General features: G+C 69.1%; 89 protein-coding genes, 4 tRNA genes and 4 pseudogenes (2 of these 97 cut by a window edge). 67 read left to right on the top strand and 30 right to left on the bottom strand.

Annotated elements, in window-relative coordinates; all coding sequences use genetic code 11:
- The 16 genes and pseudogenes from nirB (D1832_RS01635) to D1832_RS01565 all read left to right on the top strand — a co-directional run.
- Positions 1 to 2,479 (top strand): annotated as a pseudogene (gene nirB / locus D1832_RS01635) (nitrite reductase large subunit NirB) (it extends 96 nt beyond the left edge of the window).
- Positions 2,479 to 2,964, top strand: a complete 486-nt coding sequence (locus tag D1832_RS01630; protein WP_118912310.1) for a nitrite reductase (NAD(P)H) small subunit — start codon at positions 2,479 to 2,481, stop codon at positions 2,962 to 2,964. The pseudogene nirB (D1832_RS01635) and the gene D1832_RS01630 overlap by 1 nt, the downstream one beginning before the upstream one ends.
- Before the next feature lie 109 nt (positions 2,965 to 3,073).
- Positions 3,074 to 4,525 carry an MFS transporter gene (locus D1832_RS01625; RefSeq protein ID WP_118912341.1) on the top strand — a complete coding sequence of 484 codons (1,452 nt, stop codon included), beginning with the start codon at positions 3,074 to 3,076 and terminating at the stop codon, positions 4,523 to 4,525.
- On the top strand, positions 4,525 to 6,756 hold the full coding sequence (locus tag D1832_RS01620) for a molybdopterin oxidoreductase family protein (protein ID WP_118912309.1): 2,232 nt from the start codon (positions 4,525 to 4,527) through the stop codon (positions 6,754 to 6,756). The genes D1832_RS01625 and D1832_RS01620 overlap by 1 nt, the downstream gene beginning before the upstream one ends.
- Complete coding sequence (locus tag D1832_RS01615) at positions 6,753 to 8,291, top strand: FAD-dependent oxidoreductase (protein ID WP_118912308.1); 1,539 nt, start codon at positions 6,753 to 6,755, stop codon at positions 8,289 to 8,291. Before D1832_RS01620 ends, D1832_RS01615 begins: the two co-directional genes overlap by 4 nt.
- Positions 8,291 to 8,551 (top strand): annotated as a pseudogene (locus D1832_RS01610) (DUF4031 domain-containing protein); the annotation flags it as partial. The gene D1832_RS01615 and the pseudogene D1832_RS01610, both read left to right, overlap by 1 nt.
- A gap of 104 nt (positions 8,552 to 8,655) precedes the next feature.
- The gene (gene nirB, locus D1832_RS01605) at positions 8,656 to 11,295 is read left to right on the top strand and encodes a nitrite reductase large subunit NirB (RefSeq protein ID WP_118912306.1); all 2,640 of its coding nucleotides are present in this window, start codon (positions 8,656 to 8,658) and stop codon (positions 11,293 to 11,295) included.
- On the top strand, positions 11,292 to 11,648 hold the full coding sequence (nirD, locus tag D1832_RS01600; protein ID WP_047310462.1) for a nitrite reductase small subunit NirD: 357 nt from the start codon (positions 11,292 to 11,294) through the stop codon (positions 11,646 to 11,648). Before nirB (D1832_RS01605) ends, nirD begins: the two co-directional genes overlap by 4 nt.
- 64 nt (positions 11,649 to 11,712) lie before the next feature.
- Positions 11,713 to 12,495, top strand: a complete 783-nt coding sequence (gene cobA, locus D1832_RS01595) for a uroporphyrinogen-III C-methyltransferase (protein ID WP_047310461.1) — start codon at positions 11,713 to 11,715, stop codon at positions 12,493 to 12,495.
- Positions 12,492 to 13,643: a uroporphyrinogen-III synthase gene (locus tag D1832_RS01590; RefSeq protein ID WP_118912305.1), complete on the top strand. Its 1,152-nt coding sequence runs from the start codon at positions 12,492 to 12,494 to the stop codon at positions 13,641 to 13,643. The genes cobA and D1832_RS01590 overlap by 4 nt, the downstream gene beginning before the upstream one ends.
- The gene (locus tag D1832_RS01585; RefSeq protein WP_118912304.1) at positions 13,636 to 14,331 is read left to right on the top strand and encodes a sirohydrochlorin chelatase; all 696 of its coding nucleotides are present in this window, start codon (positions 13,636 to 13,638) and stop codon (positions 14,329 to 14,331) included. The genes D1832_RS01590 and D1832_RS01585 overlap by 8 nt, the downstream gene beginning before the upstream one ends.
- 39 nt (positions 14,332 to 14,370) lie before the next feature.
- Positions 14,371 to 15,114, top strand: a complete 744-nt coding sequence (locus D1832_RS01580) for a LemA family protein (protein ID WP_118912303.1) — start codon at positions 14,371 to 14,373, stop codon at positions 15,112 to 15,114.
- Between the two features lie 74 nt (positions 15,115 to 15,188).
- A complete protein-coding gene (gene macS, locus D1832_RS01575; protein WP_182434610.1) occupies positions 15,189 to 16,379 on the top strand; it encodes a MacS family sensor histidine kinase in 1,191 nt (396 codons plus the stop codon).
- A 37-nt stretch (positions 16,380 to 16,416) separates the two neighbouring features.
- The gene (locus tag D1832_RS16070) at positions 16,417 to 16,602 is read left to right on the top strand and encodes a response regulator (protein ID WP_338067270.1); all 186 of its coding nucleotides are present in this window, start codon (positions 16,417 to 16,419) and stop codon (positions 16,600 to 16,602) included.
- Positions 16,593 to 17,075 (top strand): LuxR C-terminal-related transcriptional regulator, encoded by a 483-nt coding sequence (locus tag D1832_RS01570; RefSeq protein ID WP_338067269.1) that lies wholly within the window; start codon positions 16,593 to 16,595, stop codon positions 17,073 to 17,075. The genes D1832_RS16070 and D1832_RS01570 overlap by 10 nt, the downstream gene beginning before the upstream one ends.
- Positions 17,076 to 17,434: 359 nt before the next feature.
- The gene (locus tag D1832_RS01565) at positions 17,435 to 19,090 is read left to right on the top strand and encodes a DUF2339 domain-containing protein (RefSeq protein ID WP_118912301.1); all 1,656 of its coding nucleotides are present in this window, start codon (positions 17,435 to 17,437) and stop codon (positions 19,088 to 19,090) included.
- A 95-nt stretch (positions 19,091 to 19,185) separates the two neighbouring features.
- Here the strand turns inward: D1832_RS01565 and D1832_RS15225 are convergent, their stop codons facing one another.
- On the bottom strand, positions 19,186 to 19,653 hold the full coding sequence (locus D1832_RS15225) for a hypothetical protein (RefSeq protein WP_182434609.1): 468 nt from the start codon (positions 19,651 to 19,653) through the stop codon (positions 19,186 to 19,188).
- 101 nt (positions 19,654 to 19,754) lie between these two features.
- Here D1832_RS15225 and D1832_RS01545 point away from each other — a divergent pair, with 101 nt between their 5' ends.
- A complete protein-coding gene (locus tag D1832_RS01545; protein ID WP_182434608.1) occupies positions 19,755 to 20,381 on the top strand; it encodes a histidine phosphatase family protein in 627 nt (208 codons plus the stop codon).
- A gap of 40 nt (positions 20,382 to 20,421) precedes the next feature.
- On the opposite strand, the gene D1832_RS01540 is transcribed toward D1832_RS01545, so the two are convergent.
- A complete protein-coding gene (locus tag D1832_RS01540) occupies positions 20,422 to 21,672 on the bottom strand; it encodes a winged helix-turn-helix domain-containing protein (protein ID WP_118912296.1) in 1,251 nt (416 codons plus the stop codon).
- A 118-nt stretch (positions 21,673 to 21,790) separates the two neighbouring features.
- On the opposite strand from D1832_RS01540, the gene D1832_RS01535 reads away from it, so the two are divergent.
- The 3 genes from D1832_RS01535 (at position 21,791) to D1832_RS01525 (ending at position 23,560) form a co-directional block, all read left to right on the top strand.
- On the top strand, positions 21,791 to 22,168 hold the full coding sequence (locus tag D1832_RS01535; RefSeq protein ID WP_047310453.1) for a hypothetical protein: 378 nt from the start codon (positions 21,791 to 21,793) through the stop codon (positions 22,166 to 22,168).
- 76 nt (positions 22,169 to 22,244) lie between these two features.
- Complete coding sequence (locus D1832_RS01530; RefSeq protein WP_118912295.1) at positions 22,245 to 22,628, top strand: cold-shock protein; 384 nt, start codon at positions 22,245 to 22,247, stop codon at positions 22,626 to 22,628.
- A 5-nt stretch (positions 22,629 to 22,633) separates the two neighbouring features.
- Positions 22,634 to 23,560, top strand: a complete 927-nt coding sequence (locus D1832_RS01525; RefSeq protein WP_118912294.1) for a DUF3027 domain-containing protein — start codon at positions 22,634 to 22,636, stop codon at positions 23,558 to 23,560.
- A gap of 168 nt (positions 23,561 to 23,728) precedes the next feature.
- Here the strand turns inward: D1832_RS01525 and zwf are convergent, their stop codons facing one another.
- Both zwf and D1832_RS01515 read right to left on the bottom strand, forming a co-directional pair.
- Positions 23,729 to 25,159 (bottom strand): glucose-6-phosphate dehydrogenase, encoded by a 1,431-nt coding sequence (zwf, locus tag D1832_RS01520; protein WP_118912293.1) that lies wholly within the window; start codon positions 25,157 to 25,159, stop codon positions 23,729 to 23,731.
- A gap of 120 nt (positions 25,160 to 25,279) precedes the next feature.
- Complete coding sequence (locus tag D1832_RS01515) at positions 25,280 to 26,563, bottom strand: DUF1479 domain-containing protein (RefSeq protein WP_118912340.1); 1,284 nt, start codon at positions 26,561 to 26,563, stop codon at positions 25,280 to 25,282.
- Between the two features lie 97 nt (positions 26,564 to 26,660).
- On the opposite strand from D1832_RS01515, the gene D1832_RS01510 reads away from it, so the two are divergent.
- Positions 26,661 to 27,797 (top strand): ROK family transcriptional regulator, encoded by a 1,137-nt coding sequence (locus D1832_RS01510; protein ID WP_118912292.1) that lies wholly within the window; start codon positions 26,661 to 26,663, stop codon positions 27,795 to 27,797.
- A gap of 34 nt (positions 27,798 to 27,831) precedes the next feature.
- Here the strand turns inward: D1832_RS01510 and D1832_RS01505 are convergent, their stop codons facing one another.
- On the bottom strand, positions 27,832 to 29,304 hold the full coding sequence (locus D1832_RS01505; protein ID WP_118912291.1) for an NCS2 family permease: 1,473 nt from the start codon (positions 29,302 to 29,304) through the stop codon (positions 27,832 to 27,834).
- A gap of 85 nt (positions 29,305 to 29,389) precedes the next feature.
- Between D1832_RS01505 and D1832_RS01500 the strand changes: the two genes are divergently transcribed.
- Positions 29,390 to 29,806 (top strand): DUF2530 domain-containing protein, encoded by a 417-nt coding sequence (locus tag D1832_RS01500; RefSeq protein ID WP_241510803.1) that lies wholly within the window; start codon positions 29,390 to 29,392, stop codon positions 29,804 to 29,806.
- A gap of 71 nt (positions 29,807 to 29,877) precedes the next feature.
- On the opposite strand, the gene D1832_RS01495 is transcribed toward D1832_RS01500, so the two are convergent.
- Both D1832_RS01495 and D1832_RS01490 read right to left on the bottom strand, forming a co-directional pair.
- Positions 29,878 to 30,780 (bottom strand): DUF559 domain-containing protein, encoded by a 903-nt coding sequence (locus D1832_RS01495; RefSeq protein WP_118912290.1) that lies wholly within the window; start codon positions 30,778 to 30,780, stop codon positions 29,878 to 29,880.
- Between the two features lie 189 nt (positions 30,781 to 30,969).
- The gene (locus D1832_RS01490) at positions 30,970 to 32,601 is read right to left on the bottom strand and encodes a DNA repair helicase XPB (RefSeq protein WP_118912289.1); all 1,632 of its coding nucleotides are present in this window, start codon (positions 32,599 to 32,601) and stop codon (positions 30,970 to 30,972) included.
- Between the two features lie 257 nt (positions 32,602 to 32,858).
- Between D1832_RS01490 and D1832_RS01485 the strand changes: the two genes are divergently transcribed.
- From D1832_RS01485 to D1832_RS01475, 3 genes are all read left to right on the top strand, one after another.
- A complete protein-coding gene (locus D1832_RS01485) occupies positions 32,859 to 34,262 on the top strand; it encodes an MFS transporter (RefSeq protein ID WP_118912288.1) in 1,404 nt (467 codons plus the stop codon).
- A gap of 89 nt (positions 34,263 to 34,351) precedes the next feature.
- A complete protein-coding gene (locus D1832_RS01480) occupies positions 34,352 to 36,337 on the top strand; it encodes a M13 family metallopeptidase (RefSeq protein WP_118912287.1) in 1,986 nt (661 codons plus the stop codon).
- Positions 36,338 to 36,488: 151 nt separating this feature from the next.
- On the top strand, positions 36,489 to 37,376 hold the full coding sequence (locus tag D1832_RS01475) for an EamA family transporter (protein WP_118912286.1): 888 nt from the start codon (positions 36,489 to 36,491) through the stop codon (positions 37,374 to 37,376).
- Here D1832_RS01475 and D1832_RS01470 read toward each other — a convergent pair.
- The 3 genes from D1832_RS01470 to D1832_RS01460 all read right to left on the bottom strand — a co-directional run bounded on the left by D1832_RS01470 (position 37,361) and on the right by D1832_RS01460 (position 41,145).
- Positions 37,361 to 37,840, bottom strand: coding sequence for an 8-oxo-dGTP diphosphatase (locus tag D1832_RS01470; RefSeq protein WP_118912285.1), 480 nt, complete (start codon positions 37,838 to 37,840; stop codon positions 37,361 to 37,363). The genes D1832_RS01475 and D1832_RS01470 overlap by 16 nt on opposite strands.
- The gene (locus D1832_RS01465) at positions 37,837 to 40,122 is read right to left on the bottom strand and encodes a helicase-associated domain-containing protein (RefSeq protein WP_241510802.1); all 2,286 of its coding nucleotides are present in this window, start codon (positions 40,120 to 40,122) and stop codon (positions 37,837 to 37,839) included. Before D1832_RS01465 ends, D1832_RS01470 begins: the two co-directional genes overlap by 4 nt.
- Positions 40,123 to 40,227: 105 nt before the next feature.
- Positions 40,228 to 41,145 (bottom strand): aldose 1-epimerase family protein, encoded by a 918-nt coding sequence (locus D1832_RS01460; protein ID WP_241510801.1) that lies wholly within the window; start codon positions 41,143 to 41,145, stop codon positions 40,228 to 40,230.
- Between the two features lie 158 nt (positions 41,146 to 41,303).
- Between D1832_RS01460 and menD the strand changes: the two genes are divergently transcribed.
- Complete coding sequence (gene menD / locus D1832_RS01455; protein ID WP_476728659.1) at positions 41,304 to 42,938, top strand: 2-succinyl-5-enolpyruvyl-6-hydroxy-3-cyclohexene-1-carboxylic-acid synthase; 1,635 nt, start codon at positions 41,304 to 41,306, stop codon at positions 42,936 to 42,938.
- 135 nt (positions 42,939 to 43,073) lie between these two features.
- Here menD and D1832_RS01450 read toward each other — a convergent pair whose 3' ends face one another.
- Positions 43,074 to 43,535, bottom strand: coding sequence for a flavodoxin family protein (locus D1832_RS01450; RefSeq protein WP_118912283.1), 462 nt, complete (start codon positions 43,533 to 43,535; stop codon positions 43,074 to 43,076).
- A 19-nt stretch (positions 43,536 to 43,554) separates the two neighbouring features.
- Complete coding sequence (locus tag D1832_RS01445; protein ID WP_338067268.1) at positions 43,555 to 44,697, bottom strand: isochorismate synthase; 1,143 nt, start codon at positions 44,695 to 44,697, stop codon at positions 43,555 to 43,557.
- Between the two features lie 171 nt (positions 44,698 to 44,868).
- On the opposite strand from D1832_RS01445, the gene D1832_RS01440 reads away from it, so the two are divergent.
- From D1832_RS01440 to D1832_RS01415, 6 genes are all read left to right on the top strand, one after another.
- Entirely contained in the window at positions 44,869 to 45,612 is a 744-nt protein-coding gene (locus D1832_RS01440) for a demethylmenaquinone methyltransferase (RefSeq protein ID WP_047310441.1), read from the top strand.
- Positions 45,609 to 46,946, top strand: a complete 1,338-nt coding sequence (locus D1832_RS01435) for a geranylgeranyl reductase family protein (protein ID WP_118912282.1) — start codon at positions 45,609 to 45,611, stop codon at positions 46,944 to 46,946. Before D1832_RS01440 ends, D1832_RS01435 begins: the two co-directional genes overlap by 4 nt.
- A 22-nt stretch (positions 46,947 to 46,968) precedes the next feature.
- Positions 46,969 to 47,967, top strand: a complete 999-nt coding sequence (locus tag D1832_RS01430) for a polyprenyl synthetase family protein (RefSeq protein ID WP_118912281.1) — start codon at positions 46,969 to 46,971, stop codon at positions 47,965 to 47,967.
- Positions 47,968 to 48,061: 94 nt separating this feature from the next.
- Positions 48,062 to 48,655 carry a TetR/AcrR family transcriptional regulator gene (locus D1832_RS01425; RefSeq protein WP_118912280.1) on the top strand — a complete coding sequence of 198 codons (594 nt, stop codon included), beginning with the start codon at positions 48,062 to 48,064 and terminating at the stop codon, positions 48,653 to 48,655.
- A complete protein-coding gene (locus tag D1832_RS01420) occupies positions 48,652 to 49,806 on the top strand; it encodes an alanine racemase (RefSeq protein WP_118912279.1) in 1,155 nt (384 codons plus the stop codon). The genes D1832_RS01425 and D1832_RS01420 overlap by 4 nt, the downstream gene beginning before the upstream one ends.
- Entirely contained in the window at positions 49,799 to 51,103 is a 1,305-nt protein-coding gene (locus tag D1832_RS01415; protein ID WP_118912278.1) for a D-arabinono-1,4-lactone oxidase, read from the top strand. Before D1832_RS01420 ends, D1832_RS01415 begins: the two co-directional genes overlap by 8 nt.
- 43 nt (positions 51,104 to 51,146) lie before the next feature.
- On the opposite strand, the gene rarD is transcribed toward D1832_RS01415, so the two are convergent.
- The 4 genes from rarD to recC all read right to left on the bottom strand — a co-directional run bounded on the left by rarD (position 51,147) and on the right by recC (position 60,814).
- Complete coding sequence (gene rarD / locus D1832_RS01410; protein ID WP_118912277.1) at positions 51,147 to 52,091, bottom strand: EamA family transporter RarD; 945 nt, start codon at positions 52,089 to 52,091, stop codon at positions 51,147 to 51,149.
- A gap of 100 nt (positions 52,092 to 52,191) precedes the next feature.
- A complete protein-coding gene (locus tag D1832_RS01405; protein WP_118912276.1) occupies positions 52,192 to 54,003 on the bottom strand; it encodes an AAA family ATPase in 1,812 nt (603 codons plus the stop codon).
- Positions 54,000 to 57,383 carry a UvrD-helicase domain-containing protein gene (locus D1832_RS01400; protein ID WP_182434607.1) on the bottom strand — a complete coding sequence of 1,128 codons (3,384 nt, stop codon included), beginning with the start codon at positions 57,381 to 57,383 and terminating at the stop codon, positions 54,000 to 54,002. The genes D1832_RS01405 and D1832_RS01400 overlap by 4 nt, the downstream gene beginning before the upstream one ends.
- Positions 57,380 to 60,814 (bottom strand): exodeoxyribonuclease V subunit gamma, encoded by a 3,435-nt coding sequence (gene recC, locus D1832_RS01395; protein WP_118912275.1) that lies wholly within the window; start codon positions 60,812 to 60,814, stop codon positions 57,380 to 57,382. The genes D1832_RS01400 and recC overlap by 4 nt, the downstream gene beginning before the upstream one ends.
- 197 nt (positions 60,815 to 61,011) lie before the next feature.
- Here recC and D1832_RS01390 point away from each other — a divergent pair, with 197 nt between their 5' ends.
- From D1832_RS01390 to pepN, 13 genes and pseudogenes are all read left to right on the top strand, one after another.
- Positions 61,012 to 61,383 carry an NADH-quinone oxidoreductase subunit A gene (locus D1832_RS01390; protein WP_118912274.1) on the top strand — a complete coding sequence of 124 codons (372 nt, stop codon included), beginning with the start codon at positions 61,012 to 61,014 and terminating at the stop codon, positions 61,381 to 61,383.
- Positions 61,384 to 61,396: 13 nt separating this feature from the next.
- Positions 61,397 to 61,990: pseudogene (locus tag D1832_RS01385) on the top strand (NADH-quinone oxidoreductase subunit B); the annotation flags it as partial.
- A 671-nt stretch (positions 61,991 to 62,661) separates the two neighbouring features.
- The gene (locus D1832_RS01380; protein WP_118912273.1) at positions 62,662 to 63,225 is read left to right on the top strand and encodes an NADH-quinone oxidoreductase subunit C; all 564 of its coding nucleotides are present in this window, start codon (positions 62,662 to 62,664) and stop codon (positions 63,223 to 63,225) included.
- Positions 63,222 to 64,178, top strand: a complete 957-nt coding sequence (locus tag D1832_RS01375) for a complex I subunit 1/NuoH family protein (protein WP_118912336.1) — start codon at positions 63,222 to 63,224, stop codon at positions 64,176 to 64,178. Before D1832_RS01380 ends, D1832_RS01375 begins: the two co-directional genes overlap by 4 nt.
- Positions 64,175 to 64,792, top strand: coding sequence for a NuoI/complex I 23 kDa subunit family protein (locus D1832_RS01370; protein ID WP_082128608.1), 618 nt, complete (start codon positions 64,175 to 64,177; stop codon positions 64,790 to 64,792). The genes D1832_RS01375 and D1832_RS01370 overlap by 4 nt, the downstream gene beginning before the upstream one ends.
- Positions 64,793 to 64,829: 37 nt before the next feature.
- Positions 64,830 to 65,342, top strand: a complete 513-nt coding sequence (locus tag D1832_RS01365; RefSeq protein WP_118912272.1) for an NADH-quinone oxidoreductase subunit J family protein — start codon at positions 64,830 to 64,832, stop codon at positions 65,340 to 65,342.
- The gene (gene nuoK, locus D1832_RS01360; protein WP_047310431.1) at positions 65,339 to 65,692 is read left to right on the top strand and encodes an NADH-quinone oxidoreductase subunit NuoK; all 354 of its coding nucleotides are present in this window, start codon (positions 65,339 to 65,341) and stop codon (positions 65,690 to 65,692) included. Before D1832_RS01365 ends, nuoK begins: the two co-directional genes overlap by 4 nt.
- The gene (locus tag D1832_RS01355) at positions 65,689 to 67,671 is read left to right on the top strand and encodes an NADH-quinone oxidoreductase subunit 5 family protein (protein ID WP_118912271.1); all 1,983 of its coding nucleotides are present in this window, start codon (positions 65,689 to 65,691) and stop codon (positions 67,669 to 67,671) included. Before nuoK ends, D1832_RS01355 begins: the two co-directional genes overlap by 4 nt.
- Positions 67,668 to 69,230 carry a complex I subunit 4 family protein gene (locus D1832_RS01350; RefSeq protein WP_118912335.1) on the top strand — a complete coding sequence of 521 codons (1,563 nt, stop codon included), beginning with the start codon at positions 67,668 to 67,670 and terminating at the stop codon, positions 69,228 to 69,230. Before D1832_RS01355 ends, D1832_RS01350 begins: the two co-directional genes overlap by 4 nt.
- Positions 69,227 to 70,750: an NADH-quinone oxidoreductase subunit N gene (locus D1832_RS01345; RefSeq protein WP_118912270.1), complete on the top strand. Its 1,524-nt coding sequence runs from the start codon at positions 69,227 to 69,229 to the stop codon at positions 70,748 to 70,750. The genes D1832_RS01350 and D1832_RS01345 overlap by 4 nt, the downstream gene beginning before the upstream one ends.
- A 130-nt stretch (positions 70,751 to 70,880) precedes the next feature.
- Positions 70,881 to 71,792 (top strand): zinc metalloprotease HtpX, encoded by a 912-nt coding sequence (htpX, locus tag D1832_RS01340; RefSeq protein WP_118912269.1) that lies wholly within the window; start codon positions 70,881 to 70,883, stop codon positions 71,790 to 71,792.
- Positions 71,793 to 71,823: 31 nt separating this feature from the next.
- On the top strand, positions 71,824 to 72,291 hold the full coding sequence (locus D1832_RS01335) for a GNAT family N-acetyltransferase (RefSeq protein WP_118912268.1): 468 nt from the start codon (positions 71,824 to 71,826) through the stop codon (positions 72,289 to 72,291).
- 101 nt (positions 72,292 to 72,392) lie between these two features.
- Entirely contained in the window at positions 72,393 to 74,909 is a 2,517-nt protein-coding gene (gene pepN / locus D1832_RS01330; protein WP_118912267.1) for an aminopeptidase N, read from the top strand.
- A gap of 98 nt (positions 74,910 to 75,007) precedes the next feature.
- Here the strand turns inward: pepN and D1832_RS01325 are convergent, their stop codons facing one another.
- From D1832_RS01325 to D1832_RS01310, 4 genes are read right to left on the bottom strand one after another with little or no spacing between them, the layout of a single operon-like run.
- Positions 75,008 to 75,460, bottom strand: coding sequence for a MaoC family dehydratase (locus D1832_RS01325; protein WP_118912266.1), 453 nt, complete (start codon positions 75,458 to 75,460; stop codon positions 75,008 to 75,010).
- A gap of 11 nt (positions 75,461 to 75,471) precedes the next feature.
- Entirely contained in the window at positions 75,472 to 76,224 is a 753-nt protein-coding gene (locus D1832_RS01320) for an SDR family oxidoreductase (protein ID WP_241510799.1), read from the bottom strand.
- Between the two features lie 41 nt (positions 76,225 to 76,265).
- A complete protein-coding gene (locus D1832_RS01315) occupies positions 76,266 to 77,015 on the bottom strand; it encodes an SDR family oxidoreductase (RefSeq protein WP_118912264.1) in 750 nt (249 codons plus the stop codon).
- 54 nt (positions 77,016 to 77,069) lie between these two features.
- Positions 77,070 to 78,599 carry an AMP-binding protein gene (locus tag D1832_RS01310; protein ID WP_118912334.1) on the bottom strand — a complete coding sequence of 510 codons (1,530 nt, stop codon included), beginning with the start codon at positions 78,597 to 78,599 and terminating at the stop codon, positions 77,070 to 77,072.
- An 81-nt stretch (positions 78,600 to 78,680) separates the two neighbouring features.
- Between D1832_RS01310 and D1832_RS16160 the strand changes: the two are divergent.
- Positions 78,681 to 78,947 (top strand): annotated as a pseudogene (locus tag D1832_RS16160) (isochorismatase family protein); the annotation flags it as partial.
- 40 nt (positions 78,948 to 78,987) lie between these two features.
- Positions 78,988 to 79,182 carry a hypothetical protein gene (locus D1832_RS15655; RefSeq protein ID WP_241510798.1) on the top strand — a complete coding sequence of 65 codons (195 nt, stop codon included), beginning with the start codon at positions 78,988 to 78,990 and terminating at the stop codon, positions 79,180 to 79,182.
- A 266-nt stretch (positions 79,183 to 79,448) separates the two neighbouring features.
- On the opposite strand, the gene D1832_RS01300 is transcribed toward D1832_RS15655, so the two are convergent.
- A complete protein-coding gene (locus D1832_RS01300) occupies positions 79,449 to 80,603 on the bottom strand; it encodes an acyl-CoA dehydrogenase family protein (protein WP_118912262.1) in 1,155 nt (384 codons plus the stop codon).
- Between the two features lie 220 nt (positions 80,604 to 80,823).
- Between D1832_RS01300 and D1832_RS01295 the strand changes: the two genes are divergently transcribed.
- Positions 80,824 to 82,512, top strand: coding sequence for a TIGR03767 family metallophosphoesterase (locus D1832_RS01295; protein WP_118912261.1), 1,689 nt, complete (start codon positions 80,824 to 80,826; stop codon positions 82,510 to 82,512).
- Between the two features lie 10 nt (positions 82,513 to 82,522).
- Here the strand turns inward: D1832_RS01295 and D1832_RS01290 are convergent, their stop codons facing one another.
- Positions 82,523 to 83,023, bottom strand: coding sequence for a hypothetical protein (locus tag D1832_RS01290; RefSeq protein WP_118912260.1), 501 nt, complete (start codon positions 83,021 to 83,023; stop codon positions 82,523 to 82,525).
- 7 nt (positions 83,024 to 83,030) lie between these two features.
- On the bottom strand, positions 83,031 to 83,531 hold the full coding sequence (locus D1832_RS01285; protein ID WP_118912259.1) for a YajQ family cyclic di-GMP-binding protein: 501 nt from the start codon (positions 83,529 to 83,531) through the stop codon (positions 83,031 to 83,033).
- A 162-nt stretch (positions 83,532 to 83,693) separates the two neighbouring features.
- Here D1832_RS01285 and D1832_RS01280 point away from each other — a divergent pair.
- Positions 83,694 to 83,774, top strand: a tRNA-Tyr gene (locus tag D1832_RS01280).
- Between the two features lie 62 nt (positions 83,775 to 83,836).
- Here D1832_RS01280 and D1832_RS01275 read toward each other — a convergent pair.
- From D1832_RS01275 to D1832_RS01265, 3 genes are all read right to left on the bottom strand, one after another.
- Positions 83,837 to 84,193: a DUF952 domain-containing protein gene (locus tag D1832_RS01275; protein WP_118912258.1), complete on the bottom strand. Its 357-nt coding sequence runs from the start codon at positions 84,191 to 84,193 to the stop codon at positions 83,837 to 83,839.
- Between the two features lie 125 nt (positions 84,194 to 84,318).
- Complete coding sequence (locus D1832_RS01270) at positions 84,319 to 86,370, bottom strand: acyl-CoA dehydrogenase family protein (protein WP_118912257.1); 2,052 nt, start codon at positions 86,368 to 86,370, stop codon at positions 84,319 to 84,321.
- A gap of 77 nt (positions 86,371 to 86,447) precedes the next feature.
- Positions 86,448 to 87,173, bottom strand: a complete 726-nt coding sequence (locus D1832_RS01265; protein WP_118912256.1) for a TetR/AcrR family transcriptional regulator — start codon at positions 87,171 to 87,173, stop codon at positions 86,448 to 86,450.
- Between the two features lie 132 nt (positions 87,174 to 87,305).
- Between D1832_RS01265 and D1832_RS01260 the strand changes: the two genes are divergently transcribed.
- From D1832_RS01260 to D1832_RS01220, 9 genes are all read left to right on the top strand, one after another.
- Positions 87,306 to 88,586, top strand: a complete 1,281-nt coding sequence (locus D1832_RS01260; RefSeq protein WP_118912255.1) for an acetyl-CoA C-acetyltransferase — start codon at positions 87,306 to 87,308, stop codon at positions 88,584 to 88,586.
- Entirely contained in the window at positions 88,586 to 89,950 is a 1,365-nt protein-coding gene (locus D1832_RS01255) for a 3-oxoacyl-ACP reductase (RefSeq protein ID WP_182434606.1), read from the top strand. The genes D1832_RS01260 and D1832_RS01255 overlap by 1 nt, the downstream gene beginning before the upstream one ends.
- 1 nt (position 89,951) lies before the next feature.
- Positions 89,952 to 90,818, top strand: a complete 867-nt coding sequence (locus D1832_RS01250) for a MaoC/PaaZ C-terminal domain-containing protein (protein ID WP_206609329.1) — start codon at positions 89,952 to 89,954, stop codon at positions 90,816 to 90,818.
- Between the two features lie 430 nt (positions 90,819 to 91,248).
- Positions 91,249 to 91,321, top strand: a tRNA-Thr gene (locus D1832_RS01245).
- A gap of 40 nt (positions 91,322 to 91,361) precedes the next feature.
- Positions 91,362 to 91,438 (top strand) — tRNA-Met (locus D1832_RS01240).
- A gap of 46 nt (positions 91,439 to 91,484) precedes the next feature.
- Positions 91,485 to 91,655, top strand: coding sequence for a 50S ribosomal protein L33 (gene rpmG / locus D1832_RS01235; RefSeq protein WP_047311061.1), 171 nt, complete (start codon positions 91,485 to 91,487; stop codon positions 91,653 to 91,655).
- A 132-nt stretch (positions 91,656 to 91,787) separates the two neighbouring features.
- Positions 91,788 to 92,210 (top strand): FAS1-like dehydratase domain-containing protein, encoded by a 423-nt coding sequence (locus D1832_RS01230; protein ID WP_118912253.1) that lies wholly within the window; start codon positions 91,788 to 91,790, stop codon positions 92,208 to 92,210.
- Positions 92,207 to 92,632, top strand: a complete 426-nt coding sequence (locus D1832_RS01225; protein WP_118912252.1) for a MaoC/PaaZ C-terminal domain-containing protein — start codon at positions 92,207 to 92,209, stop codon at positions 92,630 to 92,632. Before D1832_RS01230 ends, D1832_RS01225 begins: the two co-directional genes overlap by 4 nt.
- Before the next feature lie 11 nt (positions 92,633 to 92,643).
- Positions 92,644 to 93,750 carry a UDP-N-acetylmuramate dehydrogenase gene (locus D1832_RS01220; RefSeq protein WP_118912251.1) on the top strand — a complete coding sequence of 369 codons (1,107 nt, stop codon included), beginning with the start codon at positions 92,644 to 92,646 and terminating at the stop codon, positions 93,748 to 93,750.
- A 3-nt stretch (positions 93,751 to 93,753) separates the two neighbouring features.
- On the opposite strand, the gene D1832_RS01215 is transcribed toward D1832_RS01220, so the two are convergent.
- Positions 93,754 to 94,818: an adenosine deaminase gene (locus D1832_RS01215; protein WP_118912250.1), complete on the bottom strand. Its 1,065-nt coding sequence runs from the start codon at positions 94,816 to 94,818 to the stop codon at positions 93,754 to 93,756.
- A gap of 155 nt (positions 94,819 to 94,973) precedes the next feature.
- On the opposite strand from D1832_RS01215, the gene D1832_RS01210 reads away from it, so the two are divergent.
- The 5 genes from D1832_RS01210 to rplA all read left to right on the top strand — a co-directional run bounded on the left by D1832_RS01210 (position 94,974) and on the right by rplA (position 97,806).
- Positions 94,974 to 95,046: transfer RNA gene (locus tag D1832_RS01210), tRNA-Trp, on the top strand.
- 30 nt (positions 95,047 to 95,076) lie between these two features.
- A complete protein-coding gene (gene secE / locus D1832_RS01205; protein WP_118912249.1) occupies positions 95,077 to 95,328 on the top strand; it encodes a preprotein translocase subunit SecE in 252 nt (83 codons plus the stop codon).
- Positions 95,329 to 95,446: 118 nt separating this feature from the next.
- Positions 95,447 to 96,274 (top strand): transcription termination/antitermination protein NusG, encoded by an 828-nt coding sequence (nusG, locus tag D1832_RS01200; RefSeq protein ID WP_118912248.1) that lies wholly within the window; start codon positions 95,447 to 95,449, stop codon positions 96,272 to 96,274.
- 98 nt (positions 96,275 to 96,372) lie between these two features.
- On the top strand, positions 96,373 to 96,801 hold the full coding sequence (gene rplK / locus D1832_RS01195) for a 50S ribosomal protein L11 (protein WP_047310409.1): 429 nt from the start codon (positions 96,373 to 96,375) through the stop codon (positions 96,799 to 96,801).
- Positions 96,802 to 97,086: 285 nt separating this feature from the next.
- Positions 97,087 to 97,806 carry a 50S ribosomal protein L1 gene (gene rplA / locus D1832_RS01190; RefSeq protein WP_118912247.1) on the top strand — a complete coding sequence of 240 codons (720 nt, stop codon included), beginning with the start codon at positions 97,087 to 97,089 and terminating at the stop codon, positions 97,804 to 97,806.
- A 70-nt stretch (positions 97,807 to 97,876) separates the two neighbouring features.
- Here rplA and D1832_RS01185 read toward each other — a convergent pair whose 3' ends face one another.
- Positions 97,877 to 100,264, bottom strand: coding sequence for a lamin tail domain-containing protein (locus tag D1832_RS01185; RefSeq protein WP_118912246.1), 2,388 nt, complete (start codon positions 100,262 to 100,264; stop codon positions 97,877 to 97,879).
- A gap of 402 nt (positions 100,265 to 100,666) precedes the next feature.
- Between D1832_RS01185 and rplJ the strand changes: the two genes are divergently transcribed.
- From rplJ to D1832_RS01165, 4 genes are all read left to right on the top strand, one after another.
- Positions 100,667 to 101,257 carry a 50S ribosomal protein L10 gene (rplJ, locus tag D1832_RS01180; protein WP_118912245.1) on the top strand — a complete coding sequence of 197 codons (591 nt, stop codon included), beginning with the start codon at positions 100,667 to 100,669 and terminating at the stop codon, positions 101,255 to 101,257.
- Positions 101,258 to 101,359: 102 nt separating this feature from the next.
- Complete coding sequence (gene rplL, locus D1832_RS01175) at positions 101,360 to 105,394, top strand: 50S ribosomal protein L7/L12 (RefSeq protein ID WP_118912244.1); 4,035 nt, start codon at positions 101,360 to 101,362, stop codon at positions 105,392 to 105,394.
- A 468-nt stretch (positions 105,395 to 105,862) separates the two neighbouring features.
- Positions 105,863 to 109,348 (top strand): DNA-directed RNA polymerase subunit beta, encoded by a 3,486-nt coding sequence (gene rpoB, locus D1832_RS01170; RefSeq protein WP_118912243.1) that lies wholly within the window; start codon positions 105,863 to 105,865, stop codon positions 109,346 to 109,348.
- Between the two features lie 150 nt (positions 109,349 to 109,498).
- Entirely contained in the window at positions 109,499 to 113,395 is a 3,897-nt protein-coding gene (locus D1832_RS01165; protein WP_118912242.1) for a DNA-directed RNA polymerase subunit beta', read from the top strand.
- Between the two features lie 110 nt (positions 113,396 to 113,505).
- On the opposite strand, the gene D1832_RS01160 is transcribed toward D1832_RS01165, so the two are convergent.
- Positions 113,506 to 114,441, bottom strand: a complete 936-nt coding sequence (locus D1832_RS01160) for an NAD-dependent epimerase/dehydratase family protein (protein ID WP_118912241.1) — start codon at positions 114,439 to 114,441, stop codon at positions 113,506 to 113,508.
- Positions 114,434 to 115,343: the 3' portion of a glycosyltransferase gene (locus D1832_RS01155; protein WP_241510797.1), read on the bottom strand. Its footprint extends 98 nt past the window's final position; 910 of the gene's 1,008 nt are visible here — the last part of the coding sequence; its start codon lies beyond the right edge, outside the window; the stop codon is at positions 114,434 to 114,436. Before D1832_RS01155 ends, D1832_RS01160 begins: the two co-directional genes overlap by 8 nt.

Raw genomic sequence — 115,343 nt, 5'->3', positions numbered from 1 at the left:
CGCTGCGCTATCACGGTCCTGGGCGAGGAGTCGCTCGCGCCGTACGACCGCGTGCACCTCACGAGCTTCTTCTCCGGCACGACGCCGCAGGAGCTCCTGCTCGGTGACCCGGCGCTGTGGGACGACGACCTCGTCACGCTGCGCACCTCGACGCGCGTCACGCGCCTCGAGCGCCCCGAGCAGGTCGTCGTCACGGACGTCGGCGAGCGCATCGCCTATGACCATCTCGTGCTTGCCACCGGGTCGAGCGCGGCCGTCCCGCCCGTCGAGGGGCGCGAGTCGACCGGCTGCTTCGTCTACCGCACCCTCGACGACGTCGAGGCGCTGCGCACGTACGTGGCCGACCGCGCACTCGCCCATTCGGAGCGTCAGGTGCGCGGCGCCGTCATCGGCGGTGGTCTGCTCGGCCTCGAGGCCGGTGGTGCGTTGCAGGCGATGGGAGCCGACACGGCGGTCGTCGGGTTCGCCGACCGCCTCATGCCCGTGCAGGTCGACGCGGGTGGCGGTGAAGACCTCAAACGCATCATCGAGGGCACCGGCGTGCACGTGCGCACCTCCACGGCGACCGCGCGGATCAACGCCGACGACGACGGTCGCGTCGTCTCGATGGACTACGCGAGCGGGGAGAACGACCCGGTCGACGTCGTCGTCTTCGCCACCGGCATCCGCCCCCGCGACGAGCTCGGGCGTGAGGCGGGCCTCGAGATCGGTCCGCGTGGCGGCGTCGTCGTCGACGCTCACTGCCTGACGAGCGACCCGGCCATCCACGCCATCGGCGAGGTGGCGTGCATCCAGGGCGAGGTGTGGGGCCTCGTCGCGCCCGGCTACACGATGGCGGAGATCGCCGCCGCGCACCTGCTCGGGGAGGCGCCCGACTTCACCGGCGCCGACAGCTCGACGAAGCTCAAGCTCATGGGCGTCGACGTCGCGAGCTTCGGTGACGCCTTCGCCACGACGCCCGGGGCGCGCGAGGTGGTCTACTCCGACGCCCTGAGCGGTTGGTATCGCAAGCTCGTCGTCGCCGAGGACGGCCACACCCTGCTCGTGGGTGACGCCACGGCGTTCCCGAGCCTGCGCGCCATGATCGGGCAGGACGTCGGCGCGCCGAGCGCGTTCGTCATCCCGGAGGACGAGCGCGGCGAGAAGGCGCAGGTCAACCTCGAACTGCCCGACGACGCCTGCGTCTGCTCGTGCAACAACGTGAGCGCCGGACAGATTCGTGCGGCGTTCGCCGACGGCGCGACGAGCGTCGACGCCGTCAAGGAATGCACGAAGGCTGGCACCTCGTGCGGCTCGTGCCTGCCGCTCGTCATCAAGCTCGTCGAGGTCGAGCAGGCCAAGGCCGACATCACGATCGACCGGTCGCTGTGCGAGCACATCCGCATGTCGCGCAGTCAGCTCTTCACCGCCATCCGGGTGGCCGATCTGCACACCTTCGACGACGTCATCGAACGTTTCGGCACCGGGCGCGGCTGTGACGTGTGCAAACCGACCGTCGCCAACATCCTCGCCAGCCTCGAGAACGGCCACGTCCTGTCCGGGCAGCAGGCGAGCATGCAGGACACCAACGATCACGTGCTGGCCAACATGCAGAAGGACGGTACGTACTCGGTGGTGCCGCGCATCCCCGGGGGTGAGGTGACGCCGGCCGGGCTCATCGCCATCGGGCGCATCGCCGAGACCTACGGCCTCTACACGAAGATCACCGGCGCTCAACGCATCGACATGTTCGGCGCGCGGATCGACCAGCTGCCGGCCATCTGGAAGGATCTGCTCGACGCCGGGTTCGAGTGCGGGCAGGCGCACGGCAAGAGCCTGCGTGCCGTGAAGTCGTGCGTCGGCTCGACGTGGTGCCGTTTCGGGGTACGCGACTCGGTGCGTCTCGCCATCGTCCTGGAGACGCGCTACAAGGGGCTGCGCAGCCCGCACAAGCTCAAGATGGGGGTCTCGGGGTGCGCCCGCGAGTGTGCCGAGGCGTGGCAAGGACGCCGGCATCATCGCCACCGAGAACGGCTGGAACCTCTACGTCGGCGGCAACGGCGGGTTCAAGCCGGTGCACGCGCAGCTACTCGCCGAGGATCTCACCGAGGCCGAACTCATCACCGCCATCGACCGGTTCTTCATGTTCTACATCTCGACGGCCGAGCGGCTGCAGCGCACCGCACCCTGGCTGCAGGAGCTCGACGGCGGCATCGAGCACCTGCGTGAGGTGATCTTCGACGACGTTCTCGGTATCTGCGACGACCTGGACGCCATGATGGCGCGGCACGTCAACGCCTACGCCGACGAGTGGCGCGAGGTGCTCGAGGACCCGCAGAAACTCGCGCAGTTCACCGGGTTCGTCAACGACGAGACGAGAGTCGACCCCGACCTGCTCTACCTTGTCGAACGCGATCAGATCCGCCCCGCCACCCCGCAGGAGAAGGCCGACCCGTCGCTGCACCTCGTCGGCCCCCGCATCCCCGTGAGGAGTGCCTGATGTCCCGACCGTCGACCTCGACTGAGAGCACCTCGAACGTGAGCGTCTCGAACGCGCCCGATCTAGAGGGCTGGACTCGCGCGTGCGACGCCGACCGACTCGTGCCGGAACGCGCCGTGGCTGCCCTGGCCCCGGACGGCGCGCAGGTCGCCGTCGTGCGGACGGCGGACGGCCGGCTGTTCGCCGTCGGCCACCACGACCCGTATGCGCTCGCCAACGTCATTGCGCGCGGCGTCGTCGGGACGCGCACGGTGGCGGACGAGACAGCGTCGGAGAAGACAGGGCAGGAAGCGACCGGGCAGGAGCGGGTCGTCGACGTCATCCAGTCGCCGCTCTACAAGCAGGCCTTCGACCTGGCGACGGGGGAGGACGTCGAGGACCGCAGCGTGAGCCTGGGCACCTGGGCGGTGCGTGAGCGCGACGGCGTCATCGAGCTGGGGGAGCGCACGAGCGAGGCAGGCCACCCGGAGCGCACGACGCGCTGAGCGCGGCGGTGAGACGGATGTTGCCTGCCGGAAACATGAGGCGGACTCGCGGGTAACACGCCGCTCCTAGAGTCATCGGCACATCCCACCGATGCGCGAGGAGCACCTCATGACGCTGGCCCACCGCGGTGATTCACCGACCGCCACCGCTGCCGCCACCCCGGCCCCGGCCGCCCGATTCACCCGCCGAGCAGGCCGCTGGATCGACGACTGGGATCCGGAGAACGCCGCGCAGTGGGGTCACCACGGCGGAGCGCAGACCGCCCGCCACAACCTCGCCATCTCGGTGTTCGCGGAGTTCCTCGGCTTCGGCGTCTTCGCGCTGTGGGGCATCGTCGTACCGCAGCTGGCCACGTACGGCTACACCGGCAGCGCGGCGCTGAGCGAGACGCAGCAGTTCTGGTTGCTCAGCATCCCCACCCTCGTCGGGGCGAGCCTGCGCATCCCGTACACGTTCGCCGTCCCGCGCTTCGGGGGTCGCAACTGGACGATCGTCTCCGCGCTGCTGCTCCTGCTGCCCGCCGTCGGCCTGGCCCTCGCCGTCGGGCAGCACGCGAGCTTCGGGGTGCTGCTCGCCGTGGCCGCGCTCGCTGGCTTCGGTGGCGGCAACTTCGCCAGCTCGATGACGAACATCTCCTTCTTCTACCGCTCCTCCGAGAAGGGCAAGGCGCTCGGCCTCAACGCGGCCGGCGGCAACCTGGGGACGGCGGCCGTCCAGTTCGCCATCCCCCTCGTCGTCACCTGGGGGGCCACGACCGCCGTCACCGGCGCTCAGGTGCCCAACCTGCCGTTGGCGGGCTGGATCTTCGTGCCGTTCATCCTGCTCGCGGCGCTGCTCGCCTGGCGCAGCATGGACAACCTCTCGGTCATCGCCGGGTCGGGTGACCGCGGCGGTTTCGAGATGGCGAGCCGCGCCCGTCACACCTGGATCCTCGCGTTCCTCTACGTCGGCACGTTCGGCTCGTTCATCGGTTTCGCCGGCGTCTTTCCCAAGATCATGTCCGACGCGTTTCCCGCCCACGGCCTCAAGCTCGCCTTCCTCGGCGCGCTCGTCGGCTCGCTGACCCGCCCGCTCGGCGGCGTCATCGCCGACCGCGTCGGCGGCTGGCGTGTCACCGTCGTCAGCTTCGTGGCGATGGCGTTCGGTGCGCTCGGCGCGATCCAGGCGCTGCAGGGCAAGAACTTCGGCCTCTTCATGGCCGCGTTCCTGCTGCTGTTCGTCTTCACCGGCATCGGCAACGGGTCGATCTACCGGATGATCCCAGCGGTGTTCGACGCCACGGCCACGGACACCACCGACGACGGTCGACGTCGCACCCGGCGCGCCGCGGCGGGCGCCATCGGCATCGTCGGCGCCGTGGGTGCCTTCGGCGGGTTCGTCGTGCCGCAGATGTTCGCGCTGAGCAAGGCCTCGAGCATCTCGGCGATCGCCCCGAAGGGCACGATCGTGCCGGCGCTCTACGGCATCATCGCGCTCTACCTCGTCATGGCGTTCGTCGCCTGGTTCGCCTACGGGCGTCGGTGTGCGGGGCTCGGTGACGCCGGGCAGGTGGGCATCTGATGGCGACCTCGACCCATTGCCCCTACTGCGCGTTGCAGTGCGGCATGCGGCTGACCGCCGGCAATGACGGGGCCGGCGCCGTGAGCGTGACACCGCGCGAGTTCCCGACCAACCGCGGGGGCCTGTGCCACAAGGGCTGGACGTCGGCCGCAGTGCTCTCGACGCCCGACCGGCTGCTGCGTCCACTGGTGCGCGACGCCGACGGGTCGCTCGTTAAAACGACGTGGGACGAGGCCTACACCCGCATCGTGCGCGGGGTGAAGCGCGCTCGCGCTCGCAGCGGCCCCGACGGTGTGGCCGTCTTCGGCGGAGGTGGCCTGACCAACGAGAAGGCCTACACGCTGGGCAAGTTCGCCCGCGTCGGGCTCGGCACGGCGATGATCGACTACAACGGGCGTTTCTGCATGAGCTCGGCCGCTGCAGCCGGGGGCCGGACTCTCGGGCTCGATCGGGGGATGCCGTTTCCGCTCGGCGATCTCGACGGCGCGGACGCCGTCATGCTCGTGGGCAGTAACCCGGCCGAGACGATGCCGCCGTTCGTGCAGCACCTGCGCTCGGCGCGCGAGCGGGGCGGGCTCATCGTCATCGACCCACGTCGGACGCCGAGCGCGGCCCTGACGGACGACGGCGCGGGCGTTCACCTTCAACCGCTGCCGGGCACCGACATCACCGTACTCATGGGGCTGTTGCACCTCGTCATCGTCGGTGGCGGTGCGGACGAGCGTTACCTCGCCGACCGCGTCACCGGTTGGGACGCCGTCAAGCGGTCGGCCATGATGTGGTGGCCGGAGGCCGTGGAGCGGGAGACGGGCATCCCGGTCGCCGAACTTCGTTGTGCGGCAAAGATCCTCATGAAATCGGCGCCCGTCGTCGGCGGGCACGGCGCGTACGTGCTCACCGGGCGCGGCGCGGAGCAGCACGCCCACGGCACCGACACGGTGAGCGCCGCGCTCAACCTTGCGCTGGCCCTCGGACTGCCCGGTCGGGTGGGTTCGGGCTACGGCTGTCTCACCGGTCAGGGCAACGGCCAGGGTGGACGCGAGCACGGGCAGAAGTGCGATCAACTGCCCGGCTATCGCAAGATCACCGACCCGGCCGCCCGCGCGCACATCGCCGAGGTCTGGGGCGTCGAGGAGAGCGACATCCCCGGCCCCGGGCTGCCGGCCGTCCAACTGCTCGACGCGCTCGGCACGCCGGAGGGCGCCTCGATGCTCTTCGTGCACGGCGCAAACCCCGTGGTGAGCGGGCCGCGTTCCGGCCGCATCGCCGAGCGGTTCGCGGCGCTCGACACGCTCGTCGTCACCGATTTCGTCCTGTCGGAGACCGCCGCGATGGCCGACGTCGTCCTGCCCAGCCTGCAATGGGCCGAGGAGGAGGGCACGATGACCAACCTCGAGGGGCGCGTGCTGCGCCGACGTCGCGCCGTGCCCGCGCCCGACGCGGCCGACGGGCCGCGGGACGAACTGCGTATCTGGCACGAGCTCGCCGAACTGCTCGACGCCCCGGCCGGTTTCGCCACCGACCCCGCCGATGCGTTCGACGAGTTGGCGCGCGCCTCGGCGGGCGGCATCGCCGACTATTCCGGCCTCAGCCACGCCGCGCTGGACGCCTGGGAACTCGCGGACGACGAGGGCGGCACCGGGGCGTTCTGGCCTGCCGTGCGTGACGCGATGACGCGCCCCGACCCGCGCACCGTCGGCACGCCCCGGCTGTTCCTCGACCGCTTCGCGACGCCCGACGGGCGCGCCCGGATGATCGACGTGCGCTCGGCGGGCGTGGCCGACGACCTCCGACCAGACGCGCCGCTCTACCTGCTCACCGGCCGTCTGCTGCAGCACTATCAGTCGGGCGCCCAGACGCGCCGCGTGGCCGAGCTCAACGGCATCGAACCCGAGGCGTTCGTGCAGATCCACCCGCTGACGGCCGCACGCCTCGGCATCGGCGAGGGCGACGACGTCGAGGTGCGCACCCGCTCCGGTGCCGCCGTCGGCATCGCGCGCCTCAGCAATGACATCCGCCGCGACTGCGTCTTCATGCCGTTCCACTTCGCCGGGCGCGGCGCGGCCAACCTCGCCACCAACCCCGCGCTCGACCCGGTGAGCTCGATGCCGGAGTTCAAGGTGTGCGCTGCCGCGGTGGCGCGGTTCGATGAGCAGGACGCGCCGACTGGCGACGATGACGCTGCTCACGGCGAGCACGCAGCACGCGCCGGCCAGGCGGTGCGCGCATGAGCCGCCCGCCGCGCGTCGTCGTCATCGGGCACGGCATGGTGGCGGCCCGCTTTCTCGACGACCTCACCCGGCACGCCGAGCGCACCGGCGCGGCCTTCGACATCACGGTGCTGGGGGAGGAGCCCTATGAGCCGTACAACCGGCTCATGCTCTCGGAGGTCGTGGCCGGGCGCGCCGACCTCGCGTCCCTCACGCTGCCGGCGGCGCCCGAGGACGTCACCGTGCATGCGGGGACGGCGGCCGTACGCCTCGAACGCGAACGTCGTGTCGTCATCGATGCCGAGGGGCGCGAGCACCCGTATGACCTGGCGGTCTTCGCCACCGGTGCCGAGGCCGTCATGCCGCCCATCCCCGGCCTCGGCGCCGGAGGTGGCCAGGGCGTGCGCGCGGTGCGTACCATCGACGACTGCCGCGAACTGCTGGCCGTCTGCACCCCGGGGCGGCGGATGGCGGTGCTCGGTGGCGGTCTGCTCGGCGTCGAGATCGCCTGCGGCCTGCGCACCCGCGACGTCGACGTCACGCTCGTGCATCGCGGTGGGCACGTCATGGATCGCCAGCTCGACGCCCCGAGCGGTCAGATGGCGGCCGCCGTCCTGGGCGACCTCGGTGTCGACGTGCGGGTGACGAGCGGCATCGTCCGGGTTCTGCGCGAGAAGGAGCATCTTGTCGGCATCGAACTGGCTGACGGCGAACGGCTGGACATCGACGGTCTCGTCGTCAACACGGGAGTCAAACCGAGAGCCGAGATCGCCAGGGCCGCAGGTGTTCCCGTCGACATCGGCATCCTCGTGGACGAGCGGTTGCGTGCTCTCGACGACGATTCGGTGGCCGCCATCGGCGACTGTGCGCAGACCGACGCGGGGTGCCCCGGCCTCATCGCGCCGGGGTGGGAGCAGGCCGGCCGGCTGGCGCGTGAACTGTGCGAGAACGACCAGGCCGCGACCGCGCCCCGGAGCGCACCGATCCCGCAGCCGACACCGCAGGCCACCCCGGAACCCCGGCCCGAACCCGAGGTCAGCATCGTCAAGCTCAAGGCCGTGGGGCTCGACGTCGTCGCGCTCGGCGAGCCCTTGCCCGACCCGTTCGCGGCGCATGCCCAGGGCCTGCGGGTCCTCACCCTGAGCGACGTCGGCGATCGCCGGTCGGCCACCATCGCCGTCGACGGCGAGCGCATCGTCGCGGGGGTCGTCGTCGGGTCGCCGCGGGTGGCGGCCGATCTCATGAGCGCGTATGAACGGCGGACGCCGTTGCCGCTCGATCCGGCCCACCTGCTCGTCAAGGGCGCGTCCAACCCCGACGCGGTGCCTCAGGCGGCCGGACCGACGGCGCTGCCGAGCACGGCCACGGTCTGTCGCTGCAACGGGGTGAGCAAGAAGGAGATCGTCGACGCGCACGTCGAGGGAGCGCGGTGCGTCGAGGACGTCGCCGCCGCCACGCGTGCGACGACGGGGTGCGGCAGTTGCACCGCGACTGTGTGCGGCATCCTCGCATGGATGGACGAGGTGAACCCGGCGCAGGAGGCGACAATGGCCTGATGGCCGTTCTCATCGATCCGCCGGCGTGGCCCGCGTGGGGCACCGTGTTCAGCCACCTCGTCTCCGACGTCTCGCTCGACGAGCTGCACGCGTTCGCCGCCGCGCACGACGTGCCGCGCGCCGCGTTCGACCACGATCACTACGACGTGCCCGCGCGCCGGTACGACGATCTCGTCGCGGGCGGTGCGGAACCGGTGCGGGGCACCGAGCTCGTGCGTCGCCTCATCGCCTCGGGGCTGCGGGTGCGGGCTCGCGACCGCTGAGCAGGCCGCGGTGAGGAAGATGTTGCATCCCTGAAACAAACCCGCCGGTCACGCGAAACACGGCCTCCCTAGGTTCGAGGGCAACAACCGCAGGAGGATTCATGAGCGAGCAGATCGAGCAGGCCCGACCCCGCGAACGCGTCGTCGTCATCGGCGCCGGCATGGTGGCCCACCGTTTCGTCGAGGCGATGCGGTCGCGCGACGACGCGGGCCGTTTCGACATCACGGTGCTCGGCGACGAGCCGCGTCCGCCGTACGACCGGGTGGCGCTCACGAGCTACTTCACGGGGCGCGACCCGGAGGATCTCAACCTCGGCGGGGCCGAGCTGTGGGCCGACCCCCGCGTCACCCTCGCCAAGCGCACCGAGGTGACGGACGTCGACCGCAACGCCAAGGTGGTGACGACCGCCAAGGGCGTCCGCCACCCCTACGACCATCTCGTGCTCGCCACCGGCAGCTACGCCGCGGTGCCGCCCGTCAAGGGCAACGACCTGCAGGGTTGCTTCGTCTACCGCACGATTGACGACGTCGCGGCGCTGCGCGGGTACGTCGAGGAGCTGCGTGCGGCCCACCCCGAGCGGCCCGTGCGCGGCGCCGTCGTCGGTGGTGGTCTGCTCGGTCTCGAGGCGGCCGGTGCGTTGCAAGCGCTCGGCGCCGAGTCGACCGTCATCGAGTTCGCGCCGCGTCTCATGCCGTTGCAGGTGGACGACGGCGGTGGCCAGGAGCTGCGCCGACTCATCGATAACCTCGGCGTCGAGGTGCGCACCGGCACGGCCACCCAGCGGGTTCTGGCCAAGCGCGGACGCCGGGTCACCGGCATGGAGTTCGCCGACGGCGAGAAGATCGACGTCGACGTCGTGGTCTTCGCCACCGGCGTGCGCCCGCGTGACGAACTGGCCCGTGCTGCCGGCCTCGAGGTCGGTGAGCGTGGCGGTGTCGTCGTCGACGACCGCTGCCGCACGAGCGACGAGAGCATCCACGCCATCGGTGAGGTGGCGTGCATCCAGGGTCGTGTCTGGGGTCTCGTCGCCCCCGGCTACACGATGGCCGAGATCGCCGCCGACGCGCTGCTGGGTGGGGAATCGAGCTTTCCCGGCGCGGACACCTCGACCAAGCTCAAGCTGCTCGGCGTCGACGTCGCGAGCTTCGGTGACGCGTTCGCCACGACCCCCGGTGCGCTCGAGGTCGTCTACTCGGACTCGGTGACCGGTTCGTACAAGAAGCTCGTCGTCTCCGACGACGCGCAGACCCTGCTCGGCGGCATCCTCGTCGGGGACGCCAGTGCCTACGCCGGGCTGCGACCGCTCGTCGGACGCCGGCTGGGCGCCGACCCGTCGTCGTTCATCGTGCCGGCCGGCGCGGGGGAGGGCGCGGCGTCCTCGCTCGAACTGCCCGACGACGCCGCGGTGTGCTCCTGCAACAACGTGAGCGCCGGTCAGATCCGTTCGGCGGTCGACGACGGCGCGTCGAACCTGGCCGACGTCAAGAGCTGCACGAAGGCCGGAACCTCCTGCGGCTCATGCCTGCCCATCGTCAAGAAGCTGTTCGAGTCGCATCAGGAGAAGGCGGGCATCGCCGTCGACCGGTCGCTGTGCGAGCACATCCCGATGCCACGCAGCGAACTGTTCAACGCCATCAAGGTGGCGGGCCTCGCGACGTTCAGCGAGATCATGGAACGCTTCGGTACCGGGCGCGGCTGCGACATCTGCAAGCCGACGATCGCCAACATCCTCGCGAGCCTGGGCGGCGGGCACATCCTCGCCGGGGAGCAGAGCACGCTGCAGGACAGCAACGACCATGTGCTGGCCAACCTGCAGAAGGACGGCACGTACTCGGTCGTCCCGCGAATCCCGGGCGGGGAGATCACCCCGGACGGGCTGCTCGTCATCGCCCAGGTGGCCAAGGACTTCGGGCTCTACACGAAGATCACGGGCGGCCAGCGCATCGACCTGTTCGGCGCGCGCATCGACCAGCTGCCGGCCATCTGGAAGCGCCTCGTCGACGCCGGGTTCGAGTCCGGCCATGCCTACGGCAAGAGCCTGCGCACCGTGAAGTCGTGCGTCGGGCAGAGTTGGTGCCGCTACGGCGTCCAGGACAGCGTGCGCATGGCCATCGACCTCGAACTGCGCTACCGAGGCCTGCGCAGCCCTCACAAGCTCAAGCTCGGCGTCTCCGGCTGTGCCCGCGAGTGCGCCGAGGCGCGCGGCAAGGACGCGGGCGTCATCGCCACGGAGAACGGGTGGAACCTCTACGTCGGCGGCAACGGCGGGGCCACACCCAAGCACGCGCAGCTGTTGGCGCAGGACTTGTCGGACGCCGAACTCATCACCGCCATCGACCGGTTCTTCATGTACTACGTCTCGACGGCCGAGCGCCTCCAGCGCACCGCCCCGTGGCTCGAGGAGCTCGACGGCGGCATCGAGCGGCTGCGCGAGGTGATCTTCGACGACGCGCTCGGCCTCTGCGACGACCTCGACGCCATGATGACCCACCACGTGGGCGCCTACGCCGACGAGTGGCGCGAGGTGCTCGAAGATCCGGAGAAGCTCGCCCAGTTCACCGGGTTCGTCAACGACGCGACGGACGCCGACCCCGACCTGCTCTACGTCGTCGAGCGTGAGCAGGTGCGCCCGGCCACCGCCGACGACCGTGCCCGCGCGGCGGCGGGCGAGCTCGACCTCGTCGACTCCGAACGCCGTCCCGTCATGGTCGCCGGCTCGACGCTGGAGGTGCGCGCATGAGCGTCGTCTGCCCCGTCGAGCGGGTGCGTCCCGAACGTGCGGTTGCCGCCAAGGCCGACGACGGCGCCCAGGTCGCCATCGTGCGCACCGCGGACGGCGCGCTGCACGCCGTCGGGCACTACGACCCGTACGCCGAGGCCAACGTCATCGCCCGCGGCATCGTGGGGACGGCGACGGTCGCCGGTGAGGTGCGTGACGTCATCCAGTCGCCCATGTACAAGCAGGCGTTCGACCTCGCGACGGGTCGGTGCACGAGCGATCCGGACGTGACGCTCGGGGTGTGGGACGTGGCCGAGGAGGACGGGATGATCGTCCTGCGAAACAATCGGATCGCTCCGTCCGGGGTGGCCTAGGGTGCGTAGACCGATGGATCTGCCCATACATCTGCCCTGCCCCGCGGCGCGAAAGGTGGCCCCCATGAACGACCCTCGACCCGGCACGGTCGTGATCGTCGGCGGTGGCCCGGGCGCACTCGACCTGCTCACGCTGCGTGCACTGCGTGAACTCGAGCGTGCCGACGTCATCGTCGCCGACCGCCTCGGCCCCACCGATCAGCTCGACGAGCTCGGTCTCGACGCCGAGATCGTGCCCGTCGGCAAGACGCCGCACCACCACCCGGTGCCGCAGCACGAGATCAACGACATCCTCGTGCGGGAGGCGCGCGCCGGACGTCGCGTCGTGCGGCTCAAGGGTGGCGACCCCTATCTGCTCGGGCGCGGCGGCGAAGAGGTGCTGCACTGCCGCGAGCACGGCATCGACGTCGACGTCGTGCCCGGCGTGACGAGCGCGCTGTCCGCGCCGCTCGCGGGCGGCATCCCCGTGACCCATCGCGGCGTGTCGGCCGGGATGCTCGTGCTGTCCGGTCACGACGAACTCGCCGTCCCCGCCCTCGTCGCGTGGCCGCACACCATCGTCATCCTCATGGGCATGCGTCGCCTCGGCGAACTCACCGCGAGCCTCGTGCGGGAGGGCAAGGACGCGTCGACGCCCGTCGGCGTCGTCCACTCGGCGTGGACTCCGCAGCAGCAGGTCGTCAAGGGCACGCTCGCCGACATCGCCGAGCAGTGCCTGACGCGCGGGGTGGGCAACCCCAGCGTCATCGTCATCGGTGAGGTCGTCACCGTGCTGCCCGACGCCGAGATCGCCCAGGTGGCCTCCGAGAGCGTGGCTCGCGATAGGGTGCGGGAGCCCTGCGCATGAACGAGACGACCGCGCCGAGCGTGCACGCCGAGGCCGCTCGGCTGCCCCAGGACCTCGCCGGATGCCGCGTCGTGCTCACGGCGCAACGCCGTGCCGACGAGTTCGCCGCCGCGCTCGAACGGCGCGGCGCGACGGTCGTGCACGCGCCGACGCTGTCGCACATCCCGCACGTCGACGATCCCGAACTCATCGCGCGCACAGGCGAACTCATCGACAACCCGCCCGACGTCGTCATCGTGACGACGGGTGTCGGGTTCCGCGGCTGGATGGAGGCGGCCGACGCCGCCGGGCAGAGTGACGCGCTGCTCGCGGTCCTCGAGAACGCCCGATTCATCGCCCGCGGACCCAAGGCGCGCGGCGCGTTGCAGCGCGAGGGCCTGACGGTCGACTGGACGGCCGAGTCGGAGACGGCGCAGGAGATCAAGGAGCGGTTGCAGGACGAGGGCGTCGCAGGCCTGCGCGTCGCGGTGCAGCACCACGGCGCAGGCTCCGACGGGCTCGACGAGATGCTGCGCCGCGGCGGCGCCGATGTCGCTCCACTCATCGTCTACCGCTGGGGACCGGCGCCCGACCCGGTGGCGGTCGAGGCCGCCGTCGACATCGTCGCGCGCCGTGACGCCGACTGCATCGCCTTCACCTCCGCGCCGGGCGCGCACGCCTTTCTCGAGGCGGCCGAACGTGCGGGTGTGCGCGACCTCGTCCTCGACGCCATGCGGGACGGCGACGTGCTGGCCGCCGCGGTGGGCGACACGACGGCCGCACCCCTGCGCGAGCACGACATCGACCCGCTCGTGCCGGAGCGTTTCCGCATGGGCGCGCTCGTCCGCGCCATCGTCTTCGCGCTCAAGGCCCGTCGCAGCCCCGCGCTCGTCACGCCCGCGGGGCTGCTCGAACTCACCCGCGACCAGGCGCTGCTCGACGGCGACGTCCTGCCCCTCGCGCCGTCGTCACTCGCCGTCCTGCGCAAGCTGATGGCGGCCGAGGGCTCCGTCGTGCCGCGCGAGGAACTGCTCACCGTCCTGCCCGGCGCCGGTGACGCGCACTCGGTCGAGGTGGCGGTCGCGCGTCTTCGCGAGGCGCTCGCGAGCAAGGAGAGCGTCGTCACCGTCATCAAGCGCGGCTACCGCCTCGAGGTGCTCGATGCCTGAGGCGCGCCGCGCCCTCGTCCTCACCGCGCACGGCACGGCCAGCCCGGCCGGGCGTCAGGTGGTGCTCGACCTCGTCGCGGCGGTGCAGCAGGCGCTCCAGCAGCGCGCGTCGGTGCTCGTCACCGACGCCTACGTGGACGTCCAGACGCCCGAGGTGGCCGACGTCGTCGCGGATCTCGTCACCCGGGTCGATGACGTCGTCGTCGTCCCGCTGCTGTTCTGCGGCGGGTATCACGTGCGGGTGGACGTGGCGCGGGCCGTCGAGCCGTTCGCGTCAGCTCACTCCACCGGCGCTCTGGGCCCCTCGCCGCTCATCGCCGATGCCCTCGCCATGAGGCTGCGCGAGGCGGGCGTGACACAGGACGAAGCCGTCGTTCTTGCCGCCGCCGGATCGAGCCGCGTCGAGGCCACGACGGATGCCCGAACGCAGGCGCGGATGCTCGCCGAGGTCTGGGGCGCCGACGTCGACGTGGCCTTCGGATCCGCGGCCACCCCGAGCGTGCCCGACGCCGTCAACGCCCTGCGCGAGCGCCCGGGCCGCCGCGTCGCCATCGCCTCACTGTTGCTGGGGGAGGGCCACTTCCACGACAAGCTGATCGCGTCGGGCGCCGACGTCGTCACCGCCCCGCTGGGCACCGCCACGCAGGTGGTCGAGCAGATCCTCACCCGCTTCGACGGCGTCGGTTAGGGTCGAGGCAACCGCCCGACCGTCACCCGAGGGGATCCCATGATCTACGTCATCATCATCCTGATCATCATCGTGGCGCTCGTCGCCGCGGGCGTGGTCATGTATAACGGCCTCGTCAAGCAGCGCAACACCGTGCAGGAGGCGTGGCACCAGATCGACGTCGAACTGACGCGCCGCCACGACCTCATCCCCAACCTCGTCGAGACGGTCAAGGGGTATGCGCAGCACGAGGCCAAGACGCTCGACGACGTCATCGCCGCCCGCGGTGCGGCCGTCAACACCCACGGTTCACCGGATCAGGCCGCGCAGGCCGCCGCCGCGGAAGGTGAGCTGACGCAGGCCCTGGGCCGCCTCATCTCCGTCACCGAGGCCTACCCCGACCTCAAGTCGAACCAGAACTACCAGCAGCTCATGGGCGAGCTGAGCGCCACGGAGGACCGCATCGCCAACGCGCGCCGGTACTACAACGCCTGCGTCAGCACGCTGAACTCCAAGGTCGACTCCATCCCCACCAAGTTCTTCGCCGGCCCGGCAGGCGTCACCAAGGCCGAGTACTACGAGGCCGACGAGGCCACCAAGGGTGCTCCGCAGGTCAACATGACGAACACGCAGGCGCCGTCGGTGAGTTTCGACGCGCCGCAGAGCCAGCAGCGTCCGTACAACGAGCAGCCGCAGCTGCCGCCGTCGCAGATGCCGTACCCGACGCAGGGTGGCCAGTTGAACACGTTCCAGGCTCCTGGTCAGCAGGGCTACGGGGTGGAGTACCCCGAGCAGCGCAAGTGATCCGATCCAGACGACGCCCCGAATCGCAGCAGCGGTTCGGGGCGTCGCCCGTTTCCGCTTCCCGGCTGCGGATGATGAGCCGGACGAGCGAGGCCGAGGCCCAGCAGGCGGCCTCCGACGACCCGATGAAGTACCTGTGGGCCACTGAGGGTGCCTTCCGGATGCTCACCCTCGCGTACTCGCTCTTCATCCACACGGGCGCCGTCGATCACTACACGCGCCCGCACCTCGCGACGGCGCTCATCGCCGTGCAGTGCATCTGGTCGGGTGTCGTGGCCCTCGCGCTGTTCGCACGCCCGCGGTGGCGTTCCTGGCTCGTCGCGGGCGACATCGTCGTGACGCTCGGACTCATGTACGCGACGTGGATCGTCGCCGACGCGAGCTGGTGGGACCACAACCAGAGTCTGCCGACGACGATGTGGGCCACGAACGCCGTGCTGGCCGCCGGCATGCAGTGGGGCGTGACGGCGGGCTTCCTCGCCGGCGTCGGTATTTCCCTCGCAAGCCTTCACATCGGCGACGATCTGTCGTGGATGGTGCGTTCGCCGACGATGCCGATTCTCGTGAGTTCCGGCATCGCAGCCGGTGTCGGGGGTGTCGGTGCGCGACGCTCACACGCTCAACTCGTCGCCGCTCTCGAGCTGCGTGCCCGTGCGGCCGAGCGAGAGCGGCTCGCGCGAGAGGTGCACGATGGCGTGCTCCAGGTGCTCGCGCTCATGGGGCGTAAGGGCCCGTCGTTCGGTGCGGAGGGCGCGGCCCTCGCGCAGTTGGCCACCGAACAGGAACGGGCGCTGCGCACCCTCATCGCCGACGTCGACGAAGCGCCGATCGTGGCACCCGGTTCATCGTCCGCGCCGGTGGACGCTTCGACAGACGGCGCGCCGGTCGACCTGCGCCGTGAGCTCCTCGCACTGGCTGGTGACCGTGTTCGCGTCTCGGCAGGTTCGTCGCCCGTGCTCCTCGACGCCGCTCGAGCTGGGGAGTTGCTCGCCGCGACGAAGCAGGCGCTCGCCAACACCGAACGTCACGCGGGGGAGCACGCCACGGCCTTCGTCCTCCTCGAAGACCTCGACGACGAGGTGACGCTCACCGTCCGCGACGACGGCCCCGGCATTCCCGACGGCCGCCTCGCCGAAGCCAAGGCGCAAGGCCGCATGGGGGTAAGCCGGTCGATCGTCGGACGAGTCGAGTCGATCGGGGGCCGGGCGTATCTCGAGGCAGCACCGGGGGAGGGCGTCGAGTGGGAGTTCACGCTGCCGCGTTGAGTCACCTTGCCGAGGGCCAGCGCGAGAGGATGGGCACATGACTTCCGACGGTGCCGCCCCCACCACGCGACTCATGGTGGTCGACGACCACCCGATGTGGCGCGACGCCGTCGCGCGTGACCTGCGCGAGCACGGCTACGACGTCGTCGCGACGGCCGGCTCCGTGCGTGAGGCTGTGGATCGTGCCAAGCAACCTCGCCCGACCTCGTGCTCATGGACATGAACCTGCCCGACGGCAACGGCACCGATGCCACGACGGCCATTCGCGCGGTTTTCGACGACGTCAAGATCCTCGTGCTGTCTGCGTCGTCCGAGCGCACGGACGTGCTCGACGCCGTCCGGGCCGGAGCGTCCGGCTACCTCCTCAAGAGCGCTGGCGCCGAGGAACTGCTCACGGCCGTCCACGACACGGCGCAGGGACGCGCCGTTTTCACCCCGGAACTGGCCGGCCTCGTCCTCGCCGAACTGCGCGGACGCGAGCGCGAGGAAAGCCCCGATCCCACTGCCGTGCTCACACCCCGCGAGACGGAGGTGCTGCGCATGGTCGCCAAGGGCCTGGCATCGAAGCAGATCGCCATCCGCCTCGGCCTGAGCCACCGCACCGTCGACAACCACATCGCCTCGACGCTGCGGAAGCTGCAACTGGGCAACCGCGTCGAGCTCACCCGTTTCGCGCTGGAGAACGGGCTCGACTGACGCTGCTGTTCACTCGGGTGAGCGTGCACAGATCACCCAGGCCACCTGAGTAGCACTACTCGGGCCCGCGAGCCCCGTCGTCGCGAGGCTTGAGGCATGAACACACAGCAGCCGTACGGCACCCCCCAGGCCCCCCGTCCCGACCACCCCACGTCCTTCCCGCCGCCGCAGCCCATGAACGTTGCGGCGCGCCGTCACGTCCGTCGCACACCGAGTACCCGCAGCACGCGCAGACCCCCATCAGCAACAACGCGGACGCTGCCGCACGCGGAAGCCAGGGTCCGTGGAGCGTCCCGATCCCGCCTCAGGGCGCTCAGCAGTACGTCCCGCCGTTCCAGGGCGGCCACTCCGGCGGTCCGATGTCCCCCGGCGGTCCCGGTGGCGCCGGCTTCGCCGGCCGGCCGCCCTACGATCAGACGCCGACTCCTCCGGCTCCGCGTGAGCCGCGCTTCAGCCGCGAGCAGATGGTGGCCGCGCTTCTCGCGGCCGCCGGTATCGCAGTGACGCTCATCGGCGTCGTCCTTCTGCTCGCAATGGCCGCTCGTGAGGGCTTCCTCACCCCGCCGGTCCGTGTCGGTGGAGGCGCCGTTCTCGTCGGTGCCCTCGCCGCTGCCGCGCAGTGGGTTCGGCCCCGTCCGGGAGGTCGCATCGGTTCCGTCGCCCTCCTCACGACTGCGGTCGCCGGAGCCTTCTTCGACGTCGTCGCCGTGACGCGCATCTACGACTGGATCCCGCTCACGGCCGGCCTCGGTCTCGCGCTCGTCGTCGCAGTGGCAGCTAGCTTCCAGGCTCTGCGCTGGGACGAGAAGTGGCTCTTCATCGCTGTGACGATCGGCGTCGCGGCGCTTGCGCCCTACCTCACGGGCGGCATCACGGCGACGTTGGTCGGATTCCTCGCCGTGCTCCAGATCGCCGGTGCCATTCCCGAGATCACCAAGGGCTGGGACGAAACGGCGCTCGCCCGCACGATCCCCGTGTCGTTCGCCGGCATGTTCTGGGTGGCGCTCGAGGCGTCATCGACCCGCACGCTCGTCTTCGGTGCGTCGACAATCGCGGCCGTCGGCCTGCTCACCGCGGTTCAGGCCGGTCTCACGCGTCGTGACGCCTTCGGCGCTCCGGTGGCACTGGCCGCCTCGTGGATTCCGCTGTGGGTCTTCGCCGGCTTCGAAACCGGAATGCGTTCGGCCCTCGTCGCCTCGATCATGGCCGTCGTGGCGCTCGGCGGCTTCGCCGTCCTGCGGACGAGCGGTTCCACCGTTCGGATCGCGACGCTCGTGCTCGCCGGTGTCAGCGCCGTCATCGCCGGTGTCTCTGCCGCCCAGGCCGACTGGTTCGCGATGCCGTTCCTCGTCATCGCCGTCGTGCTCATGGCCGTGCACGCTCGCGTTCCCGGCCCGATCGTCGGAGGTGGCGCGGTCATCGCGTTCTTCCTCGGATTCATGGCGCAGGGGACGGTCACCGCGTACGTGGACTTCTTCTACCGCAGCCGCGTCACCGACATGACGATGCAGACGCTCGTCACCGGGCTGATGTTCGTTGCCTTCGCAGCCCTCACGGTTCCCGCCGTGCGTGGACGCAAGCTCGACGCCAAGTATGCCCAGTTCCTGCTCGTCGTCGGCGGTTTCGCCGGGATCGTCGGCACGGCCATGACGATGCTGAGCGTCTTCGGTAAGGCACCGACGGGCTTCTTACTCGTGCACCTCGCCATCACGGTGATGTCGCTGGCGCTCGCGGCCCTCGTCCTCACGTCCGGTCTCAGCCGGCCGCGTCACCTGACGGCGTCGATGGGCTGGGGTCTGGCGCTCGTCGGCTGCGCGCTCGTGAAGCTGTTCATCTTCGACCTGCAGTACATGGGCTCGATGACGAAGGCGTTCACCTTCATGGCCGCGGGCCTCGTTCTTCTCGCCGCGGGTACGAAGTACGCCCGGATCTACGGCGAGGCAGCCGCCGAGCGCAAGCGCGGCGAGCAGGCCGAACCGCAGGAGTTCGGCCCTCACGCACCGGCGTCGTTCTGAGAAAGGAGCCGTGCGGCGCAGCCGGTGCGCGAAGGGCGGGTGAGGTGGCCAGGGGGCTCCTCACCCGCCTTCGTCATGTCGGGCGGCGTCGTTCGTCAGTTGGCGACGGCGAAAGCCTTGCCCGAGGAACTCGTGCACGACGAGGCGCGCTTGCCGTTGAACTCGCCGGTGGAGCACTGGTACTTCTCACCCTTGTACTCGACCGATTCGTTGGCGGCCTGGTCGCTCTTGCCACCGAACGCGTTCCACACGCCCTTCGCGTCGTCGCAGCTCATGCCGATGACGGAGGTCGTGGCTTCCTTTCCGTCGACCGAGATCTTGCAGTCGCCACCGGCCTGCGACTGCATCGACTCGAGACTCTTGGACGCCGAGGCCAGCTGGTCGCCGGCGTTGGCACTCGTGTCGCCGCCGGCACTCGTGGCCGCGGAACTCGCGCTGGAGGCGGCCTTGCTGGCCGTCGTCGCGGCGTCCTTCGCCTTCTCCTTGTCGTCCGACGAACAGCCGGTGACAGCGAGCATGCTGATCAGGGCCGTGGCTGCCAGAGCGGAGCGTGTGTTCTTCATCGAGATCTCCCCCTCGTGGTGTCGTGAGTGTTGTGATCATGGCATCCACAGGGGTGAGCGCGGGGGAAACACCGCATGACATCGCGGGTAGCGTGAAGCGCATGTCCGACCTGTTCTGCCCGGCCCGCTTCTTCGTCGCGCGTCACGGTGACGCTGCCTACGAGACTCCGCGCGGTGTCATCACGGAGGCCGGCGGGTGGCTCACGCCGCTGGGCCTTTCGCAGGCGCGGGAGCTGGGGGAGAGCCTGCGGACCGAGAACATCGCGACGGCGGTGTGCTCCAACGTCGCCCGGGCGCAGGAGACGGCCCGCGTCGCCGCCGAGATGCTGGGCGTCGACTGGACGAGCCTGCCCGGCTTCGAGGAGTACCGCGTCGGGGAGCTCGTCGGTCAGCGGTTCGGTGGCGCCGGCATGCAGCGCGTGCTCGCCGCCTGGATGGACGGTGACCTCGACGCCGCCTTTCCCGGAGGGGAATCGGGCCTCGACGTGGTGAACCGGTACCGAGAAGCCTTGCGGGACCTCGCCGATCAGTACCGCGGCGAGAGCGTGCTCGTCATCAGCCACGGCGGCGTGATGTCGCTCGCGCTACCGCGTCTGTCGACGAACCTGCGCAACGACCTCGCGCGGCGTCAGTACATTCCGAACGCCGTGCCCGCCGAGGTGCTCGTCGACGCCGACAGCTTCCGCATCGAGCACTGGCCCGGCAAGGCGGACAAGAGCGTCATCTGACGCTGCCACTGCACGGTAAAGGCGGGTTGGCGCAGCGCCTTCAGGACCCGAGCTGTCCGGCCCATCCGCGCGGGAGGTCGAGCCAGGTGGCCATCGTCGCGAGTTCTCGCTCCAGGGCGCCGGCCGCTTCCGGGTAGCGCGTGAGCGCACCCGGCTCCCAGTGCACCGCGTGGGCCCGGAGGACGCCGTTGGCCCGGTCCGCCTTGAGGTCGACACGGGCCACGAGGTGCTCGCCGAAGAGGAACGGCAGCACGTAGTAGCCGTACTGACGCTTCTCGGCGGGTGTGTAGATCTCGAGCCGGTAGCGGAAGTTCCACAGCGCCTCGGTACGTTCGCGCTGCCACACGAGCGAGTCGAACGGCGACAGGAGCGCCTCTGCCTCGACGCGCCGCGGAGTTTTCGCATCGACGTGGCGCCACGCCGGCTTGTCGAAGCACTCGACGTCGACGGGCTCGAGTTCGCCGGCGCGCACGAGATGGTCGATGGCCGGCACGACCTGTGCCGTCTTGAGTCGGAAGTAGTCGCGCAGGCACAACACCGTGCCCACGCCGTGCGCGATCGCGCTGCGGCGCACGAGGTCGACGACGTCGTCGAAGAAGTCGACGTCGTCGCCGGCCGGCGGGGTGAGAAGCGGTTCGGGGGAGAAGAAATCCTCCGCGACGGCGCTCGCGGCGATCTCACGGGGTAGGACGCGCTCGAGGCTCGCGTACCGGCGCTCGAACTGACGGGTGCGCCCTGCCGACGTGATGCGCCCGGCCCAGAACAGGTGCTCCAGCGCAGCCTTGATGAGGGACCAGTTCCAGCCCCAGTGCTCGCGTGAAAGTTCCTCGTCGTGCGCGAGTTCCGCCTCGATCGTCTTCGCAGTGGCGGGAGCGTGCGTCGTCACGTACTCGTAGACGCGCTCCACGAGCTCCGGGTGGTCCGCCGCGACGCGACGCATGCCGCCCCACGCGTCGGAGTGAGCGCGCGCCATGCGGTGACGCAGCAGCGGCCATACCTGCGGGGAGACGAGGCTGGCCTCGTGCGCCCAGTACTCGACGAGACGGCGCGGCGCGCGATCGCGCAGAGCGTCGAGGGCGGCCGGGTCGTAGGGACCGAGACGGCTGAAGAACGGCAGGTAGTGGCTGCGCATGAGCACGTTGACGCTGTCGATCTGCACGACCTGCAGGCGCGCCGCGGTCGCGCTCAGGTGGCGGGTGGTGACCTCGTCAGGACGCGGGCGCGCGAAGCCCTGCGCCGCGAGGGCGATGCGACGAGCCTGGGAGGCACTGATGCGACGCGGCGAACTCATGCCCGGAGCCTAGCGGCGACCACCGACACCGGTCGTCACGGCAGGAAATGCGCCGCGGGGCATCGTGGGGTGCGGCGGGCGTTTCGATTACCGCGCCCCGCGTCGGTACCGTGAACGCATGGACGAGGTGAGGCGCCACGCGCGCAAGAACATGATCCGCGGCGCCGTGATGCTGTGGATCGTCGCGCCGCTCTTCATCGGTGGCGGCATCGCGCTCATCACCAACCTCGCGAACGACGGCCACCGGGGCGCCCTCGTCATCACCGGCGTCGTCATCTGGGCGATCCTCTCGCTCATCGTTCTGCTCGGCGGGTTCGGCTCCCTCCTTATCGGTGTCTTCCTGTGGTGGAAGGCGCGCCAGGAGCGTCCGGTCGTGACGACGAACGTGTCGCGCTCGGAGCGCGACGAGGTGCTGCGAGACCTTCGCGGCGGAGCGCGCAGCGCGGAACCCACGTCGCCGGCGGACGATTCGCTGGAGCCCGGCGCGCGCCGGTAAACTTTGCAAGTTATGTGCACGCGGGGGTGCGGGACGGCTCGTCGTCCGGCGCCCGGCAATTCGAACGAGGTGTGACGTGCCGGTCGGCAAGGTCAGGTTCTTCAACGCCGAAAAGGGTTTCGGCTTCGTCTCCGGCGACGACGGCGACGACGTCTTCCTGCCCGCGAGCGCGCTCCCAGCGGGCGTCACCCAGCTGCGTGGCGGCACGCGCGTCGAGTACAGCGTTGCCCAGGGCCGCAAGGGCGCTCAGGCCATGCACGTCGAGGTGCTCGACAAGATGCCGTCCATCGCCGAGCGCAAGCGCAAGCCCGCCGAGCAGATGAGCGTTATCGTCGAAGACGTGATCCGTCTGCTCGACGACCTGTCCTCCGGTCTGCAGAAGGGGCGCTACCCCGACCGGTCCCATTCGAACAAGATCGCGGCGGTGCTGCGCGCCGTTGCCGACGACCTCGAGGTCTGAGACCCATGACTGAACCCGCAGTGGCCGAACCGGAGCGCGTCGAGGACTTCGCCGCCGACGCCGAGGTGACCGCCCCGACGTCTGAGGCACCCCGCGCGACGCGCGCTCGTCGCGCCAAGGCCGTCAAGCACGACGCCGTTCTCGCGAGCGAGGCGGCGCAGAAGCTCGCGCTCGAGGCCGTCACCGCCATCGCCGATCCAGGCGCCGTCGGCGAGCATGTCGACTTCGTCATGGACGCGGAGCGTCTCGGAACGCACTACTTCGCGAGCAACGCCAAGGGCTACCCCGACTGGCGCTGGGCCGTCACGGTGGCCCGTGCGCCGCGCGCCAAGGTGGCCACGGTCTGCGAGACCAACCTCATGCCGTCCGCGACGTCGGTGCTCGCGCCCGAGTGGGTGCCGTGGGCCGACCGCCTCGCGCCGGGCGACCTCAGCGCTGGTGACGTCCTTCCCTACAAGGAGGACGACCCGCGCCTCGAGGCAGGCTTCGAGGCCACCGGCGACGAGGACGTCGACCAGGTCGCCTTCTTCGAGCTCGGCCTCGGCCGCAAGCGCGTGCTCTCGGCCGAGGGTCGTGACGAAGCGGCGCAGCGTTGGTACGACGGCGATCACGGCCCGAGCGCCGAGGTGGCCCGCAAGGCCCCCGCGCAGTGCGGTTCGTGCGGCTACTTCGTGCCGATGGCGGGCGTGCTGCGTCAGCAGTTCGGCGTCTGCGCCAACGACTGGTCGCCCGCCGACGGCAAGGTCGTCGCGCTCGACTTCGGCTGCGGTGCGCACTCCGAGGTGGAGATGCAAGCCCCCGAGGCCCACGACCACCAGGACGCTCCGGTGCTCGACGAGTTCGACGCCGACCTCGAGGTCGAGAACGCCGAGACCGACACCTCGGCTGCGACGAGCGACAAGGCGAACGAGAGCGAGTCGCCGCAGGCCTGAGCCCGCCTCGTGGTATCGAGGGAGAATTTCTTCCCTTGTGGTGCCCAAGGCCGTCGCCTACGCACACGACGGGAAGGTTTCTTCCCTTCTAGTGTCCGAGAACCCGGCCCATGACGAAGGCCGCTCACCTCGTGAGGTGAGCGGCCTTCGTCATGCTCGCACGGTGCGTCAGACGGTGGGTTCGCGCCACTTGCGCTCGAACGGCAGGCGCCAGCCCCGCGGTGCGATGAGCTGGTGGATCTGGTTGGGGCCGTAGGTGCCCGGGTCGTACGGGCGCACCGGCGGCGGGTTGTCGAGCAGCGGTTGGCTGACCTCCCACAGGCGCTCGATGCCGTCGGCCGTCGTGAACAGGGTGTGGTCGCCGCGGATGGCGTCGTAGATCAGACGCTCGTAGGCCTCGAGTGCGCCTCCGGCCCAGTCGGTGTCGCCCATGGCGAACTGCATCGACAGCTTGTCGAGGCGGAAGCCCGGCCCGGGGCGCTTGCCGTAGAAGCTGAGCGACATGCGGGCCTTGTCGGCGAGGTCGAACGTCAGGTGGTCGGGGCCGTGCTGACCGACGCCCGATCCGCTCGGGAACATCGACTTCGGGGGCTCCTTGAAGGCGATCGAGATGATGCGTGCGCCCTCGGCCATCTTCTTGCCGGTGCGCAGGTAGAACGGCACGCCGGCCCAACGCCAGTTGTCGATGTAGCACTTGAGCGCGATGAACGTCTCGGTCTCGCTCTCGGGGCCGACGCCCTTCATGTCGCGGTAGCCGAGGTACTGCCCGCGCACGACGTCCTCGGGGTTGAGCGGCATCATCGAGCGGAAGACCTTGTTCTTCTCCTCGGTGATGGCATCAGGCTCGAGTGACGTCGGCGGTTCCATCGCGGTGAACGCGAGCACCTGGAACAGGTGCGTGACGACCATGTCGCGGTAGGCGCCGGTGGACTCGTAGAACTCGGCGCGCGTCTCGAGGCCGAGCGTCTCGGGCACGTCGATCTGCACGTGGTCGATGTTGTTGCGGTGCCAGATCGGTTCGAACAGGCCGTTCGCGAAGCGGAAAGCCAGGATGTTGAGCGCCGCCTCCTTGCCGAGGAAGTGGTCGATGCGGAAGATCTGGCTCTCGTCGAAGTACTCGTGGACCGCCGCGTTGAGCTTCTTCGCGCTCGCGAGGTCGGTGCCGAAGGGCTTCTCCATGATGACGCGGCTACGTTCGACGAGCCCCGCCTGGTGCAGCTCGGCGAGGACGGAGAGGGCGGCCTTCGGCGGAACACTGAGGTAGTGCAGGCGCTGGCTGCCCTGCGGGAAGTGCGACTCGGCCTCTTCGACGGCCTTGCGCAGGGCGTCCGGGCCTGCGTCGGAGCGGACGAAGGTGAGGCGGTCGTCGAAGTCGTCCCACTGCTGGTCGGTGACCGGGTGGGAGGAGAACTCGGCGATGGCGGTACGCGCGAACTCGCGGAATGACTCCGTGTCGAAATCCTCGAGCGACGTCCCGACGACGCGCAGGTCGTCACACAGGTCGCTGGCGAACAGGTGGAGCAGCCCGGGAAGGAGCTTGCGTCGAGCGAGGTCGCCGGTGGCGCCGAACAGGACGACGGTGGTTGCTGGTGCTGGCATGGCCCCAGCATTGCCGCTGGGAGGGCAAAAGGGAAGGCGCGCTCATCGGTGCGCGCGCGGCGCGTGAAGGCCGTGGCTCACGTGCGATGAGCCACGGCCTTCACGCGCAGGAGTGCGCCGTCATGCGAGACCGAGGCCGCGGCGTCCGATCTCGTTGAGGTCTGCTTCGGTGAAGCGTCCCTCCCAGTCGACCTCGTAGTTCTCGTCGGGGAAATCGCTCGGGCTGGCGCCCGTTGCGAAGGCCTCGCGGACACTGGCGCTGTACGCCTCGTTGCGCGGGCACCAGGGGGCGGCGGGGATGTACATGACGTTGCCCCAGCCCTCCTGGTTGGTCACGTCCTCGACGGCGTGCACCATGTCGCAGTGCCACCAGACCGAGTCGCCGGCTTCGACGTCGGGGATGACCGACAGAGCCTCCATGAGGTGAGGGTGCCACTTCCAGTTGCACGGGAAGACCTGACCGACGGTGACGCCGCACATGTCGTCGTCAGGTACGTCCTCGACGAGCGGTCGAAGCATGAGGTAAGCCATCGCCTCGGGGATGGGCACGCTCTGCAGGACGCCCTGGTCGTTCTTCATGTCCGACAACGCGGTCCAGCCCTGGAACGTGCGGAAGGCCGAGCACATCGTCGAACCGGGGTACTGCGGGCCCGACGTGCGGTGAGCGGCGTCCCAGGGGTCGTATTCCTCGGGACGACCGTCGAAGAGTGGCGCGAAGTGCCTCTGGTACTCCTCGGTCATCCACAGGTCGAGCGTTCCCGGGTCGAGGTGTGCTCCGAGGCCGGCGGAGTCCGCGCCCGGAGGGCGACGGCGGATGCGATCCGGGTAGAGCGAATCGCGGTTCGGGTCGAACCACTGCTGCCCGTCGGACTCGCTGGTCCAGACGCTGTTGAGGAAGGCTTGGACGGTTGCCATCCGTTCACTCTGGCGGGCTTGCATCTGCGGCTTGCTCCAGTAGATCGGGTAGATCTCAGGCTTCGAACCGACGGTGCCGAAGAAGTCGTCGCCGGGGCCGCGGTAGTTCTCGAAGAAGGCGTTCTTCTCGACGTAGTCGACGATCTGGGCATCCCACTCCAGGGCCTGTTCGCGGGGGAAGTGCCCCTTGATCACGACGCACCCGCGGCGGCGGATCTGCTCGCGCAGGGTGTCGCGCTTCGAATCGTCGAGGAGGCCTTCGTACCGCACGACCGGCCAGGGGTTCTCACCGCGCGCCTTCATCTCCTTGAGTTCTTCGACCTGGTCCGCGACGCGCTTCTCGACGACCTCGAAGACCTCTTCGACCGTGCGTCCCGACGCCTCGACGCGGGCGCGCAGTGCGGCCTTGATCTCTTTGATCGCCCCACGCAGGTCGTCGGGCGTGGACTGCCAGTGGGGAAGCTCCCTGGCCTCGGGGGCAGGCGACATCGTCACGGCGATCCATTCGTAAAGGAGGTTTACAAACTAGGTGTCGTCCATTTAAGGCGCCCCCCTCGCTTTTGTAAAGAGGGTTTACGATTCAGGGGTGACTGACACCGGCTCCCATCTCGTCCGAGCGTCGACCGATCGTCGAGTGCTCACGGTGTTGGTGCACGAGCGGGAGGCGACGCGTGCGTCGCTGGCCGAATCCGCGGGTCTCTCACGCCCCACCGCCGCGACGTCGGTGTCACGTCTCGTCGCTGCGGGCCTGGTCGAGGAAACGGGGGAACGCACGTCCGGGCGCGGACGGTCGACGGCGATCGTGCGTCTCGCGCCGCAGGTGGGGGTGGCGCTCGCGCTCGTCGTGGCGCCGGTCGGGGTCAGCGGTGTCGTGGTCGACATCCACGGTGACGAAATTGCCCGTGCACGCTCCGTCGACGGCCCACACGAGCAGCGACTGACTCGTGTGGCCGAGGCGGTCTTGGCCCGAGTTTCGCGAGACGGCCTCGTACCCGTGCGGTGCGCTGCCGTCTCGGTGGCTGATCCTGTCGACCGGCACACGGGGCGGGCGGTGCAGCTACCCGACGAGCCGTTCCTTGTCGGCGAACTCGACGCTCGCGCGGCGCTGGCTGACCTGTGTGACGACGTCATCGTCGACAACGACGTCAACTGGGCCGCGAACACGCTCGTCGAGGAAGGGTGTGTCGGACTCATCCATCTCGGTGAGGGGCTGGGCGCCGCGATCGTCGAGGACGGCCGTGTGTTGCGAGGCGGTCGCGGTCTCGCCGGGGAGATCGGGCACATCGTCGTCCCGGGGCCGGACGGCACGGCGATCCCCTTCACCGAGGTGTTCGCGCGGCTCGGGCTGCGTCAGCCTGGTTCGAGCGCTGTCGATGTGGAGCGTCTGCTCGAGGTGACGGCATCGGATGACTCGGTGCGTCAGGCACTCGCAGTGGCCGTGTCGGCCGTGGTGGCCTCGCTCGTCGGGTGGGCTGATCCGTCGAAGGTCGTCGTGACCGGACCGTGGGCGAAGCAGGTGGCCACTGCCGTGCGCGCCGAAGTGGCGCGAAGCGCGCGACCGGTCGATGTCGTCACGGCGCTCGACGACGATGCCACGGCACGGGGAGTGCGGCTCGCGGCCGTCGAGCGCTTGCAGGCCACCGTCCTGGGGGTGGCGGTCAGTAACCTCGGCAGAGAACAGGTGGGTGCGCGTCCCGGACGTATCGAACCCGCGACCTCCTAGCTTGAGGTCGCGGGTCCGATTGCTGGTCGGAGGCTCAGCTCACGCCGAGCAACTGCTTGATCGGGTCGATGGCGAAGTAGACGACGAACATCGCGGCCACGACGTACATGAGCGGGTGCACGTCCTTCGGCTTGCCCTTGACGAGCTTGATGAGCACGTAGCTGATGAAGCCTGCTCCGATACCCACCGCGATGGAATACGTGAACGGCATGAGCGCCATCGTGAGGAAGGCCGGCAGGCCAATCTCCATGTTCTTCCAGTCGATGTCGGTGGCCTGCGTCATCATGAGGTAACCGACGATGACGAGCGCCGGGGCCGCAGCCTCCGACGGCACCATCCCGACGACCGGCGACAGGAACGTCGCGAGCAGGAACATCGTGCCCGTCACGATGGATGCGAGACCCGTACGGGCACCCTCGCCCACACCCGAGGCCGACTCGATGAACGCCGTGTTCGAACTGATCGAACCCGCACCACCGGCCATCGCGGCGATCGAGTCGACCACCATGATGCGCTCGGAGTGCTCCGGAACGCCGTTCTCGTCGAGCAGGTCACCTTCCGCGCCGACCGCGTACATCGCTCCCATGAGGTCGAAGAACGCGCCGAGCACAAGCGTGAAGATGATGAGGATGGCGGAGATGGCGCCGACCTTCGCGAACGCACCCGTCAGGGAGAAGTCGCCGATGATCGAGAAGTCGGGGGCTGTGAGCAGATCCTTCGGCATCGACGGAATGGTGAGCGACCAGCCCGTCGGGTTCTTCTCACCCTTCGCGCCCAGATCCGCGACGCCCTCGATGACGAGCGCCAGCGCCGTCATGGCGATGATGCCGATGAGCATGGCACCGTGCACACGACGCGCCATGAGCGCCGCGATGAGGAGCACGCCGATGATGAAGACGAGCACCGGCCAGCCCTGCAGGTTGCCCGTCGGGCCGAGCTGGAGGAAGCCGCCACCGGCGGAGTTGAAGCCCGCGTCGTGAAGCGCGACGAGGCAGATGAACAGGCCGATACCCACCGAGATGGCGGTCTTGAGCGAACGGGGGATGGCGGCGAACAGCGCCTTGCGGAACCCGCTCACGACGAGCAGGAAGATGATGAATCCCTCGATGACGACGAGGCCCATCGCGTCGTTCCACGTCATGCCGGGGATCTTGGCGACGGAGAACGCGAGGAACGCGTTGAGGCCGAGGCCGGTGGCGATGGCGATGGGGAACTTGGCGACGCTGCCCATGAGGATGCTCATGAGACCGGCGACGAGGGCCGTCACGGCGGCGACGGCGGTGAGGTTCGGCTCGGTGCCGCCTCCGATGTAGTGACCCGTCGAGTCGGCCTGGGTGCCGATGATGAGCGGGTTGAGCACGATGATGTAAGCCATCGTGAAGAACGTGACCAGACCGCCGCGGATCTCGCGACCGACGGTGGAACCGCGCTCGGTGATCTTGAAGTAGCGGTCCAGTGCGCCGGACGGTGCGCCCCCGGGCTGGGCAGTCATGGGTGTGCTCGACATGGCACTGATGGTATTTCGTGCGGGAGCGTGCCCGTGTTCGGCGCCGAGGGGTGGGCGCTCCAGGCCGTGAACTAGGCTGGACGCCGTGACACCAGACCCCTCCCGTCGTGCGCGCGAACCGCGCCCGGACGGCGCGACGCCCCGTTCGGTGGAGCGCGCGCGGGAGATGCGCGAGCGCGCCGAGGTCTCCATGTCGTACGAGGCCGGCGTCCGTCTGCCCCAGGAGGGTGCGCCCCCGCCCGAGGAGTCGCCCTACGAGCGTTTCTTCACCGGCGGCGACACCGTCATTCCGAAGCCGCAACCGCTTCACCTCGACACCGCCCGGGTCATCCTCGGTGGCATCGCCGTGTGGGCGCTCGCGCTCGTCGTGACGCTGCTCGTGCCGGCCCTTCACGAGGGCGACCGGCACTGGTGGCCGTGGACCTGCGTCGCCGGCATCCTGCTCGGCTTCATGGGTTGGGCGTACGTGCGTCGTGGGCGAGGGAACGCCGAAGCGGCCTGACCCCTGCGTCAGTTGATGCGGAAAAGTGCAGGTTGTGCATGAAATATCGTGCACAACCTGCACTTTTGGCGTCAGGCAGCTGACGGGCCGAAGAGCGCGTCGGCGTGACGGATGGCGTCGCGCAGGAGCGCGCCCACCCGGCCGGCGTCGATGTCTCTCGCCATGATCCTCACGACGACCCACCCGAGACGTTCCAGGTCGCTCTGACGAAGCTTCTCCGCCCGTAGGTCGCCGTCGTGACGGTACTTGCCCAACCCGTCGACCTCGACGATGACGCGATGCCCGCGCACGACGAAGTCCGCTCGGGCGACGAACCCTCCGCGTTCGTCGAGGACTCGCAGTTGCGGGTCGAGGGCGATGCCTTCGAGCGCAGCCGCCCACGCGACCCGTGTCTCGAGCACCGACTCGCGTCGACCGTCCGCGAGGGCCAATGCCGCTCGGGCGTGGGTGTTGCCCCTGCGTCGACCCCAGGCGTCGAGGAGCGCATCGGCGTCGAGCAAGAGGCCGCGGCGTGCGGCGACGTCGGCGGGAACGAGACCGGCCAACGTCCCCTCGAGTGCCGCGATCTCGATGACGGCCGCCGTCGCCTGCTGCGTCATGAGGCCGTCGACCGGCTCGACGGAATGCGGCCACGGACGACGCGAAACGACGCCCGCTCGGTTCGAGTGGAGCTGTCGCTCCCGGGACAGATGAATGGCTGACGGTGGGTTCAGCAGCGGGAGATTTTGTGCCAGACAGGCGCTCGGGCCGACGAGATACGTGCCGGGGAGTGCCGCCATGAGGGCGCCCGCCCGCTGGAGGTACTGCCTCCGCTGTTCGGCGAACGTCGCAGGCGCAGCTTTGGCGACGACATAGACGCCGTGGGTGATGCGTCGCAGGTGCCCGCTGGAACAGAGGCGTCGGCGCGCGTGGGCGTCGTACCCCAGCGCAGTGAGGGCGGCGGTCGTCAGGGGAGCGCCCGGCGGAAGGTCCATGCCGCCACTGTGGCTGCTCGAACGTGGGCGCCGCAGAGACCCTGTAGACAACCCGTCGTCAACCGTCACGTGATGCGGAAAAGTGCAGGTTGTGCATGAAGTATCGCGCACAACCTGCACTTTCGGCGTCAGCGTCCTGACGGTCATCAACACCGTGCAGGCGCGGCGAACGCGTTGGCGCAGCTGACCTCAGATGTCGCTCTCGTCGACGATGCGGTAGGCGTAGCCCTGCTCGGCGAGGAAGCGCTGTCGGTGGGCGGCGAAGTCGGCATCCACGGTGTCGCGCGTGACGATCGAATAGAAGTGCGCCGTGCGCCCGTCCGCCTTCGGTCGCAGCACGCGCCCGAGGCGCTGGGCCTCCTCCTGGCGTGAACCGAACGTTCCGGAGATCTGGACGGCGACGCTCGCCTCTGGCAGGTCGATCGAGAAGTTCGCCACCTTGGAGACGACGAGCTTGGTGATCTCGCCGTCACGGAACTGCTGGAACAACTTCTGACGCACCGCGACGGACGTCTCGCCGGTGATGAGGTCGGCGTCGAGGCGATTCGCGATCGTCTCGAGCTGGTCGAGGTACTGCCCGATGACGAGCGTCGGTGCGCCCTCGTGCTGCGTGACGATGCGCTCGACCACCGGGTCCTTCACCGTCGCGCAGGACGCGAAGCGGTAACGCTCGTCGGGCTCCGTCGTCGCGTAGGCCATGCGGTCGGCGTCGGACAGGCCCACGCGCACCTCCACGCAGTCGGCCGGCGCGATGTAGCCCTGGCTCTCGATGTCCTTCCACGGCGCGTCGTAACGCTTGGGGCCGATGAGGGAGAACACGTCGTCCTCACGGTTGTCCTCGCGCACGAGCGTGGCCGTCAGGCCGAGGCGGCGGCGGGCCTGGAGGTCGGCCGTCATACGGAAGATCGGCGCGGGCAGCAGATGGACCTCGTCGTAGACGACGAGGCCCCAGTCGCGCGCGTCGAGCAGTTCGAGGTGCGGGTAGACGCCCTTCCGCTTGAGCGTGAGCACCTGGTACGTCGCGATCGTCACCGGGCGGATCTCCTTGCGCGCACCGGAGTACTCGCCGATCTCGTCCTCGGTGAGCGAGGTGCGCTTGAGGAGTTCGTCGCGCCACTGGCGGGCGCTGACGGTGTTCGTCACCAGGATGAGCGTCGTCGCCTTGGCCTTCGCCATCGCGCCCGCGCCGACGAGCGTCTTGCCGGCACCACACGGCAGGACGACGACCCCGCTGCCGCCGTCCCAGAAACCGTCGACGGCCTGCGCCTGGTAGGGGCGCAGCTGCCAGCCGGAGGTGTCGAGATCGATCGGGTGGGCCTCGCCGTCGACGAAGCCCGCCCGGTCCTCCGCGGGCCAGCCAACCTTGATGAGTTCCTGCTTGATCGCGCCCCGCTCGCTCGGGTGGACGACGACCGTCAGCTCGTCGAGGCGTTCGCCGACGAGGGGCTTGATCCTCTTGTGGCGCAGCACCTCTTCGAGCACGGGCTTGTCCGTGGAGTGCAGGACGAGCTGTTCGCCGTCCTTCTCGAGCACGAGGCGCCCGTAGCGATCCATCGTCTCGGCCACGTCGAGCAGGAGGGACTGCGGCACGGGGAAACGGCTGTGTGTGATGAGCGCGTCGACGACGGTTTCGGCGTCGAGGCCGGCAGCGCGAGCGTTCCAGAGGCCGAGCGGCGTGACGCGGTAGGTGTGCACGTGCTCCGGCGCGCGCTCCAACTCGGCGAACGGCGCAATGGCCCGGCGGGCCGCCTCGGCATTCTCGTGGTCGACTTCGAGCAGGATCGTGCGGTCACTCTGGACGATGAGTGCGCCGTTCGGCACGTGATGGCCCTTTCGCCGGATGTCTGGGTTCTCTCAGCCTAACGACGAGGGGCGCGGGGCCATTCCGGCCTTGGGTGGGGGAGCGCGCCCGGCCCGAGCCGCCCCCGCGCACCCGCTATTGACAGTTGGTCAGTTAGTAACAAATTGGCAACGGCTATTGACCCTGCAATGTGGCACAGGACACATTGGTTGAACGACCGTGCGACTCCGCTCGCGCTCGAATCGCCCCGCGCCTCAATGTCATTGAAGGAGTTCCCATGGCCGACACCTCGGCAGCCGTGAGCGACGCCGTCCAAGCCATCCCTGCGAAACGGCGTCGCCAACTGCTCATCTCGAGTCTGCTGAGCAGTTCGATCGAGTGGTACGACTTCTTCATCTTCGGTACCGCCGCCGCACTCGTCTTCCCGCACATCTTCTTCCCGGACAGCTCGGCCCTGACGGGCACGCTGCTCTCCTTCGGCACCTTCTGGGCGGCCTTCCTCGCCCGCCCGCTCGGAGGCATCCTCGCTGGGCACTACGGCGACAAGATCGGGCGCAAGCCCGTCGTCGTCTTCTGCATCTTCGCCATGGGAATCGCGACGTTCGGCATCGGCCTCCTGCCGACCGCCGCGACGATCGGTGTCGCGGCGCCGATCCTCCTCGTGCTCCTGCGCTTCGTGCAGGGCCTCGCGGCGGGTGGTCAGTGGGGCGGCATCATCCTGCTGCTCACCGAATCCGAAGGCCCGAAGAAGCGCGGCTACGCGGGAACCTTCGGGCAGATGGGTGTGCCGATCGGCGTCATCCTGGGCAACCTCGCCTTCCTCACGGTCTCGCACTTCGTCTCGGCCAAGGCCTTCCTCGACTGGGGCTGGCGCATCCCGTTCCTCCTCAGCGCCGTGCTGTTCCCGCTGGGCCTGTTCATCCACAAGCGGGTCGAGGACTCGGCCGAGTTCAAGGTGCTCCAGGAGCGCGCAGCCAAGCGCGCTGCTCAGGTCGGCAAGCAGGCACCGGTGTTCGAGGTGGTCAAGAAGGGCTGGAAGCGCATCCTGCTCGGCTGCCTCATGATGGGCGGCACGAACGCGATGTTCTACGTCGGCATCGTCGGTTCGTTGAGCTATGCCTCCAGCGACCTGGGCATGTCGCGTGACTCGCTGCTGGCGATCATGCTCGTCATCTCGTTGTTCAACATCCCGGTCATCCTGTTCGCGGGTGCTCTGTCGGACAGGGTCGGCCGCAAGCCCGTCGTGCTGTGGTCCGGCATCGGTCTGGCGCTGTCGATCTTCCCGTATTTCGCGCTCATGAACACGAAGAGCCTCGCGTTGTTCGCCGTCGGTTCGTTCATCACGAGCTTCTTCCAGTCCTCGATCTACGGACCGCTGGCGGCGTACCTCGGTGAGATCTTCCACCCCAAGATGCGCTACTCGGGCATGTCGCTGGCCTACCAGCTGTCCGCGATCGCGCTGGCCGGCCCGACGCCGATGATCATGGCCACGGTCATCGAGAAGACGGGCAGCACGAACGGCATCGCGGCCTACATGGTGCTCCTCGGCGTACTCACCGCCGTCGGGGCGTTCCTCCTACCCGAGACCAACCCCAAGGAGGTGCGGGACGACCCCAACGCGCTGCCGGGCATCGTCGACCTCGACGACGACGTCGTCGAGGTCGTCGAACCGGCGCGCTGAGGCTCGAACCTCCTTCCTGCCGAACGTCGCCGTGGGTCCTCGGACTCGCGGCGGCGTTCGCTGTCAGCCCGGGGTGAGAAGGTAGGGGCATGACGAGCAAGATCAACTCCGGCCTGGACGTGACCAGCTTCGACCCGGACGTGCGCCCGCAGGACGACCTGTTCGCGCACGTCAACAACACGTGGGTGGCCAACCACCCGATTCCCGAGGACAAATCGCGCTACGGCGCCTTCGACATGCTGCGCGAGGCGAGTGAGAAGGCCATGCGCGACATCATCGAGGAAGCTGCGGGCAAGGCCGAGGCCGCCGAGAACGACGGAACGGACGCGGGGCCCGCCACGCAGAAGGTAGGCGACCTCTACCGCTCGTTCATGGACACCGAGCGCATCGCCACCCTCGGAACGTCGCCGATCCTCGAGGACCTCGCCGTCATCGCCGGCCTCACCGACAAGCGTGACCTGCTCATGCTGCTCGGCCACCTCGAGCGCTACGGCATGGGCGGCCTGTTCGGCTTCTACGTCAGCGCCGATGCGAAGAACAGCGACGAGTACATCGTCTACCTCGGCCAGAGCGGCCTGGGCCTGCCCGACGAGGCCTACTACCGCGAGGAGCAGTACGCCGAGATTCGCGACAAGTACACCGCTCACATGGAACGTCTCCTGACGCTCGTGGGCGTCGAGAACGCCGACGAGGTCGCCCCGCGCGTTTACGAGCTCGAGAAGGCCCTCGCGAAGCACCACTGGGACAACGTCTCCACCCGCGACGCCGTCAAGAGCTACAACCGCTACTCGCTCGAGGAACTGCGTGACCTCTTCGGCGCGTTCGACATCGACGCGTGGCTCGAGGGTCAGGTCGTGCCGGACGGCGCGTTCGCGAACGTGGTCGTCGGCCAGCCGAGCTACTTCGAGGCCCTGGGCGAGTTGTTCGCCGAGCGTGACGTCGAGGACTGGAAGGCGTGGATGACGTGGCACCTCGTGACGTCGTTCGCCAGCTACCTCACCGACGACATCGTCGAGGAGCGCTTCGACTTCGCGGGTCGCGCACTGTCGGGAACGCCGCAGCTGCGTGAGCGCTGGAAGCGCGGCGTCGGCCTCGTCGAGGGCGTGCTCGGCGAGGAGGCGGGCAAGCTCTACGTCGAGCGCCACTTCCCGCCCAAGGCCAAGGAGCGCATGGTCGAACTCGTCGACAACCTCGTCGAGGCCTTCCGCCGCAGCTTCCGCGAGAGCGCGTGGATGAGCGAGGAGACGCAGGCCAAGGCCCTCGAGAAGCTCGACCGGTTCACGCCCAAGATCGGCTACCCCGACAAGTGGCGTGACTTCTCCGAACTGCAGATCCTCGCCGATGACCTCGTCGGCAACGTCAAGCGTTCGGCGTCGTTCGAGACCGACTACCAGCTCGCCAAGATCGGCGGCCCTATCGACCGTACCGAGTGGCTCATGAGCCCGCAGACGGTCAACGCGTACTACCACCCGATGATGAACGAGGTCGTCTTCCCGGCCGCCATCCTGCAGCCGCCGTTCTTCGACGTGGACGCCGACGACGCCGTCAACTACGGCGGCATCGGCGCCGTCATCGGGCACGAGCTCGGCCACGGTTTCGACGATCAGGGTTCGCGCTTCAACGGCGACGGCGAACTCGTCGACTGGTGGACCGAGGGCGACCGCGAGCGGTTCGACGCCCTGGCGAAGAAGCTCATCGAGCAGTTCTCCCAGTACGAGACGCGTGACGCGCCGGGCGTCAAGATCAACGGTGGTCTCACCGTCGGCGAGAACATCGGTGACCTCGGCGGCCTGACGATCGGCTACAAGGCGTACACCATCGCCTGCGAAGAAGCCCCTGCGCCCGTGCTGGAGGGCTTCACCGGCGCGCAGCGCTTCTTCCTCGGCTGGGCACAGGTGTGGAGCGGCGTCGCCCGTGAGGCCGAGGCCAAGCGCCTGCTCGCCATCGACCCGCACTCGCCGATGGATGTGCGCGCCAACGCCGCTCGCAACCTCACCGAGTTCGTCGAGGCGTTCGACGTGAAGCCCGGCGACGGCATGTGGATCGACGAGGACGAGCGCGTTCGCATCTTCTGATCGACATCGTCTGATCGTTCGCCACGAGCCGGCGACGAGGCCCGCTCCGCACGCCGGGGCGGGCCTCGCGCATGCCACCCTCGGGGCGCAGCCGTCCGCGCCCGTGGACGCGCATTCGTCCGGCAGGGTCCCCGCGCGGTCGAATAGCCCCATGACGCCCCGCCACATCGCCCTCGCACTTCTCGTCGTGCTCATCTGGGGCGTCAACTTCGTCGTCATCCACGAAGGCCTCGAGGGCGTGCCGCCGCTGCTGTTCGCGGCCATTCGCTTCAGTTGCATCGTGCCGTTCGTCGCCGTCGTACCGCGTCCGAAGGTGGCCTGGCGCGACCTCGCACCGGTGGGCCTGCTCATGTCGGCGGGGCAGTTCGGTTTCCTCTACTCGGCCATGGTCGCCGGTCTCGCCTCCGGGATGGCGTCGCTCATCCTCCAGGCCCAGGCGCTCTTCACCGTCGTCATCGCGGCCGCTCTGCTCAAGGAGCGACCGAAGACGATCCAGCTCGTGGGCATGGGTGTGGCCCTGGCCGGTCTCGTTCTCGTGGCGTCCGGACGCTCGGGCGCGACGCCACTCGTCGGGGTGATGCTTTGTCTCGCCGGTGCTCTGAGCTGGGGCGCGGGGAACGTCGCGGCCCGCCGCTGCGCCGGCGCGTCCGGCCTGGGACTGACGGTGTGGGGCAGCCTCTTCGTGCCGCTGCCGTTGTTCGCGCTGTCCTTCCTCATCGAGGGCCCGAAGCGGATGGTCGAGGGGCTTCATCACTTCGGAGGCGCAGCGGTCGCCTCGACCGCCTACACCGTCGTCCTCGCAAGCCTCGTGGGTTACACGATCTGGAACGGCCTCATGGGCCACTACCCGGCTTCGAACGTCGCACCGTTCACCCTGCTCGTGCCGGTCGTCGGCTTCCTCGCCGGGTGGCTGTTTCTCGGGGAGGTGCCGGCTGTCTCGGCGTTCGCCGGAGGAGCGCTGCTTCTGCTCGGTGTTGCGATCATCGTCCTCGGCCCCCGGTATCTGGGACGAAAGACCCGCGTTCAGATTCCGGTGTGACTGGCGAGGGTCGCGCCGTCCGCGGCGTAGGTGAAGGTGGCCTCGTCGAAGCCGCGGGCAAGCGCTACCGGGAGCCAATGGACGTTGTCCGGCCACATGCGGCTCGTGGGAAGGGCGTCGACGGGCGCCCACGTGACGAGGAGTTCGTCCGAGTCCGCCGGTTCCCCCTCGGCTGCGTCGGTGACGAAGACGTGCACGCGCATGTCGACCCCGCCGCCGTCCGGGAAGGCGAAGGTGACGACGCCCCGCGCGTCCAGATCGGCTTCGTTCACACGAAGCGACGTCTCCTCGAACAGCTCCCGCGCGGCCGCTCGGCGAGGTGTTTCACCCGGATCGACCTTGCCGCCCGGCACGACCATGCGGCCCTGGCCGAACCCGCGCAGCTTCTCCCCGAGCAGGAGGTGCGTGCGGCCCTCGAGGGTCCGGGTGACGACGACGAGGCACGTCTCGATCGGCTCGCTCACGCCGGCGCCACCCCGGTGATGCGGTGGATGGAGAACGAGCGGGTGGTCGTCGTGTTGTCGCCGATCTGCCCGACGACGCGCCCACCCGAGACGCTCGTCGGCCGGAAGAGGGCGCGCTTGATGTCGCCCGAGGCATCGACATAACCGATCCAGACGGGAGCCCGATCGGCGGCAGCGTCCTGCAAGGAGGTGAGTGTGACCGTCGGGTCGGACGAGGGGATGCGCGTGCGCTCGTCGTGCTGCGAGGGGCGCACGGCGCTCTTCTCAGCCTCCCGCATGCGCTGCGTCATGGCCGTCGCTTCGTCACCGTCGAGGCGGACAACACGAACCGGCGTGCTGCGGCGCCCGGGCGTGGGGGAGCGCTTCACCGCTTCGGTGCGCACGACGACGCCACCGTCCGAGGTCTCGGCAACCGGCGCGTGACGGTGCTCACGCAGAACGTCGAGCAGCGTCGAGGCGGGCAGGGGCGAAACGCACACGGTCGGAGCGATGCGGCGTAGCTGGAGCGAGGCGAGCGAGGAGTCCGCGACGAGGGCGTCGAGCGATCCCTCGTCGTCGCTGCGCACGTACGAACCGACGGAGCCGACGCGCAGATGGCCGTATCGACGCGCGACGTCGCCGAGAAGGTACTCGAGCGCCTGGGGGACCGGTGTCATCGAGTGACGCCGGAGGGCCTCGAGCGCTTCGCCCGAGGAGACGCCGTGGTCGAGCAACCGTCGGATGCTGCTCTCGGTGAACCGGAAGACCGTTGCGCCGCCACGTGATTCGACGTCGGCGCTGCGGCGCATGAAAGTCGCGACCTCTTCCGTGAGAGGCCCTGGCGCAATAGCGGTGAGGTCGCCCTGGAGCATGACCTGCGAGACAGGCTGGGGCATGGAGGCGGCCATGAGGGCGGCGACGGACTCGAGGTTCGCCTCGCTCGTCGGGACGGAGTCGTCGCTCGGCACCGCGAGGAGCGCTCGACCGGCGGAGGTGAGGGCCGAGCGGCCCGTCACGCCGAGCCAGCCGGCCTCGCGCAACACGTCGTCGGCGCGGGTGGGGGCTCCCTCGGGAAGGCGCAGGGGTCGTTTCCAGCGCAGCAGGGCGTCGACCTGTTCGGTGGTCGGGGCGCTGCCTGCCTCGAGCGCGGCGAGCGTGGCGAGGACGTCGGCGCGGCGAGCCCGCATGAGCGGCCACGAGGCGTCCTTGCCGAGGACGTTGACGAGAGTGCCGTCGATCGTCTGACCGGCGAGGCTCGCGGCGCGCGTGGTGTCGCGCCACGCGGACGCTAGATGGGCCCAGCGACGGGCAGGAGTCCACGTGGCCCACTCGTCGTAGAACTCGGTGGGCCGCCACAGCGGATCGACCTCCCCGTCGGGAGCGAGAAGACCTGCGGCGTAGGAGAGTTCGAGGACAAACGCCGTCAGATCGCTCGAACTGTCGATCGCTACGGCCGTGCGTCGGTGATCGCGTACGGCGACGCCTCCGGTGCGCAGCACGCGGGGCGGTTGGGCGTCCCAGGCGGCGACGACCTCGTCGAGACGCCACAACAGATCGAGCACGGCGCCGGCCGCCGCGTCGTCGGCACTCGCCTGCTCGACGTGGGTCATCTCGGCGGTCGGGGGAGCCCACGCCTCGCGGTACAGACGCCCGCCACGCAGCGCGAGCCCGACCTCACGCGGGATGACGGCGTCGCTGCCGCGCTCGCCGTCGACGGCCACCATGAGGCCGGCACCGACGAGTTCGCGGCGCACATCGCGCAGGGTCTGAGTGGTGAACGAGCCGCGTGCGGATGTCCACCGGAGTTGGTCGATGACGGCCTGAGCACGCGATGAGAGCGCGTTGTAGGCCCGTGTCACGGCGTCGAAGTCGCCCTCGGAGACGACGGCAAGGTCGGCCAGTCGTACGTCAAGATCGCTCGCGCTTCGTCCCAATCCCGCTGGGTGCGTGAGGGTTTCGCCGACAGCTCGGGCGGTGCGCCACCCGTCGGGAGAGCGCCAGACGAGAGCCTGGTGCCACAACTCGCGGATACCGTCGTCGACGGCGGAACGTGACGCACCGAGCGCCGAAGGAGCGCCCTCGGCGCCGACGACGAGCAGCGCTTCCACGAGGTGGAGGAGGCGCGCGTCGAGGTGTTCGAGAGCGCGCTGGACGCTGGCGCGCGTGGAGGCCCGCGCGGCGAGCGACGTGATGTCGGCGGGTGCCGGGCGCGCCAGATCGGGCCGGGCGAGAAGGAGCGCCGCTAGGTCGTCGTCCGCGCGGCCCCTCAGGTCGTCGGCGAAACTACGGGCAGATCGAGGCACTCTCACCACGGTAGTCGCCGCGGGCGGCATCGGCATCCGCGGCGGGGTTCGATGTTGAGCGGTGTGGGCGGTACCCGTGCCGCGCTCACCGCTCAACATCGAGTTTCAGGCGCCGGTGATGCCGAACGGGGCGCTCCACGTCTCGCCGGGCGCGAGGGTGAGCAGGCCCTCCCCGGTGTTGAAGGCGTTGGCGGGGCACGTCATCGGCTCGACGGCGAGCCCCGACCGGCGGTTCTTCGGTTCGGGCAGGCCATCACCGGTGAAGGTCTGGACGTAGCGGTACGCACTCGCGTCGGCCCACAGTGTCGTCGTGCGCGAGCCACTCGTGACCGAAGCCCGCCAGCGGCCGTCGGTGACGCCGATGTCCGTGAAGCACGTGTCGAGTGAGACCCCCTCGAGCGGGAGCCCGCCGGAGAAATCGTGGGTGCTCGTCTCGCGCCCGGTCGGGATGAGTCGCTCGTCGACGGTGAGCTGCGTGGCGACGTCGAGCGTCAGGGCGGCGTCGTCGAGCGAGGACTCACCCGCGGTGAGGTACGGGTGCGCTCCGAACCCGAACGGGCACGCGGTGGACGACAGGTTCGTGACGTTCGGGGTGACCGTCAGGCCGTCGGGGTCGAGCGAGTACGTCATCTCGACGCGCAGGGTCCACGCCCAGCCGGGCTGGGGATGGAGGGTGACGCCGACGGTCAGCCGGTGGGTCGAGCGCTCCACGAGATCCCAGGCGAGCCACTGCACGAGACCGTGCGAGGCGTTCGCCAGCCCCGGTTCGGTGTGCGCCAGGAGGTAATCCTCGCCGTCGAACGAGTACCGTCCGCCGTCGATTCGGTTGGGCCACGGCGTGAGGACGTGTCCCCGCGCGGCGTCCGCCATTGCCTCGACGGCATAACCGCAGACGAGGTCACGCTTGTCGTGGGTCAGGTGGCGCAGACCACCACCCACCTCGACAACGGTTGCCTCGTAGCCGTGCGCCGCGATGGTCCACTGCTCGCCGCTCGGGGCGGGGAGGTCGTTGAGGGTGCTCACGTCGGTCAGGCTAACGGCCCTGGCAGGGGTGGGCCCACCGCACACTCCGACCCGGGACCGGGCAGGACCGGGCCCACCCGAGTGTCCGTCACACCCTGTCACGTGTGGCCTTCGGCGGCGGGGTGCGCGAGACTGGCCCGGTGAATCCTTCGACCGCTATGGCCACCGTCCTCGTCGACGAACTCGTGCGCCTGGGCATCACCGACGTCGTCCTCGCGCCCGGCTCACGTTCCGCGCCGCTCGCCTACGCGGTGGCGCGGGCCGACGCCGCGAAGAAGTTGCGCCTCCATGTGCGCATCGACGAGCGTTCGGCCGGCTTCCTCGCCCTCGGACTCGCGAAGATCTCACGCAACCCGGTGCCGGTCATCACGACGAGCGGCACGGCCGTCGCGAACCTCCACCCGGCCGTCCTCGAAGCGCACCACGCGCAGGTGCCGATGATCGTCATGTCGGCCGACCGCCCCGCAGAGCTGCGCGACACAGGTGCGAACCAGACGACGGATCAGGTCAAGATCTTCGGCCAGGCCACGCGCTGGTTCCACGAGTTCGCCACGCCCGCCGAGCGTGAGGGGCAGAACACCGTGTGGCGCTCGGTCATCGGTCGTGCGGTCGCGCACGCCGCGGGAGTGCCCACCGGCGACGCCGGACCGGTCCACCTCAACCTGCCGTTCCGTGAGCCGCTCACCCCCGAGACCTCCGGCGACGAGACGTGGCCTGAGTCCCTCGAGGGCCGCGATCGTGGACGCCCGTGGCTGCAGTTGCGAGCCCCCGCCTCCCGCGTCGCCGTGGCGGACGGGCCGGGCATCGCCCCGGTGCCGCGCACCCTCGTCCTCATGGGCGACCTGCCCGACCCGCGCATGAGCGCGGAGATCGCCGAACTCGCGGACGCCGCCGGTTGGCCCGTCATCGCCGAGCCGTTCGGTGACTACCACCGTGGCCGTGCGATGCCGCACGGTTCGCTCATCCTCGCCTGCCACGACTGGCTGGACGAGCACCTGCCGGAGCGCGTGCTCGTCGCGGGTCGCATGACGCTCTCGCGTGACGTCGCCCTGCTGCTGCGCAACCCCGAGGTGACGGTCGAGATCATCACCGGATCGAACGCGTGGGCCGACCCCTCACACGTCGTCCAGCGGGTCCACGAGTGGGCCACGATCGCCCGTTCGCACGAGGTGGTCTCGGCATGCGCCGACCGTCGCTGGGCCAGCGCGTGGCGGATGGCGGGCCACCGCCTCACCCAGGTCGTCGGGCCGCTCGTCGCTGAGTCGTGGCCCTCCGGAATGTCCGCGACGTCGACCGTCGTGCAGCACCTGCCGGCCGACTCGGCGCTGCTCGTGGGTTCGTCGAACACGGCGCGCGACCTCGACCTCGGGCGTAACCCGCAGCAGATCGCTCGCAAGGTGTCCGCGGTCGGCAACCGTGGCCTGTCCGGAATCGACGGGCTCGTCTCGACGGCCATGGGCATCGCACTCGCGCACGGGCGGCCGAGCTTCGCCCTCATGGGGGACCTCACGTTCCTGCACGACAGCAACGGGTTGCTGCTCGGCCCCGGCGAGCCACGCCCCGATCTCACCATGTTGTCATCAACGACAACGGCGGGGGCATCTTCGGCACCCTCGAACAGGGCCGGCCGGAGTTCGCCGAGCACTTCGAACGCGTCTTCGGTACGCCGACGGGCGCCGATCTCGAGCTGGCGTGCCAGGCGCGCGGCGTCGAGTACACCCGGGCCACCTCGCGTGAGCACCTCATCGATCTCGTCTCGAACCCGCGGCCGGACGTCCAGGTGGTCGAGGTGACGGTCGATCGCAGCGGTGAGCGTCTCGGCCGCCGCAATCTCGTGTCCGCTGCCATCGAGGCCGTCGCCGGTGCCGAGGAGATGCCGACGCGGTTCGAGCGTCGCTGAGCGCCGGCCCGGACGCGCTCGGTGTGCGTCAGGCGATGAGGTTGGCGGCGACGGTGGCGCCGAACTCGCGGGCCTCGGCGAGGTCGACGTCGCTCAGTTCGCCGAGGCGTTCGTACGGTTCGGCGACCAGACGAAGGTCGAGCCCGGTGGTGATGGCGTCGAGGGCACGACGCGCGCCGGTGGCGTCGCTGCGTCCGTGAACCCAGTAGGAGAAGGGGCGGCGCGCCACCTCCTCGAGCAGGTCGTCGTACGTCGAGTCGAAGCTGTGCTTGAGTGCGCCCGAGATGTAGCCGAAGTTCACCGGCGTGCCGAAGAGGTAGCCGTCGGCGTCGAGGTAGAGCTGCGGATCGGTGGCCTCGAGGGCTGCCACGGCGTGCACGTCGACCTCGTCGGCGAAGAACTCGGGATCGCTCGCACCCGCGAGCACGGCGTCGCGCAACGCAACGGTGGCAGGCGTCGGGGCGTGTGTGATGACGAGGAGTTGCTTCATCCCTCGACGGTAGCGGCGATCAGCGCAGCGCTTCGCGCATCGGTGCGAGTTTGGCGACCGACTCGGCCACCTCGCTCACCGGATCCGAGCCCTCGACGATGCCGCAGCCGGCGAACAGGCGGATGCGGCACGGGTTCTCGATGTCGATCTGGCCGCTGCGCAGGGCAATGCCCCACTCGCCGTCACCGCGCGCGTCGATCCACCCGACGGGCCCGGCGTACCGGCCGCGGTCCATGTGTTCCAGCTCGTCGATGACGAGGGCGGCCTCGCGCGTCGGCGTGCCGCATACGGCAGCCGACGGGTGCAGCGACGCCGCGAGCGTGAGCGACGACGCGCCGTCGGTGAGAGCCCCGGAGACGTCCGTCGCGAGGTGCATGACGTTCGGCAGGTGCAGCACGAAGGGAGCGTCGGGCACGTTCATCGAGGAGCAGTGCGGCCGCAGCGCGGCCTCCACCGAACGCACGGCGAACTCGTGCTCGACGAGGTCCTTCGAACTGCGCGCGAGGCTCGCCGCGAGAGCCAGGTCGTGATCGTCGGAACCGGTGCGCCGGATCGTTCCGGCGAGCACACGCGAGGTGACGAGGCCCTTGTCCGAGCGCACGAGCAGTTCCGGCGTGCCGCCGACGAGCCCGTCGACGGCGAACGCCCACGTGTCGCGGTAGGCGGTGGACAGGCGGGCGAGGAGCCAGCGCGGGTCGATGTCGGCGTCGGCGGTGTGGATCTCGTCGCGCGCGAGGACGACCTTGTCGATGCGTCCGGCGCGGATGTACTCGATGGCGTCTCCGACAGCGCCACGCCACTGCGCCGGCGACAGCGCCCCGTCGGTGCGCTCCACGCCGGTGGGGGCCTCGGCGGGCTTCACCTCCGGCAACTGGTCGGTGGTGCGGTTGATCGTCGTCAGCCACGCGTGGCCGTCACGCCGACCGACGATCATCTCCGGCACGACGAGCGCAGCGCCTTCGTCGGAGGAGTTGCGGAAGCTGAACGAGCCGAAGCCGACGAGGCCGGTGCCCGGTCGTTCCACCTCGTCGACGACGTCGGCTGCGGCGACGAGGGCGTCCCACCACTCCTCGGCGTCGGCGAAGCGAGCGTCGCCGGAGGTGGAAACGGCTGCCGCGCGTCCCCAGCCCACGAGCCCTTCCTCGCGCCGAACCCAGGACATGACGTCCTCCGCGGGGCGCCTGCGGGGATGAGGCCGACGAGGTCACCGGGGTCGGTGAGCTCGTACGTGCGTACGCGCAGACGCGGCGTGGCGGCGGGACGGGCTTCGTTCACAATGGATCAGCCTAAGGCGCGCTTCGGCCCAGGCGGTGACGGGTGCGAGAATGCAGGCATGAATCGAGCAGGCCTGGACAAGCGACCCTCCGACGTGGCGCGCATGTTCGACGACGTGGCGGCACGCTACGACCTCATGAACGACGTGCTCTCCCTCGGTCAGGACCGTCGCTGGCGCAAGCAGGTGCTCAAGGCGCTGGCTCCCCGGCCCGGTCAGGTCGTGCTCGACATCGCCGCCGGAACCGGCACGTCGTCCGAGCCCTTCGAAGCCGCGGGAGCGCACGTCGTGCCCGCCGACTTCAGCCTCGGCATGCTGCGCGAGGGAAAGAAGCGCCGCGCCGACATGGCCTTCACCGCCGCGGACGCGACGAAGCTGCCGTTCGCCGACGCCTCGTTCGACGCGGTGACGATGAGCTTCGGCCTGCGCAACGTTGTCGATGTCGACGGCGCCCTCGCCGAGTACGCCCGCGTGACGAAGCCCGGTGGCACCCTCCTCATCTGCGAGTTCAGCCAGCCGACGAACGGTGCCTTCCGCAAGATCTACGGCGAGTACCTCATGCAGGCGCTCCCGCCGGTGGCGCGCGCCGTCAGCTCCAACCCGGAGAGCTACGTCTATCTCGCCGAGTCCATTCAGGCCTGGCCGGCGCAGCGTGAACTCGCCACGCGCATCAAGGCAGCAGGCTGGGGCGACGTCGAGTGGCGCAACCTCTCGGGTGGCATCGTCGCGCTTCACCGCGCGGTGAAGCCTGCGGCGGCGAAGGGACAGAAGAACCAGCCGAAGTCCAAGGGCGGGGCGGCGTGAGCGACACCTCGAACCTCACGCCGGGCACCGGTGTGAACAGCGCAGACGCATCCGAGCGCGCCGACGTCATCGTCGTCGGCGCCGGCCCCGGCGGTTCGACGATGGCCGCGTACCTCGCGGACGCGGGCCTCGACGTCCTGCTCCTGGAGAAGACGCGCTTCCCGCGCGAGAAGGTCTGCGGTGACGGCCTCACGCCGCGCGCCGTCAAGGAACTCGACCTGCTCGGCATTCCGACCCCCGAGAGCGAGGGGTGGATCCGCAACAAGGGGCTGCGCCTCGTGGGCCGCGGTATGCGGTTGCAGGTCGACTGGCCCGAGGCGTCCGGCTTCCCGACTTACGGCCTCGTGCGCACCCGCCAGGACTTCGACGACATCCTCGCGCGTCACGCGGTGAGCAAGGGTGCCCGTCTCCTGCAGGGTGTCAATGTCACCGAGCCGCTGCGCGAGGGCTCGCAGGTCGTCGGTGTCAGGGCCAAGCTCCTCGGTGAGGACGGCCGTGCCACGGGGGATACGGCCACCTACCGCGCCCCGCTCGTCGTCGCGGCTGACGGCAACTCGAGCCGTTTGGCGCTCGCCGTCGGGCGAGAGAAGCGCGAGGACCGCCCCATGGGCGTCGCAGTGCGCGGCTACTACACGAGCCCCCGCACGCACGACGACTACCTCGAGAGCTGGCTCGAGCTGCCCGGACGTGACGAGCACGGGCGCGAGGTCCTGCTCCCGGGCTACGGCTGGATCTTCGGCGTCGGCGACGGCACCTCGAACGTCGGCCTCGGCATCCTCAACACCTCCAAGGCGTTCGGGCGCACCGACTACCGCGAGGTGCTCAAGCGCTGGGTCGCGCAGATGCCGGCCGAATGGACCTTCACCGACGAGACGCTCGTCGGCGACCTGCGCGGCGCAGCCTTGCCCATGGGTTTCAACCGGACGCCGCACTATGCGGACGGCCTCATGCTCGTCGGTGACTCGGGCGGCATGGTCAACCCGTTCAACGGCGAAGGCATCGCCTACGCCATGGAGGCCGCACGCCTCGGAAGCGAGGTCGTCGCGAATGCCTTCACCCGTGGCCGCCATGACGACGCTGCCCGCGAACGCGTCCTCGAGACCTACCCCAAGGTGATGAAGGACGCCCTCGGTGGGTACTTCACCCTGGGGCGTCACTTCGCCACGATCATCGGCAACCCGCAGCTGATGAAGCTCGCCGTGACATACAGTTTGCCGCGGGAAGACCTCATGAAGCTCGTCGTCCGGGTCATGGCGAACCTCGCCGACCCGAAGGGCACGAGCACTACCGACCGCCTGTACAGCGCCCTGACGCGCATCACGCCCAGCGCGTGAGCGACGACGAAAGAGTGAACCGATGACATCCCCTGCCGCTGCGGTCGTGCCCGAGGCGTCGGACGAACTGACGCAGCGCCTCGCCGACGGTCTCGTGCGCGTCAACGACCGCCTCGACGAGGTCGTCGATCACGACAGCCCCCTCGTCAAGGAGGCGAGCCACCACCTCGTCGACGCCGGGGGCAAGCGTTTTCGCCCGCTGCTCACGTTGCTCACCGCCGAACTCGGCACGGGCGCGAGCAACGAGGTGGTCGATGCCGCCGCCGCTGTCGAACTGACGCACCTCGCCTCGCTGTACCACGACGACGTCATGGACGAATCCGACCTGCGTCGCGGGGTGCCGAGCGCCAACTCGGTGTACGGCAACTCCACGGCGATCCTCGTCGGCGACCTGCTGTTCGGCAAGGCCTCCGAGCTCGTCGCTCACCTCGGCTCCGAGGCCGTGCTCCTACAGGCGCGTACCTTCGTCCGCCTGTGTTCAGGCCAGATCGAGGACGAGCGTCAGGCTCCTGACGGCGAAGACCCCATGGCCTATTACCTGCGTGTGCTCGCCGACAAGACCGGTGTGCTCATCGCGGCCGCCGCGCAGTACGGCGCCATGTTCTCCGGCTGCGACGCGCGCGTCATCGACCTGCTCGGCCGATACGGCGAACTCGTTGGCCTCGTCTTCCAGCTCTCCGACGACATCATCGACATCACGAGCGACGCCGAGACGCTGGGCAAGATGCCCGGCACCGATCTGCGCGAGGGCGTGGCGACCCTGCCGACGTTCTACGTCAACGCCTCGAACGACCCGGCCGACGAGCGGCTCAAGGAGCTCCTCGCGCGCCCGTTGGTCGACGACGCCGAGCACGCCGAAGCCCTTGAGCTGTTGCGTCGTCACCCCGCGATCGACAAGGCACGTGAGCACACTGCCTCGCTGGCTCGTGAGGCGGCTGCGCTCATCGACGAGTTGGGCGAAGGTGACGCGCAGACGGCTCTCAAGGCGCTACCGATGAGCGTCGCGTCGCGTTCCGCCTGAACCCGCGAGACGCGTCACGCAGTCCGATAGTTGAAAGATGAAGGTGTTTCTTGCGTCGGGTCACGCGTCCTCATGAGGGAGTAGGGTCGCAAGCATGCCTCGGTTGGACATCGACACGCGCAGGACGCAGCTCATCGACGCTGCCATCCGCATCGCGCTCCGTGACGGCCTCGACAACACGACGGTGCGGCGCATCGCGACGGAGGCGGGTGTCTCGCTCGGAACGGTGCACTACTGCTTCGACAACAAGCGGGCCCTGCTCGAAGCAGTCGTCGAGACCCTCCTTCAGCGTGAGGTCGACGCAGCCGAGTTCGACCTGCCCGACGGCGCCACCCCCGTCGACGCCATCAAGCAAGCCTTCCGGTACTACTGGACCTTGAGTGGTGCCCAGACCGAGCGGCAGCGCCTGGTCTACGAACTGGTGGCCTACCTCGTGCGCCAGGAGGCTCCGGGTCCGGAGCTCGCGCAACGCATCTTCGCGAACAAATACGAGGTCGTGCGCGGCTTCCTCGAACTGTTCCAGAAGAAGGGGGAGGCCGAACTCGGTCTGCCCGCCGATCTCATCGCCCGGATGACTGTTGCCATGACGGACGGCGTCGCTCTCGCGTGGCTCGCGGACGGGGATGACGAGAAGGCCCTCGAGGTTCTCGACAGCTTTGCAGAGATTCTCGCGATGACCCAGACATGACCTCCGTGTTCGACGCCCCCATCGATGCAGGTGAGGGGCCGCAGTTCGTCGTCGATCAAGGCGTGCTGCGTGAGAACTTCGAGAAGTTGCGTCGCGCCGCCGACGGTGTGCCGCTCCGGCTCGCGAGCAAGTCGGTGCGCGTGCGCTCGATCCTCGAATGGGGCCTCGAGCAGGACGGGGTCTGCGGTCTGCTCGTCTACTCGGCGGCCGAGGCGCTCTGGCTCGTCGAGAACGGCGCCCACGACGTCGTCATCGCCTACCCGAGTGTTGACATGGCGACGATGGCGATGGTTGCGCAGAACGACACCGCCCGCCGCGAGATCACGTTCATGGTGGACCTTCCCGAGCACCTCGAGATGATCGGGCGGATCGGACGCGGGCATGGGTGCGAGTTGCGTGTGAGCCTCGACGTCGACGCGTCCCTGCGGATCGGGCGCCTCTCACTCGGCGTCCACCGATCGTCGGTGCACACCGCCGAAGAGGCCGGAGAATTCGCGCGCCTCGCCTCCGAGACCGAGGGTGTGCGCCTCGTCGGCATCATGATGTACGAGGCCCAGGTGGCCGGCGTCGCCGACGCCACCCCCGTGCACCGTCTCATCAAGCGCCGCTCCGTGCAGGAGCTGGAGGTGCGTCGCGGTGCGGTGCGTCGGGCCGTCGAGCAATACGCCGACCTCGAGTTCGTCAACGGTGGCGGAACCGGCTCGGTGCACCTGACCGGAAACGACGGTGTCGTCACCGACATCGCTGTGGGCTCGGGACTGTTCACCTCGACGTTCTTCGACAACTACCGCGATCTGACCACCAAGGCGGCCGCTTACTTCGTCTCGCCGGTCGTGCGGCGTCCGTCCGAATCCGTCGTCGTCACGTTCAGCGGCGGCTACCTCGCCTCCGGTGTCGGTCACTCGTCGCGTATGCCCACCCCGGTGTGGCCCGAGGGGTTGAGCTATTTCGGTCAGGAGGGCCCGGGGGAGGTGCAGACCCCGTTGCGTGGCCCCGGAACGCGTGGGCTCGCGATCGGCGACAACGTCTGGTTCCGCCACACCAAGGCGGGCGAGGCGTGCGAGCGTTTCGACAGCGTTCACGTCGTGGAGGGTGGGCGCGTCATCGAGACGGTGCCCACGTATCGAGGGGAAGGCAAGAACTTTGGCTGAGTGGAGCAACTGGGCGGGCAACGTCACGGCGACGCCGTCACGCGTCGTCTCGCCGAGCGATACTGCCGCGATGGCGGAGCTCGTGCGTGAGAGTACTGCGGCTGGACGCAAGGTTCGCCCCGTCGGTGCCGGCCACTCGTTCACTCCCATCGCGCAACCGGTCGACACCCAGGTGCGTCTCGACGCGATGTCGGGCATCGTCTCGGTCGACGAAGCGACGAACCGCGTGCGCGTCAAGGCGGGCACCCACCTGTACGAGCTCGTCAACCTGCTCGCCGACCGCGGCCTCGCGCTCGCGAACATGGGCGACATCGACCGTCAGACGATCTCCGGCGCCGTCTCCACCTCGACGCACGGCACGGGCCTCGCGTGGACCGGCTTCGGCGGTACTGTCGTCGGCGGCGAGATGGTCACGGGCATCGGCGACGTGCTGCGCTGGAGCGAGGGCGGCGAGAACAGCGACCTCGTGCCGGCGCTCGGCGTCACGCTCGGAGCACTCGGTGTGCTCACCGAGGTGGAGCTGCAGTGCGTGCCCGCGTTCACCCTCTCGGCCGTCGAGCGTCCCTCGACGATGACCGAGGAACTCGCCGTGCTCCCCGCGGCCCTCGCCGAGACCGATCACTACGAGTTCTACTGGTTCCCGCACACCGACAAGGTGATGACGAAGCGCAACACGCGCGGCGCCGGCGATGCCCCGACGAAGCCGTTGGCGCAGTGGCGCCACAAGCTCGACGACGAGTTCCTCTCCAACACGCTCTTCGACGCGATCTGCCGCCTGAGCGTCGCTCGCCCGAACCTCACGCGCCGGATCAACAACGTCTCGGCGCGGGCCCTCTCGGCGCGAGAGTTCAGCGACGTCAGCCACAGCGTCTACGCCTCACCGCGCACCGTGCGTTTCCGCGAGTCGGAGATGGCTGTGCCGGTCGAGGCGGCCGAGTCGATCCTGCGTGATCTTCAGGCCTGGGTGGAGCGCACCAACGAGCCTGTCGCCTTCCCCGTCGAGGTGCGCTGGACGGCCGGCGACGACCGCTGGATGTCGACCGCCTACGGCCGCGAGAGCTGCTACATCGCCATCCACCACTACGTGAAGGCCGACCACCGGACGTACTTCAAGTACTTCTGGGACATGGCGCGCGCCCACGAGGCGCGCCCGCACTGGGGCAAGATGCACGACTACGACGCTGAGTACCTGCGCACCGTCTACCCGAAGTTCGACGACTTCGTGGCGCTGCGCGAGCGCTTCGACCCGCAGCGGGTCTTCACGAACGCCTACCTCGACCAGGTGCTCGGCGCCTGACGCTGCCCTCAGGCTCTCCGGCCGGCCCCGCCTCGACCTCGGTCTAGGTGGGGTCGGCCGCTGACGTCTCCAGGGGCGTCGCGCGGCGCGCTCGCCGGGTTCGCCGGGCTTGGGCGAGGGAGTCGGCCGTGAGGACGACGAGGGCGATCCAGACGAGGCCGAAGCCCACCCAGCGTCCGGCGCTCATCGTCTCGCCGAGCACGAGCACGCCGCACAGCAGTTGCATGACCGGCGTCATGAACTGCAGGAGCCCGATCGTCGAGAGTGGGATACGGCGCGCTGCGGCGGCGAAGAGCAGCAGCGGGATGGCGGTGGCGACGCCCGACAGGGCGAGCAGCACGGGGTGCCACGAGCCGTTACCGGACCACGTGCTGCGCCCCGTGGCGCCGAGCCACACGAGCATGACCGCCGCGAACGGAGCGAGGACGACCGTTTCTGCGGTGAGCCCCTCGAGCGCGGTGAGGCGCCCGCCGACACGCTTCTTCATCAGCCCGTACGCCGCGAAGCTGAGGGCGAGGCCGACGGAGATCCACGGCGGGCTGCCGTAGTCGACGGCGAGGTACACGCAGGCGATGACACCGATGGCCACGGCGAGCCACTGCATACGACGTAGCTTCTCGCCGAGCACGAGCACCCCCAGCATGACGGTGACGAGCGGGTTGAGGAAGTAGCCGAGCGCGGCTTCGGTGACGTGTCCCGTCGTCACGGCGAGGACGTAGACGACCCAGTTGATCGCGATGAGCACCGCTGCGATCGAGATGGCGCCGAGGCGTTTGAGATCACCGAACAGGCTCCTGAGGAAGCCGAGATGACGTGTGACGCCGAGCAGGACGACGCACAGCAGGAGCGTCCACAGGATGCGGTGGGCGAGGATCTCCCACGGCCCGGCAGGGATGAGGGCGTGGAAGTAGAGCGGGAACATGCCCCACGCGAGGTACGCGAGGAAGCCGTAGAGCGTGCCCTTGCGTGTCTCGTCCTCGTTGCTCACGAAGCCCGTCCCTTCATCACCCCGTGGCTCCGGTTTCGGGGCGAGACCTCATTCGATCACGCCGCCCGAACCGGCCGACGGGGGTGTTCACGCTGCGGCCTCAGCCGTCATGCTCGCGCAGACGGTGACGCAGCCCGGAGGCGCGCAGGATCGGCGTCTCCACAGCGAGTTCGACGGCCTCGCGCGTGCCGACGACGGTGAGGCGCTCTGTCGCTCGGGTGAGAGCCGTGTAGAGCATCTCGCGGGTGAGCAGGCGCGAGCCGACCGGCGGCACGATGACGGTGACGTGCTCGGCCTGGCTTCCCTGGGCCTTGTGCACGGTCATGGCGTGCATCGTCTCGAGGTCGCCCAGGCGCCACGGCGAGAACGTGCGCACGCCGGAGGCGGTTTCCATCGCGGCCACAAGCGCGGTGCCCTGGCGGATGATGACGCCGCTGTCGCCGTTGAAGAGCCCGAGGGCGCGGTCGTTCTTCGTCACGATGACCGGGCGCCCCACGTACATGGCGTACGGCGTGACGTCGGGGAACCGCTCGGCGAGGGCGTTCTCGATGAGACGGTTCCACCGCGCCACACCGAACGGCCCGGTGCGGTGCGCCGCGAGGAGCCGACTTGCGCGAAGCTGCGCGACAGCCGCCTCTGCGTTGCCCGTGGCCGCGACCTCGCGCAGCCGGGAAGCGGCCTCGACGAGGTGAGGCAGCATCGTGAGGTCGGGGGCGTCCGTCTCGAGGAACTCGACGCCGTCGTCCGGGCTGTCGACGGCTGCGAGCACACGCTCCGAGGACGGCGGGACAGTTCCTTCGCCGCCGTCGGGATGGTCGCCGGTCGGCTGCGCGAAGGCCTCCGCCACCGCTGCGCGACCCTGCGTGAGGCGGTGGTGCGTGGCGAGCCGGATCACTCCGGTGTCGAGCCCGGCGACGAGGTCGCCGAGCACGGAACCCGCCTCGACGCTCGCGAGCTGGTCCGGGTCGCCGACGAGCACGAGGCGCGTGTTCGGCCCGAGCGCTTCGAGCAGGCGTGCCATGAGGCTGAGCGAGATCATCGACGCCTCGTCCACGACGACGACATCGTGCGGGAGCGGATTGCCCCGACCGTGGACGAACCGTTGGGAGTTGGTGCGGTCGTAGCCGAGCAACCGGTGGAGCGTGAGCGCGTCGTGGTCGGCGAGCACGTCCGCTTCGCGCAGCGATTCGGCCATGCGTGCCGCGGCCTTGCCCGTGGGGGCAGCGAGTGCGATGCGTGTCGTGTCGCCGAGGGCTGCTCGGGCGGCCACGAGCATCGCAGCGACCGTGTAGGTCTTACCCATGCCGGGACCACCGGTGAGGACCGTCGTTGCGGACGTGAGTGCCGAGTCCACTGCGGCGCGTTGGGCGTCGTCGAGGGCGCCCCCTTCGAGAGCCGCACCTGCGCGCCGGAGAGCGTCGTCGTCGACGGGCGCAACACCGCGTGAGCGCAGGAGACCGGCGACGATCACCTCGTCGCGGTAGTAGCGATCGAGGTACGCCAAGCCGTACTCGAGGTGCACGACACCCTGCCCGACGAGGGGACCGGTGCGCAGGTCGTCTGCCAGCTGGTGCGACGACGGTGGCGCGACGATGTCGGCGAGCGTGATGGTCGGTGCCTCGGTGTCGTCGTCGAGCGAACGGTCCCGTTCGGGTGTGAGGCGGCCGATTTCGTCGAGTGCGAGCGCGCTGGAGCCCTCGCGCACGGCGCGCACGGTCAGCGCGAGCGTGGCGATCTGCCACGTGTCGGTCGGCGCGTCGACGAGCCGGGCGACGCGGCTCGCGACAAGGGCATCGCCCTCGGTGACGAACGCCGCCGCCCTGAGCGTTTCGAGCGGAGTGCCGTTCGGTGTGTCGCCGCCCGGCTCTGCGGAACGCTCGCCGGGTGTGGTCGGCAGCTGCGTGTCGGTCATCGGACACCACCTGCCCGTACCCCGTCGACGGCGTCGGACAGCGCGACGACGAGTGTCGCCGGCGGCCGCCAGGTGAAGACTCCGCACGGCGTGCCGTTCTCGCGCGGCGTGTCGGGGCCGGCCATGCCACGGACGTAGAGGTACATCACGCCTCCGAGATGCTCGTCGGGGTTGTAGCCGGGCAGCCGCCAACGCAGGTAGCGGTGCAGCACGACGGAGTACAGGATCGCCTGCAGCGGGTACGACGAGTGGTTCATCGCCTCGACGAGCCGCGACGGCGCGTAGTCGGCCAGCGTCAGCGCCGCGTCGACATCGCCGAGTCGGTTGGTCTTGTAGTCGACGACGAAGTAGCGGCCACCATGACGGAAGGTGAGGTCGATCGAACCCGTGAGGTAGCCGCGCAGGAGCTCCTCGCCGAGTGCCGAGGTATCGAGCTGATCCGCATAGGTGCGCAGGGGGTCGCCTTCGTCGAGGTGCTCGCGCAGGAGCGGAGCGAAAGCGCGCAACGTCGAGGACGGGTGGGGCTCCTCGCCTCCGGAGAGAGGGAGTTCGAAGTCCATCTCGGGCAGTCGATCGGTGGAGACGATGTCCCGCAGCGTCACGTCGTCGGCCAGGGGGCCGAAGGGCGTGTGCACGACGGCGACGAGGGCGTCGGCGAGTGACTCGACCTCGACATCCGCGGGCCAGCGCATCTGCTGCTCGAGGATGTGGGCCCGCAGCTCGTCGCGCAGGTCCGCGGCCTGGAAGTCAGCCTCCTCGAGCACGCCGTGGACGAGGGAACCGAACGTCGCGCCCATCGGCTGATTCGCCATGGGGGAGGAGATCTCGCTGCCCGGCATGTCCGGGGACGGCGGCGTCGCGAGTTCGACGTCGGCGTCCTCGTCGAGGCGGACGGCGAGGTGCTCGGGTTCGCTTGTCACACCACCGAGGGCGGCGAGTTCGTCGGCGGCCTCACCGGCGGCGGAGAGCGCCGAGTAGGACGTACGGCGCCAGGCGCGATCGACGTCCGCGTCGTCGAAGGTGTTCACCGCAAGCCGCGCGTCACCCCGCCTGACCGTGATGTGCGGAGGAACGGTGTTGGGGTCGATTTCATGGACGGTGAACGCGCCGTGCTTCGCCCAAGCGGCAAAGACCTCGCGGACCCGGTCCACCTTGGGGGTGCCGTTCTGTTCCGTGGTGGTGAGCCACTTCTCGGATGCTCCGTCGGCGCGCTCCTGAAGGAGCGCATCGAGGGCCTCGGGGCCGTTGGCCTGCCCGAAGAGCAACCGGTGCAGGGCGCTCTTGGACGTGTTCTGCTTCGTGCCGGCCCACCACAGGACGAGGCCGCTCTGCGCCCGCGTCATCGCGACGTACGCCAGACGCATCTCCTCCCCGGTGTTCTCCTCCGTGGCCTCGGGAGCGTTCACCGTCGCGGGGTCGAAGGACAGCTCCCGGCGGTTGTTGCGGTGCACGACCCCCGGAGTCTTGGTCGGCTGGTCGTACCGGTCCCACAGCGTCGGGGCCAGAACGATGGGGTATTGCAGACCCTTGCTGCTGTGGATGGTCGACAACGTGACGGCGAGGGCGTCGGAGTCGAGGCGCATGATGCGTGCGTCGGCGGTTGCTTTGGCGTCCTGTGCGCTCTGCTCCTGCAGCCAGGCGACGAGCGAGGAGATGCCGGCCCGGGCCGACATCTGCCGGGCCGTGAGCAACTGGGCGCAGTGTTCGATGTCGGTGACGTCGCGTTCTCCGCCGGTGCGGCGCAGGAGGCGGGCGAGCATGCCGCGCGCACGTAGCGCGTCGACGATGCCAGGAACGCCGCCGGAATGGAACCGCGCCAGCACCATGGCGACGAGTTCGGCTGCCTCGTCGACGCCCGAGTCGTCGATCGCGTCGAGGCGCTCGGCGGACCACCCGACGAGCGGCGTGAGGCAGGCGGCCCTGACCCGCTCGGGGCGGTGCGGTTGCTCGAGTGCCATGAGCAGTTCGAGCCACCACTGGCCGGCGGAGCTGCGCAGCACCGACTCGCTCGACATCATGACCGCCGGAATGCCCAGCTCGCGCAGGTACTCGCGGACCTCGACGAGCTGACTGTTGGTACGGCACAGGACGGCCAGGTGATGGGGAGCGAGGGGCTCCCCGTCGAACGCCGTTCCCCCGGCGAGAAGCTGCGCGGCCTTCGCTGCGACGTCGCGCAGCACGATGGAGCGGGCCAGTCCGACGGCCAGCCCGGACTCGGGAACCCAGCGCAGTTCGACGGGGGCGTCAGCCTGCCCTGGCTGTCCGCCGAGGCGTGAGGTGTGCTGGGCCGCGTCGACGCGGTGCGTCACGATGCCGGGTGAGAGCTGGACACCAGCCATCAGTGTCTGCAGGCTCTCGACGAGCGGAGCGTCGCTGCGGTAGTTCGTCGGCAGCGTGAAGGAGTTGACGGCCGTTTTCGCTGCCGACAGGTATGTCTGTACGTCGCCACCGCGGAAGGCGTAGATGGCCTGTTTCGGGTCGCCGACGAGGATGAGTGAGCGGCCCTTCTCGCCGAATGCGCGGGAGAAGACCTCCCACTGGACCGGGTCGGTGTCCTGGAACTCGTCGACGAGGACGACGCTCCAGCGCTCCCTCATGCGATCACGTGCGGGGGAATTCTCGTCGTTGAGCGCCGAGCGCAGCTGGGAGAGCAGGTCGTCGTACTCGAGGATGCCGCCGCGGCGCTTGCGGCGTGCGTACTCCTCCCGCACGGCACGGCTGAAGGTGATCGCGGTCTCGAGGTGCGCCGGCGGCGGAACCGGGCCGATCTCTGCGGTGCTGTTGTCCAGCGTGGCCTTCGCGTATTTCTGTGTTTCCTCGTAGTCGAGGGTGAAGTTCGCTTCCTTGCTGAACCGGAGGAAGACGTCGTCGACCACCTCCTGGCGCAGGGTCTCGGTGTCCTCGACGAGCGTGGCGTACGGGTCCGAGTCGCCCGCGACGCCCAGACTCTTGAGCACGTAATGGCAGAACTGGTGGATCGTCGCGATGGTGGCGGAGTCGAACGTTGCGAGCGCTCGGGCCAGACGGGCCCGGCGCTGATCCACCGCCTCGGCGCCGCCGCCGCGCAGCGCCGTGACGAGTTCGTCGTCGTCATCGCCGGCTGGTGCGCCGAGGCGGTGCAGCGTGTCCTCGAGCTGGCCGCGGACGCGTTCACGCAGTTCCTGGCTCGCGGCGCGCGAGAACGTGACGACGAGAAGCTCGTCGAGGGGGAGTTCCTCCTCGGCCACGAGCCGGGTGACGAGCGCGGCGAGGGTCCACGTCTTGCCCGTGCCGGCGCTGGCTTCGATGAGTGTGGTGCCCTCCGGGATGGGAGCGGTGATGCTGAACGGCTGCATGACGTTCGGCACGGTGTCGGGCAGCGCGGGCTGGTATCCGCTCATGACGAGAGCTCCTGACGGTGGTCGACGATGGGGCCCCACAGGCGCGGCGCCAGCAGCGTGAAGCGCCCCTCCGCGTCCAGGCGAGCGAGGCTGGCTCGCCCCTCGAAGACACGGCTCCACCACTCGTTGGCGTCTTCCCGGGTGTACTCGTAGCTGCTCTCCCACTCCCGACGAGCCTTCATGAGGCCGCGCTCCACGGCCTTCGCCTCGTTCGGGTTGGCGCTGCGCATCGCGGCACGGTAGCCCTCCACGTACGCAAGGCCGGTCTTGGCCGGGACCGGTAACGGAGCGCGCAGCCCGTAGCCGCGGTTGAGGACGAGTGAGACGAGGCTCTCGCGCGCTTCGGCCGAGTCGACCGTGAGAACGCACGAGCCGCTCCTTCCGCGAACCGCAGCCCGCCAGGTTCGGTCGGGGAAGCAGGCGGCCAGGGCGAGCACTTTGACCCACCCCGAAGCGAGGTGCCGGGCGTTGACGCTGCCGTAGTTGACCACCTGGATCTCGTCGCCGATGACCCCCGGCACCACACCGGTGAGACGCACCGAGGTGCTGGGCGCGCCCTCGGCGCTCGGCGGCAGGGCGAGATCGAGGTGGATGTCGTGCGACGTGCGGTCGCCCGGGGGGAGACCCTCGAGAACGCCACGCACCTGCCTCTCGATGGTGGCCGCGTCGTTGCGGCCCGCCTTGAGAAGGTCCGGAGGCAGACTGCCTCGGCGCCTCTCGTCGGCCAGCGCACGATCCAGAGCTCGGCCGGAGAGCACCTGGCGCAGAACGCGGTCACCGACGGCCCACTTTTCAAGGGGATCGAGCTGGATCGGTAGACCGTCCTCGACTTCCTCGGCCTCGTAGGTGACGCCGATCTGCAGGCGCGAGCGCAGGAAGGTGCGTGCAGGGTTCTCGAGGAACGACGTGAGGTCGTCGAGTGTGACGTCGGTCGGGGGTGCGGGCGCGAGCGGTTCGGAGAGCAACGCCGGGCGGGGCAGAGGGTCGGCGTGGAACTCGCGCAGGGCCCGGGCTCCCTGGAGCGCGGCGGCGTCGTAGGAACCGCCGGGCAGGGGGGAGGCCTCGACGAAGTTGCGTTCGTCGAACGCCTGAAGGGGGTGCAGGTGCTCGAACGGCGCCCCCTCGTCCGCACTCTGGGCCGTGTTCTGGGCAGGGGATTCGCCCGTGCCGGTCCGAGCGGCCGCCGAGATGATCTCCTGCAGCGGGACGGCCGGTGGGCGGCGGGTGCCGTCACGCTCGTCGAAGCCGGAGTAGAACGCGATGAAGTGATGCTGTGCCGCCATGAGGGCGTCGAGCAGGAGCTGCCGGTCCTCACTGCGGGCATCGCGTTCGCCGACGAGTGGGTGGCGGGCCAGGACGTCGTCGCCGTCGACGACCTGGGCGCGCGGGAACGTGTCGTCGTCGAGACCGAGCAGGACGACAGCCTTGTGCGGCACCGAGCGCATGGGCGTGAGCGTGCAGACACTGACGGCCCCGTTGCGGAAGTTGCTGCGCGTGCGGCGCGGACCCCAGCGCTGCTCCAGCATGACGCGCACATCGGTGATGCGAAGCGCGGCACCCGATGCGGAGCCGGTTTCGAGGAACGACAGTTCGCGTTCGAACTCGGCGCGCTGCCAGGCCATGTCACGAGCGGGTGCAGCGACGGCGAGCACGTTGCGCCGCAGCCACGCGAACCACTCCTCGGGAGTGAAGCTCGCCCGCGGCAGGGCGGGGTCGACGGCGCTCACGCGGCGGATCTCCCACGCCGCTTCGCTCACCTTCGTGAGGAGGGCGACGAAGGCCTCCGCGACGGCGATGTCGGAGCTTCCGAGATCGTCGACCGGGACGAATTGCGACGCCGCCGCGTCCGTGTCAGCGCTCATGGCGACGCCCAGGGCCAGCCGGTCGAGGGCCTGCGCCCAGGTGTTGTTCTCGAGGCCGCCGAGGCTGTACTCGCCGCGATGCCGGGCATCGAGACCCCAGCGAGCCTCCGTCGTGCGGACCCACCGGGCGATGCGTTCGAGCGCGTCGGTGTCGAAGCCGAACTTCTCGGCCACCGCGGGGAGCCCCGCGAAGTCGAGCACCTGCGAGGCGGTGACGCGGCTCGTCACGAGTTCGACGAGACGCTGCGCGGCTTCGGCCAGCGGGTTGGTGGCCGAAACGGCGCGGTCCGCCAGTTGCACGCGTAGACGCCGGCCGGGGTGGTGGTCGTGCTCGTCGACGGCCGCGAAGCTGGCCTTGATGAGCGGTGCGTACGTTTCCACGTCGGGGCACATGACGACGATGTCGCGCGGCTCGAGATTGCCGCCCTCGGCGCTCACGAGCCACAGGAGCGTCTCGCGCAGTGCTTCGACCTGACGGGCAGCCCCGTGGCACACGTGGATCTGCACCGAGCGATCGTCTTCGGGCACGCTCGGCACCGACGACGGCGCTCGGTCGGCGCGGATGTCGTCCTGCATGAGGGCGAGGCGGGTCGGCGTCGCCCGAGAGTCGTCGCGACTCTCCCCACCGCCAGAATCGGTGGCATCGACGACACTGCGTGCGAGCAGAGCCGCCTCGACCTCACGGATGTCACGGCCCAACGTGGCGAGCAGCGGATGCGCGGCCGCCTCGGCGCTCGCATCATCCCGGCGGGCGACGATGCCCTGCGGGTTCTCGGCCAGCGCGGCCCAGAGGGCCGGGCTCGGGTGCGGCAGCCACACGTGGACATCGCACACCTGCCCGAGGGCCTCGAGCAGGTCGAGCATGGCGGCCGGCATGCGCGTGTAGCCGAAGAAGGAGACGCGTTCCGGCAGGTCGCTCGGCGCCGTGCCCGCCCGCAGATCGGCGAGGGTACGGTCGAGGCGCTGGACGGGGGAGGCGTCGGCGCTGCCACGTGCCAGGACGCGCTCGACCACGGTGCGCCACAACGGGGCCTGCCACGCGAGATCAGGATCGACGAGACCGCTGTCTCGGCCTGCCTCCCAAGCACGCATGAGCTCGGGGCGGTCGTCGGCATACCGGGCGAACAGGCCGGCCACACGGCGCGCCACCGCGTAACGGCGCGACTGCCGGGCACGGTGCCACCACGGATCCTCACCCGCCCGCACCGCATCGGCACCGAGATGCCGCGCCAGAGCCTCGAAGCCCGAGCGTGAGACGCACTCGTCCATGGCAGCGAGCACCGCCCACGCGAGGCGGTCGGGGTGCCACGGATCGTCGTTCTCCCGCCCCAACAGGAGCGAGATGAAGGTGTGCGGTGTGCACACGTCGATCCCCGCGCAGACGCCGTCGTCACCGAGCGTGGCGCCGAGGCGGTGCGAGAGCCGCTGCGTCAGCCAGCGTTCGACGCCGGCCGAGGGAGCGACGACGAGCTCGCGGGCGAACACGTCGAGCGGTGCCTCGGCGAGCAGCTGCGCGAGCTGGTCGGCGAGGGCCGTGGGATCGTCACGACGATGCAGGATGAGGGCCACGTCGCGACACTAACGCGAGCCTCCGACAACCGCGCCGTTGCGCGAAAAACCTCCGCTCGAACGGTCTGGTGAACCACGGGCCCCTCGAGCCGGGCGGAGGGACGGCGCGTATGGTGCCACGCCCGATGTGTCTCACTGTGAAGACACGCACTCCCAGCCTTTCCGCCCCCGGCGAGTCGGCTCGCTAGGCTTGCCTGGTGAATTCCGGACTCCTGGGCTACCTCGTGGTGCTCGGCGTCACCCTCGGGGGCGTCGGTCTCTTCACGGCTGCCATGGTGGTTCGTCGAGTTCTGGCACCGCGAGCTCCGAGTGGGGCGAAGCTCGCCACGTACGAGTCGGGAGTCGACCCGAGCGGCGGCGACTGGCAGCAGTCGGGCTTCCGCTACGTGGCGTACGCGTTCCTCTATGTCGTCTTCGCGGTCGACGCCGTCTACCTCTTCCCGTGGGCGCTCGTGCTGCGCACCTCCGGGCTCGGCATCGCTTCGGTCGTCGAGATGGGCATCTTCATCCTCGTGCTTCTCGTCGGTCTGGCCCACGCCGCCCGTCGCGGCGTCCTGAGCTGGCTGTGAGGCGGGTGATCCGATGACGACCGATCTGCCCATGCCCACCGTGCGTCCGAGCGTCGGCGCCGTTCAGGAACACGCCCCCAAGCCGATGCGCCTCGTCCTCAACTGGGGTCGCCGGTACTCGCTGTGGGTCTTCAACTTCGGGCTCGCCTGCTGCGCCATCGAATTCATCGCCGGGTCGATGTCGCGTCACGACTTCATCCGCCTCGGTGTCATCCCGTTCGCTCCCGGCCCGCGGCAGGCCGACCTCATGGTCGTCTCCGGCACGGTGACCGACAAGATGGCTCCTGCCGTGCGGCGCCTCTACGACCAGATGCCCGAGCCGAAGTACGTCATCAGCTTCGGTGCGTGCTCGAACTCAGGTGGGCCGTACTGGGATTCGTACTCCGTGACGAAGGGCGTCGACCAGCTCGTGCCCGTTGATGTCTACGTGCCCGGCTGCCCGCCGCGCCCTGAGGCGCTGCTGCAGGGCATCGTCACGCTCCAGAACCAGATCGCTGAGGAGAAGGTGAGCAGCGAGGGCATCCTTGCCCGCCTCAACCCGTTCGCCGGCCGGGGGCGCACCGCCGCGTCGGTGCAGCGCCCCCTCGTGACGAAGCCCGCCGCACCCGAGGCGGAGACGGTGGCAGAGCCCGCGAAGGAAGGTGCGGCCACCGAGTCGAAGGCAACGCCCGAGCCCGCACCTGCGGACGCCAAGCCCGCCGGCAAGGCGAATCTCAGCGACGACGAGCGCGCCGCCCGCATCGCGGAAGCCCGCCGCAAGGCGCGAGAGCGCAAGGCGGAGAAGGACACCTCGCCGGCCGCCGGGGAAGGCGCGAGCGACAACGGCGGCAAGCCCGCCACGAAGACCGACCTCTCCGACGACGAGCGTGCGGCCCGCATCGCGGAGGCTCGTCGCAAGGCGCGTGAGCGCAAGGCCGAGCAGGAGAAGGCAGCACAGTCAGGCGGTACCGAGGAAACAGCCGCCGACGTGGCCCAGCCGGCCTCGAAGGCCGACGCTCCAGACGACGAGCGCGCCGCCCGCATCGCCGAGGCGCGCCGTAGGGCGCGTGAGCGCAAGGCGGAACAGGAGAAGGCTGCGCAGACGGGCGACCCCGAAAAGGCCCCCGACAAGGCACCGACGACGAAGGCCGACACCTCTGACGACGAGCGTGCCGCCCGCATCGCCGAGGCCCGCCGTAAGGCACGCGAACGTCGCGCCGCCGAGCAGGCGAAGACCGACGAGACCAAGACGGGGCCGACCAAAACGGAGCAGGCGAAGACCGACGAGGATGGTGAGGGATGACGCGCGACGTCCCCACCCACGACGTCGAGACGTCCGACTGGGTCGAAGCCCATGAGCGTCTGCGCTCGGAAGGCTTCACATTTTTCGACTTCCTCACCGCCGTCGACGAGAGCGACCGTGGCCAATCCGGTCCCTCCGACGGCAAGCCCGCGGGCTTCGACATCGTCACGCACCTGTACGACATCGCCGGCGGCGCTCGCCGCAGCATCCTCATGCGCACGCGCCTCGAAGTCGACGACCACGGTGCGGGCGCCCCGAGTATCGCCAGCCTCACCGGGCTGTGGCGCGGCGCGGCCTGGCACGAGCGCGAGACCTTCGAGATGTTCGGCATCGACTTCGCCGGCTTCGACGACGGCACCGGGCAGGGCGTGCGCAAGCTCCTGCTGCCCGCGAGTTTCACCGGTACGCCGCTGCGCAAGTCGTTCGTCCTCACGGCGCGTGCGAGCAAGGAGTGGCCGGGCATCAAGGATCCCGGTGAGTCCGGCGGCCGCGCGGGAGCCTCGAAGCGTCGCAAGGTCATGGCACCCGGCGTGCCCGACGAGACGTGGGGGCCGCGATGAGCGTCCTTGAGATCGTCCTGCGTAGCGTCGCCGTGCTCGTGTGCTTCATGGTGCTGCCGCTCGTGCTCGGCCAGGCCGAGCACAAGGTGATGGCCCACATGCAGGGGCGCCTCGGCCCGATGAAGGCCGGTGGCTTCCACGGATGGGCGCAGCTCATCGCGGACGGTGTGAAGTTCGCGCAGAAGGAGGACATCGTTCCTCGCGCCGCCGACAAGCCGGTCTTCCGCCTGGCGCCTGCAGTCTCGATGTTCAGCTACCTGCTCGCCCTCGTCGCCATCCCGTTCACGCCGTCCACCGTGGCCGGCGACCTCCCGGCGTCGCTCGTCTACGTGCTGGCCGTTTCCGGCATCGCCACTGTGGCGACGCTCATGGCCGGCTTCGGTTCGGGCAACAAGTACGCGATGCTCGGCGCGTTCCGTTCCGCCGCTCAGCTCGTCAGCTACGAGGTGCCGCTCATCCTCGCGTGCGCGTCGTTCGCGATGGCGGCAGGGTCGCTCTCGATCGGCGGCATCGTGCACGCCTGGCACCCGATCTGGCTGCTGTGGCAGCTGCCCGGTGCGATCGTGCTGCTCATCGCGGCCACCGCCGAACTGCAGCGCCCGCCGTTCGACATGCCCGTGGCCGACTCCGAGGTCGTCATGGGTGCGATGACGGAGTACACCGGCCTGCGCTTCGCGCTTTTCCTGCTGTCCGAGTACGCGGGCATCGTCGTCATGTCGGCGCTGTTCGCCGCGCTCTACCTCGGCGGGTGGAACGGTCCGTTCGACGGGGCGCTCGGCTTCGTCTGGATGCTGCTCAAGACCGCCGCCGTCGCCTTCGTCGTCCTGTGGGTGCGCATGAGCTGGCCGCGCCTGCGCGAGGACCAACTGCAGCGCTTCGCGTGGTTCTTCCTCGTTCCCCTTGCCCTGTTCCAGTTGGCTCTCACCGCGGCAGGAGTGATCTACACCGCATGACCGAGCAGAACGCGAACCACGACCACGGCGAGCACGTGCACGAGCACGCTCACCACGTCCACGACCTGCCCGCCTCGGGCCGCGAGAAGGGGCCGATCCGCGGCCTTCTTTCCGGAATGGCCACGACGGCGCGCACCATGACGAAGAAGACGTCGACGCGTCAGTACCCGGACGAGAAGCCGGACCTGCCGCCGCGTAGCCGCGGCGTCATCGCGCTGCTCGAGGAGAACTGCACCGCGTGCATGCTCTGTGCGCGCGAGTGCCCCGACTGGTGCCTCTACATCGATTCGCACAAGGAGACGATTCCCAGCGAGACGCCGGGTGGGCGTGACCGTCAGCGCAACGTCGTCGACCGCTTCGCCATCGATTTCTCACTGTGCATGTACTGCGGCATCTGCATCGAGGTGTGCCCGTTCGACGCGCTCTTCTGGAGCCCGGAGTTCGAGTACGCCTCCGGCGACATCCGCGACCTGCTCCACGAGAAGGAGCAGCTCGGCGAGTGGATGCGCACGGTTCCGGCCCCGCCCGACCTCGACGAGCGTGCCCCCGAGGCGCCCGAGGTCGCAGCGGCGAGCAAGCCCCCACGGGTGGCGCGCCGGAACGTGACGAAGTGACCCGAGCCAACGCGACGACGACGAAAGGAGTGAGCCCATGACCGTGCACGACGCCCTCTTCGGCTGCCTCGGCCTCATCAGTGCCGTGTCGGCCGTCTGCGCCGTAACGACGCGTCAGCTCGTACACGCCGCGCTGTGGCTCACCCTGTGTATGACGACGTTGTCGGGCTGCTACCTCGTGCTCGGCGCCGAACTCGTCGCGCTCGTGCAGCTGCTCGTCTACGTCGGTGCCGTCGTCGTGCTCGTGTTGTTCGCCGTCATGTTGACGCGCGCTCCCATCGGCAAGAGCGCCGATCACGACGTGCCGATGGTCGGCCGGATGGTGGCCCTCGTCATTTCGGCAGCCACCGGTGGCCTGCTCTTCGCCGCCTTCGCGGCAGCCTTCGGGTCGCAGCAGGTCGGCCTCGACGGCGGAACGAACGCCAACCTCGCCGCCAACCTCTTCGGCCGCTTCGCCTGGCCGTTCGAGGTGCTTTCGCTCGTGCTGCTCGCCGCGCTCGTCGGCGCCCTCGCGATGATCGGCACGCGCAAGGACGGTGGCTCGAAGTGATCCACCTCCTCCTGCCCTTCGCACTCGCCGCCGTGCTCGCCGGTTCGGGCGTCTACGGCGTGCTGGCGCGCCGTAACGCCGTGCTCATGCTCGTCGGGGTCGAACTGATCCTCGCCTCGGCGAGCCTCATCCTCGTCACGATGAGCACGACCCTTCCCGACGACGCCGCAGCAGGGCAGATCCTCACGATCTTCGTCATCACGCTCGCCGCCGCCGAGGTGACGCTCGCGCTCGGCATCATCCTGGCCGCGTTCCGACTGCGCGGGCACATCGACCTCACCGAGCGCCTCGACGATGACGCGGCCCACGCGCCCGTCGACGACCGGACCGACGGGCGGGTGACGTCGTGACCGCACACCTCGCGCAGGCCGCCGTCGCCGTCCCGCTGCTCGGCGCGGTGCTGGCTTTCCTCCTGGGGCGCCGTAACGCCGGCGCCTACGCGCTCGCGGCCCTCGGCACGCTCGGTGGCCTCGTCGCGGCGATTCTGCTCGTCGCGCAGCAGCTCACGACGCCGGTCGCCCAGCACCTCGTCACCGTCGGGTCCCTGCCGCTCGGGCCCGCGCTCAAGGCGCCGCTCGAACTGCGGGTGACACCGCCCGGCGCGCTCATCGCGGCCGTCGCGCTCTTCGTCGCGACGTGCGTCCAGATGTTCGCGCGCTGGTACCTGTTCTCCGACCCGCGCTACCGCTCGTTCGCCGCCACGGTCTCCGCCTTCACCGCCGCCATGGTGCTCGTCGTCCTCTCCGACGACGTGCTGCTCACCCTCGTCGGCTGGGAGGTCATGGCCTGGTGCTCCTACCTGCTCATCGGCCACGAGAGCAACCAGCCGGGCCCGCGCCGCGCCGCGCTCAAGGCGTTCCTCGTCACGCGCGTGGCCGACGCGCCGCTCGTCGTCGGCCTCGCCGGCCTCGCCATGGGTGCGCGCACGACGCGCATCAGCGAGATCGTCACGGCCTGGAGCACCTCGAACCTCGACGCCCACGGCACCCTGCGCCTCGTTCTTCTGCTCGGCCTCGTGTGCGGTGTGCTCGGCAAGTCCGCACAGCTTCCGTTCACCGACTGGCTGCCCGACGCCATGGAGGGCCCGACGCCCGCGTCGGCACTCATCCACGCCGCGACGATGGTGGCCGCGGGCACCGTCGTCCTCGCCCAGTTCCTGCCGCTCTTGGCCGCCGAACCGACGGCCCGTCTCACCCTCGTCATCGTCGCCGGCGCGACGTCCGTGTTCGCTGCGGTGAGCGCGTTCGCGCAGGTCGACATCAAGCGGCTGCTCGCGTGGTCGACGATCAGCCAGGTCGGCCTCATGCTCCTCGGCCTCGGCGCTCTGGCCCCGGGCGAGGGCGCCGATGCCGCGCTCCTGCACCTCGTCGGTCACGCCTTCTTCAAGTCGCTGTTGTTCCTGCTCGTCGGCTGGCTCGCGGTGGTCGTCGGCTCCACGCTCGTCACCCGGATGACGGGCGCAACCCGTCGGCTGCCCAAGACCTTCGTTCCCGTGACCCTCGCCCTGTTCACGATGGCCGGCCTGCCGCCGACCGTCGCGTTCGTCTCGAAGGACGCGATGCTCGAGAACGCCGTGCGCTCCCAGAGCGACGGACACGTCGAGGGACTCGTCGGCTTCATCATGCTCGCGCTCATCATCGTCGGCACCGCCGCGTACTCGGCCCGCGCGTGGCTCATCCTGCAGCACCGCACCGTCCTCGAACGGCGTGGTGAACGTCAGGTGCTCACTGACTCCCACACGGTGCGTGACGTCGACATCGTCGAGATGCTGCGCAGCACTCCGGAGGTCAACGAGTTCGGTGAGGAGGTCGACCCGATCGAGGAGATCGAGGAGGACGAGGTGCTGCCGCGCCCGGGCGTCTCGGTGCGCCTCGCGCTGTGGCTGCTCGTGCTCGGGGGAGTGTTCGGCGGGCTCCTCGCCTTCACGCGGCTGTTCGACATCGACACGAGTCACCTCAACCTCGCCATGATGGGCGCCTCGGTACTGCTCATCGTCGCCACCGGCCTCGTCGTGCGCATCATGTCGCTCGGCCAGCTCTACGGTGACGCCGCCCGTCGCCTGCCGCGCCACATCCCGCTGGCCGCCTCGCGAGGGTTCGGTGTCGAGACGCTCTACCGCACTCTCGTGACGCGTCCCGTGCTCGCGCTGGCTCGCGGCGTCCACCGCCTCGACTCGGGTGTCGACGCCGCTGCGACGCGCGCGCCCGGTGCCCTCGCCCGCGCCGGCAAGGCTCTCGACGGCGTCCACGGACGACGTCCCGCGACAGGCCTGTCGTGGGTGATCGTCGGCGTCGTCATCGCTTCGATCCTGGGGGTGACGCTGTGGTGAGCCTCGTTCTGCTCGCGGCCGTGGCGGTGCCGCTCGGCGTCGGTGCCGCCCTCATGGCGGGCGACCGACTCGGACGCCCTGTCGGTCACACCGGCGCCTGGGCCGTCGCGGTGCTCGCGAGCGTCGTCACCCTCGCCGCGTGCGTCGCGGCCGTCGTCACGGACGCCCACATCGACAAGCCTTGGGTGCCCGGCCTCGGAATGCGCCTCCACCTGGCCACCGACGGCATCAGCGCTCCGCTCGTCATCCTCGCGGCGGCCGTGACGCTGCTGGCCGTCGCCGTCAGTTCCCTCCAGCGCCCGAAGGGCACACCCGGGCTGTTCTACGGCTGCCTGCTCGTCGTTCTCGGTGGTGCCGTCGCGGCGTTCAGTGTCCGTGACGCGGTTGCGTTCTTCATCGCCTTCGAAGTCGTTCTCGTGCCGATGTGGGTGCTCATCGACCGCTTCGGTGACGCCGCGGCCGACCGCCGTCGTGCCGGGTGGATGTTCGTTCTCTACACCGTCGGCGGCTCGATGTTCATGCTCGCCGGCATCCTCCTGCTCGTTGTCTCGGCGGGCACGAGTGACCTCGAACGGCTCGCCGGTGGTGCGGCTGCCGCACTGCCGTTCCCCATCGCGATGACGGCGGGCGTGCTGCTCACGCTCGGCCTCGCCGTCAAGGTGCCCCTCATCGGTGTTCACTCGTGGCTGCCGCGGGCTCACACGGCCGCCCCGACGGCCGGCTCGATGCTCCTGGCTGCTGTCCTGCTCAAGCTCGGCACGTACGGCTTCATCCGTCTCGTCGTCCTGCCGCTGCCCGTCGCGTGGCGCACGATCGCCCCCGTCATCGCGGTTCTTGCGGTGGTCGGCATCGTCGTCGGGGGGCTCGTTTGCCTCGTCGAACGCGACCTCAAGCGCCTCGTGGCGTGGTCGTCGATCGCGCACATGGGCTTCGTCATGCTTGCGCTCGCAGCCGGTCAGCAGATCGGTCTGCAGGCTGCGCTGTACGGCAACATCGCACACGGCGTCATCTCCGCGCTCCTGTTCGCCGTCGTCGGCGCGCTCAAGGCGCGTCGCGGTGCGGTGGACGTCGACGAACCGATGGTCGGCTTGCGTAACAGCGATCCGCGGCTCGGTTTCGCCCTCGTCGTCGGCACCGCCGCAGCCATCGGCCTGCCCGGTCTCGCCGGCTTCTGGGGTGAGATTCTCGCGCTGTTCGCTGCCTGGGGTGCTCCGCACCGCCCGGGCGCCCTATTCCACGTCCTGACGGCAGTGGCCGCGTTCGGCGCCGTTCTCGCTGCGGCCTACGGCGTGCGTGTGCTGCGTGCAGTGTGGGCCGGGGAGCGCGCGCCCGAGGCCGCTGACGCCACGCTCGGCACGAGCGACGGGGCCACCCCGGCGTCCACAGCCGGTGAGCACGCCGAGGCGAGCGCCTCTGTGGCCACCGAGCGGGTCGTCGGTCTCGAATGGCTCGCCATCGGAGTGCTCGTGGCGGCCGTCTTCGTCCTCGGCGTTGCGCCGACGCTGCTCATGAACGTGGCGGACGCCGACCTGCCGCGGCTGCTCGGAGGCCTCAAGTGAAGATTTCCTTCGACGCCCTCGCACTCGCTCCCGCCGTCGTGCCGATGGTGGGTGCCCTTCTCGTGCTCCTCGTCGACGTCGTTCTGCCCGGGCGAGCCCGCCTCCCGTGGGTGCTCGCCGTCCTGGCGTGTCTCGGCGGCCTCGGCGCACTTATCGTCGGTGCCGTGACCGGCGGTCACGGCACGAGCCTGTGCGACGCCTCGGGCGGCTGCTACTGGCAGGCCGACCAGACCGGCGTCGGTCTGCAGGGCCTGGCGCTCGCCTCCGCGGCGGTGGTCGCGGTGCTCGCCCTCGCCGAGAAGACCAGCGACATGCCCGGCACGAAGGGCCACCCCGCGGTGCGGGCGATGCTCGTGCTCGCCGCGACGGCCGGCTGCGTCGGCGTCGTGGCGGCCCGTGATCTCGGCTCCTGGCTCGTGCTCATCGAGCTCGCCACGATTCCCAGCGTCGCGCTCGTCGCTCTGCGTGGGGGCCGGCAGGCCGCTCACGGCGCCCTCACCTTGCTCGTGACGGCCCTCGTCTCGTTCGCCGTCCTCGCCCTCGGCGCGGCCGTGTGGTTCGCGGCCACGGGTACGGCGTCGATGACCGGCGACCAGGTGCTCGACGCCTTCGCCGACCCGGCCCGCAAGCCCCTCGTCGTCCTCGCGATGATGCTCGTCATCGCGGGTGTCGGCTTCAAGCTCTCCCTCGCTCCGTTCCACGCGTGGACGCCGGAGGCGTTCGAGGGCTCGGGCTCCTGGGTCGCGGCTTTCCTTGCCACGACGTCGAAGGTCGGTGCTCTCGGCGGCATGCTCGTCGTGCTGCGTGCCGCGTCGTCGCTCGGCTCGTCCGCGCTCACGGCGCTCGCCGTCGTCGCGGCCCTGTCGATGACGGTCGGCAACGTCATGGCTTGGCGTCAGGACGGCGCGCTGCGCTTCATGGCGTGGTCGACGGTGGCGCAGGCCGGCTGGGTCGTGCTGCCGATGACGGTCGTCGCCGGTGGTTCCGTCACCGCGGCCGCCGCCTACCTCGCGCTCTACACGATCGGAACGCTCGCTGTCTTCGTCGTCCTGGCGGCCCTCGAGGACGCCCGTTCGCGCGAGCACGAGACGACGATCGGTGACCTGCGCGGCCTGTTCCGCACCCGCCCGATGATGGCCGCGACGCTCGCGCTCGGCCTTCTCGCCCTGGCCGGGCTGCCGCCGAGCATCATCGGCGTCGTCGCGAAGATCGTGGCGCTCAAGCCGGTCGTCGCCGGGGGAGTGTGGTGGCTCGTCGTCATCGCTCTGCTCAACGCCGTGCTCGGCGTGGCGGTGTACCTGCGCTGGATCGCCGCGATGTTCGCGCCCGTCGCCACCCCCGCGCCCGAGAACGACGACGTCTCCGAGGAGGCAGCCGCTGTGGCGGCGCTGTCGGGCAACGAACCCGAACTCACGCCCTTGCCGCGCCCCAAGAAGGTCTACGGCGTGCTCGCCGCGCTCGTCTCGCTCGCCGTCGTGACGACGAGCCTCGCGCCGAACGTCCTCCTCGCCCTCTTCTGACGCGCCCCGCCGCACAGGCTGTGATCTTTGGCTCGGTCTGTGACCTGCGCCGGTCACAGATCAGGCCAGAGTTCACATCTGGGGCCGACCGCGCCGGAACATCCGCACCCGAGCCTTCGTTGAACCAGACATGCACAGGCATTTCAACGGGCTGAAGACGGCCGCGCTGTTCGGGCTCATCTGGGCTCTGCTGCTCGGCCTCGGCGCGGTCATCGGCAACGGCCGCTACATCGGTGTGTTCGCCGTCATCGGTCTCGCGGTGAACTTCTACGCGTACTGGAACTCCGGCAAGCTTGCCATTCGCGCGATGCAGGCCTACCCGGTGAGCGAGACGCAGGCGCCCGCGATGTACCGCATCGTGCGCGAGCTGTCGACGAAGGCCGGCAAGCCGATGCCCGAGCTGTACATCTCGCCGACGCAGGCACCTAACGCGTTCGCCACGGGCCGCAACCCGAACAACGCGAAGGTCTGCTGCACCGAGGGCATCCTCGGCCTGCTCGACGAGCGTGAACTGCGTGGTGTGCTGGGCCACGAGCTCATGCACGTCTACAACCGCGACATCCTCACATCGTCCGTCGCCGGAGCCCTCGCCGGCCTCATCACGAGCGTCGCGCAGATGATGATGTTCTTCGGCGGCGGCTCGAGCAGCGAGAACCGCCCGAACCCCATCGTCATGCTCTTCATGGCGTTCCTCGCGCCGCTCGCAGCGTCGGTCATCCAGATGGCCATCAGCCGCACGCGTGAGTTCGACGCCGACGAGGACGGTTCCAAGCTGACGGGCGACCCGCTCGCGCTCGCCTCGGCGCTCGCCAAGCTCGAAGCGGGAGTCGCCTCGGCCCCGCTCGCGCCGACGCCGCAGCTGCAGAACGCGAGCCACGCGTTCATCGCCAACCCGTTCCGCGCGCAGGACATCTCGCGAATGTTTTCCACGCACCCGAAGACGGCCGACCGCATCGAGCGCCTCGAGCAGATGGCCGGCCAGCGCATCCGGATGCCCCAGCGGTTCGACGGGCCCTACCGGCCCGGTCCGCACCAGGGCTGAGCGTCGAGCGCTGCCTCGATACTGTGATCGCATGAGCGGCGAAGGAACGGCCCGACGCGCGGAGCGTCGGGATGTTGACGCGTTGGTGGCGCTTCGAGCGGAGATGTTCACCGCCATGGGCGCCGAGGGCACCCGCGCCTGGCAGCCAGAGGCCCGACGCTGGTTCGCCGAACGCCTGGACAGCCCTGACCACGGGTTCTTTGTCGTGGAAGCCGACGGCGAGGTCGTTGCAGGTGCCGTCGGGGCCGTCCGTGACGCGGCGCCTTCACCGGCGGTTCCGCACGGCCGCGACGTTCTCATCAGCAATGTGTGTACTTTTGCCGACCACCGCGGGCGCGGTTTCGGGCGTCAGGCCTTCGACGCGGTGCTGGCGTGGGCCAGAGGAACGGGTGTGGGTCGGGCCGAACTCATGGCCACCGAGGCGGGCCGCGTCTTGTACGAGCGCGCCGGCTTCACCGAGGTGGCCTTCCCCGCGATGCGCGTCACGCTCACGTCGTAAGGGACGTTCGAGGAGCCAGCTCGTGAGGCGTTCCGCTTTCGGCGTGTCGCGACGCGTTCGCGCTCCCCTCAACGACTCGGTCGCGGTGGCAGGATGAGCCCATGACGCTGACCCGTGACGAAGCCCGCGAGCGCTCGCAGATCGTTCGCCCCGAGCACTACGACATCGAGCTGGATCTCGACCGGGGCCCACGAGAGTTCGCCTCGACGACGCGGCTGACGTTCACGGCGCAGAACGGTGCCTCGACGTTTGCCGACCTCGACCCGGTGGGCCTCGAGTCGGCGATGCTCAACGGCCGCAAGCTGCCCGCGTCGGCCCTCGAGGGACGCCGTCTGCACCTGACGGATCTCGCCGAACACAACGAACTCGTCGTCACCGCTACGATGCGCTACGGCCGCGACGGCCAGGGGCTGCACCGTGCCGAGGACCCGGCGGACGGCGAGGCCTATGTCTACGGTCACCTCTTCATGGATGCTGCGCCGCGCGTCTACGCGTGTTTCGACCAGCCCGACCTCAAGGCGCCCTACGACGTCACGGTGCGCGCCCCCGGCGGCTGGAGCGTCGTGGCGAACGGAGCGATGCGTGAGGTCGAACCCGGGCTCTGGCGGGCCGAGACGACGAAGCCACTGGCCACCTACTTCGCCACCGTCTGTGCCGGCCCGTTCGCCACGGTGACCGACGAGCACGACGGCATCCGCCTCGGCATCCACGCCCGCGCGTCGCTGCGAGACCACCTCGAAGCGCAGGCGCCCGAGATGCTCACGGTGACGAAGCAGTCGTTCGACCACTACCACTCGCTCTTCGGCATCCGGTACCCGTTCGGGGAGTACCACCAGGTGTTCGTGCCCGAGTTCAACGCGGGCGCCATGGAGAACCCCGGCTGCGTCACGTTCCGCGACCAGCTCGTCTTCACCGGGGCGGCCGGGCGCACCGAGCATCTCGTGCGCGCCAACACGATCAGCCACGAGATGGCGCACATGTGGTTCGGCGATCTCGTCACGATGCAGTGGTGGGACGACCTGTGGCTCAACGAATCCTTCGCCGAGTACATGGCGAACCGGACGCTCGAGGCCGCCACCGAGTTCGACGACGCCTGGGTCGACGTCGCAGCCTCCCGCAAGGCCTGGGGATACGCGGCCGAGCGCTCGCCGTCCACGCACCCCGTCGCGGGGGCACCCGCCGACGACACGGACACGGCCCTGCAGAACTTCGACGGCATCTCCTACGCCAAGGGCTCGGCCGTTCTGCGTCAGCTCATCCACCACATCGGGGACGACGCGTTCGTCGCCGGGGTGCGCGCTCACCTCGAGCGTCACGCCTTCGCGAACGCCACCCTCGCGGACTTCCTCGAGGCACTCTCGCAGGCGGCGGGACGCGACCTCACCGAATGGGCGCAGGCGTGGCTCGAGACGGCCGGAATGGACACGTTGCGGATCGAGCATGACGGCGACAACGTGGGCGAGACCGCGAGCCCCCGACTCGTCATCACGCCCGACCCGGATCGCCCTGCGACGCGTGTTCACACGGTGCGCGTCGCCGCCTACGACCAGGCGGGTGCCGAGGTGGCCGCCGACGATCTGCACGGCGTGAGCGGGCGCGTGAAGCTGCCGAACATCGCCGCTGCGACGGGAGGCGAGAGCGTTGCACTCGTCGTGCCGAACGCGGGTGACCTCACGTGGGCGGGTGTGGCGTTCGACGACGCGAGCCTCGAGGCCATGGCGGGGGCGCTGCCGGGAATTGACGACGCGACGACGCGCGCCATGATCTGGACGGCGCTCGCGCACGGCCTGGCCCGCGCCGAGGTGGCTCCCGAGCAGATCCTCGCGATAGCCGAGGCCGCGCTTCCGGCCGAGACGCAGATGCCCGTGCTCGACGTCGCCATCTCGCTCGCTCTGGGCGCAGTCGTCGGTCGTTTCCTGCCGTGGTCCGAGCGTCCGGCTGCGCTCGCCGGGCTCGCGGACCTTGCCGAGCGCATGCTGGCCGAGGCCGACGGTGAACACGACCCGCGCACCCTCGCGGGCGCGCGCCTGTTGGCCGGTACGGGTGACGCCGGGCGCCTCACGCCGTGGTTCCGGGGGGAAGACCTGCCCGCCGGGCTCGACGGTGACACTCCGTTCCGTTGGCGGGTGGCGCGCCGCCTCGCGCAGCTCGACGCCGTCACGATCGACGATCTCGACGAGGCGCTCGCCGCCGACAACACGATGTCCGGCCGCCTGGGCTACCTCACAGCTCGCGTGTCGTTCCCGGACGCCGCGACGAAGGTGTGGGCCTGGGAGGAGCTCACGGCAGCGCCGAGCGAGGATTCGCCGGCTCACAGCAACTACGAGATGAACGCGCTCGCCTCCGGTTTCTGGTCGGCCGACGACGAGGCCACTCTCGCGCCGTACGTGGAGCGCTACGTCAGCGACATCCCGCGCATGCGGGAGTGGGTGGGGGAGGACGCCCTCGCCCGCGTTGCCTCGCTCGCGTTCCCCGCCGCCCTCGCGAGCGAGGAGCTCGACGTCGAGGTGCGCCGGATGCTCGATCAGCAGCTCCCGGCGTCGGTGCGCCGCTCGGTTGTCGATGCGCACGCCACGATGCGCGAGGTCATCGCCTCCCGCGCCGTCTTCGCCCGCTGACGGGCGGTTCATTTCCGGACAGGACGGGGGGAAGACGAACGAGGCCCGACCGCAGAGCAGGGACTCTGTGTCGGGTCTCGCGTCAGCGGCGACGCGCGTCAGGGCACGATGACCGACAGCGTCTGTGCGACACAGGCCGGGCGCTCCTCGCCCTCGATCTCGACGGTGAACGTCATGGCCACCTGGGCGCCCTTGGGCGACTCCTTGACCTCGTCGAGCACGGCGGTGCCGCGCACGCGCGAGCCGACGGGAACCGGCTGCGTGAAACGCACCTTGTTCGAGCCGTAGTTGACGGCCATCGAGATGTTTTCGATCGACCAGATCTCGGCAGACAGCATCGGCACGAGGCTCAGCGTGAGGTAGCCGTGGGCGATCGTCGTGCCGAACGGGCCGGCCTTCGCCTTCTCCGGGTCGACGTGGATCCACTGGTGGTCACCCGTCGCCTCGGCGAACTGGTCGACCATCGTCTGGGTGACCTCGTGCCACTCGCTCGAGCCGAGTTCCTCGCCGACGGCGGCCTTGAGTTCCTCGAGTCCGTTGAACGTACGCATGAGCTCCTCCTTCAGTTCAGGGGTCCGCCGGCGACGTACAGCACCTGGCCGGAGACGTACCCGGAGCGCTCGTCGCAGAAGAACGACGCCGCGTTGGCGATGTCGTCGGGGCGGCCGACCTTCTTGACGGCCGTGGCGTCCGCCGCGCCCTTCATGAAGTCGTCGAACGGCACGCCGACACGCTCGGCGGTGGTCGCCGTCATGTCGGTGGCGATGAAGCCCGGGGCGATCGCGTTGCACGTGACGCCGAACTTGCCCAGTTCGATCGCGAGGGTCTTCGTGAAGCCCTGCAGACCGGCCTTGGCGGCCGAGTAGTTGGCTTGGCCGCGGTTGCCGAGCGCGGAGCTCGACGAGAGGTTGACGATGCGGCCGAAGCCCTCCTTCGTCATGTGCGACTGGGTCTCGCGGGCCATGAGGAAGCTGCCGCGCAGGTGAACGCCCATGACCATGTCCCAGTCGTCGACGCTCATCTTGAACAGCAGGTTGTCGCGCAGGATGCCCGCGTTGTTGATGAGGACGGTGGGGGCGCCCAGTTCGTCGGCGACGCGCTGGACGGCCTTCTTGACGCTCTCCTCGTCGGAGACGTCGGCGCCGACGGCGATGGTCTTGCCGCCAGCGGACGTGATGGCCTCGACCGTCGAGGCGCACGCGCTCTCGTCGAGGTCGATGACGGCAACCTGCAAGCCGTCGGAGGCGAGACGCTGGGCGACGGCCGCGCCGATGCCGCGCGCGGCACCGGTGACGATGGCGGTTCGCTGGGTCATGGGGATGTCCTTTCGTCGGGAGTTCGAGGGTTTGGGGATGCTCAGAAGCCGCCGGTGAGCGTGATGCCACCGTCGATCGGCAGCGTCTGGCCCGTCACCCAGGCCGCATCCTCGGAGGCGAGGAAGGCGACGGGGCCGGCGATGTCCTCGGGGCGGCCGAGGCGCTTGAGCGGGTACGGCTTGGCGACCTCGTCCTCACGGCCCTCGTAGAGGGCCTTGGCGAAGTCGGTCTTGACGACGGCGGGGGCCACGGCGTTGACGCGCACCGTGGGGCCGAGCTCGACGGCCAGCTCCTCGGTGAGGTGGATGAGGCCGGCCTTCGTCACGCCGTAGTAGGCGATGCCGGGGGCCGTGCGCAGGCCGGCGATGCTGGCGAGGTTGACCACGGCGCCGCCGTTGTCCTTCATCCAGCTGTTCCACGCGGTGCGCGTCCACGAGAGGGTGGCGAGCAGGTTGACCTCGGCGATCTTGCGGGCCGCGTCGTCGTCCAGGTCCATGAGGCCGCCGTAGACGGGGTTGATGCCGGTGTTGTTGACGAGGACATCGAGACGGCCCCAGGTCGACAGAGCGAGGTCGACGACGGCCTGCTGGTGTTCCTTGTCCTGGGCCTTGCCGGCGACGGCGCGGGCGTTGTCACCGAGTTGTTCCACGGCCGCGTCGAGCGCCTCCTGGCCACGGGCCGTGATGATGACCTTCGCGCCTTCGTCGACGAGGCGCTGCGCGATGGCCAGCCCGATGCCGCGGCTCGCGCCGGTGACGATGGCGACCTGGTCGGTGAATCGTGCCGTCATGTGTGACGTTCCTTTCCTGGGGTGTGCGCGCTTATTGAGCGATGCTCAACAAGCCTATGCGTTGTCACTGTACTGGGTACGCAGTTCGCGCTTGAGCACCTTCATGCTCGGCCCGAGCGGCAGTTGCTCCACGATCTGCACGCGACGCGGGTACTTGTGCTTACCCAGCTCGTCACGCGACCACTCGACGAGGGCGTCGGCGTCGACGGCGCCGGCCTCGGTGGGCACGACCACGGCCATGATCTCCTCGCCGTACTCCTCGTGGGGGACACCGATGACGGCCACCTGGGCAACGCCGTCGTAGCGCATGAGCGCCTCTTCCACCTCGCGCGGATAGACGTTGTACCCGCCGCGGATGACGAGATCCTTTGTGCGGTCGACGATCGTGGTGCGCCCCGTCGCGTCCTTGATACCGATGTCTCCGGTGCGGAACCAGCCGTCGGTGAGCGCTTCGGCGCTCGCCTCCGCGTTGTTCCAGTAGCCGGCGAAGACGGCGTGGCCGCGCACGACCACCTCGCCGCGCTCGCCCGGCCCGACGAGGCTGATGCGCTCCGGCACGGTGAGGTCGGCGATATCGACGTCGACGCCCCAGAGCGGATGCCCGACGCTGCCGGGGACGACACCGAAGCGCTCCTGGTTGGAGGTGATCGACGGGGACGTCTCGGACAGGCCATAGCCCTCGTGGATGCGGGTCGAGAACGTCTTCTCGAACCTCTCGAGGACGGCCACGGGCAGAGAGGCGCCGCCGCTGATGGCGTCATCGAGATGGGGCACATTCAGATCGGGGTTCTCCGCGACCGCCGCGAGGAGCTGGATGTACATCGTCGGCACGGCGCAGATCATCGTCACGCCCTCGGCGTTCATGAGGTCGATCGCCTCACGGGGCTCGAAGCGGGGCTGGAGCACGAGGGTCGAGGAGCGTCGGAAGCCGGCGTTGAGCGACACAGACTGGCCGAAGATGTGGAACAGCGGCAGGCAGCCGAGGATGACGGCGTCGTCCGCGACTCCGTTGCCGTCGAAGGCGCTGACGGTGGCGTTCATCACGAGGTTGAGGTGAGTGAGGACGGCGCCCTTGGGCTTGCCCGTGGTGCCGCTCGTGAAGAAGATGACGGCCGGATCCATCGGCTCGCGCGTGACGAACGAGGCGAGTGGCTCGGTGGCGGCACCGTACGTCGTGATGTCGTGCAGCGGCACCCCGGCGAGTTCGGCACCCTGATTCGCGGTGCTCGCGACAGCGGGGTGGTAGAGCAGGCGCGAGGCGCCCGCAGTGGCGATGAGGAACGCCGCTTCGCGACCCTGCAGCAGCGTCGGTACCGGCACGACGACACCACCGGCGGCGAGGATGCCGTAGTAGGACGTGACGAACTCGACGACGTTGGGAGCGAGCAGTGCGACCCGATCACCGGGCTCCACGCCGTCCTCGACGAGTGCGGCGGCCACCTTGCGCGCCTCGTTCCACGTCTCCGCGTAGGTCAGGCGCCGCGGGCCCTGTACGAGAGCGACGGTCTCCGGCGTGCGCCACGCCGGCTCGGCCAGGACGGACGCGAGGGAGAGGGTGGTGGAGACGAGAGGCAGATCGGTCATGAGGGGCTCCTCGGACGTGATGACGGCTATCGACGTGCTCTGGATCACATCCCATCATGCTTTGGCTGCCCGTGTTGAGCAATGCTCAATAGGAATTCGGCGGGTGAACCATGCCACCCCGTTGTCGGTGGCACGCCCTATCGTCAGACCACGAGCGAAACAGCACTTCTCGGCGTCGACGTCCAGAACGACGTCATGGCCGAATCCGTCAACGCCGAGGCCGTCGTCACCGCGGTCGCCACCCTCGTCACGAACGCGCGCCGCGCCGACATCCCCGCCATCTGGGTGCAGCACTCGGATCAGGGGCTGCCCGAAGGGAGTGACGGGTGGCGCATCGTTCTCGAGTTGGAACCGGCGACGAGCAGCCGGTCGTGCACAAGGCCTGGGGGTGTTCTACGGCGGCATCCACCGCGGGTGCGACATCACGCACGTGGCGGACGCGCACACCACCCGCGACATGCGCGAACACGGCTTGCCCCACGGCCCGGACGAAGCCATCCGAGTTCTCAACGCCCAAGCCGCGTGGACGAAGCAGCCCGACGCCGTCGGCTCGGTGACGACGACCGCCGAGGCCTTCGCCTGAAGCCGGCGGTGCCGTTCGCTGCAAAACTCCCAACGCTGGGCGTCACGCAGTCGATGGCGGGGCGATCGGCAGGAGAACTCCCCACCTTGTGAGATGTCGCAGGGGTGAAGGTTGAGGCCGCACCTCGCATTCGCTCTGCACGGCCTCAACCTTCACTGCGCTCTCGTCAGAGCCTGCGTCTTCGGGCTTGTTCTGTCGCGTCTACCTACGGTCGAGGGCCGGGCGAGCATGCGCTCGCCCGGCCCTCGACCTCCGGTATCCGCTCGTCACAAGCCGAGGTCACGCCCAATGATCATCTTCATGATCTCGTTCGACCCGGCCCAGATCTTGTGCACGCGCGCGTCACGCCAGGCGCGCGCCACGCGGTACTCGTTCATGTAGCCGTAGCCGCCGTGCAGCTGGACGCACTCGTCGAGCACCTCGCACTGGATCTGCGCGGCCCACCACTTCGCCTTCGCGGCATCGACGGCCGACAGCTTGCCCTCGGCGTGCGCGGCGACGCAGTCGTCGATGTACGCCTCGGAGACCTCGATCTTCGTCACCATCTCGGCGATCTTGAACGTGTTGTGCTGGAACGAACCGATCGGCTGACCGAACGCCTTGCGGTCCTTCGAGTACTGGATCGTCTCGGCGAGGATCTGCTTCGCGTTCGCGATGTTCGCGATGGCGTTGCCGATGCGCTCCTGCGGCAGGTGCTTCATCATCGCGATGAAGCCGAGGTCCTGCGGGCCGAGCAGCGCGTCGGCGGGCAGGCGCACGTTGTCGAAGAACAGCTCGGAGGTGTCCGACTCGACCTGGCCGACCTTGTCGAGCTTGTTGCCCTTCGTGAAGCCCTCGGTGCCGGCCTCGACGAGGAACAGCGAGATGCCCTTCGCGCCCTTGCTCGGGTCCGTGCGTGCCGCGACGACGGCGACGTCGCACTGGTGGCCGTTCGTGATGAACGTCTTCGAGCCGTTGAGGATCCAGTCGCCCGAACCGTCGTCAGCCTTGACGGCCGTCGACTTCAGGTTGGCGAGGTCCGAACCGCCCGACGGCTCCGTCATGCCGATCGCCAGGATCAGCTCACCCGTCGCGACGCGCGGCAGGTACTTCTGCTTCTGCTCCTCGGTGCCGAGGCTGACGATGTACGGCGCGGTGACATCCGAGTGGATGCCGAAGCACGACGCAACGGCGGCGGTGAACTTGCTGATCTCCTCGGCGAAGATGGCGTTGAAGCGGTAGTCGTCGATGCCGGCGCCGCCGTACTCCTCCGGGATGCACAGGCCGAAGAAGCCCTGCTTGCCGGCCTCTTCCCAGATGTCGCGCGCGATGACGTGGTCGCGGATCATCTCTTCGGCGCGCGGCGCGAGCGTGCGCTCGACGAACTCGCGGGCGGAGGAGCGGAACGCCTCGTGGTCTTCGTCGTAAATGTTGCGGGGCATGGTCGCAGCCTTTCGATACTGATGGGTAGCTCCAGCCATGCTACGACGCCGACGATGGCGGCGCCTCCCACCCCGCTTCCCTACGCAGGCGTAAGCCGCGGGGCCTCACGAAACGCTCCCGAGGGGCCGTTCATTCGATGTTCAGTTGCGGGTTACTGGGGAGTAGAGGCGGCCGGGCACGATGTTCGGACGATCGCCCAGCCCGAGAAGAGGTCTCCCCGTGTCCGACATCTCCCGCCGCAGTGTCCTCAAGGGTGCCTCAGGCTCCCTCGCCGCCCTCGCCTTCGCCGGCGTCGCCACCGATCGCCAGGTTGCCTACGCGGCGTCGCGAAGCGTGTTCACCAAGGGCACGACGCTGGCGAACGTCGCGACGCCGAAGGCCTCGTCGGGTTACGCGCGCCTCAACGCCGGGCCGGGTTGGGCACTCGTCGTGCGCGACGAGTTGGTCGCAGCCAAGCCGAACCGCGACGACACCCGTAAGGCGCTGGCGAGCATCGTTCAGTTCACCGACCTGCACATGATCGACGCCCAGAGCCCGGTGCGCTTCGAGTGGTTGAGCACGGTCAACGGCAGCGCGTTCCGCCCGCAGGAGCCGCTCGGCTCGCACGGTGGGGCGCAGCTCGTCAAACGCATCAACGATCTGGCGAAGGGGCCCTTCTCCGGGCGCGTCTTCGACTGCGTCGTCTCCACCGGCGACAACACCGACAACCACGAGTCGGTCGAACTCGACTGGTTCCTCGCCGTGATGAACGGTGGAACGATTCGGCAGAACACCGGTGCCGCCACCGAGTGGGAGGGCGTCGCCACCGGCGGTGACGAGCAGTTCTACAACGTGAGCGACGACGCCGTGCGCGACCGGTACAAGGAGGCCGGCTTCCCGACGGTGCCCGGATTCTTCGCCCGCGCCGTTGCGCCGCACCGCAGCCACGGCCTCAAGACGCCGTGGTTCAGCGTCTTCGGTAACCACGACGACTCGATGAGCGGGGTGCTGCCGAGCGACTGGGCGGCCGTCGCGAAGCTCTACACGAGCGACAAGAAGTTCATGGGGTTCAAGACGTCAACCTCGAACACGCAGCTACGTCGTGCCTACACCGGCGCCTCGCGCACCCTGCCGCAGACATCATCGATGACGACGCGCAGCGTGACGCCGGACGCCCGTCGCGCGCCGTTCACACCCGTCGAGTACATGAAGGCGCACCTGCCGAGCGGAGGACACGGCTTCACCGAGGAGAACGTCGCCACGGGCCGTGGCTACTACGCGTTCCGCATCGCCGACGGCGTCACCGGCATCGCCATGGATTCGACGAACCGCGCGGGCTGGACCGAGGGCAGCCTCGGTGACGAGCAGTTCCGCTGGCTGCAGCGCCGTCTGGAGGCCGGCAGCAGCCGGTTCTTCGATGTCTGGGGCGCCGAGCAGAAGCGTCAGGTCGACGACGAGTTGTTCGTCCTGTTCAGCCACCACACGAGCGAGTCGATGAACAACCTGCTCCTCGACCCGGGCCAGCCCGAGATCCGCCACGGTGGCCTCGAAGTCGTCAACACCCTGAAGCGCTTCCCGAACGTCCTCGCCTGGGTCAACGGCCACACTCACGTCAACAGCATCACCGCGCGCCGTCACCGCGATCCCGAGCGCAGCTTCTGGGAGATCAACACGGCCAGCCACGTCGACTTCCCCCAGCTCGCCCGCATCATCGAGGTCTGCGACAACGCCGACGGCACGCTGAGCCTCTTCACGACGCTCGTCGAGTCGGCGGCTCCGTACCAGGCCTCCTACTCCGACGGCTCTCAGGCTGCGCTGGCATCCCTCTACCGCGAACTGTCGTACAACGACATCAACGCCGAGCGCGAGGGGCTGGGCACCCCGGCCGACCGCAACACCGAACTCCTCCTGCCCAACCCACTGCACTGACCGGCGGCTCTCAGCTGCGTAGCGCCCGTCCCGCGCGCACGCGGGAGGCGACGGCCCCGAGGAGCCACAGGAACGTGATGAGGGCTCCTGTCGAGGCAAGAACCCGCACGAACGCGGGCTCCTCCGGGTAGGTCGCGACGAACACCGCCACCGCCAGGGCGAGCACGAGCAGGCACGTCGTCAGCGGGAAGGTCTCGACGAGCATCTGCGCCTGCTCCTCCTCGTCCTCCTCGTCCCGGGCGGAACCCAACAGCTTCGTCGGGGTGGGCGCGGCAGGGCGCAACGTGGCCATCCGACGATGGTGTCCACGCCCCATGAGCGCGAGCGCGACGAGTGAGACGACGAGTGTCACGGCGGACGAGGCCAGGCGTGCTCCGTGTGCCCAGGCGACCGTTTCCTCGTCGTCGGCCAGCGTGTCGACGAGGCGTTCGCCACCGGCCGCGGCGAGAACGACGAGAACGAGCACGAGTGCCCACGTCCGTAGCGCGTGGGACTCGCGGAGGGAGGTCATGGCCGGGTCAGCGGTAGTTCGTGAACTGCAGGGCCACGTCGAGGTCGGCGCCGCGAAGGAGCTGCTGCACGGCCTGCAGGTCGTCACGGCTCTTGCTCGTGACGCGCAGTTCGTCGCCCTCGATACGTGCCTTGACCGTCTTGGGGCCCTCGTCACGGATGAGCTTGCTGATCTTCTTGGCGTTCTCCGACGAGATGCCCTCCTTGAGAGCGGCCTCGAGTCGGTACTCCTTGCCGGAGAGCTTCGGCGTCGGCTCGTCGCTGCCGTAGTCGAGCGTCTTGAGCGAGACACCGCGCTTGACGAGCTTCGTCTGCAGCACGTCCAGGACGGCGAGGGTTCGCTCCTCGGAGTTGGCCTTCATGACGATGGAGTCGCCGGACAGCTCGACGGAGGCGCCGACGTTCTTGAAGTCGTAGCGCGACGAGATCTCCTTGGCCGCCTGGTTGACGGCGTTCGCGACCTCCTGCTTGTCGATCTTGCTGACGATGTCGAACGAGCTGTCTGCCACGGTGTCTCCTCGGGTCGCCGGTGAGTGCTTTCTCCAGCGCCACGATAGAGCCCGACATGCCGGTTAGGGGAGGCGGTCGGCGAAGGTGGCGCCGCGCGGGTGGGACGAACGAGCCGATTCGCCCAGCCTCCCGCCTCTTTGCTATGGTTTCCGAGCACGCGAGCCAGGTTGCCCGAGCGGCCAATGGGAGCGGACTGTAAATCCGTCGCGAAAGCTTCGAAGGTTCGAATCCTTCACCTGGCACCCCAGTGCACGAAGGCCCCGCAGCATCAGCTGCGGGGCCTTCGTCTTGTCCTTGCTGCTGTTCACGCCTGCGTGCCGGGCAACTCGAGCGACTCGACAGAGCTGACAGCGTTGACGGGCAGCACGCCGCCGTACACGTGCGGGAAGCGCTCACTCTCGGGGTCGTCGGGCGCCGCCGGTTCGACGCGCACCTCGAGGCCCGCCTCGGCCAAGGCCTCCGGGTCGAGCGTGAGCAGGACGAGCGGCGCGTCGACGTCGGAGTAGAAGCGCTCGAGGGTCGGGCGGACCTGCTCGGGAAAGCTCGCGTGCAGGTAGCCCACGGCGTCGATGCTCATGCCGAGCGTCGACGTCGCGTAGGTGTGCTCACGCTGCGCCTCGTCCCACTCGTCGGCCAGGGCGATGTGCTGGATCGTCTGCATGATCCGACCCTAACGGCGCTCGCTGCAGGCCCGATCGCCGTGACGTAGCGAGCGCTGACGGACACCGACGGCGGCCCAGCTACGTTGAGCCGGGCCGCCGTCTGAGGTGGTGCGAGGATTTCGTGTCAGCGGGTGACGCCGGCGCGGTCCTGGCCGAGGTCGATGAGGTCGTTCTCGAGCCAGCCCTCGGGGATGCCGAACGCCTCCGTCAGCATGACGGCGCGCGGGCGCAGCTCGCCGCACAGCGAGTTGATGCGCGTCGTGACGGCCTTGGAGCGCGCCACCGAGAGGCGGCCGTGCTCCAAGAACCAGCCCTTGTCCTCCTCGATCGACGACAGGGCGTAGAGGTCGAAGACCTTCGCCATGAGGTCGCGGGCCGGGCCGTCCTCCATCGCCTCGAGGCCGTCCTGGAAGGCCTCGAAGACGCGCAGGTCGATGTCGGCCTTCGCGGCGGCGAGGATGTGGTCCTGGGCGTTGTTGAACACCTCGAAGCCGTTGTCCTTGCCGGCCTTGCGCAGACGCATCGCCGCGGTCTCGAGCAGGTGGCTCGCGCGCTCGGAGAACATCGATTCCTGCCAGCCGCGCGAGTCGAGAGCGGTCTCGTCGTTGCGCGGCGTGGCGCCGTCGATGAGCTTCTGCAGGCCGGCGCGCTTGAGCGTGTTCTCCACGAGACCCTCGACGGTCTGGGAGGCCACGCGGGCGATCATGCCGGCGATGTCGAGGTCGCCCCAGCTGTCGCGGTACTCGGTGAGCAGACCCTTGGCGACGAGCTGCATGAGCACGGTGTTGTCGCCCTCGAAGGTGGCGAAGACGTCGACGTCCGCGCGCATCTGCGTCAGGCCGTTGACGGCCATGTACCCGGCGCCACCGCAGGCCTCGCGGCAGGCCTGGATGGTGTCGAGCGCGTGCCAGGTCGTCTGCGCCTTCATGCCGGCCACCCACGACTCGAGTTCGCGCTGGGCGTCCTCGTGGTCGGGGCCGGGCGTGCCGCCCTCGGCGGATTTGGCCGCGTCCTCGAGCTCCTGCAGGCGCGAGGTCATGGCGTTCTGCGCGAACCGCAGCGCGTACGACTTCGCCAGGCGCGGCAGCAGCTTGCGCTGGTGCGCGAGGTAGTCGAGGACGACGATCTCCTGCTCCTCACCCGGAGCGGCGAACTGACGGCGCTGGTCGCCGTAGCGGATGGCGATGGCCAGCGCCTTCTGCGCCGCGGAACCCGAGCCGCCACCGACGCAGACGCGGCCGCGCACGAGGGTGCCGAGCATCGTGAAGAAGCGTCGGTTGACGTTGTCGATCTCGGAGACGTAGGCGCCGGTCTCGTCGATGCCGCCGAACTTGTCGAGCAGGTTCTCGCGCGGCACGCGGACGTGGTCGAACGCGATGGTGCCGTTGTCGACGCCGGGCAGGCCGCCCTTGGCGCCGTTGTCGCCGATCGTGACGCCGGGCATCGGGTTGCCCTCGTCGTCGCGGATGCGCACGAACAGGGCGTGCACGCCGTGCTCGCCGCTCTCCTCCTCGCCGTCCGGGACGTCGCCGACCTGCGGCACGACGAGCTGGGCGAAGACCACGGCCGCCTTGCCGTCCTTCGCGGCGTTGCCGATGTAGGTCTTCGTCGCGGAGACGGTGGGGGAGTGAATGACGATCTCGTCGGTCTCGACGTCGTACGTCGCGGTCGTCTCGACCTCTGCGACGTTGGAACCGTGGCCGATCTCCGTCATGGCGAAGCAGCCCATGAGGCGCCCCGACATGATGTCGGGCAGGTACGCCGAGAGGTGACGCTCGGTGCCGAGGCGGGCGAGCGCGCCGCCGAACAGACCGAACTGGACGCCGAGTTTGATGAGGAGCGACAGGTCGCCGAAGGCTTGCATCTCGAACGCGACGCAGGAGGCGCCGTAGTCGAGGGTGCCGCCGTGCTCGGTGGGGAAGCCGATGGAGCCGTAGCCCATGTCCGCGAGGGCGAGTACCTGACGGGTGACGCGCTCGCGCTGGACGTCGATCGACTCGCCCGGGGTGCCCGTGATGGCGTCGGCCGGCAGTTCGCGGCGCACGCGCTCGCGAAGGTCGCGCCACGGGCCGTCGAGCGCGGCGCGCAGGACGTCGACGTCGGCCTGTGCGCCGAGCGGTTCGGCGGCGTTCGGGTTCTCGTGACGGGGAGTGGTGTCGTTCGTGGTCGTGCTCATGTCGTCCTCCTACGACGCGCCGTTGCGTGACGCGTCGGTCTGGGTGGGATGAAGGGCATCGTCTGGTCAGGATCGTGTCATCGACGGCGCGGGTGTGGGGCCGATCCGTCGGAAGTCGGGAGCTCGCCGTGGCCGGCCAGGCCGGTGTGGGCGAACGCTGTGAGGTGGCGCGCGAGGTCCGTACGCGTGAGGCCGTCGGGGTTTTCGAGCCAGCGATCGGCCGACTCCTTGACCATGCCGACGAGCGCCCAGGCCAGCGCCCGATTCCGCCCCTGGGTGTGGGCGTCGTCCGGCTGTAGCTGCGCGAGCAGGTGGGTGAGGTTGTCCGCAATACGCCCGGAGAGGCCGGTGACCGGGTCGCTCGCCGGCAGGTCGTCGGGAAGCGTGACGTCGGGGCGGCGCACGACGAAGCGGTAGACCTCGGGGTCGCGTTCGACGAGGCGCAGGTAGCTGTCGATGACCGCGCCGAGGATCCGGGGGAGGTTGACCTCGGCCGTCGTGGCGAAGCCGCCGGACGAGGCGGTGGCCTGCTCGATCTCGGCGAGGATGCGGGCGTCAACGGATTCACAGACCGCGAGGTAGACCCCGTGTCGGTCGCCGAGGTGGCGGTAGATGACGGTCTTGCTCGTGCCCGCCTGCGCGGCGATCTCCTCCATGCCGACGCCGGCGCCGTGCGTGCGGATGGCCCGCACGGTGGCGTCGACGAGCTCACGGCGCCTGGCGACGCGGTGGGCGGCCCAGCGCACGTCGCGCCCGTCGCGGGGCGTCTGGCCGTGGTCGGAGGTGCTCGAAGGGGCGGACATGTCCCAGAGGGTATCGCGTACCGCGCGTACCTGCTACTGTCCGTATCGGTAAGTTTCAATGAGCACTTCTACTCACGTCGAATCGCGAACGCGGCTCGGCGACCAGGGTTCTCACGACCATCGGAGCGAGAAATGACCACGATCCGTGACGCCTACGTCATCGGCGGCAACCGCATCCCCTTCGCACGCTCGGGCGCTGCCTACCTCAAGGCGAGCAACCAGGACATGCTGACGGCGGCCATCGACGGCCTCGTCTCGCGCTACTCCCTGGCCGGCGAGCGCCTCGGTGAGGTCGTCGCGGGCGCCGTCATCAAGCACGCGCGCGACTTCAACCTCACCCGCGAGTCGGTTCTCGGCAGCCACCTGGCGCCGACGACGCCGGCCTACGACATTCAGCAGGCCTGCGCCACCGGCCTCGAGGCCGCCATCCTCGTGTCGAACAAGATCAAGCTCGGCCAGATCGACTCCGCCATCACCGGCGGCACCGACACGACGTCCGACGCCCCGCTGGCCCTCAACGACGGCCTGCGCAAGACGCTGATGAAGGCCAACTACGCGAAGACGACGGGTGACCGCCTCAAGGCGCTCGCTTCGATCCGCCCGAACCAGCTGGCCCCGGAGCAGCCGCGCAACGAGGAGCCGCGCACCGGCCTCACCATGGGTGACCACATGGCCATCACGGCCGAGAAGTGGGGCATCACCCGCGAGGCTCAGGACGAGCTCGCGGCCGCCAGCCACCAGAACATGGCCGCTGCGTACGATCGCGGTTTCTTCGACGACCTCATCACGCCCTTCCTGGGCCTGGCGAAGGACAACAACCTCCGTCCCGACAGCACGGCGGAGAAGCTCGCCAAGCTCAAGCCGGTCTTCGGCAAGGGAGAGAACCGCACGATGACCGCCGGCAACTCGACGCCGCTCACCGACGGTGCCTCGGCCGTTCTGTTCGGCAGCGAGGAGTGGGCCAAGGAGCGCAACCTGCCGCTGCTCGCCCGCTTCGTCGACGGTGAGGGCGCCGCGGTGGACTACGTCAACGGTGACGAGGGCCTGCTCATGGCTCCCGCCTACGCCGTGCCGCGCCTGCTGGAGCGCAACGGTCTGTCCCTGCAGGACTTCGACTTCTACGAGATCCACGAGGCCTTCGCCTCGACCGTCCTCGCGACGCTCAAGGCGTGGGAGGACCCGGAGTTCTGCAAGGAGAAGCTCGGTCTCGACGCGCCCCTGGGCTCGATCGAGCGCAGCAAGCTCAACGTCAACGGCTCGTCGCTCGCCGCGGGCCACCCGTTCGCGGCCACCGGTGGCCGCATCATCGCGCAGCTCGCCAAGCAGCTGCACGAGAAGGGCTCCGGCCGCGGCCTCATCTCCGTGTGCGCCGCTGGTGGCCAGGGCGTCGTCGCGATTCTGGAGGCAGTGTGATGGCTGACGGTTACTCGAACTTCGTCAACAACGGTTTCGGCAAGAAGCTCGCCAAGCAGCTGGGGCTGCCCCAGCCGCCGGTGCTGCGCCGCTACGAGGTGGGCCAGGCTCTCCTCGACGGTCCCGCCGCCGTCGGTGTCGTCGGCGCCGGTGTCGCTGCTGCCAACGCCGCCGCGATCATCCGCTCGTCCGACGCCACGGTCGTCGAGGCCACGCCCGACGCCTCCTACGGCGACAAGCTGGGCGCCCTCGTCATCGACGTGACGGACGCCAAGACGCTCGCCGACCTCGAGGCGTTCCGCGCCATCGCCGTGCCCGCCGTCAAGGCGCTCGGTCGTTCGGCTCGCGTCATCGTCCTCGCGACGACGCCGAGCGAGATCGACGACGTCGAGGCCGCCGCCACCGCTCAGGCGTTCGAGGGCATCACGCGCTCGATCGGCAAGGAGCTGCGTGCCGGCGCTTCGGCCAACCTGTTCTGGGTCGACCCGAACGCTCAGGGCGACAGCTCGGTGCTCGCCGCGCCGCTGCGCTTCTTCCTCTCGAGCCGCTCGGCGTACGTCTCCGGCCAGCCGGTGCGCATCCGCAAGCACGGCGTCCAGGAGGTGCTCGACTGGCACCGTCCGTTCGAGGGTCAGGTCGCCGTCGTCACCGGTGCCGCTCGCGGTATCGGTGCGCAGATCGCGCGCGTCTTCGCCCGCGCCGGTGCGCACGTCATCGCCGTCGACATCCCCGCCGCCGGTGACGCCCTGAGCAAGGTCGCCAACGAGATCGGCGGCACGTCGCTCGGCCTCGACATCACGACGCCGGACGCCGGTCACAAGATCGCCGAAGCGGTGGCACGCAAGGCCGACAAGCTCGACGTCATCGTCCACAACGCCGGCATCACGCGCGACAAGCTGTTCGTCAACACCGACGCCGACCGCTGGGGTTCCGTCATCGACGTCAACCTCGCCTCGCAGCTGCGCATCAACGAGGTGCTCCTCGACCCGGCCACCAAGGGCGGGCTCAAGGACGGCGGCCGCATCGTCTCCGTCGCCTCCACCTCGGGCATCGGCGGTAACCGTGGCCAGGCCAACTACGCCGCGTCGAAGGCCGGTGTCATCGGTCTCGTCCGTGAGCTGTCGGAGCACCTCGCCGACCGCGACATCACGGTCAACGCCGTCGCGCCGGGCTTCATCGAGACCGACATGACGTCCAAGATCCCCGTCGCCACGCGCGAGGTGGGTCGTCGACTCAACTCGATGCTCCAGGGCGGCCAGCCGGTCGACGTGGGCGAGGCCATCGCCTTCTTCGCCGAGCCGGGTTCCGCGGGTGTGACCGGCCAGGTTCTGCGCGTGTGCGGTCAGAGCCAGATCGGAGCCTGACGTGGCATCTGCTCGGACGATCGAACTGAAGGGCGAGCCCAAGCTCGGACCGATGTTCGCGAAGGCCGTGGCCACGGGCGGGCGCCGGAAGGGCAAGACCCTGCCGGACGTCGAGGTCGTGCGCCGGGACGTGACGCCGAGCGTCACCGACGTCGCCGACTACGACGCCGTCTGCGGGTTCGCTTTGAGCAACCGCCTGCCGAGCACGTACCTACATGTGCTCGTCTTCCCGCTGCAGGTCGCGCTCATGTCCGATGAGGCCTTCCCGTTCCCGCTCATGGGCAGCGTGCACCTCGAGAACACCATTACGCAGCACCGTCCGGTGCTGCTCGGTGAGTCGCTCGAACTGCGCGCTCGTGCCGAGAACCTGCGTCCGCACTTCCGCGGCGCGCAGGCGGACCTCATCGGTGAGGTCTACGTCGGCGGCGAGCTCGTGTGGGAAGGGCGTTCGACGTACCTCTTTCGCGGCCGCAAGGTCGAGGGCGAGGTGCCGCCGAAGGTGGACGAGCCGGACGCCGTCGAGGGCTTCGGAGCCACGTGGCGCCTCGGGGCAGACCTCGGGCGTCGCTACGCCAAGGTCTCGGGCGACGTGAACCCGATTCACATGAACCCGCTCGCCGCCAAGGCGCTCGGTTTCCCGACGACGATCGTGCACGGCATGTGGAGCAAGGCGCGCATGCTCGCGGCGATCGAGAACCGCTTGCCGGACGCCTACGAGGCGACGATGAGCTTCCGCAAGCCGCTGCTCATCCCGAGCACGGTGTCGTTCGTGGCCGAGGGTGCGCGCGACGGCGGTTTCGACCTTGCCCTGCGCAACGCGAAGAAGCGCACGGAACACGTGCGCGGATCGGTGCGTCCGCTCGCCTGAGCCGCATCGGATCGCGGCGCAAAGGAAGCGCCGAAAGAACGCCTCGGGGCGTCGGGAACTTTCCCGGCGCCCCGAGGCGTTTGTCCGGGTGTCCTCGCGTGGAGCCTGACGGCCACGTCGAGGGCAAGGGTGAACAAGGTGCAGACGGCGGGGCCACCTCTGGGGGAGGCCCCGCCGTCATCCTGTGCGCGAACGGCCGCCAGTGGCTTCCGACGGCCCAGAGTGGCCCGAGTGGCCCCGGCGCAGCGTCGGGAATGCCCGGGTACCGGTCGGTGTTACACGGTCGTAGCGATGGCGTCACGAAGCGGCGTCGTGTGTGGTCGAGAACACCCGCATCCGCAGGTCATCTCGATTTCACTTTGGTTACCCACCCGTGTAAGGTCTTCCTCGCGCCCAAAACGTGTCGAGCCTTCGATACCGGTGGCGCGAGGCCCCTATAGCTCAGTCGGCAGAGCGTCTCCATGGTAAGGAGAAGGTCAACGGTTCGATTCCGTTTGGGGGCTCGCTTGAATGTTTCGGGCTCGCCCGGAAGGTTCACGGCGCGGCGGGGTAGCTCAGCTGGTTAGAGCGCACGACTCATAATCGTGAGGTCGCGGGATCGAGTCCCGCTCCCGCTACCAATCTTCATGACAACAGATTTCGACTTTCCGAGAGCAGGTGTGGGACATGGCCTCCAAGAGCGCTGACGTTCGCCCGAAGATCACGATGGCTTGCACCGTGTGCAAGGAGCGCAACTACATCACCAAGAAGAACCGTCGGAACAACCCCGACCGTCTCGAACTGGCGAAGTTCTGCAAGCGCTGCGTGAAGCACACGGCGCACCGCGAGACCCGCTGATCTCGCGCACGAAACATCCACGAAGGGTCGTCACCGCACGGTGACGACCCTTCGTCATGTCTGAGCCGCTCGCGCAGGTTCGGCGTCGGCAGCGACTTCCGGGTAGCCCTGCGGGGCGCCTACGGTCGAGCCATGGCAGTGAATCCGGCCGTCGAGGGCCGCACCTATTCCATTCCGGAGCCGCACGTCGTGACGCAGGACGAGCTCGACGCCTTCGCTGCGGCCGTTCGCTCGCCCGGCGCCAGCTCGGGCGCGACGTCACAGGCTGCGCCCCTGACGTTCGCCGTCACGATCGCACAGCGCGCCGAGGCCGAGTTCATGGTCGATCCGGAGGCGAACGTCGACTTCTCGCGGCTCGTCCACGGCGAGGAGGGCTTCACCTACCACGCCCCGATCGTCGCGGGTGACGAACTCGTCGCCACCACCACGGTGCGCCGGGTGCGCTCGGCCGGGGGCCACGACATGGTGACGCTCGAGACGGGCGTCGAGACCACTGCGGGCGAGCCCCGCGTCACGACGACGAGTGTCGTCGTCATTCGAGGGGAGCAGGCATGAGCACCGTGACATGCCTCGCCGACGCCGAGGTCGGTGACGAGGTCTGGTCGACGACCCACCGTCTGCTGCGAGCCGACCTCGTGGCCTATGCCAACGCGAGTGGCGATCAGAACCCCATCCACCAGGACGAGGAGTTTGCCCGCTCCGTCGGTCTGCCCGACGTCATCGCGCACGGCATGCTCACCATGGGCCTGGTGGCTTCCGCCGTCGAGACGGTAGCGGCGGGGCGTGAGGTCGCATCCTTCACGACGCGCTTCGCCGCCCCGGTCGTCGTGCCGGCCGGTGACGACGGCGTCGAGGTGGCGCTCGTTCTCACGGTCGCCGCAACGGACGAGTCCGCCGGCACCGTGACGCTCGATGCGGCCGTGTCGGTGGCAGGCATTAAGGTCTTGAACCGAGCCCGAGCGGTCGTCAACATCTGAGTGAGGTCTTCGTGCAGGAGCAGTTCGACATCCCCCTGGCATCGCTGACGACGATGCACGTCGGCGGCCCCGCACGCCGCCTCGTCGTGGCCGAGACCATCGACGAGATCGTCGACGCCGTGCGCGAGACCGACGACGCGGGCGAGCCCCTGCTCGTTCTCTCCGGCGGCTCCAACCTGCTCATCGCCGACGAGGGGTTCCCCGGAACGGTCGTCAAGATCGCCAACCAGGGCCTCGAGATCGAGCACGACTCCGACTGCGGTGGCGTCACCGTCCGCGTCGGTGCCGGCGTCGTGTGGGACGACTTCGTGCGCGAGGCGTGTGAGCGTGACTGGTCGCGCATCGAGGCGCTCTCCGGTATTCCGGGCCTCGTCGGTGCCACCCCGGTGCAGAACGTCGGCGCCTACGGCCAGGAGGTCGCCCAGACGATCTCCAGCGTGCGCACCTACGACCGGGTGACGCAGCAGATCAAGACCTTCGCGAACGCCGACTGCGAGTTCACCTACCGCCACAGCATCTTCAAGAACACCCCGTATCGCGACGGTGACAAGAGCGGGCGCTACGTCGTGCTCGACGTCTCGTTCCATCTGCGCAAGGCAGACCGCAGCCAGCCCATCGCGTACGCCGACCTCGCGGCCGGCCTGGGCGTCGAGCAGGGCCAGCGCGTGCCGCTCGCCGACGCGCGTGCAGGCGTTCTCGCGCAGCGCGCGAAGCGCGGCATGGTGCTCGAGGCGGGCGATCACGACACGTGGTCGTGCGGCTCGTTCTTCACCAACCCCATCGTCACGCGTGAGCAAATGGACTCGATCGTCGCGCGCGCCGAGGAGCGCCTCGGCGCCGACGGCCCGGTGCCTCCGCAGTTCCCCGCGGGCGCGGCGCACCCCGACATGCTCAAGACGTCGGCCGCGTGGCTCATCGACAAGGGCGGCTTCGGCAAGGGCTACAACATGCCCGGCCCGGCGGCACTCTCGACGAAGCACACGCTCGCCCTGACGAACCGCGGTACGGCCACTGCTGCCGATGTCGCAGCGCTCGCCCGCGTCGTCGTCGACGGCGTGGAGGAGGCCTTCGGCGTCCGTCTCGTGCCCGAGCCCGTCTGGGTCGGCCTCACGCTCTGAGCGTCACGCGTCGCTGGTCTGGGTCGAGCCGGCGGGCTGGGCGAGCAGCCACGCGTCGATGTCGGCGTTCGCGCGGTGCACGACGTCCTGCGGTGCTCGGGAGATGGCGAAGCTGTCGCGTGCCAGCTGCGCGAGTTCGGCGTCGCTGAGGCCGTGGACCTCGCGCGCCGTGCGGTACTGATCGCTCAGGCGCGAGCCGAACAGCAGGGGATCGTCCGCGCCGAGCGCCATCTTGGCGCCGGCGTCGAAGAGGCGGCGCAGGGGCACGTCACGGGCTTCCTCGTAGACGCCGAGCGCGACGTTGCTGCCGGGACACACCTCGAGGCCCACACCGTCGTCGACGACCCTGCGCAGGACGTCATCGGAATCCGCACTGCGCACCCCGTGGCCGAGGCGGTCGGGACGCAGCGCATCGAGCGTTTCCGTGACCGCGTCGGGGCCGAGCAGCTCACCGCCGTGGGGGAGCGAGGCGAGCCCGGCGTCCCGGGCGATGCGGAAGGCCGGCGCGAAGCTCTCGGTGTCACCGCGGCGCTCGTCGTTACTCAACCCGAAGCCGACAACCGGGCCTGCGTTCCTCGCGGCGAGCCGGGCGAGTGTGCGGGCGTCGAAGGGGTGCTTGAGGCGCGAGGCAGCCACGACGACGCCGACGCCGATGTCGTGGCGCTCGGACGCCTTCTGCGCTTCGTCGAGCACGATCTCCAGCGCGGGTGTGATTCCGCCGACGAAGGGGGCGTAGGAGGTGGGGTCGACCTGGATCTCCAGCCATCGCGAACCCTCCGCGGCGTCTGTGGCCGCGGCCTCGTCCACGATGCGTCGCATGTCGTCCTCCGAGCGCACGCAGGCGCGGGCCGCGTCGTAGAGGCGCTGGAACCGGAACCAGCCGCGTTCGTCCATGGCAGAGGCGAGCGTCGGCGGCCAGTGGGCGGTGAGGCTCTCCGGAAGGCGAACTCGGTGAGCGACGCTGAGGTCGAGCAGCGTGTCGAACGCCATCGAGCCAGTGAAGTGCAGATGCAGGTGGGCCTTCGGGAGGGTGTCGATGTCGCGGGCGGTCCTGGTCGTTCCGGTCACACCCTCATCCTGTCACCGAGCGCGGGCGTTCCCGACCGTGACGCAGCCCCGCCGCCTGAGGCCACCCCGATTTCCACCCAGCGCCGTTCGTCCCGTAGACTCGTGCGCCGGTAGACCGGACACCCATTCGGGATACCGCGCGGGGCAACCCGCGAAGGGCACTAGCTCAATTGGCAGAGCACCGGTCTCCAAAACCGGGGGTTGGGGGTTCAAGTCCCTCGTGCCCTGCACAGCGCACTGATCCGGAAGGGTGACACTGTGGCAGACAACGACGCAGCGACGAGCACTGCCGTCGCAGGCGAGCGTGAGCGCCGCGGTTTCTTCGGCCGCATCCTGTTGTTCGTCCGACAGGTGATCGACGAGATGCGCAAGGTCGTCTACCCCACGCGTGACGAACTCACCAGCTTCACGATTGCCGTCCTGGTGTTCCTCGCGGTCATCATGGCCTACGTCAACGGTCTAGACTGGATGTTCACGCGTGCGGTGTCGTGGGTCTTCGGCTCCGGCTGATCCCCGAGACATCACGAGAGTCGCCGCCTGGGCGCCCGCTTCGCGGGAGGCACGGGCGGCGCGCTTGTGTGGCGCACCACTTGAATGTAGTTCCCCTCATGTGAAGGAAGCAGGGTCGATGACCGAGCAGAACCCCGAGCAGCTCTCGCCCGCCGCTCGAGAAGAGGCCGAGTACGCGGCCGACGCCGCACAGACGCCGGACGCCGATCTCACGCCCGAGCTCGGCGAGATCGGCAAGCTGCCGACGGCCGACGAAGCCGACGAGGAGAACGCCGCGCGCACCGAGGACGAGGCGTCCGCTTCCGAGGACGGCGCCGACGAGGCTGCCGTCGACCCGCGCGAGGCCTTCATCGCCGACCTCAAGTCGCAGTTCGGTGACTGGTACGTCATCCACTCCTACGCCGGCTACGAGAAGCGCGTGAAGACGAACCTCGAGCAGCGCATCACGAGCCTCAACATGGAGGACTACATCTTCCAGAGCGAGGTGCCGATCGAGGAGTACACCGAGATCCGCAACGGTCAGAAGAAGTCCGGCACGCGCGTTCGCATGCCCGGATACGTCCTCGTGCGCATGGACCTCACCGACGAGTCGTGGGGCGCCGTGCGTCACACGCCGGGCGTCACCGGCTTCGTGGGCAACGCCCACCAGCCGTCGCCGCTGTCGATCGATGAGGTCGTCACGATGCTGAACCCGACGTTCGACGAGCCGGAGAAGGCTTCCGACGCCGCTGCCACCGGAGGCGCCAAGGGCGGCTCGGGCACGGCCCCGGTTGCTGTCGACTTCACCGTCGGCGAGTCCGTCACCGTCATGGAGGGCCCGTTCGAGACGCTGCCCGCGACGATCTCCGAGATCAACGCTGACACCGCGAAGCTCAAGGTCCTCGTCTCCATTTTCGGCCGCGAAACGCCGGTCGAACTGGGCTTCAACCAGGTCGCCAAGATCTGATCAGCCCCACCTGTTCCTCTCGTCGCCCGTCCGGGTGACGAGGATGCAACCGGGTCATCGCCCACGGCGTCGGCCCACAACACGAAAGAGGTGGCACCATGCCCCCGAAGAAGAAGGTTTCCGGCTTCATCAAGCTGCAGATCCAGGCCGGCGCGGCTACGCCGGCACCGCCGGTCGGTCCGGCGCTGGGTCAGCACGGCGTCAACATCATGGAGTTCGTCAAGGCGTACAATGCCGCGACGGAATCCCAGCGTGGCAACGTCATCCCGGTCGAGATCACGGTCTACGAAGACCGCTCCTTCACGTTCATCACGAAGACGCCGCCGGCTGCTGAGCTCATCAAGAAGGCTGCGGGCGTGCAGAAGGGTTCCGGCGAGCCCCACAAGACGAAGGTCGCTCACCTGAGCAAGGACCAGATCCGCGAGATCGCCGAGATGAAGATGCAGGACCTGAACGCCAACGACATCGACATGGCCTCGCGCATCATTGCCGGGACCGCGCGCTCGATGGGTATCACGACGGACTGAAAGTGCACCGACGGAACGGACGCCGCGCGTTCGCTTCGTAGGTGACGATCCGGCGGTGTGCTTTCAGTCCAGAAAATATGGCCTGATCTCCACCGCTGTCGTCCTCGAAGGGCCTGGCTCACCGATTTCGGTGGGCTGGGCCCTTCGGCTATCCTTGAAGGGTTGCCCTTGTGGTATCAGCGGCGTTCGGGGCCTTTCCGTCCGTCGTGAACCTCACGGTTCGAAAGTGGTTGGGCCCGCGCTGGTCCGTACAACCACGACCTCCACCTGTTCCAAGGAGAACTCATGAAGCGCAGCAAGGCTTACCGCGCGGCCGAAGAGAAGATCGAGGCCGGCAAGCTCTACTCCCCGCTCGAGGCGGTTCGTATCGCCAAGTCGACGAACGAGACGAAGTTCGACCCCACCGTCGAGGTCGCGATGCGTCTCGGTGTCGACCCGCGCAAGGCCGACCAGATGGTCCGCGGCACGGTCAACCTGCCGCACGGCACGGGTAAGACGGCCCGCGTCCTCGTCTTCGCGAACGGCGACAAGGCAGCTGCGGCTGAGGCCGCCGGCGCCGACTTCGTCGGTTCGGACGACCTCATCGCCAAGGTTCAGGGCGGCTGGACGGACTTCGACGCCGTCGTCGCCACGCCGGACCTCATGGGCAAGGTCGGTCGTCTCGGTAAGGTCCTCGGCCCCCGCGGTCTCATGCCGAACCCGAAGACGGGCACGGTGACGATGGACGTCGCCAAGGCCGTCTCCGACATCAAGGGCGGAAAGATCGAGTTCCGCGTCGACAAGCACGCGAACCTTCACTTCATCATCGGCAAGGCCTCGTTCGACGAGCGCGCCCTCGTCGAGAACTACGCGGCTGCGCTGGAGGAGATCCTGCGCCTCAAGCCGTCCGCGTCGAAGGGTCGCTACATCACGAAGGCCACGCTGGCCACGACGATGGGCCCCGGCATCCTGCTCGACCAGTCGCGTACGCGCAACCTCATGGAGGAGTCGGGCGAGCAGGCCTGATCTTTCTCGTTGACGCACGAGGCCCCACCGAGTCGAACTCGGCGGGGCCTCGTGCGTTGTGCTGATCGGATCAGTTGGGGCGGATCTGCAGTCGCACCACCTGCGGATCGTGGTCGGAGTCCTGGTCGGTGAACTCGCTGTTCGTGTGCACGATGTCGTAGCTGTAGGGCGCGCCCTTCCAGCCCTTGGGGCTGCGCGTCAGCTGCGGCGAGACGAGGATGTGGTCGAGGATCTGGCTGTTGCCCTCGTAGACGTAGCTGTAGCGCTCGTTCGCGGTGAGCGTGCGCGGCAGGTCCGTCATCGCGTTCGCTCCGGAGCCGACGAGGATGTCGGTGGTGCGGCTGAACTCGAAGTCGTTGATGTCGCCGAGGGCGACGATTCGTGCGTCGGGGTCGGCTGCGAGGAGCTGGTCGGTGAAGGTTCGCACCACCTGCGCCTGGGCGTGGCGCTGGGTCTCGGAGGAGCGAACGGGTTGCTGCCACCGACCGAACAGCGGGTCGTCGCCGCCCTTGGAGTTGAAGTGATTGGCGATGACGAAGACGTTCTCGCCGCGGAAGCGGAACTGGCCGACGAGTGGTTTGCGGGAGTCCGCGAAGGCGGGGTTCGTCGGGTCGATGCGGCCGGGGGAGACGGCGAGCGCCGCCTTCTTGCCGCGCCCGATGACCTGCGTGGCTGTCGTCGCGGACGGGTTGCCGGCGTCGACGAAGTCGATGTCGCGGCCGGTGCGGAAGAGGAAGACCTGACGGATGTTGCCGCCGGGCGCGCCGCCGTCCTGGCCGTCCTCGGGGTTGACCCACCGTGCCTCGTAGGCGGGACCGCGCCTGGCCCTGGTCGTGTCGACGAGCTTGCGCACGGTGGTGGAGGAGTCCACGGTGCCGTCGTTCTGCACCCCGTTGTCGTCCTGGATCTCCTCGAGCGCGAGGACGTCGGGCGAGCGGAGGTTGGTCGTCACCTGGTCGGCGAGGCGGTCGTACTTGTCCTGCTGGTCGCTGGGCGCGAGATTCTCGACGTTGAACGTGGCGACGGCGAGCTGGTTGTTCGACTGTGCGCTCGTCGTCTCGCGGGTGAGGCCGGACGTCATGTGGCCGGCGGGCGTCGTGACGAGGACGTGGGGCATGGCGAAGGCATAGTCCATAATGCCCATGGTCGTGCCCGTGTAGGTGTCGCCGACGTTGGCTGCGGGGATGGAGTTCGCCGGGATGAGCGAGTCGTCGAGAACGAGGCGCATGGCGTTGGGGCGGTCATATCCGCCGTACACGACGCCGCGCGGGCTGGTGGTGGCGCTGACGTTCTGGCCGGGCACGACGGGCGTCTCGCCGTAGCGCGCGTTCGTGGGGCCGACGGCGCGCGCATCGTCGAGAGCCACTTTCATGCCCTCGAGGGACTCGTTGAAGTCGATGGAGTGCCGGGCCGGGTCGAAGACGGCGGAGTCGTACTCGACGCTCTTGGGGTCGCCCGCTTCGATCGTCTGCTGCGGTGCGATGCGGTCCTTGCCGATCCACACGGCCGGAATCGCCTGGCCGTGGCCGGTGACGGAGACCTTCGGGCTCGAGATCTGGGTCGTCGTGAGGTTGTCGTTGCCGGATGCGCCGCCGGGGCGGAACTCGGTGACCACGCCGGCGACCTCGACGGCGTCACCGACGCTCTGCGCCGGCGCCGACCTGGTGTAGACGAAGACAGCATCACTCGTGGCGTCGTTCTCGTCGCTGGGCGCCTGCATCCAGAAGCCGGTGCGCGAGGTCGCCGTGATGACACCGGCAACGCCGCTCACGCGCTGATCGCGCAGCGGGGAGAGGTGCGACGATCCCTGGATCTCCTGAATGGTCGTGGCCGATGGGGCTGGCGGCTGCACGGCAGAGCACGAGCTCGCGCCGGCGGCAGCGCCCGCCGGAGAGGGCGCCCCGGTGGCGAAGTCACTCGCGTTGTCGTCGGTGTCTGTGCACTCGCTGCGGCGTGCGACGGAGGTGGTGTTCGACGTCGCGGGAGCCGGGGCTCCTTCGGCGACCGCCGCATTGCCCCAGCCGACGAGGTCGACGGTGGCGCCATCGGCGTTGACGAGGGCGACCCGACCGGCGGAGGAGGACATGGGGATGCGGCCCGTCACGTCGGCGTTCGGAAGGGCCGCGGCCGAGGTGTTCGCTCCGTCAGCCTCCTGGACGAGGAAGTGGTGGCCCGCCGGGACCGAGCCGGTGAGGGGCGTCGTCTGCGCGCTCGTGCCTGAGGCGGACCAGTACTGCACGCTCCACCCGGTGAGGTCGATCGCCGTGCCGGAGGCGTTGTACAGCTCGACGAAGTCGCTGCGCAGCGGAGCGCCGGAGTTGCCGCCGCCCCCAAAGACCTCGGAGACGAGGACGGTCGAGGACGCGGCTTGCGCGGGGCTGAACGCGGTGCCGAGCGCGCCGACCACGACGAGGGCGGTCGTGCCGGCGAGGAACCGGCGGGGAGGGTGCTGACCCATGGGGATGCCTTCCAAGGAGTTTTCAGGGTGCGCCGAAAAACATACGCTGCCAAAGGAGTTCGCGGAGCGCGCCCGATGCGTCCGGTGGATGAACAGCAGGTGTGCTGTCGACGACGTCCGTGCCGTCCGGGCAAGACGGCGCCCTCGATTTGGTCGCTGGCACCGCGCCCGGTAGTCTCTTGCGTACCAATGACCGCCGGTTGTCATGAGTTGCTTCTCGAAGCGGCGCACGACCGAAGGCCTCACGGAAGTGAGCAGCCCGCGCAGGTGAGCTAAGCCGTCCATCGTGATCGCCTCTTCGAGTGTGATCGTCGGTGACATACGAGCCTCAGCGCGCCTGCGCCTGAGGCTCTTTTTCATGTGCGCCCTCACGACTGGCATTCACCACCGAAGGAGGCACGCATGGCTACTGCCGCAAAGGATGCAGCCATTGCCGAGCTCGCGGACAACTTCCGCAACTCGGATGCTGCCGTGCTGACGGAGTACCGCGGCCTGACCGTGGCGCAGATCACCGATCTGCGTAACTCCATTCGTGAGCACGCCACTTACTCCGTGGTGAAGAACACGCTGACCGCTCGTGCGGCTGCCGAGGCCGGAGTGACGGCCTTCGACGGCCAGCTCCAGGGCCCGTCCGCTATCGCCTTCGTCACCGGTGACCCGGTGGAGACGGCGAAGAAGCTGCGTGACTTCGCCAAGGCCAACCCTCTCCTCGTCATCAAGGGCGGCGTCCTTGACGGCAAGGCCATGTCGGCCGAGGAGATCAACAAGCTTGCGGACCTCGAGTCCCGCGAGACCCTGCTCGCCAAGCTGGCCGGGGGCTTCCAGGCCTCGCTCAGCCAGGCGGTTTACCTCTTCGCGGCCCCGCTGTCGCAGAGCTCTCGTGCAATCGAGGCCCTGCGCGCGAAGGTCGAGACCGAGGGCCCGGTTTCCGACGCAGCTCCGGCTGCCGAAGAGGCCACCGCAGACGTCGCCGAGGGTGGCGACGAGGCCTGATCTCGACACCCGTCGAGCAGGTCGCACCCAACACAACGCCACTCACGGCACGGATCACCAGAGAACATCTGCGATCCGACAAGAACAGAAAGGACGCCCATCATGGCGAAGCTCTCCAACGACGAGCTCCTTGAGGCTTTCAAGGAAATGACGCTCATCGAGCTCTCCGAGTTCGTGACGCTCTTCGAGGACACGTTCAACGTCACCGCTGCTGCCCCGGTTGCAGTTGCCGGTGCCGCTCCGGCTGCCGGTGGCGACGCTGCCGCTGCCGAGGAGAAGGACGAGTTCGACGTCATCCTGGCCGCTGCCGGTGACAAGAAGATCCAGGTCATCAAGGAGGTCCGCGCCCTGACGTCCCTCGGTCTGAAGGAGGCCAAGGACCTCGTTGACGGTGCTCCGAAGCCCGTTCTCGAGGGTGTCAACAAGGAGACCGCGGACAAGGCCAAGGAGTCCCTCGAGGCGCCGGCGCCACCGTCGAGCTCAAGTGATCTCGTCCCGGGCTCGCCTGGGATCGTGAACTTCGACCATCGGGTCGCACCTGCGGGTGCGGCCGATGGTCGTTTGTGTCGGGGCAATATTCGTGTGCGGTTGTCACCGGCTGCCTCTAATGTGTTCCGGGCCATGAGTCAGCAGTCAGCGTCCGCCCCCACCCGATCGGCTTCCGAAGCCCATCGGGCTCCTGTCGATTGGCGACGCCTGCGTGGCCCCGCCGCTGTGATCGCGCTCGTTGCACTGGCCGTCTCGTCGGTGGGTCCTTCGATCGCGGCGCTCCTCGCAGGGCGGCTCGCGGAACATCCCGAGGGCGGGCTCGTCGCGTGGCTGGCCGTGCTCCTGCTCGGCAGCGCCGTGCTCAACACGGTGGGTCGATACGTGTGGGCCACCGTCGTCGACCGGGCTGCCGGCGCGCTGCGCCAGGACCTCGTCGACGCCGTGCTCCACCAGCCCCTCGCGGCGCTGTCGGAGCAGGCCGTGGGAGAGGTGCTCGACCGCGTCGACGACGACACCCACGAGGTGAACAACCTCGTGCGCATGCAGCTGTGGATGGTGCTCAACACCGTCTTCGCGCTCGTGCCCATGTGGGTCGTGGCGGGCGTGTCCTGGACTCCCGCGTGGGTGCTGTTCCCGCTCTTCGCCGCGGGGGCCTTCTGGCTCATCAAACCCCTGCTGGGCAAGATCGCCGAGCGGAAGGTCATCGAGGAAGCCCAGTGGACAGAGCACGCCGCTGCGTTCGAAGAGGGCGTGGCCGCGCGTGACGACATCCGCACCAACCTCGGCCAGGGCTTCGTCCTCGCCAACATCGTGCGCCTGTCGTCGGTGGTGCACCGTCGTTTCCAGGACGTGCTGCGCCTCGAAGTCGGCGTCATCCTTCGCTCCGGGCTGACGCTGCATCTCCTGCTCGCCGTGGCGATGGCGGTCAGTGTCGTTCTCGCCTCGCGCGGTGACCTCGCGGTCTCGCAGGTTGTGACGCTCGTGCTCGTGACGAGCACCTTCGTCGGGCGGGTCGGGCGCCTCGCCGAGCAGCTTCCCGACCTGCAGGCCGGCCTCGGCGCCATCACCCGACTGCGTCAGCTCATGGCGGTCGAGCCCGAGCGCGTCGAGGGCGATCCGGTCCCCGACGGCGATCTCAGCCTCGAGTTCCGCGACCTCACGTTCTCCTACACGGGGGACGACGTCGTCCTCGAGAACGTCGACCTGCGGCTTCCCGCCGGTGCGACGCTCGCGCTCGTCGGGCGCACGGGTTCCGGCAAGTCGACGCTCGCGAGCCTCGTCCCCAGGGCCGTCGAGCCGCCTGCGAGCCAGGTGTTCGTCGGCGGACGTGATGTGCTCGAGCTCGACGTCGACGCCCTGCGCGCCGCTGTGGGGACGGTGACCCAGAAGACCGACATCCTCGCGGGCACGCTGGCCGAGAACGTCACGCTCTTCGGCGAGGCGGACAATGCCCGGGTGACGGCGATCATGGCCGAGCTCGGGTTGAGCGACTGGGTCGAGGGACTGCCGAACGGCGTCGACACCCTGCTCGGCCCGGGAGGCATCACGCTCTCGGCGGGGGAGGCGCAACTCGTCGCCTTCGCCCGTCTGCTCGCACGCGACGTCGAGGTCGTCATCCTCGACGAGGCCACGGCGCGGATGGATCCGGTGACGGAGGCGCGCGTGGTCGCGGCGTCGGAGCGGCTGCTCAAGAACCGCACCGGGGTCATCATCGCCCACCGCCTCTCGACCATCGAACGCGCTGACTTCGTCGCGGTGCTCGATCGCGGCCGCGTGGCGCAGTTCGGCACGCACGACGAGCTGTCGCAGGCACCGGGCCACTTCAGCCGCCTCCTCGAGGCTGCGGAGGCAGCCGACGCTTCAGTACCCGAGGCCGATACGCCTGACGCGCCGTCGGCGCCGGACGATCAACCCGTTCTGCGAGCTCGTCGGCGCACTGACGTGCCTGCCGCCCGCAAGGTCGACCCCGCCCCTCCGCTGTGGCGGGGTATCCGTGACGCGCTCCTGGTCAAGCCCCTGTGGGGCGCCATCCCGGGGCTGGGCTTCCTCGCCTTCTCCCTCGTCGGTTCGGTGGGAGCCATCACCGGTTGGGTGTGGGGAACGACGGTCGAGGCCCTCGTCGCGGATGCTGAGTGGCGCCCCTGGCTCGTCGCCTCCCTCGTCGCGGTGCTGCTCGGGCCGGGCATCCTCGCGTGGGCCGTTTCGCGCTACCCCCGGTGGTGGATCGAGGTGCTCCTTCGAGTGCGACTCAACGTGCTGCTCGGTCAGACGGCAACGTCGCGGCTGGAGGCCACCCCGCCCGGTGAGGTCGTGGCCCGAGCGATGGACGCCGACCGCTTCGTGAAATACGCCGACCGCTGGGTCGACTTCCTCAACGGTCTGGCCATCGTCGCGGTGACGTCGCTCGTGTCCGGCACACCGCTCACCGGCGCTGTGCTCGCCGCGATCCTGCTGGTCTCCGCTGCCGCTTCGGCCCTCGGGCGTCCCCTCGCGGGAAGTTCAGCCGCCGCGGCGTCGAAGAGCCGTGCCCGCTTCGGCCGGGCGCTGGTCTCCGTCGTCGAGTCGGCGCGCACCGTCAAGCTGGCGGGGCGTCTGCGGGAGGCGCGCGAGCACCTGCGCCAGGTGGACGCGGGCCGCGTCGACGCCGCCGTGCGTGAACACCGCATCGCCGCAGTGCTCCAGGGCGTTCCGCTCGTCGCGATCGAAGCCGGTGTCGTCATCGCCTGGGCCGGTGTCGTCTGGGACGTGTGGAGCCTCGCGACGGGCCTCCTCGTCGCGAACGCGGCGATGGGGTTCGAGTGGTTCGGCCAGGTGGCCAGCGCCGTGGTCACGGAGGCTCCCGGCACCCGGGCGTGGCAGCAGGCCACGGTGGCCTACGCGGGTGGTCGTGACATCACGTCGCTGCCGAAGGACGTCGACCTCGCGGCGGGCCGGGCCCCGGCGCCCCAAGAGGAGCCGGGGGAACGGCTCGAGAGCCTGCGCCTCGAGCACCTCTCGGCCGTGCACGACGACGGCACGCTGGGCGTCGAGGACGTCTCGCTCACCGTGGAGGCGGGCGAACTCGTCCTCGTCCTCGGTCAGGTGGGTGCAGGCAAGTCGAGCCTGCTCGGCGCGCTCGCCGGGCTCGTGCGCTACACCGGCGAACTGCGGTGGAACGGGAAGGTCGTCGAGGACGAGGAGAGCTTCCTGCGGCCGGGCCAGGTGGCGTACGTGTCCCAGACGCCCCGCGTTCTGTCGGGCACCTTCGGTGACAACATCCGTCTCGGTCTGCCGCGACGGTACGACGAGGCCGTCGCCGATGCCCGTCTCGTGCCCGACATCGAGCGGGCCGGGGGTGTCGATGCGCTGGTCGGTCACCGCGGCCTGCGGTTGTCGGGCGGGCAGGTGCAACGTCTCGCCCTGGCGCGCGCACTCGCCACCAACGCCGAACTCATCGTCGCCGACGACGTCTCGAGCGCCCTCGACGCCGCCACCGAGCTGGAGTTGTGGAACGCGCTGCGCGAGCGAGGCTCCACCGTCATCGGGGCGAGTTCGAAGCGGGCCGCACTGGCCCGGGCCGACCGCGTCGTCGTGCTCGTGGACGGGCGCGTCGCCGCTGTCGGTCCGTGGTCCAGGCTGAGTGGGCGGTTCGGGGCTCTGGCGGGCTAGCCGGAGCCTCGGGCGCCCGCTCGGCGACCTGCCGCGAATCACCCGGATGGGGTGTCATCACGGGGGTTTTGCCGGTCGCTCGGGCGCGGCGCGGTGTGGGTGCTTGACTGGCGAGCCCGGCTGAGCCATCCTCATGTAACTCAATACGAGCCTCGGGGGAGAGGCTCGTTCCATATCGGCTCAGGTGGAGCGCGACGCACGAAGCGAACGCTCGACGACGTCGAACTTGCATGTCCCCGACCGGGGGACTATTCTGCTATTTTGCGCTGCCTTGTCTCTGGGCACCCTCGAAAACCAACGAAGCACGACGACGAGATCGACTGTTCGACCGGCTGCGGCCGCGTCGCGTCCCGGTCACCACGACGGGTGGGTTCGATCCTCGCGCTCGAGTGCGTTGGGGTTCGGGTTCCGTCCGGGGGCTGAGGGCACGTATTAGCCGCTCTGTTAGGCCTGTGGAAGGAACACTCCTTGGCTGCTTCGCGCACCGCGACCCAGACTCTGTCCTCGGCGAAGACTGCCTCCGGCCGTCTCACCTTCGCCAAAATTCGTGAGCCCCTCGAAATCCCGGATCTGCTCGCGTTGCAGACCGAGAGCTTCGACTGGCTCCTCGGCAACGAGAAGTGGCAGGCCCGCGTGGCTGCCGCCAAGGCCGAGGGCCGTGTCGACGTCCCCGAGCGCTCCGGTCTCGAGGAGATCTTCGAGGAGATCTCCCCGATCGAAGACTTCTCCGGCTCCATGTCGCTGAGCTTCCGCGACCACCGCTTCGAGGACGTCAAGTACTCGATCGACGAATGCAAGGAGCGCGACATGACGTACGCGGCTCCCCTCTTCGTCACCGCCGAGTTCATGAACGCCGAGACCGGCGAGATCAAGAGCCAGACGGTCTTCATGGGCGACTTCCCGCTCATGACCGACCGCGGCACCTTCGTCATCAACGGCACCGAGCGTGTCGTCGTCTCGCAGCTCGTGCGCAGCCCCGGCGTGTACTTCGAGCGCAGCATCGACAAGACCTCCGACAAGGAGATCTACACGGCCAAGGTCATCCCGAGCCGCGGTGCCTGGCTCGAGTTCGAGGTCGACAAGCGCGACATGGTCGGCGTTCGCGTCGACCGCAAGCGCAAGCAGTCCGTTACCGTCCTGCTCAAGGCCCTCGGTTGGACCGAGGCTCAGATCCTCGAGGAGTTCGGCCAGTACGAGTCGATGCGCGCCACCCTGGAGAAGGACCACACGGCCGACCAGGACGCCGCGCTGCTCGAGATCTACCGCAAGCTGCGTCCGGGCGAACCGCCGACGCGTGAGGCCGCTCAGCAGCTGCTCGACAACCTGTACTTCAACGGCAAGCGTTACGACCTCGCGAAGGTCGGCCGCTACAAGGTCAACAAGAAGCTCGGTGTCGACGGCGGCCTCGAGGACTCGACGCTGTCGGTCGACGACGTCGTGGCCACCATCAAGTACATCGTCGCGCTGCACGCCGGCGAGGACACGATGAAGGGCAAGCGTCACGGCGATGACGTCGACGTGCGTGTCGAGGTCGACGACATCGACCACTTCGGCAACCGTCGCCTCCGCAACGTCGGTGAGCTCATCCAGAACCAGGTCCGCACGGGTCTTTCCCGTATGGAGCGCGTGGTTCGTGAGCGCATGACGACGCAGGACGTCGAGGCCATCACGCCGCAGACCCTGATCAACATCCGCCCGGTCGTGGCGTCGATCAAGGAGTTCTTCGGCACCTCGCAGCTGTCGCAGTTCATGGACCAGAACAACCCGCTCGCCGGTCTGACGCACAAGCGTCGTCTCTCCGCGCTGGGCCCGGGTGGTCTCTCCCGTGACCGCGCCGGCATGGAGGTCCGTGACGTCCACCCGTCGCACTACGGCCGCATGTGCCCGATCGAGACGCCGGAAGGCCCGAACATCGGCCTCATCGGTTCGCTCGCGTCGTACGGTCGCATCAACCCGTTCGGATTTGTCGAGACCCCGTACCGCAAGGTCGAGAACGGCAAGGTCTCCGACGAGGTCGTCTACCTGTCCGCCGACGAGGAGGACACCTACGTCATCGCGCAGGCCAACGCCCCGCTGACGCAGGACAACGAGTTCGTCGAGGATCGCGTCATGGCCCGCACCAAGGGCGGCGAGGCGAGCGACGTCGCGCGCGACGAGGTCGACTTCATGGACGTGTCCGCACGTCAGATGGTCTCGGCCGCCACCGCGCTCATCCCGTTCCTCGAGCACGACGACGCCAACCGTGCCCTCATGGGTGCCAACATGCAGCGTCAGGCCGTGCCGCTCGTGCGCTCGGAGGCCCCGCTCGTGGGTACCGGCATCGAGTACCGCGCGGCACTCGACTCGGGTGACGTCGTGCGTGCGACGAAGGCCGGTGTCGTGCAGGAGGTCTCCGCGGACCTCGTGACCGTCGCCAACGACGACGCCACGTACAGCACCTACCGCATCGCGAAGTTCACGCGTTCGAACCAGGGCACCTGCTACAACCAGCGTGTCGTGGTCACCGAGGGTGAGCGTCTCGAGGAAGGCGCTGTCATCGCCGACGGTCCCGCGACCGACGGTGGCGAGATGTCGCTCGGTAAGAACCTGCTCGTGGCGTTCATGCCGTGGGAGGGCTACAACTACGAGGACGCCATCATCCTCAGCCAGCGTCTCGTCCAGGACGACACGCTCTCCTCGATCCACATCGAGGAGCACGAGATCGACGCTCGTGACACGAAGCTCGGCCCGGAGGAGATCACGCGGGACATCCCGAACGTCTCCGAGGAGGTCCTGGCCGACCTCGACGAGCGCGGCATCATCCGCATCGGCGCCGAGGTCCGCGACGGCGACCTGCTCGTCGGCAAGGTCACGCCGAAGGGTGAGACCGAGCTGACGCCGGAGGAGCGCCTCCTGCGCGCCATCTTCGGTGAGAAGGCCCGCGAGGTCCGTGATACGTCCATGAAGGTCCCGCACGGCGAGACCGGCACGGTCATCGGCGTCAAGGTCTTCGACCGCGAGGAGGGCGACGAGCTTCCCCCGGGCGTCAACCAGCTCGTGCGTGTGTACGTCGCCAACAAGCGCAAGATCACCGACGGTGACAAGCTCGCCGGCCGTCACGGCAACAAGGGCGTCATCTCGAAGATCCTGCCGGTTGAGGACATGCCGTTCCTCGAGGACGGCACGCCGGTCGACGTCGTGCTCAACCCGCTCGGTGTTCCGTCCCGAATGAACCCGGGTCAGGTCCTCGAGCTGCACATGGGCTGGGCCGCGTCGCGTGGTTGGGACATCGAGGGCACGCCGGAGTGGGCCGCCAAGATCCCCGAGGACGCGCGTCAGGCCGGCGCCAACACGCGTATCGCCACCCCGGTGTTCGACGGTGCGCGAGAGGCCGAGATCCGCGGTCTGCTCGACTCGACGAACAAGACCCGTGACGGCGTGCGTCTCATCGACAACTCCGGCAAGGCGCAGCTGTTCGACGGTCGTTCCGGCGAGCCGTTCCCGGACCCGGTGTCGGTGGGCTACATGTACATCCTCAAGCTCCACCACCTGGTGGACGAGAAGATCCACGCCCGTTCGACCGGTCCGTACTCGATGATCACCCAGCAGCCGCTCGGCGGTAAGGCGCAGTTCGGTGGTCAGCGATTCGGCGAGATGGAGGTGTGGGCCCTGGAGGCGTACGGCGCCGCCTACGCGCTGCAGGAGCTGCTCACCATCAAGTCGGACGACGTCACCGGCCGCGTCAAGGTGTACGAGGCCATCGTCAAGGGCGAGAACATCCCCGAGCCCGGCATTCCGGAATCGTTCAAGGTTCTCATCAAGGAAATGCAGTCGCTCTGCCTCAACGTTGAGGTCCTCAGCAGCGACGGCACGGCGATCGACCTTCGCGACTCGGAGCAGGAAGTCTTCCGCGCTGCCGAGGAGCTGGGTATCGACCTGTCGCGCCGCGAGCCGAGCAGCGTCGAGGAAGTCTGATCACGGCCAGACCGGGGCGCGCTCGCGCCGAGCGTGACGAGCGCGCCCCGGTCCCCGGCAGACGTTAGGTCCCGCGCCTATCGGCGTGCGGACAACCACAACAGCAACGATCAGACCTTTCAGATTTAGGCGAGAGAAGGAATCAGCACAGTGCTGGACGTCAACTTCTTCGATGAGCTTCGTATCGGCCTCGCGACCGCGGACGACATCCGCACGTGGTCGCACGGCGAGGTCAAGAAGCCCGAAACCATCAACTACCGCACCCTCAAGCCCGAGAAGGACGGCCTCTTCTGCGAGAAGATCTTCGGCCCGACTCGCGACTGGGAGTGCTACTGCGGTAAGTACAAGCGTGTCCGCTTCAAGGGCATCATCTGCGAGCGCTGTGGCGTCGAGGTCACCCGTTCCGCGGTTCGCCGTGAGCGCATGGGTCACATCGAGCTCGCCGCTCCGGTGACGCACATCTGGTACTTCAAGGGTGTCCCGAGCCGCCTCGGCTACCTGCTCGACCTCGCCCCGAAGGACCTCGAGAAGGTCATCTACTTCGCGGCCTACATGATCACCTCGGTCGACGAGGAGCAGCGTCACGCCGACCTGCCGTCGCTCGAGAACCAGATCGAGGTCGAGAAGAAGGAACTCGAGAACCGTCGCGACGGCGACATCAACACGCGTTCGTCCAAGCTCGAGGCCGACCTCGCGGAGCTCGAGAAGGAGGGCGCCAAGGCTGACGCCCGCCGCAAGGTGCGCGAGTCCGCCGAGCGCGAGATGACGCAGATCCGCAAGCGTGCGGACCAGCAGATCGAGCGCCTGGAGCAGGTCTGGGACCGCTTCAAGAACCTCAAGGTCCAGGACCTCGAGGGCGACGAGGTCCTCTACCGCGAGATGCGCGACCGTTTCGGTCTGTACTTCGAGGGCGGCATGGGCGCCGCTGCACTGCAGAAGCGCCTCGAGAACTTCGACCTCGACGCCGAGGCCGAACTGCTGCGCGAGATCATCGCCACGGGCAAGGGCCAGAAGAAGACGCGTGCGCTCAAGCGCCTGCGCGTCGTCACGGCCTTCCAGCAGACCGAGAACAAGCCTGCCGGCATGGTTCTCAACTGCGTTCCGGTCATCCCGCCGGACCTGCGCCCGATGGTTCAGCTCGACGGTGGCCGTTTCGCGACGTCCGACCTCAACGACCTGTACCGCCGCGTGATCAACCGCAACAACCGACTCAAGCGACTGCTCGACCTCGGTGCGCCGGAGATCATCGTCAACAACGAGAAGCGCATGCTTCAGGAGGCCGTCGACGCGCTGTTCGACAACGGCCGCCGTGGCCGTCCGGTCACCGGTCCGGGTAACCGTCCGCTCAAGTCGCTCTCCGACATGCTCAAGGGCAAGCAGGGCCGCTTCCGTCAGAACCTGCTCGGTAAGCGCGTCGACTACTCCGGCCGTTCGGTCATCGTCGTCGGCCCGACCCTGAAGCTGCACCAGTGTGGTCTGCCCAAGCAGATGGCGCTCGAGCTGTTCAAGCCGTTCGTCATGAAGCGTCTGGTCGACCTCGAGCACGCGCAGAACATCAAGTCGGCCAAGCGCATGGTCGAGCGTGCTCGCCCGGTCGTGTGGGACGTCCTCGAAGAGGTCATCCGTGAGCACCCCGTGCTGCTCAACCGTGCACCGACGCTGCACCGTCTCGGCATCCAGGCGTTCGAGCCCCAGCTCGTCGAGGGCAAGGCCGTCCAGATCCACCCGCTCGTCTGCTCGGCCTTCAACGCCGACTTCGACGGTGACCAGATGGCCGTCCACGTGCCGCTGAGCTCCGAGGCGCAGGCCGAGGCCCGCATCCTCATGCTCTCGAGCAACAACATCCTCAAGCCCGCCGACGGTCGTCCCGTGACGATGCCGACGCAGGACATGATCATCGGCCTGTTCCACCTCACCTCCGAGGTGCTCGACGCCGACGAGATCAAGGACGAGGACATCCGTTCGTTCTCGACCGTCGCCGAGGCCCGCATGGCCTTCGACGCCGGCGAGATCAAGATCGGCACGCCGATCTCGGTTCGCCTTCGCGACTTCGTTCCGACGGCCGGCACCTCGCTGCCCGAGGGCGTCGAGGCCGACGAGAACGGTTTCGTCTCCGAGCTGCGTATCCGTACGACGCTCGGTCGCGCGATCTTCAACGGCACGCTGCCCGAGGACTACGAGTACATCAACAAGCCCGTTGACAAGAAGGTCCTCTCGGCCATCGTCAACGACCTTGCGGAGCGTTACTCGAAGGTCCAGGTCGCGGCGTCGCTCGACGCTCTGAAGGAGACCGGTTTCCACTGGGCCACGCGCTCGGGTACGACCGTCGCCATCTCGGACGTCGTCATGCCGTCGAACAAGAACGAGATCCTCGAGGGCTACGACGCGAAGGCCGCGAAGGTCCAGCTCCAGTTCGACCGTGGTCTCATCACGGACGACGAGCGCCGTCAGGAGCTCATCGAGATCTGGACGCAGGCGGCCAACGAGGTCTCCAAGCAGATGGAGAACAACTTCCCGAAGGACAACCCGATTTACCGCATGGTGAACTCGGGTGCCCGAGGTAACTGGTTCCAGCTGCGTCAGCTCGCGGGTATGCGTGGCCTCATGGCCAACCCGAAGGGTGAGATCATCCCGCGTCCGATCAAGGCCAACTTCCGTGAGGGCCTGTCGGTTCTGGAGTTCTTCATCTCGACCCACGGTGCTCGTAAGGGGCTGGCCGACACCGCTCTGCGTACGGCTGACTCGGGTTACCTCACGCGTCGTCTCGTCGACGTGTCGCAGGATGTCATCATCCGCGAGGAGGACTGTGGCACGAAGCGCGGTCTCGTCCTGCCGATCGCGCAGCGCAACGCCGACGGCGCGCTCGTCGAGCACGAGGACGTCGAGTCGAGCGTGTACGCACGTAACGTCGCGACCGACATCGAGATCGACGGCAAGACGTACCTGCAGGCCGGTGACGACCTCGGTGACGTCGCGCTCGACGCGCTGATCGAGGCCGGCATCGAAGAGGTCAAGGTCCGCTCGGTCCTCACCTGTGAGTCCCGCGTCGGTACGTGTGCGAAGTGCTACGGCCGTTCGCTGGCCACCGGCAAGCTCGTCGACATCGGTGAGGCCGTCGGTATCATCGCGGCCCAGTCGATCGGTGAGCCCGGTACCCAGCTGACGATGCGTACCTTCCACACCGGTGGTGCGGCTGGTGACGACATCACGCAGGGTCTGCCGCGAGTCGTCGAGCTCTTCGAAGCTCGTACGCCGAAGGGTGTCGCCCCGATCGCCGAGGCGTCCGGAAAGATCGAGATCGAGGAGACGGACAAGGCCCGTCGAATCCACCTCGTTCCGGACGACGGCTCCGAGCCGCACGCCTACCCGGTGAGCAAGCGCGCGCGCCTGCTCGTCGCGGACGGTGAGCGCGTCGAGGTCGGAACGCTGCTCGTGCAGGGTGCGATCGACCCCAAGCAGGTGCTGCGCATCCTCGGCCCGCGTGAGGTGCAGAAGCACCTCGTCGACGAGGTCCAGGGCGTGTACCGCCAGCAGGGTGTGTCGATCCACGACAAGCACATCGAGGTCATCGTGCGCCAGATGCTGCGTCGCGTGACGATCATCGAGGCCGGCGACACCGACCTGCTCCCGGGTGAGCTGGCGGAGCGCGCGCGCTTCGAGGACTCTTCGCGTCAGGCTCTCGCCGAGGGCGGACGTCCGGCGTCGGGTCGTAGCGAGCTCATGGGTATCACGAAGGCGTCGCTGGCCACCGAGTCGTGGCTGTCGGCCGCTTCCTTCCAGGAGACGACGCGCGTCCTCACCGAGGCCGCGATGAACGCCAAGAGCGACCCGCTGCTGGGCCTCAAGGAGAACGTCATCCTCGGTAAGCTCATCCCGGCCGGTACCGGCCTGACGCGCTACCGCAACGTCAAGGTCGAGCCGACGGAAGAGGCGAAGGCCGCGATGTACGCGCTGCCGGACTACCAGCCGTACGACTACCCGGTCTTCGGCCCGGGTTCGGGTGAGGCCGTCCGCCTGGACGACGCTTCGCTCGGCTTCGACAGCTGATCGTTCGCAGGACCAACGCCGAAGGCGGCCCCGGTTTCGACCGGCGCCTTCGGCGTCTCAGTTGAGCTGTGCGTATGGGGAGGACCCCTGTCGGGCTCGCGCGTGCTGGGTCAGCTCGCGAGTTCTCCCTCGCGGAACTGGCGCAGGATGCCCTCGACCGTCGCCGAGACGCCGACGGGCAGGGGAGTGGTGGCGTACGCGTTGAGCTCCGGCAGCACCATGGAGCGCAGTCGCAGGTCGCTCGACTGCGCGGAGGCCAGCTTGGAGGCGGCGTAGATGACGTGCGGTTTGCGCTTCGTCAGGTGACGTAACAGGCCGATCAGCTCGCCGATCGTCACACCGTTGCCGCTGGCGAGGATCTTCGTCGTGTGCGCGAGGTCGCGCTCCTCGGCCGTCTCGACGAAGGCGAGCGCCATGGCGGCGCAGTCGTCGGCGTAGAGGTAGTCGCGGATCGTGTCGATCGGCACGTAGACCCCGAGCGGACTGCCGGAGACGAGCGTGCGGCCGAGGTGGGAGATGAGTCCCTGCATCTTGGCCAGGTTCTGTCCCGGGCCGTAGAGGTTGGCGATGCGGCCGATGGCGAGGCGCTGATGTGCGTCACCGAGGATTCTCGTCGCGACCTGCTCCATGGCGAGCTTGGCGTGGCCGTAGGGCGCCAGAGGAGCGGGTTCGGTTGCCTCGGTGAAAGGCCGAGGACCGTCGGCACCGGCGAGCAGGCCGCCGGCCGACGAGGCCAGAAACACGGTGCCGCGCTGGTCGCCGGCCGCTGCGGTGAGGTGCTCGAGGAATCCGGCGAACTCCTCGACCTCCCGATCGAGCGCCTCCTGGGACGTGCCGACCACGCCGGCGCCTGCGCACCACATGACGCGCCACGGCGCGTCTTCGACACTCGCGAGAAGAGCGTTCGCCGCGGCGGCCAGGTCGCCCGGCGCGTCCGGTGTGCTCCACCGGACGCGGGCGCGCAACGCCCGGTCACCGAGCAGCGTGCTGACGGACGAACCGAGCAGGCCGCTCGATCCGACGACGAGCGTCGGACGATCAGCCATCACGTCGCGCGGGCTGCTCGGCGCCGGCCTGGGGCCCGCTCTGAGCGCGGGCGCGGCCGAGGGGTCCGGCAGCCGGATCGGGCACGATGAGGTACAAGGGCTTACCCATCGCCATGTTGACGTTGACGCCGATGTACTCGGCGATCATGCCGAGCGAGATGAGTATCGCGCCGCCGATGATGAGGAGCGCGACCATGAGAGACGGCCACCCCGAGGGCAGGCTGGGTTCGAAGAAGAGTTTCGCCACGACGAGGACGACGGTGAGGACGAGACCGGCGATCGCTGCGACCACGCCGAGGAGGCTGACGGCACGCAGGCCGCGTGTACCGCTGGTGAGGAACATCCGCCAGAAGTGGCCGAAGAGACTCTTGTAGTTGTAGCCCGAGGGGCGGTCACCCTCCTCGCGCAGATCGATCGGGCAGGTGGCGACGTCCTTCGTCACCCAACCGAGCGCCACGTCGAGGTAGATGTTCGGACCCGCGTACGCGGCGACACTGCGACCGATGGAGCCCAGCATGAGGCGGAAGCTCTGGAAGTCCTTGGCGTTCTTCAGGCCCGACGCGGAGCTGAGCACACGCTTGGCGCCCACCGAGGCGAGATTGCGGACGAAGCCGTGGGGCGGAGGGTTGCGCGCCATGCTGTAGACGAGACTCGCCTGCTGGGTGAGAGCGGTGTCGAGCATGTCGGCGATGAACTTCGGGTCGTGCTGACCGTCCTCGTCCATCGTGACGATCCAGTCACCGCCGGTGGACGCCATACCCGCCAGCGTCGCCGCGTGCTGTCCGAAGTTGCGGCTCAGCCAGACCGGACGGACCACGGGGTGCGCCTCGGCGAGAGCACGCATGGTGTCGTCGCTCGCGTCGGGTCCGTTGTCGTGCACGAGAAGGATTTCCGACACCTGG

The sequence above is a fragment of the Dermacoccus abyssi genome (assembly GCF_003515945.1).
Taxonomy (GTDB): domain Bacteria; phylum Actinomycetota; class Actinomycetes; order Actinomycetales; family Dermatophilaceae; genus Dermacoccus; species Dermacoccus abyssi.
Note: the sequence above shows the minus strand (reverse complement) of the source record. Positions and strands in the feature narration are given on the sequence as shown.

Excerpts from the sequence above, each read along its gene's own strand:
- D1832_RS01630 (WP_118912310.1), top strand. The coding sequence starts at position 2,479 with ATGTCCCGACCGTCGACCTCGACTGAGAGCACCTCGAACGTGAGCGTC.
- D1832_RS01625 (WP_118912341.1), top strand. The coding sequence starts at position 3,074 with ATGACGCTGGCCCACCGCGGTGATTCACCGACCGCCACCGCTGCCGCC.
- D1832_RS01620 (WP_118912309.1), top strand. The coding sequence starts at position 4,525 with ATGGCGACCTCGACCCATTGCCCCTACTGCGCGTTGCAGTGCGGCATG.
- D1832_RS01615 (WP_118912308.1), top strand. The coding sequence starts at position 6,753 with ATGAGCCGCCCGCCGCGCGTCGTCGTCATCGGGCACGGCATGGTGGCG.
- nirB (WP_118912306.1), top strand. The coding sequence starts at position 8,656 with ATGAGCGAGCAGATCGAGCAGGCCCGACCCCGCGAACGCGTCGTCGTC.
- nirD (WP_047310462.1), top strand. The coding sequence starts at position 11,292 with ATGAGCGTCGTCTGCCCCGTCGAGCGGGTGCGTCCCGAACGTGCGGTT.
- cobA (WP_047310461.1), top strand. The coding sequence starts at position 11,713 with ATGAACGACCCTCGACCCGGCACGGTCGTGATCGTCGGCGGTGGCCCG.
- D1832_RS01590 (WP_118912305.1), top strand. The coding sequence starts at position 12,492 with ATGAACGAGACGACCGCGCCGAGCGTGCACGCCGAGGCCGCTCGGCTG.
- D1832_RS01585 (WP_118912304.1), top strand. The coding sequence starts at position 13,636 with ATGCCTGAGGCGCGCCGCGCCCTCGTCCTCACCGCGCACGGCACGGCC.
- D1832_RS01580 (WP_118912303.1), top strand. The coding sequence starts at position 14,371 with ATGATCTACGTCATCATCATCCTGATCATCATCGTGGCGCTCGTCGCC.
- macS (WP_182434610.1), top strand. The coding sequence starts at position 15,189 with ATGAGCCGGACGAGCGAGGCCGAGGCCCAGCAGGCGGCCTCCGACGAC.
- D1832_RS16070 (WP_338067270.1), top strand. The coding sequence starts at position 16,417 with ATGACTTCCGACGGTGCCGCCCCCACCACGCGACTCATGGTGGTCGAC.
- D1832_RS01570 (WP_338067269.1), top strand. The coding sequence starts at position 16,593 with ATGGACATGAACCTGCCCGACGGCAACGGCACCGATGCCACGACGGCC.
- D1832_RS01565 (WP_118912301.1), top strand. The coding sequence starts at position 17,435 with ATGTCCCCCGGCGGTCCCGGTGGCGCCGGCTTCGCCGGCCGGCCGCCC.
- D1832_RS15225 (WP_182434609.1), bottom strand. The coding sequence starts at position 19,653 with ATGAAGAACACACGCTCCGCTCTGGCAGCCACGGCCCTGATCAGCATG.
- D1832_RS01545 (WP_182434608.1), top strand. The coding sequence starts at position 19,755 with ATGTCCGACCTGTTCTGCCCGGCCCGCTTCTTCGTCGCGCGTCACGGT.
- D1832_RS01540 (WP_118912296.1), bottom strand. The coding sequence starts at position 21,672 with ATGAGTTCGCCGCGTCGCATCAGTGCCTCCCAGGCTCGTCGCATCGCC.
- D1832_RS01535 (WP_047310453.1), top strand. The coding sequence starts at position 21,791 with ATGGACGAGGTGAGGCGCCACGCGCGCAAGAACATGATCCGCGGCGCC.
- D1832_RS01525 (WP_118912294.1), top strand. The coding sequence starts at position 22,634 with ATGACTGAACCCGCAGTGGCCGAACCGGAGCGCGTCGAGGACTTCGCC.
- zwf (WP_118912293.1), bottom strand. The coding sequence starts at position 25,159 with ATGCCAGCACCAGCAACCACCGTCGTCCTGTTCGGCGCCACCGGCGAC.
- D1832_RS01515 (WP_118912340.1), bottom strand. The coding sequence starts at position 26,563 with ATGTCGCCTGCCCCCGAGGCCAGGGAGCTTCCCCACTGGCAGTCCACG.
- D1832_RS01505 (WP_118912291.1), bottom strand. The coding sequence starts at position 29,304 with ATGTCGAGCACACCCATGACTGCCCAGCCCGGGGGCGCACCGTCCGGC.
- D1832_RS01495 (WP_118912290.1), bottom strand. The coding sequence starts at position 30,780 with ATGGACCTTCCGCCGGGCGCTCCCCTGACGACCGCCGCCCTCACTGCG.
- D1832_RS01485 (WP_118912288.1), top strand. The coding sequence starts at position 32,859 with ATGGCCGACACCTCGGCAGCCGTGAGCGACGCCGTCCAAGCCATCCCT.
- D1832_RS01480 (WP_118912287.1), top strand. The coding sequence starts at position 34,352 with ATGACGAGCAAGATCAACTCCGGCCTGGACGTGACCAGCTTCGACCCG.
- D1832_RS01475 (WP_118912286.1), top strand. The coding sequence starts at position 36,489 with ATGACGCCCCGCCACATCGCCCTCGCACTTCTCGTCGTGCTCATCTGG.
- menD (WP_476728659.1), top strand. The coding sequence starts at position 41,304 with ATGGCCACCGTCCTCGTCGACGAACTCGTGCGCCTGGGCATCACCGAC.
- D1832_RS01450 (WP_118912283.1), bottom strand. The coding sequence starts at position 43,535 with ATGAAGCAACTCCTCGTCATCACACACGCCCCGACGCCTGCCACCGTT.
- D1832_RS01445 (WP_338067268.1), bottom strand. The coding sequence starts at position 44,697 with ATGTCCTGGGTTCGGCGCGAGGAAGGGCTCGTGGGCTGGGGACGCGCG.
- D1832_RS01440 (WP_047310441.1), top strand. The coding sequence starts at position 44,869 with ATGAATCGAGCAGGCCTGGACAAGCGACCCTCCGACGTGGCGCGCATG.
- D1832_RS01430 (WP_118912281.1), top strand. The coding sequence starts at position 46,969 with ATGACATCCCCTGCCGCTGCGGTCGTGCCCGAGGCGTCGGACGAACTG.
- D1832_RS01425 (WP_118912280.1), top strand. The coding sequence starts at position 48,062 with ATGCCTCGGTTGGACATCGACACGCGCAGGACGCAGCTCATCGACGCT.
- D1832_RS01420 (WP_118912279.1), top strand. The coding sequence starts at position 48,652 with ATGACCTCCGTGTTCGACGCCCCCATCGATGCAGGTGAGGGGCCGCAG.
- D1832_RS01405 (WP_118912276.1), bottom strand. The coding sequence starts at position 54,003 with ATGACCGACACGCAGCTGCCGACCACACCCGGCGAGCGTTCCGCAGAG.
- D1832_RS01400 (WP_182434607.1), bottom strand. The coding sequence starts at position 57,383 with ATGAGCGGATACCAGCCCGCGCTGCCCGACACCGTGCCGAACGTCATG.
- D1832_RS01380 (WP_118912273.1), top strand. The coding sequence starts at position 62,662 with ATGACGCGCGACGTCCCCACCCACGACGTCGAGACGTCCGACTGGGTC.
- D1832_RS01375 (WP_118912336.1), top strand. The coding sequence starts at position 63,222 with ATGAGCGTCCTTGAGATCGTCCTGCGTAGCGTCGCCGTGCTCGTGTGC.
- D1832_RS01370 (WP_082128608.1), top strand. The coding sequence starts at position 64,175 with ATGACCGAGCAGAACGCGAACCACGACCACGGCGAGCACGTGCACGAG.
- D1832_RS01365 (WP_118912272.1), top strand. The coding sequence starts at position 64,830 with ATGACCGTGCACGACGCCCTCTTCGGCTGCCTCGGCCTCATCAGTGCC.
- htpX (WP_118912269.1), top strand. The coding sequence starts at position 70,881 with ATGCACAGGCATTTCAACGGGCTGAAGACGGCCGCGCTGTTCGGGCTC.
- D1832_RS01335 (WP_118912268.1), top strand. The coding sequence starts at position 71,824 with ATGAGCGGCGAAGGAACGGCCCGACGCGCGGAGCGTCGGGATGTTGAC.
- pepN (WP_118912267.1), top strand. The coding sequence starts at position 72,393 with ATGACGCTGACCCGTGACGAAGCCCGCGAGCGCTCGCAGATCGTTCGC.
- D1832_RS01325 (WP_118912266.1), bottom strand. The coding sequence starts at position 75,460 with ATGCGTACGTTCAACGGACTCGAGGAACTCAAGGCCGCCGTCGGCGAG.
- D1832_RS01320 (WP_241510799.1), bottom strand. The coding sequence starts at position 76,224 with ATGACCCAGCGAACCGCCATCGTCACCGGTGCCGCGCGCGGCATCGGC.
- D1832_RS01315 (WP_118912264.1), bottom strand. The coding sequence starts at position 77,015 with ATGACGGCACGATTCACCGACCAGGTCGCCATCGTCACCGGCGCGAGC.
- D1832_RS01310 (WP_118912334.1), bottom strand. The coding sequence starts at position 78,599 with ATGACCGATCTGCCTCTCGTCTCCACCACCCTCTCCCTCGCGTCCGTC.
- D1832_RS01300 (WP_118912262.1), bottom strand. The coding sequence starts at position 80,603 with ATGCCCCGCAACATTTACGACGAAGACCACGAGGCGTTCCGCTCCTCC.
- D1832_RS01290 (WP_118912260.1), bottom strand. The coding sequence starts at position 83,023 with ATGACCTCCCTCCGCGAGTCCCACGCGCTACGGACGTGGGCACTCGTG.
- D1832_RS01275 (WP_118912258.1), bottom strand. The coding sequence starts at position 84,193 with ATGCAGACGATCCAGCACATCGCCCTGGCCGACGAGTGGGACGAGGCG.
- D1832_RS01270 (WP_118912257.1), bottom strand. The coding sequence starts at position 86,370 with ATGAGCACGACCACGAACGACACCACTCCCCGTCACGAGAACCCGAAC.
- D1832_RS01265 (WP_118912256.1), bottom strand. The coding sequence starts at position 87,173 with ATGTCCGCCCCTTCGAGCACCTCCGACCACGGCCAGACGCCCCGCGAC.
- D1832_RS01260 (WP_118912255.1), top strand. The coding sequence starts at position 87,306 with ATGACCACGATCCGTGACGCCTACGTCATCGGCGGCAACCGCATCCCC.
- D1832_RS01255 (WP_182434606.1), top strand. The coding sequence starts at position 88,586 with ATGGCTGACGGTTACTCGAACTTCGTCAACAACGGTTTCGGCAAGAAG.
- rpmG (WP_047311061.1), top strand. The coding sequence starts at position 91,485 with ATGGCCTCCAAGAGCGCTGACGTTCGCCCGAAGATCACGATGGCTTGC.
- D1832_RS01230 (WP_118912253.1), top strand. The coding sequence starts at position 91,788 with ATGGCAGTGAATCCGGCCGTCGAGGGCCGCACCTATTCCATTCCGGAG.
- D1832_RS01225 (WP_118912252.1), top strand. The coding sequence starts at position 92,207 with ATGAGCACCGTGACATGCCTCGCCGACGCCGAGGTCGGTGACGAGGTC.
- nusG (WP_118912248.1), top strand. The coding sequence starts at position 95,447 with ATGACCGAGCAGAACCCCGAGCAGCTCTCGCCCGCCGCTCGAGAAGAG.
- rplK (WP_047310409.1), top strand. The coding sequence starts at position 96,373 with ATGCCCCCGAAGAAGAAGGTTTCCGGCTTCATCAAGCTGCAGATCCAG.
- rplA (WP_118912247.1), top strand. The coding sequence starts at position 97,087 with ATGAAGCGCAGCAAGGCTTACCGCGCGGCCGAAGAGAAGATCGAGGCC.
- D1832_RS01185 (WP_118912246.1), bottom strand. The coding sequence starts at position 100,264 with ATGGGTCAGCACCCTCCCCGCCGGTTCCTCGCCGGCACGACCGCCCTC.
- rplJ (WP_118912245.1), top strand. The coding sequence starts at position 100,667 with ATGGCTACTGCCGCAAAGGATGCAGCCATTGCCGAGCTCGCGGACAAC.
- rplL (WP_118912244.1), top strand. The coding sequence starts at position 101,360 with ATGGCGAAGCTCTCCAACGACGAGCTCCTTGAGGCTTTCAAGGAAATG.
- D1832_RS01160 (WP_118912241.1), bottom strand. The coding sequence starts at position 114,441 with ATGGCTGATCGTCCGACGCTCGTCGTCGGATCGAGCGGCCTGCTCGGT.